Genomic DNA, 115343 nt, shown 5'->3' on the forward strand with positions numbered 1-115343 from the left:
ACCTTCCTCACCAGCCGTAAGAATAGTATAAAACGCCGCATCAAAATTTTCATTATTCTGTGGTGCCCCGTGAGGGGCATGGATGGCTAACGGGGAACGTTAGTTCAGAACCTATTCAGAGCAGCTCGCCACCACGGCAGCCTGCTCTTTTTGTCATTAAGCTGTTGCAGGATGGCTCAATGATGTGACGAATTAATTGAATAACAAGACTAGGGGGGCTAGAAATGGATAAGGAGACAGTCTGGCAAAGTATCTGGCAGAAAGTCGAAAATGATGGACAATCCAGTTTAAACAAATATGAAAGAATATGGTTAAACGTTGATGGATTAATCGGTGATGTGAGCGGAGGCGGCTTGATTAGTTTTTTTTATAATCATGGTGCTGACAATTATAAGGAAACTATCGAGGACCTAGAGACAATCGGGGCAGAATTAGTAAACAATATTGGTTCTATGTTCCCTGATGGGTCACCTCCTATAAATATTGAAGAACGGAATGAGATAATCGATTCATGGGATCATGATGAACTGAATGAGTTCCTCGAAAACCTGGATGAACAGTTTTATGCAATTATCGATGACTTAGAAAATAAGCTAGAGCCAGTCATTGAAGAAGCGATAAAGCTAGCTAACAAGTAACTTATTATATGTTGGCTTTCAACTAACGGGGAACGTTAGTTCAGCCATCCAGGAGCAGTTTGCCACAACGGTAGCTGCTCCTTTTTATTAAAGGGCAGTTTACGCTAATGAAGGAATAGAATATGTTTTTCACGAATAATGAGATAATGTCGTTAAATAAGGAGTGCGCTAGTGAAGTTATATAAACGAGTCATATATCGGTTAGCTAAAAGGGATACGCCTCTAGGGGTAACCGAAAGGATCAGACAAGCGTTCATTACTTCGGATATTGTCCCCCATGACATTAAATTTTTCGTCAGTGACTCGCAACGAGGTGTTTCTGGCATCGATCGGCTACTAAAACAAAATCCTAAACTTTCCTCATATCGATATTCGGTCGGGACATCAGAGGGCTTCGAGCAAAGACTTACCAACCTACCCGCCCGATGGGACGGAGCAAATTCAGATGGTGTCACCAATTCGCTGGGAATGGAAGATGCAATTGAAATTGTAGGCGGAATTCCACGCCGCTACCCTTTGAATAGATTGACGTTTATATTCGATAACCTTCCGATACTTCGTCGGAACCCTAAAGCTTCCATTGAAGATCCAATACCTTTCGTTGCAAAAGGAGATGTTCGTTATCAAAGGCTCTTTTCACCTAGTGTAACGGGCTGGAGCGACTACCCTTCTCCGTGTATTCGTTTACAAAGCGATTGGTGGATTTCAGGAAGAAATAACTTTCTAGATGCCATCGTCGAGCTTGGTGATCTCGCGGACGGTCTACCGCCGTTGGAACTGAACGAACTGGAACGCCAATTTCTGAGCTCTATCGGTGACATTTATCACGAGCGCGTATTTGCCGTTCCTTCAAATAAGGAAGAAGCAGCAGCTGTTTACGAAAATATTATTGCTGGTGAGCGGATCGTGCAGTCATGCTATGATGATGATGCAAATTTAATCGGCGTTGACTATCCGTATCCACTAGAGCCGCTTAAGATAGGTGATCATGCTTCCGAACCGTTGTCGGTCAAAAAGGCAATCACCACGCATTTTAAAAAGCGCGGCTTCATCTACAATACCAAGTATAGCAACGGTGGGGTCTATACGATTACAAAGATAACGAAGAATCACCATCTTGTGAGACTTACCTTTGAACTTGGCAAATTTAGTGCAGATGTATCGTGCGTGGGCGGTATTGAAGGCCCGCTGTGGAAGCATGATTTTAAACTGCCAGCCGCACATACTAATATGGAACCGTACCGGGTAACTCGGCAAATTGACATGGATCATCAGATTGGGAACATTGCCGCGGCTTACAATATCATTGAAAAGCCGATTATTGAAACAATTGACGACTTGTATGGTATAGGACCGTCTTGGCTAACTTTTTTATAGTTAAAGCGTAGGCATGTTACGCTAACGAGGAACAATAGCGTAACAATGAGACAGCAGCCGGAGTACAACGATCGGTTGCTTTGAAGATGATATCCTTGAACTTAGAGAGATTGATTTCCAGACATTTAATCAGGAGTATAATCAAATTTACGGTTGTTTTACCATCATCGTAAATGGGATTGAATATCTGCCTTATCCTTCATCTGAAATGAAACTAGAAACGAAACGTATATATTCTGAGCTAATACTGACTCACTTTGATTTTCTTATCGATGTGTATTATCAACTTCCAAAGAACAACTACGTCGCTTTAAAATATATTGAAAACCACTGGACTTGGCTTGAGTTCATTTAAGAAGGAACTGAACTTATTGTTAGTGAGTTGAATTATGAAACTCATGAGGGATCGTGGCTACAAACTGACAGAAGACTATTTATAAATGCAATAAAAGAAGACATTATTAATGAGAGAATACAATGGGAAGACTTTGAAAAAGAACTTATTTCAAAAACCAAAGAATTTTTAAATACAATACAAGAGCTAAATGAAAGTATTCTTGCCTCAAATTGTTTTAAACAGATTAGATCATTTGCTTTAGATCATTAACGAGAAACGATAGCTTGATACAACACGATGGCAGCTGGCTTGATGTTCAGCTGCCGTTTTCATTGAGTAACAGTTTATTTCCAATATGTGTTAAAATTAGTGGTGTGGATTCAACCGTTCTGAAACGTTAACATTTATGAAAAACTTACTGTGATTACGTATACAGGCGTTGAGAAAAGATTGAGCTCTTAAGAAATAATCTTAAGTTAATTATAGAAAGAGGTCGAATAAAATTGAAAGTTTGGAGCCTTGTACCTAACATTAACAGCATGGTTATTGGTTTAAAAAATTTTGATGACGATACTGATAAAGTAGAGTTTAATGGAGAACCAATCTTGAATTGGGAAGTAATCGAAATGAAAACGTATAAAAAAAACAAACTTGTTGATTTTCCACATTTTTTAAGCAATATACTAGTAATGTCTGAAAAGGCTCGAAACTTACTTAACGATTATTTCAGTGATTACGCACAATTCCTGCCAATCAAACATGGCAAACAAACGTTATTTTTTATCAATGTCACTAATGTTATTGATTGTTTAGATTACACTCGTACAGAGTACGTGACTATGCCATCAGGGAAAATTAGTCATTTTAAAAGACTATATTTTAATAAAGATCAGGTTGAAAATAGTTTGATATTCAAGACGCCTGAATTTGCAAACAAAAAAGTTTTTGTAACAGATAAAATGAAAGAAATAATAGAGAAAAGTAATTTGGAGGGTATTGAATTTAATCAAGAATGGGACTCGGACATAACTAAGGAGATTGAGAGAAAAAATAGTGAAGCGTATGAAAAGAAAATATTTGAAATTGACCAAAGAGAAGGTCAGAAATATGCTTGGTCGGAGGCTGTAGAATTATTAGAATATAATAAAGCATTAACCAGTGGTAAGTGGAAAATTCAAAAGAATAAACAGGGAACAATGGTATTAGGACAATTGACATTTGATTTTAGTTATATGTGGATGAACCCTATATATCTTCCACCAAGCTTATTAGATCTTCAATGGAAATTAGATGAAAAGGCTGACATTTAGGTTACAAACCGTCAGTATGCGTATCCATTTCGATAATGACAACTAGAACTATGCGTTAATTTATTAGGCTAACGGCGAACTTTAGTTGAATAATGACGACACAGCGGCAGCCTGCAGCTGATCTTGTTCAAAAAGATGGGGGAAAGTAATTGGTGGGGTCATTATGGGAAGGCTGGGATGCCTTTTACATTATACTGTTATATTTTGTAGCTCCTATTCTTGTTCCGATAATTATAATTATTATTATTGTACTCTGCCTTAAATATTTTAGAAAATGAGGCAAATCCAATATCAGTATATCCGTTGGTAATTAAACAAACGAAGAACTTTAATTCAAATCACAAGAGCTGCAGCGGATCGGAGGATCCACTGCAGCTCTTGTTGAAGTAAAGGGTAGGATAGTTCCAATATGTGGTATCCTTATATCTATAATGCTCAAACTTTTTGAAGGAGGATTCTAATAAATGATGAAGCAAACTAAATTCTCCGTGCTATCTATAGCAATAGCCGCAGCTTTAACCATTCCAGCAGTAATTAACGCTGATTCTGCAGAGGTAACGCCAACAGAATCCAATCCTTCAATCGTAACTCCAGTCACATCGCCAGATGGAAACAAATGGTCTGGAAACGTCAACAGTACGTCTACTAGCGCTAGCTCTGCTTTCGTAGTGCCAAGTGGTTTCGGCAATGTAAAACTTCACTTTCACAACGTAGGTAAAGGCGCGGTAACTGTTACAGTAAATTCTACAGGCTTAGAGTATGTATCAGTAACTATAGATCCAGGAGCAGAGTATACGTGGAAAAGCACTACCAATTATCCGCAAGGTATGCGCGCTGGTAGTTATAGCGTCTCATATCACTCTTCCACTGCTGCTGTAAGCGTAGATTATTCCGGGTGCGCTTCGGACAGTGTAACGAAGGAACTGCACTGAATGGACTATGTGATTGATAAAGGAAAATCAGATGAATGCTATCTTCACTTTTTATCCTTAAGCTATCGGGGAACATAAGTTGAACTATCCAGGGAGCAGACTGCCGGCGCAGCTGCTTCCTTTTTTATTAAGCGAAAGGGCAGATTTGCACAACAATTGATTGTATTTTTCGTCCTAATTTTTGGGAGATTTACGAAGGGGGGATATGCGTGAGAATTGTAATGTTTGTTGTTTTGTTAATTTGCTTCATTATGACAGGATGCAAGAAAGAAGATTTAAAAATTACGTCAGAGCAGATTAAAGCTTCTTTCGAGTCGAAAGATATTCAGTTATCAGAACCACAAGAAATAAGTCCTGAGAATGTATTTATTAGGACTTTGAATAATGTTAAACCTGAATTTTTTGCGATAAATGCAAATCAGCTAATTAGCTTTTATGTCTATTCCTCCCGCCAAGAAGCTGAAAAAGCGCTAAAGGATTTCGAAGAGAGTACAGCAGCAACTGATTTGGTAAGGCACAGCGAATACCAAGTAGCGAATGTTATATTATTTTACGAATACGCAGGTTCTGCAAAGGATGAACGGGTTGAAGGAATAATGATGGGATTGCAGGTTACGAAGTAATCTACATTCACTCCTTGTCATTATCTATCGGGGAACGTTTGTTTAGAACACAGCGAAGGGAGGCTGCTGGAATATCGACAGCCTTTCGCTCATTTTTTGAGCGATATGAGGGATCATGATCGGTTTCGATCATGATGGGTTTCCTGAATTTTATTTATGAAATAACCGAATAAGCGTCGAGATTTCTTCAATGGATTCTTTTCGACCATTTTTAATCCACATCACCCAAATTTCAAAAACGCCTGCACTCATAAAGTCGATCCAGTAGTTTCGTTTCGCTCCCGTCCAGTCCGGAAAGGGAATAATCTCATCGTAAAGCTGAGCAACGTGAGATTTGAAAATTTGATAAAACAGCCCGATATAATCGTCTTCGATCGCCATGTGAAAATCCTTGGATAGGTCAAGAAAAAAGCTCGTTAGATCGGCTATTTTCTGTTCATGGTTTTTTTTATTGGCGATTTTATTAAATATATCCGCGAATTTAGGTTCGTAGTATTCCTTCAATACTTGTTCAAGGTTTTCATAATTTCTATAGAACCCCATTCGACTGACACCGGCTTTTTTGACGACTTCTGAAACGGTTATTTTTGAAAGTCGATCGGTCTTTAAAAGCTCCAGCAACGCAAGAGCAATCCATTCTTTAGTGTCTTTTTTTATGTTTTGGGCGTGTTCCGTCGCTGCCATTACACTTCCTCCATTTTGTCACAGATGTTTGTCTTCCACTTGTATTACAGAATATTCAGCTTTAAAATAGTGTACAACTGTTACAAGTGTAACGTCAATGAGAGGAGCATTCACGATGGCGGAGAGTAACAAGCCCTTAGTTCTTGTGACCGGCGGTTCAGGATTTATCGCGGTTCATATTATGTTGAAATTACTCGAGCAAGGTTTCAGTGTTCGGGCATCGCTTCGTACCATGAGTAGACAAGATGAAGTAAGAGATATGCTAAGATCAGGCGGAGTTACTTGCTTTGAAGGCCTGTCGTTTATTCAAGCGGATTTATCTAATGATCATAATTGGGACGATGCTGTTAAAGGAGCGGAATATGTCATTCATGTAGCTTCCCCGACGCCTAATAAAGTGTATAAAGACGAGAATGAAATGATTCAACCCGCACGCGATGGCGTTTTGCGTGTGCTAAGAGCCGCGCGTGACGCGGGAGTCAAACGAGTTGTTTTAACCTCCGCTTTCGGAGCGATCGGCGTGGGCCACAAGAATCATAAAGGACCTTTCACCGAAAAAGATTGGTCGAATACGGACGCGAACATTCATCCCTATCAAAAATCCAAAACCATTGCCGAAAAGGCGGCCTGGGAATTTATTCGCCAAGAAGGAAACGGTTTAGAACTGGCAACGGTAAATCCCGTTGGAGTGATGGGGCCGATCTTAGGCAATGATTATTCTCATTCAAACAATAGCATTCGACAGATGCTGGAAAGCAATCAAAAGTATGTCCCTAAAATTTATTCCGATTATGTAGATGTCCGTGATGTTGCGAGTTTACATATATTGGCCATGTTGCGTCCCGAGGCAAATGGAGAGCGTTTTATCGCCTCTAGCGCAGAGACGTTGTCGATGTTGGATATTGCGAATATTTTAAGAAAACATTTGGGCGAAGACGCTAAAAACGCACCAAAAGGTGAACTTCCAAGTATTTTAGTTCGTGCGATCGCGATCTTTAAACCACAATTAAGAATGATAGCAACGCTCCTGGGACAAGATATGTCAACTAGCAATCAAAAGGCCAAACGTTTACTTGGATGGACACCTCGTTCGGCGGAAGAAGCCATATCTGCAACGGGTAAGAGCATGATAAAAATCATTAAAGAGCAGAAGAAGTCGTAAAAATATAATGAATAGAGCTTCTCGAAACTTATGAAGTAGTGATCATTTAAGAGGCGTTTATGAGTTACCAAAAGGCTCCCGATCGGGCGCCTTTTTACTATTCGCCGATATGACGGTTAAGCCGAACCTTATCACAAGTGACGTGAAAAATGAGATGAAAGAGTTGCTAAGGAAGATGTTGGGCAGTGTGGTATTCAGGAATGAAAGGGGAAGGTGATATCGCTTCTTCCCCTAGTTTTCCTTTCGGATGGCTTCCTCTATGGCCAGCCGTTTCAAATCTTATAGATTTTGTCTAATGCCTGTAGCAGCCGCGAGCTTGATGGTCTCCAGCAGCCTATGCAAGCGGGCCGCGTCGTGGAAGTTGGGCAAAAGAAAAGTACCGCCAAGAATATCCGCGGCAAAACGCTCTTGTGCCTTAGAAACAAGAAACTTCATTGATTCTTCCTCTGCAGGAAGTGCCGTGAAGTACTTGTCGTCATGCGCTGCCGGGATGCCAGAAGCATACAATGTTTGGTACACCTGCAGGTTGCCAAACTGTACATGGCCGACAGAATGCTGCTGCTTCAATTGAAGCATACCTTTTTCTCCGTAAATATCCAATTGAAATCCGGGATAAGTTCCGCCCTGAATATGGACTGACGCGGAGGCACCGCTTCTTAGCATCCCCACAACCATGATCTGGTCGGCTGCGTCTTTGACAACCTTTTCACCTGTTTCCAACACCGCAGCCTCATTATAGTTGCAGATCATGGTAGCCGACAGTTCCTTGAAGTCTCCAAGCAGGCGGCAAAGCACATCCAGCGAGTGTCCGCCGTTGATGGCTAAAAGCGTTGCGCCGTTTTCCTCCTTTAACAGATAGGCACTGTCACGGCTCGTAACATTCCCCCTGGTGGTCGATAAGCGCATATTGCAGGACAAAACCCGGCCAAGCTCACCGGATTCGATCCGCTGCTTGATGTCTTGGATGACAGCGGATTGTCTGGCCTGAAGACCGATGGCATGATGAATGCCGGCTTGATCGGCAAGCACCGCCAATTCTTCGGCTTGAGCCGCAGTTACTGTCAGCGGCCATTCGCAGTAAATGTGTTTGCCTGCTCTAATAGCTGCTTTGACAGCCTCATAATGAAAAGGCACCTTGATGCTGACGACAACCAGGTCCACCTCCGGGCTTTCGCATAATTCGTATAGGTTTGTAAAAGCTTGAACCCCACCCAAAGCAGCGGCACTTTCCAGAGCACTTTCCATTTTGGATGTGGCAACCGCCGTTATGCGGTGCTTGTTGCTCATCTGAAGTGCAGGAACGTGCGTCTGGCTTGCCCAGTGATTATTAAGCGACGCTCCGATAATTCCAGTCTTAATAATGGAACCGTTCATCTTGTATGCCTCCTGTTCGGATCTACTTAAAAGCGGCGAAGCAAACCGTCCGCATATCCATAATATAGTGTAGAAACTCCATCATGAATAATGTATATTTGAGATAGACATATCATTTTTTTTGATAGAGGGATGAGTATGGATATTGAAAATATGATAGCATTCGTTACCGTTGCCGAGCTGAAAAGTGTTTCTGCAGCAGCTTCGAACATGAATCATTTGCAGTCCAACATGACGGCAAAAATAAAAAAGATCGAAAACCATTACCGGCAGCAACTGTTTTTCCGAAGCACTCGCGGAATGGAATTGACACCTGAGGGAGAAAAGCTGTATCGGCAGTATAAAAAACTGCTGCTGCTGTGGGAAGAAACCGAGCAGGAAATGAATCGCCGGGAGTTAAAGCTGCGTTTAGGTATCATGCAATCCGTGATCAGCGAAAATATCACAAAAGCATTCTCCGATTTATACGAAAAGTACCCCAACATGTCGGTTACGCTCATAACCGGTTCCACTGAAAAGATGGAGGAGGAGCTGATCGAAGGCAATATTGACCTGGCCTATACCTTTGGCAAATCGGACTTGCAGCAGCTCCATTACAGTCCAATCGGCAGTGAAGAACTGGTTCTGGTCGGCAAAAGAGTCAAGACTGCAGCAAGTCTAGCCCAATGTTTGCAAAGCGAAACCATGCTTATCCTGTCCAAAAATTGCTTGTACGCCTCTATTCTGCAGCGTATTTACTCGGCTCACGGCATTCATCTGGCTTCTAAAACAGAGGTCGGTGTATTGGAAACGCTGCTTCGTCTTGCAAGCCTAGGCATGGGCGTCGCTCTTATTTCCAAGACCACTGTCAGAGAGTTTGGAGTTACCGATTTCATGGAGCTTCCGCAGGAATATCGGTATATTGATAAATTTTTAGTTACTCGAACAAATTACGAGTCGTCGCCTTTAGAACGGCAGTTTTTCAAAATTAGCCAGAGCTTATAGTTCATATCCGCAGATAGCTGAGGAACTAAAGAGACGTAACTCAGCACGCGCTTCACCGATCACTTGAAATGATTGTCTGGCACACTGAATGGGTTAATACTTATGAGTCACCAAAGTCAATTTTTGAAGGACTAGTGATATTCCCTGTTTTATTTTGTCTCGATTTATTTTTTTGAAAAAGTAAGAAAAGGCTGCACCGTTAAGCTATCGAGGAACATTAGCGTAAACCTTATACTTACAAAAGAACAATAATTTAGGGATCGAAAGCTTAATGTCTATTAAGATAGAAACTTATATAAACTTAGCTTTAGATGCACAGGAGAATTTCTTATCTTATAAAAAACGGAGGGCCAAGACGAAACTTTTTATGGGAAGGACGAAAACGGTCTTATTTGGGTTTCTCATCAAGATTCTTTAATTAATGTGGTGGCTTATTATGAACACCTAGAATCTCGATTGATTATTAGATCATATAGTTTTTGGTCGATCTGCTAAATCCAATGATTCAAGGTTGGCGTAACTATTATGCTCATCTGGATGTGGACCGGAAGATGGCAAATCGATTTCTGGCAAAAGTGGATTGGTACATCCTCAGGAGGCTAAGACTTTACTGGAATAAGAAACACAAAAGACGCAGATTGGCTTGGAATGAAATGAGACAACTGCTTCTTCGTACAGGATTGAAATCGGTATGTACCTGGAAAATCCGTACTGCCCTAGATGAAGGACGTCGGAAAGCCGTATGCGGGAAAACCGCACGTACGGTTTGATGAGGAGGGGCTGGATTTCCCAGCCTTTTACTCTACTTACCTGTAATGGCAGCCTGCTCAACTATCGCGAGGATAGATCAAAAGCGACAGGTCCTATCCCAGCAGTTCTTTGGCTCCGTTCATCACTAGAGGCATAGTCTGTTTAACGAATGATTCCGCACTTAGTAGACGCCCCTCATTGTTCCAAACGTAAGCCGCCCCATACATCCCCCAACTTAACATGATAGAAGCTGTATTTATTAAGAATTGCGCGTCTGGACTCGATAGTATCTTGTCTTTGTCTATAAAGGAAAGAAGTATCGATTGAATTTTTTCCTTTATTTGAATTTCAAATACAGGTCCAAGCGATGTATACCTTCTTTTGCACATAGTGCTTAGACCCTTGTGAAAATCGCATACACCCAGAAAAATACTCTGAATTGCTTCTTCATTTAATACTTCGTGACCGCTTATTCTACGATTTATGATTGTCATAAATGAATCCATTAGTTTGGCCTCAAGAATTTCGAATTTATCTACAAAGTGCGCATAAAAAGTCGCTCTGTTAACAGTAGCCCGCTCTGCAATATCCCTAACGGTTATCGATTCAAAGTCTTTTTCTTGAATTAATGAAGCAAAAGCGTCTTGAAGGAGTCGCCGTGTACGTATCACACGAGGATCAGCTTCATTCTTTTTAATTGTCATGGTTAAGATCTCCCCAATAAAACGACATTATAGAAATGGTGTTGTCTATACAACTATTTATGGTTATTGATGATTGCGTACCATTCGGTTGTATATATATCATATAAATACAACAAGTGTTGGTCAAACAACTAATGTTGTATTGGATCAAAATAAATACTGAATGCCGCTTTTTAAAAAGGAGGAGAGAACCATGTCGGTTTCACAACGGTCTCAAAGGTTAGAGCAACAACATTTTTTCGATGTGATTAAAGGACGTCGATCTGTCCGCAGCTATGATCCCGAAGTCAAGATCTCGCGTGAGGAATTAAGCGAAATATTGCAGAAAGCTACTCTGGCTCCTTCAGGAGCCAACCTTCAGCCATGGCGGTTTCTCGTCATTGACTCGCAGGAACTGAAGCAAAAGCTGCTTCCGATAGCGTTCAACCAACAGCAAGTGGTTGAGGCTTCAGCTGTCATTGCCGTTCTCGGGGACTTGGAGGGCTATAAGCTGGCTGAGAAAATTTACGGTCAAACGGTTGAGGCAGGCTACATGCCTGCGGAAACGGCTAAATCGTTCGTTGAACGATATACGGGTATGTTCGCGAGCATGCCGACTGATGCCGTCCGCCAAATCGTTGCAACCGATGGCGGATTGTTGTCGATGCAGCTAATGCTCGTCGCCCGCGCCAAAGGTTATGATACAGTCCCGATGGGTGGCTACGACAAAGAAAAGTTCATGGAAGCATTCGGTATTTCAGACCGGTATGTTTCGATTATGCTAATCGCCCTGGGTAAGGCGGTGAAGCCCGGACATCCGACGACAAGGCTGCCAATTGAAGACGTGACGTTCTTTAACGAAATGCCCAAGGCATAAGAAAATGAAAAAAAAACCCGATTGCCCGACCGAATCTAGTTGTCAGGAGGCTCCTCGAAGGTCTTTTTTCGTTACTTTTATCAGTAAAGCTCTAAAGACAATTTCGTTTTGAGCTTTTTGGTTGAGGGACGGGGAACGTTAGTTGAACATAACAAAATGGCAGCTGATCTAGATGATCAGTTGCCATTTTTGTTGAAGTAAAGGGCAGGATAGTTACAATAATTACATTACTCTTCAATACAACTTTTCTTTGTAAATTGCGTCTTAATCGAAGCAACTATTGGCTAGCTTATACAGTGATTAGAGAGGAATGGTCAGCATGAAGAAATACCTTGCTGGATTTTTAATTATTTTTGTCCTATGTTTGGGCTTACCAGGACAGGCTTACATGGAGTCATCTAACCAACAGCCTTTGGCTTTTGAGGATCTCAATCTAGAACAAGCGATTAAGTCATTATTGAATAAAAACGACGATGAATCACTAAGAAAAGAGGATTTAGAGTCACTGACCGACGTTAATTTATCGGGTAAAGGAATTAAGAGTTTGCAGGGTTTGGAATATGCAGTCAATGTGACGAAGCTCTCTTTAAGTGGAAATCAAATTTCTGATATTTCACCTCTATCCGATGCTGTGCATTTGACGACTTTGGATTTGAGTGGCAATCAAATTGAGGATATTAAGCCCCTCAGGAAGTTAACGAAGATCACAGATTTATCCCTAGCTAGCAACCAAATCAATGATCTTTCACCGCTAGCGGGACTAGTCAATCTGAGTACGTTGTCCATAAGTTCCAACAAGATCACAGATCTAAAGCCTCTAGGAGGATTGGTTAAGCTTAGGAGACTCGAAGCTGCGAATAATAACATCAAAGATCTTGCTCCTTTGTCTAAATCAACTGACTTGGTTACTCTGAATTTATCATCTAACCAAATCTATGATTTGGAGCCGTTGAGAAATCTTCAAAGTTTGGGTTACCTCTATTTGAACAACAATAGAGTGTGGGATTTAGAGCCGATCCAACAACGTAATTTTTTTCCGTATTATGATACGGGTGCATTCATTGAACCACTTGCGCTGCAAAATAACTATTTAGATTTGAACAAGGGATCGAAAACATATAAATTATTCGTGACACTGGCAGGAAATAATTTGCCTAGCGGTCAGCGTAAGACACAGCGCTTGGTGATCGGCAGCACGACAGCTTATGTGGGAGAAAGTGCTTATCGTATTACTGCAGCGCCATTTATTCAGACGGGACGTACCTATGTGCCGATCCGTTTCATCTCCGAGAAGCTTGGGGCAACCGTGAATTGGAACCAGAGCACCAAAGAGGTAACGATTCACAAGGATGGTAAAACGATTCGTTGGACTGTAGGAAACAGGCAGGTAAAAGTAAACCAGAAAACGGTAATGCAAGATGCTCCGTTACTTTTGAAGAACGGCAGTGCGTTCGTTCCAGTTCGTTTTGTGGCGGAGCAGTTAAATACTTCCGTTGAATATATGGGAAGCAAGCATATGGTCGTGATTTTCAAAAATTAAGCAGCATAACAGAATTACAGAATAATATTTGAAGAGAAGGACTTAGTGACCAATTCAAAATAAGAGTAAAATATGTAGACCGTCATTAAACTCCTCGGTACGATTTAGTTTTCTCACGGATACTCGCTTATTCGCAGGATTTCACCTTTGACAGAAATACGGAAAGATAGATTCAGGACTACTGTCGAAGACCAGGGCAACATGAAGGCGTGAGGAAATAGAAGGGGAGGTCTAACGGTACGGGTCAGTGCCCTTTGGTTTAATGTAGAAGAGTGTAACATTCGGTTGATAATGACCGACTGCTACACTCTCTTTTTGTTCTAGTTATTAAAATACAGTAATCAGGTAAAGACATTACATGGAGTAGCAGATTTATAGAGGTTCTTGTTTGTCGTCTTTCTCAGTTCGGATCCCCGGGTTGCACGATTTATTAAGCAAATTGGCAGAATGCTCGAAAAAATTCTGTTAAATCTGGAGGAAAGACTCTTCTGATTACGAATAGTGTTCTTAAGAAGATTTTGAACCCTAAATGCAAACGGAGATATTAATGTCTTGGAATATCTGTGACTCTTCTTTCAAATTGCACTAGATTATTATTTTTACTAAAAAGGAGTTAACTATGATTAAAGGTAAGGTTATCCTATTGAACGGTGCTTCAAGTTCAGGCAAATCTACAATAGCAAATCTATTGTCGGAAAAATTACCAAATTATTTAGTGTTGGGATTCGACGATCTAGTTTGTTTACTTTCAAAAATGCGTAACCATAAAAAAGAACCTTCGACATGGGATATTATAAATAAACAAAACTATGACCTGCACTTTTTAACATTTATACTGCACAGACTGACTAAAGTTATCTCGGAATATTCTTTTAACATCATTATTGATACTGTTTTAGACGCGGAAAGCGATGCCGCGGATTTTTTAGAGCAGTTCAAGGACGAAGATGTATTATATGTCGGCGTGCATTGTCCGCTCGAAGAATTGGAAAGACGTGAACGCCTTCGTGGTGATAGAACCATCGGTATAGCAAAGGAACAATTAAAAATTGTGCATCAAAATATGAAATACGACGTTGAGATCAATACATACGAGAATTCACCGGAAGAATGCGTATCAAAGATATTGAATACCTTGACAGTTAACTAAAATCATATAGTATGGACATACCGCTAGAAGAGATATAGTTGGTTGTTCAACTAACGCAAGGATGTTACACGATAAATATGAGGGGGATAAAAAGCTATGTACGAACATCTCGTCGTTTTCAAGTTCAATACGAATATCACACCTGACAAGCAACAGGAGCTGCTTGGTCAACTGCTCGGGTTTCAGGATCGTATCCCTGGAATTCTCGATATAAGCGCAGGCCTCAATGTAACTGAAGAAAAGGAAAATGTACACGGCTACACGCTCGGATTAAGGGTTACATTCGATAGTCTTGCATCACTTCGTTCCTATGGACCTCATCCTGCCCATCAGGAGTTCGTAAAATCACTAGACGGTCTGCTGGAAAATGTTATAGTAGTTGATTACCCAAAGGTCTAATTCACGTTCACAAACGTAATACGGAGTCAAAAGAAGAAGAGGTTCGCTAATAGTGGCAATTTCTTGTTAAGCTCCATGAAAGTTCCCAGGTCCATTACATTAGTTTGCGTGGGTCTGAGTGCTCAATAGGGGAATGCATTGCTTGCCTCATAGCCAAAAAAGAAAGGAGAGGAAAAAAATCCTCTCCTTCTTATATGTTTTACCCTTATTCTATTTTGTCACGGTAATCATACCCCAAATTTGAGAACACCTACTCTTCCACTCGGCAAAGCCATCCTTGCAACACATGGATTTGGTTTGAATGGCAGACTCATTCTTTAAAGTAGGGCGTAATCCCTCTTGAATATAGGTTCTCCACTAACTTGAGAAATTCTTCTGACGATAAATCCTTTTGACGTTGAAGCCAAAGACGAAATAAAGACAGGGCAGTTGCCAGGTAAAACTCAATGAAGTATGGCGTTAAGGAATGGTTCTGCGGAACGTTTAATTCTAATTGGTCTAAAGTGATTTCTTTTTTTAAGCGTTTTACAAAACGGGCGCTTCCATAATCACCCAAAAGGGCATTGAGAACCAGGAGATGTTCTCTTTTGTCCAGACAACAGAGCGTATCTTGAACCGTATGCATCGATAGCTCATTATTAGCCAATTCCTTTTTTATGTCATTCAATAAGTCATTTTCAACAGAGTCTAACAATTCGTAAATGTCAGTAAAGTATTGATAAAAGGTGCTGCGGTTACATCCTGACTTAATCGCAATTTCCTGAACCGAAATTTTCTCAATCGGCTTTTGGCTCCACAAACTTTTGTCTTGTATTCTCAATTAAATTTCCAAACTTAATTTTGGATCTTTTCTTTATGACATGGCTGCGAACTAGAATGGTTAGCACTAAAGGCAGCATTCGGAACGCTCCGATAACAATTCTTGAGTTTTTGAAGCATGTGCTATGAATTCGTATCGTTAGCGATTATTTCTCGTTAGATGCAAATCGGCTTGCGCCTTCTGACAGAACGGCTAAGACACGGCGTGTCATTTCGTCCACACTTATATCCTCATAAGCTTTGCTCCATTGTACCGCGGCGCCGAATATCGACCAGCTTGTCATGAGAGCCATCGTGTCGACACGGATGGTCCAATCAGTCTGGTCCGCCCGAAGCCGTTGTAGCCAGTGTTGCAGCAGTTCGGCAAGCTCGTCACGGACCGAGCTCTCGAATAGCGGGTTGACCGTATCGATTGGGCTGCATCGACCGTATAGCGAGCGAACGTGTTCCAGTACTATTCGGACCAGCAAGCGCAAATGCTCGGGATTCCAACCTGCATCCGGTGGAAGTTCACTGCCTAGTAAATGACGAAATTTATCACGGATGGACTGCTCCAGTAACGCGAATTTGTCCGGAAAATGAGCGTAGAACGTTCCCCTGTGCACATCTGCCCGGTCGGTGATATCCTGGATTGTCATTGCGGTAAATCCCTTTTCCCGCATCAGTTCCGCGAACGATTGCTTCAGCAGTAATTGCGAGCGCCTCCGCCGTCGATCGGCTTCATTCCTCTCATTTCCCATCGCTTGTAACGCTCCTCCCCTGAGGTCAACGGAGCTCAAGAGCCGACAACCCCGACAATATCGTCGATTTGTCAGGTAAACGACGTGCGGGCTGCATTGTCCGTTGTTACCAGTCTCCAATTATTATTACTATTGTAATGAACGCGGCCCGTTTATTCAATGAAGCGAAAGAGGGAGAAATGATGATGGCGACGGAAATACCTCAGAAAATGAAAGCGATCCGTTATTTTACTCACGGAGGACCGGACGTATTGCGTTGCGAGGAAGTGCCCGTTCCGACGGCAGGTGAAGACGAGGTTCTCATCCGCGTTCATGCAGTCGGCGTCAATCCAGGCGATTGGCAGATCCGTTCGGGCTTGGCTGGTGATCGGTTCAGACTTCCTTATATCCCCGGGTGGGATGTATCGGGAGTCATCGCCAATGTAGGGGCTGGAGTTACGAGCTTTCATCCGGGCGACGCCGTTTACGGGATGACCGTCAACAGTGGGGGTTGCGCGGAATATGTCGTTGTACCGGCGGGGCATTTGGCACTCAAACCTGAATCTGCTGATTTCGTCGAGGCGGCGGCTTTGCCTCAGTCTGGCTTTACCGCTTGGCATGCGCTGTTCGTTCAAGGGAAACTAGAGAAGGGAGAAACCGTTCTGATCAACGGTGCTGCCGGAGGCGTCGGGCACCTTGCGGTCCAGCTCGCCCGATGGAAGGGGGCGCGCGTCATCGGAGCCGCTTCTGCCCGTAACGAGCCATACTTGCTTGATCTTGGCGTCGATGCGTTTGTCGACTATACAAGCAGTCTGCCGTCAGAGATCAAACATAGCGTGGACATCGTCCTCGATACAGCGGGAGGAGAGAAGGCAGACTGGCTTCTGAATACCCTCAAGCCGGGAGGTCGTCTCGTACCGATAACGTGGGGAAGCCATTCGTCGGATAACGCGGCAAAGGCGTCTGTAACCGTCCAAGAGGTGCAGTACCCGCCGATTGCTACTGCTTATCTAGACGAATTAACCCGGCTAGTTAACGGAGGACAACTGAACATAACGATCGACTCGGTGTTCCCCTTAGAGGAAACTGCCAAGGCACATGAAAAAAGTGAGAGCCGCCGAGCGCGTGGTAAAATTGTCATCCTGCTGTAGTGGTGAAGCCAAGAGTTTCTACATTTCAAAATAGGTTTTAAGCTAACGTAAGTACTTCAGCCGTCGCTTCTATTTCCAAGTTTAGTCATGGGTCCATTACACCAGGCAATTAAAGACCTTCAATGCGTTACTTTCAAATACTTAGATAACAACGGTGCGGAGATCGAGCGCAAACTGGAACCGATGGGTCTTTTTCTCAAAGGATACATTTGGTATGTATATGGCTATTGCCTGACACGAATGGACATTCGAGTATTCCGCTTGTCCCGTATAGGAGAGCTTAAGATCCTGCCGGAACATTTTGTGAGACGAGACTATACGCTTCAAGATGTCGAGAAACAATTCTTGAACAGAGCCGATTTTAAAAAAGTGCAAGCGGTATTACTCTTTCAACCGGAAATGAAAACCCGGGTGCTTGATGAATTCGGCTTCGACCAAGTCCTCGTGAATTCGGATGAAACCATGTCACTAACCACATATTTTTCATTAATGGAAAGAGAGGTCCAGAAATCTTGAGCTACGGCAGCATGGTTAAAGTGATGGGACCCCCGGACTTAATCAGGAATATCCAGCGTCAAGTCCAGAAGATGGTTGAGCTTTACGAGTTATGAATGAAAAAGTCGGAGGGGCGAGTCATGTAACCTCTTAAATCTCGGGAGTAGTTGATTTATTTCATCTATCATTTCTATAGAAAAATTGAGATTGATCAATAACGCTAAATTTCATAGAATGAAGTTGGCTGATCGGAGAAAAGAGCCCAACCCAACTATACGTCTGAAAGATGGCAGCACAATTACCTATTGATAAAGGGTTTTTAGCTGAACGACGCTGGTAATAAGAGGAGGATGTATAATGGAGATTATGTCCTTAAAAGTAGAAAATTTTAGAGCACAAATAGATCATGGGATTACGCTTGTTGGCTTTTTTGAGCCTGAGTGCCATTCCTGTCAAGAACAGCTTCCTATTATCGAGGAGTTAGCTCAAGAACTGAGACACGAAGCTAGCTTTTTTAAAGTGAATATCCAACAAGAAAAAGAAATCACAAATGAATATGGCATAACAAGCGCACCGACATTCATGCTTTTTAAAGATGGATATCAAGTGGAAACCTTAGCTGGTGTTCAAAGTAAAGAAAAGTTGCGCCAGACCATTCTTCGATATGCAGCTATGGGTGATACATGCTGACTTTCATCCATGGAGGTTTAGTATGAATTTCAGACGTGCTAGTACCAAGAAATATTAATGAGAATAAGCATGTATGATTTTACTTTTATGTTCAGGAGTTGCCCGTAGCAACTCCTTTTTCATTTCTATTTTTTGATCCCGGTTTCCATGATTATAACGTCTACGTCTACCTCAATGTTCATCTTCGGATATTGACGCATCCATTCTTCTTCATTCCAAGTTTGCTTTCTGCTTCTTACGAAGTCCCCTAAACCCAAAGGATCGATTTCATTTTTTTGAAATATTTTTATGAGCTCCGATTCTGCTTGTAAGATCTTCTGCTCGATTTGTTTTTTTAGGATAGGGAGTACCTCATCGGAAATAGGATTCCCTTCGGCTTCTCTTATTTTGCAGTTCATGGATAAGTTAATCAGGATAGAATCGTTCTTCATATGATACTTCACAGAAGACCCCACATTATCAACTGTCAGGAATGTTCCGTTGTCAAGCTTTACTTCGATAATTCCTTGATTCATGTCTTTCAGGAGCATCTTCATAAACTTCGATTGGTTATAGTTTAGTGAGGCAACATACGCGTCATCTCTAAATAATGCTGTGCCAACCACGGAGACACGACCATGCTGGATTTGAAGAAGAGGCAAATAGGGGTCTAGCCCTTTTCCTACACGCGCATATTCAAATTCATGCAAATTTTGACTAGGAAGAGTGCCTTTCCTTGTGTTTGCATCAAGTAAATGATATAGATACATACCTTTCTCGTCCTTCCTGCTAAACTTCTCTTCTAAAAGATGTTTGGCCTTTCCGTCCACCACGGCTAAGTACATCCTTCGTGAATGAATTGCGTTGCGCAAAAGGACATCCAACTCTTTTTTTACCCCGCTAGTTGCTTTGTCTCTGCCAAATAATACGACGGAGAGCTTCCCGGGATGTAAAGGTTTATCAATTTGCGTACCCATGACTTCACGAATTTCAGAACCTGTGCGACCTGTTTTCGAGTACATTTGATCTGTGACGGCCTCTGGCTTTCCCAATTCAAAATCAGGAACCGCTATAGTGAGTTCGATTTGATCTTTTGATATTTCGTCGAATGAGGCGACAATAAAGAGGTGGACCCTGTCCAGAATTTGTTGTTTCACGCATGACGTTAATAACAGGCTGATCATCAATGCCATACAAACGGTCCTTATCACTTCATTTTCACCTTTGCCCTGAGAATATCGAATAGGTAGAGGAAAGGGATGTATCCAAAAATAATAGTGATCCCCGACAGTCTGATCCAGGATTGAACGACGTCAACACCTATACGATTCGTAATCAAACAGATTGCAATAAACACGAATCCTAACAAAAACGGAAGAGCGGTTACTTGTCTAATTGAGAATGTAAACTTCATGATTCGGCTGGTTACCCATATACATAAACAAATCACGGGGAACAGTCGTAGGACCGTAGCAGATGCTCCGATAAACTCAAAACGTTCAACAAAAGGAAATTGGATAAATTTATATTTCGTTAATGCCGGCCAGACTTCATGTGCCAGCTGTTCAGGTTTGAAGGTAATTATCGCAAAAACGACCTCAATAATATAAAGCGAAGTCATGGATATTAATCCCCAATGTGCCCACTTTTGCGACTTTTTCGCTGTTTTAATAAACGGATAACAAAATAGGAGTATTTCTATTCCCATATAAGAAGTAGTCAATTCCTTTGATGCTTTGAAAATATCATGTGGTGAATGACTCATAGCGGGTAGTAAGTTATTGAAATGAAAGTATGGAATCATAAAAAATATCGTTGCAAAAAGCACGGTATTGAGAAGACTAAACGTGCAGATGCCAACGATTACCCTAAAACCGGATGAAATAATATAGTAGGCGATGACGAGTAACACCAATGCCATGGACCAGGTTTTCATTTCCGGAAATACCCATACTTGGATCACTTCAATAAACAGCCGTACTTGATAGACGGTGACGAGCAGAAAATAAAATGCAAACAGAAGGTTAAGCATTAGGCCAATCCATTTCCCAAACAAAAGGATATGCAGGCTTATAAGATCCATTTGATGCCGGTTTAGAAGGCTGTACATCATAAATACGACAAGATGGATAGCAGCGGAGCAAAGCAGGACGGCAACCCAAGTATCTTGTCCTGCGAACTGAATCGGCTTCACTGTCATTAGAACAAAGTTTATTCCGAATAACATGGCGTGAATAATAATGAAAGTGAAAGAAGGAGAGATGGTATAGCGTTCTTTTATGTTTACAGTCAAACTTAATCTCCTCCGAATTTGTTATTCGTCAATGTCTTTTTTTAATTTCGCCTTTTGTTTATCAAACCGAATAGTATTTTTAGTCCTATAGTACTCTGGTCGATGATGAAATTTGGAATACGGTGGTCGGATGAACTTATCCGTTAGACCTTTTAACCGTATTGGGTAAAACGGAACCAGATATGGCATCCCGAGAGAAGTTAAGCGCAGCAGATGAGTAACCACAATGACGGAACATAGGAAAATCCCTAACAATCCCCACATTTGAGCAAAGAGTATGAATGGGAGCCGAAGAATCCGTATTGTATTGCTCATGCGAAATACAGGTGTTGTAAACGAAGCCATTGCCGACAAGGCGATAATGATCAACAGTAAGTTGCTTGTTAACGCTGCTTGCACCGCTGCTGTTCCAAGCACGATTCCTCCCACAATCCCAATGGTTTGCCCAATTTTGGAAGGCAATCTCGCGCCAGCTTCCCTTAGCAGTTCAATAGCCATTTCCATGATTAGGACCTCAACAACGGGAGGGAAGGGTACATTGATGCGGGATGCTATAATCGTCGGTAAAAAATTATTTGATATACCGTGACCATGATAGGTCAGCACGGCAACGTACACTGCTGAGGCTAATATTGAGAAGATCACGGATGTAATTCGAATCATGCGGATAATGGATCCTAAGATCCAAGGCAAGAAATAATCTTCGTATGAGGTGAAGAAATGCTCGAATGTAACAGGTCCTAAAATCGCATTCGGTGAGCCGTCAACTAAAATACAAACTTGCCCCAAGGTTAAACTCCACACAATCCGATCTGTTCGTTCCGTCCCAAGCATCTGCGGGAAGATCGAATTTGAATTGTCTTCAATGAGCTGCTGAATGAAAGAGATATCCGTCACGGTATCGAACTGTATGTCCTTTACACGCTGTAAACAGGTATTCACGTATTGTTCGTTTGTAATCCCATCGATATAACAAATGGCCACTCTTGATTTGGAAATATCTCCTACATGAAGTTCTTTTACGCGAAACGAAGCAGTAGGCAACCGCTTGCGAATTAGATTCAGATTGGTATCCAGGGATTCGACGAGAGCTTCTTTAGATCCCTCGACACTGAATTCGATTTCCGGTTTGGATACGACGCGTCCTTTGGATAAAGATGCGTTAAGCAGGATGGTTTTATTGCTGGTAGCCTGTTGAATCGTAACGTATCCGAGAAGTAGTTTGTCGCGAATCTCATTCCAGTCGCTGGAGAGTTCTTTATCTGCGATTGGCATCGATTCAAATAACGCATCGAATTGATCCCCTGTGTAATTTCCTAAAAAATCAAGAATTTGCTCATTGACTACATTTAAATCTGTTATGGATTTGAGAAAGCAGATCAAATAAGGCCCTACATGATTGGTTTGTTGGAGATAAACAAAATCTGAGGATTCCGTAAACTCCTCCCACTGTTTTGGGATCTTAAACATGTAGAATCTTGCCTCTTTCTGTCGCTTTTTGTACCATTATTTCCTGACTGCCACTTATTATACTTTTGTTTGGATGGAAGCCGCATACGACGAGGAGCTTCCGTTGCTCTGACATGAGGATAACGTAACAGCAAAATAGCACGGGTTTATTACGAACGTGGGTTCTGATATAATGTAACAAAATTGAAGTCGAAAGGAAGCAGCTATGAACGCTATAGAAGCAGTAGTTCAGAATTTAAGCGAGGTTAGACGCAGAAGTATGATGATTTGGGAAAGTGTTCCCGATGAGTTTCTGGATTGGAGACCGGATTCAGAAGCGATGAGCATAAAAGAGATGATCCGCCATGTCCTCGATAGTGAACATTATTACCATCTTGCCTTGCTGAATAAAGGAAGTCTGTCCGCGTATGAATCCCCTTATGAGGCTCGTGCTTTTACAACGCTCAAAGATGAGCTCCGCTTTTCAGAAACCTATCGGAACGAATTTATGAATACAGTGAATTCCTATACAGAAGAGGATTTGACAAGGATCCAAATTGATAGAAAAGACGTTGGCTACGTTCGATCATTGGGAGACATGCTTATGAGAATTGCATACCATGAAGCAGTCCATTCGGGTCAACTTTTAGATTATTTAAGAACAGCCGGATTAAAGCGGCCAAAGGTTTGGGATTAATCCGAAAGTGCCTGACTTTGCTTTATAGCAAGGTTAGGCACTTATTTGAATCGTATGCTGGTCATTTAAGCTTCCTCCATTTTGGTTCGTTTTCTCTCCCCCTTTAAACGAGCTGCAAACCAAGTGATAATAAACAGCAACGGAATATAAGCAAAATAGAAGTAAATGGCGCATTCATTAACGAATGTACCGAATGCGTCCATTTGCGCTCGTTCTTTTAAGGTTAGCGCAGCAAGCATAAGTGCCGCCAACACAAAAGGCAAAGATAGACCGGGCTTAATTGAACATACTCTTTTCATAATTCTTGTGCAGCACCAGATGGGAATGCAAACCGTCGGGATAATGGTCAACTGCCACATAAATATAAAGACGTATTCGAACCTCGCAATAAAAGAGAACTCAATGATTTGCGTCATGGCCATCGTTGGCCATAAAGTATGTTTGAGCAGACCTTGACTGAAAAACATCAAGGTGACGATCATAATCGCAGCATATTTGAAAGTGGAAAACAGGAGAGCGAAATGAGCCCATTTCGCATGCTTTTGGCCGGATTTTAAGAAAGGCAAATAGATCAGCAACGGTTCAAGCCCGAAGAAAATGATGCAAGATGACTTTGAGCTTTTTATTACATCCGTTAAAGAATGATTCAGAATAGGCAGCAATAATCCGGGATCTCCTTGTCGGGTTGGGAAATAGAACCAGAAGAGCATGGGGATCAGCGCTAAATAAAAAAAGCTGAACCCGGCAACAACCCTAAACCCGCCAGAAACGACATAGTAGATGATGCAAATAAACAATCCCGCAATAACCCATGTGCGAAGCGAAGGAAACACCCACACTTGAATGACTTCCATGTACGAACGGAGAAAGAATAGAGCCATTAAGAAATAGTATCCGACCACGATTAAAGAAAGAGCATTCCCCATAAATTTACCAAAAACCGTTCGATGGACGTCAATAACATCCTTGGCTGGATTGCCGAGCATTTTGTAAATCATCCAGATGATGAGATGAAGGCTTACGCCCATCAGAATAATCGATATCCAAGCATCTTGGCCGGCATGAACAAGCGCAAGGCTCTGAAAATTAAATAAGGTCGCGGCAGCTTGGGTAACAGCAATCAAGAAAAATACAAAGTATCCCGAAATCGCGTAATTTTCCTTTATCCGTTGCTGCATTATTGCCCAACCCCTGCGTGTAAGATAATAACGTTCGTTTTAACCTCAAAAAGTAGCTGAGGGTAGATTTTTTCGTAATACGCTTCTTCTTTGAAGGCTTGATGCTGTCTCCTGTATTTCTCGCCAAAGCCGATTGGATCGACCCTGTTTTGCTGTAGACGAATCAACATCGCCGTAATCTCCGAGGATAACCTCTCTTCAATTTGCTTCTTGATTTTTTGTAAATCTCCTTGGTTCCGTACGTTCATTTGTTCCGGGATTTCTCTTAGTTGGATGGCTAGCTTTAGGGATATCGTTGTTTTGCCATCTTCTTTAACGTCAATCTTGGACTTGCCATGCAAAATAATAAAGGAGTACATGGAATTTGCGCCGGCAAGGAAATCGTATTCGCCTGTCCGTTGTTTATCTTTGAGCAGTTTCAGATACAAACCTTCATTGGCATTTAACCTAACTTTTAAGTCGTCGCCTTTAAAGACGGCTACGCCATCCATTTGAAACACGCCTTTATTTAGGTTGATAACCGGCAAATAAATGTCTTGGCCCTCTCCATAATACTGATTTACGAAAGTATGATAATTCGTATTCGGCGTATTTCCGTGATCCATGTTTTGTTCGATCAGCTCGGACAAGAAGAAAGGAGGTTTTCGGGAAGCCTCGGCAATCATCGCGTTTGTGCTTTGGTCCGTTAACACAATAGAAGCTTTGGTGCTTTTCGTGAATTGTCGATTGATAATATCGGCAAGCTCAGTTATGTATTTTTTTGCGAAGTTTTCGCTCAAGACCAGCGTACGCATTTGTCCCATTTCCACGGGTTGAGAGGATTTGCCGGTCAGGGCCGTGAAAACCCCATATACCACTTTAGACTCCGTCGTTACCAGGGATTGCCCTCCCGAAGCTTTGATATACTTCGGATACGAAACGCTTAGTTTAATCTTATCTTCTTCCAGGTCCGCGCCCATGTACTGGATAATATTGATTTGGTCGACGACCCGTTCTTGAGCGCAGCCGGATAACAAGATGCAACAGCAGATTAGTACCCCCGCATGCTTTCTCATGATTTCAATTCTCCCATCTTCTCTGCTCATTCGCTATTGTAGTCGTCACCGATATCCTTATTTTTTTTCACGTTAAATCTTTTCGTTGAAAGCGGACGAGTCGTGAAAAACCGATTACTCAATTGGGTAAAAGAGGAGCGGATAAAGCTATCGCTGAAGCTGTTGTTGCGGAAAGGGAATATCGGCACCATATACGGTGCGCCAAGTGATTTCAAGCGCAATAAATGACCTAAAATAAACATTAACCCGATCATGATGCCAAATCCGCCCCATAAGGAAGCTAAAACAATCAGCGGAAAGCGCAAAAATCGAATGGTGTTCGAGATTTTGAAGATTGGCGTGGTAAAGGAAGCCAATGCCGAAAGCGAAACAATGATGAGCAAAATATTACTGGTTAATCCAGCCGCCACCGCAGCCTGCCCGAGAATAATACCTCCTACTATACCCAAGGTTTGGCTGACCTTTGAGGGAAGTCTGGACCCGGCTTCGCGGAGCAGCTCGATCGTTATTTCCAGAAAAAGCACCTCCAACACCGGCGGGAAAGGCACGTTGGATCTCGATTCGATAATCGGTCCTAAAAGCTCCCGGGGAATGACGATGTAGTGAAAGGTGAGAATAGCAACGTAAAAGGAAGAAGCGAGAATCGAAAAGGCAACTCCGAAATAACGAATAAGACGAAAACACGATCCCAGAATCCAAGGTAAGTAGTAGTCTTCCGGTGAAACGAAAAAGCTAAACAAACTTGTGGGCCCTGTGAGTACAAACGGGGAACCGTCGCACAAAATAGCCACTTCCCCGTTCAATATCGAGTACATGATTCTATCCAGACGCTCGCTGGACAAGAATAACGGAAACGGAGAATTTGAGTTGTCCGTGATGAGTTGTTCCAGTAGAGAGCTTTCGAACACGATGTCGAAGTCCAGATCCGAGAGCCTTTGCCTGGCTGTGTTGATGTACTCGGGATTCGTTATGCCGTCTAAATAAGCAATGACGATCTTCGTTTTTGACATCTTGCCGATTGATAGCTCTTCAAAGGTGAGTTTCTCGGTACCAAGCCCTCTGCGAAGCAAGGCCAAGTTGATGTCCAAGCTTTCCACAAAACCGACCTTTGGACCAATGACGCTAAACTCGTTTTCCGTATCATTGTGATCGCGAAGCCCCGATTGTTGATCTGAAATATCAATGATTAAGCCTTCGTGCAAATGGGGATCCAATTGAAGGAAGATTGAACCGCGTACCAGACTTTTCAAAACCTCGTCCAATTCTTGAGAAATCTTCATTCCCTCAAGAGGAATCATGGCTTGAAGATCTTGCAAACGCAATTGGCCCAAATCGCCTTTGGAAAATGGAATAAACGAAAGGACATCATGGTGAAATTTTTCTTGATTGATAAGCGTGCTGAAATAAGTAAAATGAATGCGATTATGGTTAATGGTTATACTTGATTGCAGTAAATCAGCAGATTTCGTGCTTTCTTTTAAATCGTGAAGCAAATTGGGAAGCATAAATGTCACCGCCTGTCTGAAACAAGAAATATTCTCCTAGTATGATTGATGCCGGCTTTGTTTATACCCTTCATTTCCCATGCATAACAAAGGCTAAATGAAGGAAAATTCGATGCATGAATAAATGGGATGTCACAGATGGCGACCGTTAATTGTCTTTATTATCGTAAGGTCATTACAGACACAAGCTGGAAAACAACAGGAGGATGAATATGAAGATTGTAGTGATTGGCGGCAGTGGCTTGATTGGGAAGAAACTTGTGAATAACCTTCGTCATCGCGGACATGAGGTTGTTGCGGCATCACCTTCCTTAGGTGTCAATACAATTACGGGTGAAGGACTCGCGGAAGCGCTTAGCGGCGCGCAAGTTGTGGTTGATGTATCGAATGCGCCGTCGTGGGAGGACCAGGCGGTGATGGAGTTTTTTGAGAAATCTACTCGGAATCTTCTCGCTGCTGAAGCGAATGCTGGCGTCGGCCATCATGTTGCTTTGTCGGTCGTTGGAACCGAACGCCTTCTCCAGAGTGGATATTTCCGTGCTAAAAAGGCTCAAGAAGAGCTAATCGAGAACTCCAAGATTCCTTATACGATCGTCCGCGCTACCCAGTTCTTCGAATTTGTTGGCGGCATTGCCGACGTGGCTACCAAAGAGGATACCGTACGGTTGCCTTCCGCCCTTATGCAGCCTATTTTCTCGGATGACGTTGCAAACGCGGTAGCTGATTTTACGCTGGAGGCACCGGCTAACGGCATTGTTGATGTGGCCGGTCCGGATCAGATTCCGATGGACGAATTCATTCGAAAATACTTTAGCGTAACGCAAGATAACCGTCAGGTGATCACGGATGCTACTGCACCGTATTATGGTTCGGTTGAGGTGAATGATCAGTCTCTCGTTCCGAACGGAGACAGACCCGTGACCATTACAAAGACGCATTTCCAGGATTATCTCGGCAGCTTGAAAAATTAACTTTAAATCCTCAAGAGTCATCCAAAGCGCTTAACCTTGCTGTTGTTAGCTGTCAGGGTTAGGCGCCTTTTTTATTCCAAAAATTGACGAATCGTAATGGCTGTAACCTTTAAATTCATCCTTGCGTCTAGTAAGTACATCTGAGCAGAAAGGAAGAGTATCAATCATGCGTATAAAAAATCTCATGCTGTCCAGCCTACTTGTTGCGACCGCGATTTCGGCAGGCAGCGCTTCAATAGCAAGCGGAGCAGAAAGCCAATCTGCAGCTGCCGCTCGTGCGGTAACCTTCAAACTTAACGATGTTCATTATAGCAATAACACAGGCAAGCATAGCTTGCTGTCAGCCCCTTATGTCAGTAACGGAAACACGATGGTTCCCGTTAGAGCCGCTGCCGAATCCCTCGGCGCATCGATAAGCTGGAGCGATAAAAAAGGAACGATCACGTTATCCGGAAAAAGCTTCGGAACGATTGCATTCACCTTGAATTCCTCTTATGCGGTGAATGCCAAGGGAGAAAAAATCAAGCTGCCCGTGCAGGTTCGCCAAGCAAAGGGCACGGTATTTGTTCCGGCCAGGTCGTTGGCAGCTCTTATGGGGGCACGGCTGCAATGGGAGCCTGTGGCTCATACGGTTACTCTAACCAATCAGACGAGTACTCCGGTAAATCTAGACTTCAGTTACTCGTTCACGAAGGATACGGAAGGCTGGAAGGGCGGCTTCGCCGACCTGCCTGCGAATTATAATAAGGACATTTACGAGCTGGACTTTGCCCGTCAATTCATTCCGGTTCAGAACAATACCTCCAATTACGGTTTGAAGCTCGCGGGACACAACCGAAGCGATGACTTGTTTATGTACCTTTCCAAGGGGATTGCAGGGTTCAAACCCAACACTTCCTACAATGTGAATTTGAAGTTTGCGATGTACACCGAAGCGGGAGGGGGATCGATAGGTATTGGCGGCTCGCCAGCCGAATCGATATTCCTGAAGGCCGGTATTTTGTCGAGCGAGCCGTTGTCCGTTCGAGCCTCCTCTTCGGGAGAAGAGTATTACAGAATGAACGTGGACATCGGCAGCCAAGGAGCCGGCGGCAAGGATGTTAAAGTGATCGGCAATGCAGCTAAACCGGATGCGGACAAGGAAGGGTATCAGCGAGTTGACTTTGAATACAGCGCTAAGGTGACGGCCAACGCCAAGGGCGAGATCTTTGTTCTTATTGGCGCGGACTCAGGCTTCGAAGGGCTGACTACGCTTTACTTTGACGATATCAAGGTAAGCGCTAAGGCTGTTGATTCGGTGAAATAAGAGTGATTAAAAAGGCCGCAGCCATGCGGCTTTTTTGCTGCGCATTTGTTCGCGGCTGCAGGACCGAGGCAAACAAAAAGCCTGCGGCAATCAGCCGCAGGCAACAATAGAGAATATATAAAGGGGGGTCATGTCCTTTATTATAGAAGCCGATGATGAAAGGAACCTGAGCCCAATATTACAGGAAGGTTACAAATGATGCTTTATCGTGCTTTAAAAACAGCAAAAGAAATTCCGAATACGTTCATGTCGTGAAAGAGCAAAAGAGTAGTCGTCAAATGCATAGACCATACTAAAAGTAATCAAGTAAGATGAAGAGTGACGGCAGGATCGGATAAAGGCCGCTTAGATGAGAAGCTTCGATCGGAGGGCCCGAATGTTCAAACGTATAAAAGCTATCCCATGGAATTCGATTCCGGTCAAGCTGGTGCTTGGCCTTTTAGGTATTACTTTACCCTTGATAGCGCTTCTGCTCTATAACAATTCCTATAGCATGAACGTCATACACAGTCAGGTAGCGGCGTCTAACAAGAACTTGATTGATATTTACATGAACCAAACGGATGGGCAGTTGACGGAAGTAGAAAGACATATGGCAGGCTTAACCTCTACGGACCTGAATGTTCAAGAGATGGGCGATGCAAGGACAGAAGACGAATTTGTTCTGGCCAAAACCGCGGTATACCGCAAGCTAACCTCGGATCTGTCCATTTACCCCGCTATTGACGGCTTTTATGTTTACTCCTTAAACCATCATGACGGCGTTGAAGCTTACAGGGGATCTTTGTCGTATCCGCAGCTAATGGCGATTCGGCAGACGTTAGCAGATAAGGTATCCGAGCTGACGCAGAAATCGCAATACCGCAACGTTGAATGGAAGATGGTACAGATTAGCGGAGAAGCCTATTTGGTCCGCCTAATGCGCGACGGTGATTTGTTTGTGGGCGCCTGGGTAAAAGCGTCTACCGTGGTAAAGCCTCTGCTCGGCATGAGGACAGGGAAGACGGGAGCTGTGCTCCTTGTTGATGACAAGGGCTATGTTTTGTATACAACAAGAAATCTTACAAGCGAAAAACTTGATTTAACAAGAGGATTTCGAAGCTATTATTTGTCCGGCGGAGAGGACAAGTTCCTGGTCGTTGGAGAATCCTCGGCAAAAGGAAGCTTTAGTCTTGCGGCCGCTATCCCGGATGAATCCATCCTGGAGAATCTGCCTTATTTGACCAAAGCGTCCGCTTTTGTTATTTTATTGGCCTTGCTCATGCTGCCGCTCAGCTTCCTCATTCTTCGCAAGGTTATTTTGCAGCCGCTCAGCAAGATGGTCAGCGCGATGAGACTGATCGGGAAAGGCAACTTCAATATCCGGATTAATCCGGGGAAGGAACCTGATGAGATAAGGCTGGTCAACCGAACCTTTAATGCGATGATTTCCAAGATTGAAGAGCTCAAGATAAACGTATATGAAGAGCAGCTCAGCAAACAACGGGCAGAGCTCAAGCATCTGCAGCTGCAGATTAACCCGCATTTCTTCATGAACTCGTTAAATATCCTGTACAATCTCGCGCAGGTGAAGCAATTCGAGCCCATTCAGGAGATGACGATGCATCTTGTCCAATATTTCCGGTATATGTTTCAAAGCCATCAATCTCTCGTGCCGCTGAAGAATGAGCTTCGCCATATCCGACATTATTTGCGTATTCAGCAGATGCGATTCCCAGATACGTTCACTTGCGAGGTAGCTATGCCTGCATATTTGGAGACGACCGCTATTCCGCCGCTTATCCTTCAGACGGTGGTGGAGAACTCGATCAAGCATGCAGTTAAGCCCGGCGAGCCGACCAAGCTCATTATTGAAGCGGAGCTGGATGATTTGGCGGAGGAGCCGATGGTAGCTATCACGATCAGGGACACCGGCGAAGGTTACTCCGATGCGGCGCTCTTCCGGTTACGCGAAGGGCAGATCTATACGGATGAGGCCGGCGAGCATATTGGATTATGGAATATAAGAGAACGATTAAAGCTTCAATACGGCGATAAGGCATGGATGGACTGCTATAATGACGACCCGCACGGAGCGGTCACCGAAATTGTGATCCCGTTAAATGCAAGCCATGAGCTAAAGGAGTGAACGGGCATGCGTCAGCTGCTTATTGTGGACGATGAACCAATAGCGGTCGAAGGCTTGAAATCCGGCGTTGACTGGCCTTCCATCGGGATCTCGCGGGTGATGACGGCTTACAATGCCGATCAGGCCATGGAGATCTTCAACCGGGAACGGGTAGATATATTGTTATGCGATATTGAAATGCCGAAGGCTTCGGGACTGCAGCTCCTGGAGTGGGTTAGAGGAAATTGTCCGGGAACCGAGACGATATTTCTAACCTGCCATGCCGATTTCCAGTATGCCAAACAAGCGATACAGCTGGGCAGTCTTGATTATCTGCTGAAGCCGATCCCTTATGACGAGCTTAAGGTTGTCGTGGAAAAAGCGATCCGCAAAATGGAGAAGGAACAACGTATGAGCGAATTCAGCCAGTTCGGCAAGTTCTGGCTGCAACACCAGCCTATGCTGATCGAACGGTTCTGGCTGGACGTGCTCAGCCAGGCGATTCCCGCCTTGCCGCAGGCAATCAGTACGGCCGCGCAGGAACGGAATATTCCTTATTCCGACAAGCTGGTTTTTCTGCCGATACTCTTGCGCGTCCGTCGCTGGTATAAGGAATATTCGCTTCGGGACAAGAAAACGATGGAATATGCGCTGCGCAAAGCTGCCGAGGAGGTTCTCATGCAGCGGCAGGACAGCGGCCTGTTGATTGCGACTGGCGACGATACGATGCTGATTGTGCTTAATGGAGGCAAAGAAGGCTCGGACCCTGCCGGGCTGAAAGCTTTATGCGAGTCTTATATTGCAGCTTGCCGCGTTTATTTCAAGTGCGATGTATCCTGTTATATCGGAGAGAGCGTCCGGGGGCATGAGATGGCCGCCGCTTATCAGCGTCTACAGCGGATGGATGCCGATAACGTGGCTTCGGACAACTGCGTTTCTTTTCTTGGCGAGCGTCAAGGCTCAGCTTCTTCGCATACGCTTCCCGATATGGGCATGTGGGGGATCATGATGAAGGAAGGCGCCAAGGATAAAGTAATCGCGGAAGCGGAGCGTTTTATCGGACAGCAGGTAGAAGCCGGCCGGCTTACGCCACAGCTTCTGGCCCTGTTTGTGCAGGATTTTCAGCAGATGGTTCATTACGTACTGCAGATAAAAGGAATTCAGGCTCATCAGCTGCTAAGCGACGGCATGTCGGCGGAACGCTTCGCCCGCGCGGGACGCTCGGCGAAGGATGCGCTTATCTGGGTTCGCCATCTTGTAGGCAAATCGATCGATTATATGCATTCGCTGGAGCAAACGCCAAGCGTCGTTGAACAGGCGAAGGCTTATATCCAGCAGCATTTGGCAGATGAGATATCCAGGGAAGACATAGCAAGCCATGTGTATTTGAACCCGGATTATTTGACCCGAATTTTCAAACGAGAGACCGGAATGTCGATTTCGGATTATTTGCTGCAGCAGCGTCTTCATATTGCCGCCGAGCTGCTTACGAATACGGATTTGGCGGTGAGCGCGGTGGCAAGTCGGATTGGTTATGCTAACTTTTCCCATTTTTCCCGCATTTTCAAGAAGTATATGGGCATCAACCCGCAGGAATACCGGCAGTCGCGCTCACAGCCCCAAGCACAGGAAAGTCGTCAAAGTGACAGCGTGAAGTCGTAAGAACAGCAGAGGAGAAAGCGTGGTCATTCTACAATAAAGACAGCTTCACAGAATGAATCATGAGGGGGAAATGAAAATGAAAAAAGCATTAGCCGTATCTTCGGCACTGCTTCTTGGCATCTCGCTGACCTTGACGGCTTGCGGAAGCGGCGGGAATAACAGCAGCAACGGCGAAACAGGATCGAAAAACACGGGAAGCAACGCGTCTTCCGCGCCTAGCGGCAAGATTGACGAACTGACGATTGCTTTTCCAAGCGCGTCTCCAAAAGATTTGCAGCTGGTGGAGGATGCAATCAACAAAATCACGGAGCAAAAAATTCAAGCCAGAGTCCACTTTATGCCCATAAGCGGAGGCGAATGGGTGCAGCAGACGAATCTGATGCTGACCAGCAATGAAAAGCTGGATTTAATGTTTGTATCCGGCGCCCTGTATAACAGCATGGTAACGAAGGAACAGCTTGTTCCGCTTGACGAGCTGCTGGATAAAGATGGCGAAGGCATCAAATCGGCGGTTGGCGATTATTTGAACGCGGCCAAGGTGAACAACAAGATTTACGCAATTCCGACCGTAAGGGATATGGCCTCCGATTACGGCATCACAATGCGCAAGGATCTGGTGGACAAGTACAATATTGATACAGGCGCCGTCAAAACGCTCGACGACCTCGGCAATGTGCTGAAGACGATCAAAGACGGAGAAGGCTTTGCGCCGCTTATTCCATCTTCTCCTGGCCAGACTTATCTGGACAATTACTTGTTCTATGACCGTCTGGGCGACGGGATTGGCGTGCTGCCGGGCTATGATAACGGCCTCAAGGTTGTAAACCTTTATGAAACGCAGGAATACAAGGAACTCTTGACCAGACTTCGCGACTGGTACCAACAGGGCTATATTATGAAGGATTCGGCGACGACCAAGACAACGCCTTGGGAGCTGATCAAATCCAATAAAGGCTTTGCTTATTTCGCGGGCATGAAGCCTGGCTTCGCCGAGCAGGAGTCGCAGGCTGCCGGAACGCCTTTAGTTGGCGTTGAACTGCTGCCGGCCGTAGCGATGACCAGTACGGTTACCGGTGCCATGTGGGGAGTGCCGGTGAATACGAAGCTGGAAGACAAAGCGGTACAATTCCTCAATCTGATGTATTCGGATAAAGATATCGTCAATTTGCTTGATTGGGGGATTGAAGGCACTCATTATGTCAAATCCCAAGGCGAGGAGAACGTGATTGAATATCCTTCAGGCGTAGATGCAACAACAACGGGCTACAACATGCCGCTTGGCTGGATGTTCGGCAACCAGTTCTTATCGTATGTGATGAAGGGCAATGACCCGACGGTCTGGGCCAAGACGGAGGAGTTTAATAAAGCCGCCAAACGTTCCAAGGCGCTTGGCTTTGGCTTTGACCCGACACCGGTGAAGACGGAGTATGCCGCCGTTTCCAACGTCATTACGCAATACGAGATGCCGCTCGAAACAGGCAGCGTAGATCCGGAGAAGGTGCTGCCGGAATTTATCTCGAAGCTGAAGGCCGCGGGGATCGACAAGATTATTGCCGAGAAGCAGAAGCAGCTGGATGCATGGGCGCAGACCAACTCTGCCCAATAAAGATAACAAGCTATAAGCTTAGAACCGACTAGTCTCGCATTGGTCGGTTTTTTGCTATTTCGAGACGGTTCAATGAAGGTCGGTAAAGCGCAAGACGGAAGTCGTTCGCGCGGTAGAGGGGGGAGGCCGAAATTCATTACCATAAGGATACCACCCGGCAATATGCCGAGCGAGAAAGGGGAGAGAAGCGGTGACTACCATCACGCATCGCAGAAAAAGAAGAAGCCTTCGCCGGTTCATACCGCTGTACATCATGCTTCTGCCGGGACTTGCTTACCTGGCTATCAACAATTACATGCCGTTGTTCGGCTTGTCGATTGCTTTCAAGGACATTAACTTCCGCAAGGGGCTGTGGCACAGCGACTGGATTGGATTCCAGAACTTCGAATACCTGTTCAAAACGAGCGACGCCTGGCTTATTACGCGCAATACGCTGCTCTACAATGCCGTATTTATCGTGCTTGGACTAGCCGTTGCGGTCGCGATCGCCATCCTGCTGAACGAGATCCGCAGCCGAATCGCATCGCGCTTGTACCAGAGCGTCATTATCCTGCCATACCTAATTTCGATTATCCTGGTCAGCTATCTGGTCTATGCCGTGTTAAGCATCGATACGGGCTTTATTAATAAGACCATTCTTCCAGCGTTAGGCATGGAACCGATCAACTGGTATAACGAACCGAAATATTGGCCTTATATCCTGACGTTCGTCCATCTGTGGAAGGGAGCGGGTTACTCCTGCATCGTCTTTCTGGCGGCCATCATCGGCATTGATCCGGAATACTACGAAGCGGCGAAGCTGGACGGTGCCTCCAAGTGGCTGCAAATCCGCAAGATTACGATTCCGATGATTACGCCGGTTATCATCATGCTGACGCTGCTGGGCATCGGCCGGATTTTCTACTCGGACTTCGGCTTGTTCTATCAGGTGCCGATGAACTCGGGAGCGTTGTTCTCCACGACAAACGTTATCGATACGTATGTATTCCGGGGGCTAATGCAGCTTGGCGATATCGGCATGTCCGCCGCAGCGGGATTTTATCAGTCGCTGGTCGGCTTCGCGCTTGTCCTCGTCTCCAATCTGGTCGTCCGCAAAATCAACAAAGAGAACGCGTTGTTCTAGAAAGGAGCCCTTGTTATGGATAAAGAAAACCGAATCTGGCAGTGGTCGGCGCATGTCATTATGATCGTTCTTTCAGTCGCATGTATTTTGCCGTTTATTCTGCTGTTTATGGCTTCCATTACCGACGAGTCGGCGATTGTAAAAGACGGCTATACGCTTTTCCCGTCGGCCTTCAGCTTTGAGGCTTACGAATACATCTGGAAGCAATCGAGCCAGATTTTCCACGCTTACGGCATTACCATCCTGGTGACGGCGATCGGAACGCTGGCGAGTCTGATCATGACCTCTTTGCTGGCATACCCGCTGTCGCGCAAGGATTTGCCGGGAGGTCAGACGATTGCGTTTATCGTCTTCTTCACGCTGTTGTTTAACGGGGGACTTGTCCCGACTTATCTGATCTATACGCAAGTCTTTCATTTAAAAAATACGTTGTTTGCCTTGCTAATCCCATGGCTGCTTATGAACGGCTTTAACGTGCTGCTCATGCGCACCTTCTTCTCCACAACGATCCCAACGGCCGTATTGGAGTCGGCGGCGATCGACGGAGCGGGCGAATTCAAGACGTATTTCCGAATTATTTTGCCGCTGTCGATGCCAATCCTCGCTACGGTCGGCATGTTCCAGGCGCTTGGTTATTGGAATGACTGGAACAACGGGCTTGTGTTCGTGACGGATCCGGATTTGTTCAGTCTGCAAAACGTGCTTAACCGCATTATGAGCGATATTCAGTTCCTGACCCAGAACAGTAAAATGGGAACAACCCAGGCGTTGGCCCAGCTGCCAAGCGAAACGTTCCGGATGGCGATTGCGGTCATCGGCGTTATTCCGATTCTGCTCGTTTATCCGTTTTTCCAGAAATATTTCGTAAAAGGGATGACGATTGGCGCCGTGAAGGGCTGATCGGATCCGGCCCCATAGCACATGAAGGGAGAAGAGAGAACGATGATCGGATTATGGCATGCTTTTGTAGAAACGCCGCGGCTTAAGCTGAAGCTGCAATTTAAAATACAGAAAAAAGCGGACTATACGCTGGATATCGCGATGGAGCCTATTCCGCTGCCTATCCGAATGGAAACGGTGGAGGCGGAGAGCGGGAGTCTTCGCGGCACCGGATATGCATTCTGGAAGCCGGACGAACAGGTCAAGGTTGACCTAGCGTTCGAAGAGTCGACTTTTACAGGGACCTTGTATATCCCGTTGTTTGGTTCGTTTGCGCTGCAAGGCGGGAAGGGCCGTGGTCCTTTCTTGTCGGAGGCGTTAACCGAGACGGTGAGGCCTTACCGCAGCGGCAAGGTAGTCGATCGCACGGACGAAGAAATAGCTGCCGCAGTAGAGCGATTGCTCGGCAAGCTCTCGCTGGAGGACAAGATTGGCCAGATGTGTCAGTGCATGGCTTCCAACTTCTCGTTTGGCGGTACGGTCAAGACGGATCCCCCGGAGAAGCTGATTGCCGAAGGCCGTGCAGGCTCGGTATTGGGCGCGTTTGACGTGAGCCGGGTGTTCGAACTGCAAAAAATTGCGGTGGAGCAGTCGCCGCATAAGATTCCGCTATTCTTCAACGGCGATATTATTCATGGAGCGCAAACGATCTTTCCGGTTCCGCTTGCATGGTCCTGCAGCTGGGATATGGAAGCGATCCGGGAAGCCTGCGCGATTGCGGCCAAGGAAGCAAGCGCATCGGGCATTATGTACAATCATGGTCCAATGATCGATATTTCCCGGGATCCCCGGTGGGGGCGCGTCGTGGAAGGCGCAGGCGAAGACCCGTACCTGGGATCGTTGATCGCCAAAGCGCAGGTGGATGGCTATCAGGGTGGTTCTCTTCTGGAAGAGGAGACGATTATCGCCTGCCTGAAGCATTTTATCGGCTATGGCGCCGCTGAAGGCGGACGGGATTACAATACCGTTGATATCTCGGAAGGGACGCTGCGGAATCTTTATTTGCCGCCGTTCCAGGCGGGGATTAAAGCCGGCGCAGGCTCGGTGATGAACGCTTTTAACATTTATCAAGGTATCCCGGTGGCCGCAAGCTCCTACTTGCTGAAGGAGCTGCTCCGGGATGAGCTCGGCTTTGAAGGCATCTTGATCTCGGATTACGGCGCGGTTGACGAAATTGTGGAACACGGCTATGCGAAGGACGCCAAGGAAGCGGCCAAGCACGCGGTGAACGCGACGATGGACATCGAGATGGTAACCCGTTCCTACGATTATATTCCGGAGCTTATCCGCGAAGGCAAGCTGTCGGAATCGCAGCTGGACGAAGCGGTACGCCGGATTTTGACCCTCAAGTACAAGACCGGGCTGATGGATGATCCGTTCCGTTATATCCGTCCGGAGCAAGAGATCGAATCTCATTTCAGCGATGCTCATCTCCAGGCAAGCCGAGAGCTGGCGAGGAAATCGATTGTGCTGCTGAAGAACGACGGAGTGCTTCCGCTTGCGGCGGACGCCGGCAAAATCGCGCTGATCGGTCCGTTCGCCGACAGCAAGGATCTGCTTGGACCATGGCAATTTTCCCGGTACGGCCATGAGACGGTGACCTTGTACGAAGGGCTGCGGGAAAAGGGCATTCCGGAAGAAAGCTTGCTGTTTGCTGCTGGTTCCAGAGTGAGTGCTCCTCTTGAAGGGGGAATTGAGGCCGCGGTAGAACAAGCCGGGCAAGCGGATTTGGTCATTCTGGCGCTTGGAGAGAGCAGTGATATGTCCGGCGAAGCGGCATCAAGAATGAGTCTGGAGCTGCCGGAGGCGCAGCTTCGGCTGGCTGACGCCGTCATTCGTGTCGGCAAGCCGGTCGTGCTCGTGCTGACAAACGGACGTCCGCTTGTACTGACAGGGTTGGAGAATAGAGTAAATGCGATTCTTGAGACGTGGTTCCTAGGCTCGCAGGCGGGACATGCCATTGCGGATGTGCTTGCGGGGGATTACAACCCTGCCGGCAGACTGACGATGAGCTTCCCGGTACACACCGGACAGGTTCCGGTTTATTACAATCATTTCCGTACCGGACGTCCGCTTACGGAAGCGAACGCAGCCGAGAAATATATCAGCAAATATTTGGATGGTCCCAATGAGCCGCTTTATCCGTTTGGCTACGGACTAAGCTATACCCTGTTCGAATACGGGGAAGTCACCTTGGACCGGCATCAAATGAAGCAAGGCGAAACTCTCCGTGCAAGCGTAACGGTCACGAATGCCGGGATCCGCGCAGGAGAGGAGACGGTGCAGCTGTATATCCAGGATGTTCATGGCAGCGTAGTGCGCCCTGTGAAGGAATTGAAGCGTTTTGCGAAAGTGGCGCTTAAAGCGGGGGAAAGCCGGGAGATCGTGTTTGAAATTACTCGTACGGACCTCGAGTTTTGGTCGCCGAACAACGGCTATAGGGCCGAGCCCGGAGACTTCCGCATCATGATTGGGCCTAATAGCCGCGATGTGCGGACAGCCCGAATGGAATTAATCGAATAGCGAAGGAGATGCTTCAATTGACTGCTCAGGTACGAGATATAAAAGCGCTGATCGCGCAAATGACATTGGAAGAGAAGGCGAGTATGTGCTCCGGTTCGGATACGTGGCATACGCGCGGCATTGAACGCCTTGGCATTCCGTCCGTGATGGTAACGGACGGCCCGCACGGTCTGCGCAAGCAGCGCGCGTCGGCGGATCATTTAGGCTTGTTCGACAGCGTTCCGGCTACTTGCTTCCCGTCCGCGGCGGGTGTTGCAAGCTCGTGGAACCGCGAGCTGATCGGGCGGATGGGCGAAGCGCTCGGCAGGGAATGCCAAGCCGAGGAAGTAGCGGTGCTGCTCGGTCCGGGAGCGAATATTAAGCGCTCGCCGCTTTGCGGACGCAACTTCGAATATTTCTCGGAGGACCCGTATTTGTCCAGCGAGATGGCTGCCCATCATATCCTTGGCGTACAGAGCCAGGGGGTAGGGACTTCGCTGAAGCATTTCGCCGCCAACAATCAGGAGCACCGCCGCATGACCTCCGATTCGATTGTAGACGAGCGGACGCTGCGCGAAATTTATTTGGCAAGCTTTGAAGGGGCTGTGAAGAAAGCTCAGCCTTGGACGGTGATGTGCGCGTACAACAAAGTGAACGGTGAATTCGCGTCGGAGAATAAAGAGCTGCTCACGGATATTTTGAAGGAAGAATGGGGTCACGAAGGTTTTGCGGTGTCGGATTGGGGAGCGGTGAATGAACGGGCTAAAGGTCTTGCAGCGGGACTTGAACTCGAAATGCCGGCAAGCCATGGGGAGGGCCAGCAGCAAATTATAGAGGCAGTACGAAACGGTGAGCTTGCGGAAGCCAAGCTGGACGAGGCCGTTGAGCGCTTGCTGAACATCGTGTTTCGCGCGGTGGACGAGCGGCGTCCGGATACGGTGGTTGATTCGGAAGAGCATCATCGGCTGGCCCGCGAAATCGCGCGCGAAAGCATGGTGCTGCTCAAAAATGAAGACGGTATTCTGCCGCTTGCCAAAGGCGGAAAAATCGCCGTCATTGGAGCCATGGCCAAAGAGCCCCGTTATCAGGGAAGCGGAAGCTCCCAGATCCGGCCGACCCGGCTTGAAGATATAAGCGAGGAGCTTGCGAAGTCAGCCGGAGACACGGCAACGCTTCGTTATGCGAAGGGCTATGAGCTGAATGCGGAGGAGCCGGAGGAAGAGCTTATGGCGGAAGCCATTCAGCTGGCCAAGGCTTCGGACGTTGCGGTTCTGTTTGCGGGGCTGCCGAGCCGTTACGAATCCGAAGGGTTTGACCGCAAGCACTTGCGGATGCCGGCCAATCAAGCTGCGCTGATCGAAGCCATCGGCAAGGAGCAGCCGAATTTGGTCGTCGTTCTTAGCAATGGGGCCCCCATCGAGATGCCATGGCTGGATAGCGCCAAAGGCGTGCTTGAAGCGTACTTGGGCGGGCAGGCCCTAGGCGGGGCAATCGCCGATCTGCTGTTTGGCGACGCTAATCCTTCCGGCCGGCTGGCGGAGACGTTCCCCGTACAGCTGAGCGACAACCCGTCCTATCTGTTCTTCCCGGGCGAAGGAGATAAAGTGGAGTACCGGGAAGGGATTTTTGTCGGCTACCGCTATTACGACAAGAAAAACATCAAGCCGCTTTTCCCGTTTGGTCATGGTCTAAGCTATACGGATTTTGCATATTCGGAGCTTACCGTGGATAAAGAAACGATGATGGATAACGAGACTCTGCATGTTTCCGTCAAAGTGACCAACATTGGCCTTCGGGCAGGAATGGAAGTCGTCCAGCTCTATGTGCGGGACAAGGAAAGTACGGTCATCCGTCCGGACAAGGAGCTGAAGGGATTCGATAAAATCCGGCTGGAGCCGGGCGAATCCAAAATCGTATCGTTTGAGCTGGATAAACGAAGCTTTGCGTATTATGACAGCGAACTTCATGATTGGATCGTAGAAACCGGCGAATTTGAGCTGCTGATTGGGCGCTCCTCCCAGGATATCATATTGTCTGAGACCGTAACCGTGCAGTCGACGACAGTCCGCAGAATGGTGTACCATCGCAATTCGACCTTGTCGGAGATCAGCCAAAGCTCATCCGGACAAAAATTCGTTAACCAGCTTATCGCTAACCTTCCGTTCTCTGCCGGACTCGCGGACGAACATGCCGCGATGCTGCGGGCCTTTATGGAGCATATGCCCCTTCGCGGTTTGCTCTCGTTTAGCGGAGGCAAGTTTACGGAAGCGGGACTTCAGGCTATATTGACGCAGCTGAATGCGCAAGATCAGGAGGGACAAGAACGATGACAACGCCGAACTATCTCTATCCTCAGCCTCGGAGCTATAAGTCGTCAGGAAAAAAATCGCCTGCCGCCGTCCGGTTCGAGATTTATCCGGTTGGCGAAGAAGCGGTACGGATGGCGGAAAAGCTTGAAGTCGCGGATCGCCTTGCCGCTTACGCTTCGGCTGCGGACTCAACGGAGCATGCGGCAACGCTGGCCGTTATCGAGCATCAGCCCGGACTTCATCCGCAAGGTTATATTCTGGAGTGGAACTCCGCGGGACTCCGGCTCGCGGCAAGCACGGCACAAGGCCTTCATTACGCGCTGCTCACCGCCGGACAGATGATGGAGTCGCAGCAAGGGGAGTGGGCGCATTGCCTGATCGAGGATGAACCGGATTTTCCGGTCCGCGGCGTTATGCTCGACATCGGCCGGAACAAAATTCCGAAGATGGAAACCTTGTTCGCGTTCGTCGATCAAATAGCCGCGTTGAAGTTCAATCATCTCCAGCTTTATATGGAGGGGTATAGCTTCGATTATGAGAAATATCGCGCTTTATTCCCGGAAGCAACGCCTTTAACGGCTGCGGAATACCGGCAGCTGGACGCTTACGCTTCAGAACGGTTTATCGATCTCGTGCCAAGCCAGAATTGTCTGGGCCATATGTATCCGTGGCTTACGAAGCCGGAGCTCCGGGATATAGCGGAGCATCCGGAAGGAATGCCAACGCCGATGTCCTTCAAGCTGCCGCCTACGACCATGAATCCGGCTGACGTGCGTTCTGCTGCGCTTGCCAAGGATCTGTTCGACGAGCTGCTCCCGAACTTCTCTTCCGAATATGTCAATCTGAATATGGACGAGCCGTTTGGGCTTGGCACCGGCGCGAGCAAAGAGCGGGCGGACGAGATTGGCGTCGGCAAGCTTTACATGGAATATGCGAAGCAGATGTTTGCTATAGTCCGTTCCCATGGCAAAAAGCCGATGATGTGGGGAGACGTGCTTACGCATCATCCGGAGCTTGTCAGCGATCTGCCGGACGATGTTACGGTGCTGCATTGGAATTACGATGCTCCGATTCCGTACGAACCGCATTGCAGAAGGCTGCAGGAGCATCATATCCGCTATTACGTCTGCCCGGGAACAAGCGGCTGGTCCTCCATCGCAGGCCGCACGGACAACATGCTTGGAAATATTGCCGATGCGGCGAGGAATGGCCTGGCGTATGGCGCGGCAGGACTGCTCGTCACCGATTGGGGCGATGGCGGACATTGGCAGGTACCGTCCGTCAGTTATCCGGGTCTTGCGTTTGCAGCCGGTGCCAGCTGGCAGTTGAACGCCAATCTCGATCATTTGGATGCGCTCAAGCATCATGTCTCGCTCAGGATGCTGCAGGATCGAAGCGGAATCGGCGGAGAGCTGCTCATGACTTTAGGCCGTTACTGCAACATGGAGAGATGTACGATTGAAAACGCTACTTATACGAGTTATTTGCTGAACCACGGGCTGTCCTCCCAAGAGACGCTTGAGCGGGACACCCAATTGCTGCCACGCATTGCGAAGCTTCTGGGAGGCGTCGGCACGCCATTCGAGCTCGACTATCGTTATTCCGAAATAAGCGAATGGCTGGATGCGCGGCGCGGGGAGGTTGAAGCACTGGAGCTCTTTGGTCCCGACGCGGAGCTTGTGAAGGACGAGCTGTTAAATACGCTGCGGTTAATCAAGCAAGGAGCCGGCCTGCACCGGTATATTTATCGCCAGGAGCTCGCGGATGATGCGGCCCTGTTGGATTGGCTGAAGCATCTGCATACCGAGCTCTTGACGGTAATGGATGAATTCAAGCGTCTCTGGCTGGCCCGCAACCGCGAAGGCGGTCTGGCTGACAGTATGGCGGCTTTTCGTAAGCTGATCGGGCAGTATGAGGAACAGCTGCAGCAGTGATGGGGGGCTTGCGCGGATGGTATTTTTAGATGCCTGCAGTATAAAGGCGTGGTCTACCATGCAATGAGTTTGGAAAAGTGTCCTATGAAAAACGATCAGAATGTAAAGGGGAGGATACCGGCACGATGAACACTATTTTATGCTTTGGAGATTCCAACACGTACGGCTTAAACCCGCGAGGAGGACGATTCCACCGGAACGTTCGCTGGCCGGGTATTGTTCGGGAGCTGCTTGGACAAGAATACGAGATCATAGAGGAAGGGCTGCCGGGGCGGACAACCGTATGGGAGGACCCGGTAGAAAATGTGATGAGCGGCAAAGCTTATTTGCCTCCTTGTCTGCGATCGCACGCACCGCTGGAGCTGGTTGTGCTTATGCTTGGAACCAATGATCTAAAGGCGCGATATGCCGTTTCCGCTGCGGATATTGCGCTAAGCGTACTGTCGCTGGTTCAACTCGTTCGCTCGACGCTCCCCGGAGACGGCGAACGAACGAGTCCCCAAGTATTAGTGCTCGTCCCTCCGCCGATTCGGGAGGCAGGGTTGTCCGCCAGTATATTTGCCGGCGGAGAAGCCAAGTCGAGAAGGCTAGGCGAGGCTTTCAACAAGCTGAAGCCTTATACAGATGCAAGCATCCTCGATTTAGCTGCTGTTATTACGACAAGCGAAATTGATGGTTTGCATTTTGACGCTGAGGAGCATAGGAAGTTGGGAGAAACGGTTGCCAGAGAAATAAAAGCCATGCTGGAATAATCATTAGTAAAAGAAGAGATCGTTCTCAGGGCAGAGGATGCTGGTGTGTCCCCTATTAAACAACATTAATTTAATAACATCGATTTTGACTCGCCGAAAACCCTTGATTTTATTGGATCTCCGATAAAGAACTTTATGTTCTCTCATCTCGGCGGATAATCGAAATAATTTCCTGAAGCTCAGGCAAATGCTTGTGCTTGCTCTTATAGCCAATTAACAGATCATTGGTGACGGTCAGATTGTCGAAGCAGGTATGAATGTCAGCTTTCGAATTATCGAGCAGATAGGTAGGGATGACGCTGATTCCGGCTCCCATCTCGACGGCTCTAATAACCGCATGCAGATTAGGAATCACATGCTTGGGCTTGATTAGAGGACGTCTCTTGAAATGCTCTCTCCACAGACGCCTGATAATCGGGAGCTCCAGCCCGTAAGAAATCCATCGCTGCCCGGACAGCCATTCCTCGATTTCTTTGGGATGACGAAGTTCGGGGATCTCAAGCGATGCCGGTGTTATAATCGTAAACGTCTCTTCCATAAGCAGCTCATACTCAATGCCGGGCACGATAAATTTCTTCGGAGTAATAATAAGCTCCACCTGATCCTCCTTCAACAGCTCCAGCAATTGATCCGCCGTTCCGAAGTAAGAGACGCTGCACATGCCGGAATTCGCAACCTTGGGAAGAAGCAGCTCCTGGAAATATTCCAGAGACAAGCCGATGCGGAACACTTTATTGTTCGGCAGGGACGTGGATTTCAGCGCGGCCGTGGTTTCCTCCAGCGATTCAACTAACGGCGCAACCCGGGAATACAGCTCTTTGCCCCGCTCGGTTACGACAAGTCTCCTGGATACGCGCGTAAATAAGGCTTCGCCTACTTCAGCCTCCAAGGCGGCGAGGTGCTGGCTCATGGCGGGCTGCGTCATCATTCTGGTCTTGGCGGCTTCGGAGACCGAATGATGCTTGTATATGGCGATAAAGCTTCGATACCATTCAAAATCGACCATTTTGATGTTCCACCCTCTACAGTTCAATAAAACGGATTATAAATTTTTTTATGGTTTAATGCAATTTATATAATTAGTTTTATTGTAGAGGCGAGGGTATAATGGGCTCTGTAACCTTTTTTACAAAAGCCTGTTCATGAGTTGTCCAAACCTGGGTACATTATGATGTAGCCGGATCGGAGCCGTGGAACTATAGAAATAGAGGAGAGATTGTATTTTGAAGCACTTATTTACTCCGTACGAGATTAAGAGCTTGTCCTTGAAAAATCGCGTCGTTATGCCGCCGATGTGCCAATACTCGGTAACGGCCAAAGACGGCATCGCAAACGATTGGCATTACACGCATTACGTCAGCCGCGCGGTTGGCGGCGCGGGATTGATTATTATCGAAATGACCGACGTCGAGCCGGACGGCCGGATTACGGACTATGATCTGGGATTGTGGTCGGATGATCATATTCCGGCCTTAGCTCGCATTGTCGATGCCGTCCATCAGCATGGGGCGAAAATAGGCATTCAGATTGCCCATGCCGGCCGTAAGGCCGAGGATGCGGAGCTGCCGGTAGCCCCGTCGGCTATCCCGTTTGACGAAAATTCCAAAACGCCTCGAGCTTTGACTACCGAAGAAGTAGAGCAAATGGTGGAGAAATTTAGACTTGCCGTGCGCCGTGCCGTACAGGCTGGCGTAGATACGATTGAGATCCATGGTGCCCATGGCTACCTGATCCATCAGTTCGTGTCCCCGCTGACGAATAAAAGAAGCGATAAATACGGCCAAGACCGGGCGCTGTTCGGAACAGAAGTCATTAAAGCCGCGAAAAGCGAAATGCCGGCCCATATGCCCTTAATTATGCGGATTTCCGCTAGGGAATACGTAGAAGGCGGCTATGGCATTAACGAAAGCATCGCCTTTGCGAAAGAATTTCAAGAGGCCGGCGTTGATCTTTTCCATATCAGCGCGGGTGGAGAAGGTCAAATTGCGGCTGCGGGCAGACCGGGCACGCATGCGGGTTACCAGGTGCCTCTCGCTAGAGCCATTAAAGAAGCATTGAAAGTCCCGGTTATTGCGGTCGGCAGACTAGACGATCCAGCGCTTGCCAACTCCGTGATCGGCAACGAAGACGCGGACCTCGTAGCCGTTGGCCGTGGGATGCTTCGCAATCCATACTGGGCTCTCGAAGCAGCAACCGTTCTCCACAAAGAAATCGATGCTCCAAGACAATACGAGCGCGGCTTCCCGCGCGATTAATATAACGAAGGCGGGACAGCCTGATAGGCGTGCCCCAAATATCGCAAAGAGGCTGACTCAATCCTAGGTTGAGTCAGCCTCTTTTTGTTGCATAGCCTGCTTTTCATTGCCAGTTGCGGATTTTCCCCGGCGCAATCCCGTAGGCGTCTTTAAAGAGATGGTAGAAATGGCTGAGATTATCGAACCCGGCTTCGTAAGCGATATCGACGATGGGAAGCTGCGTGGTGAGCAGCAGGTTTTTGGCATGGCCTAGCTTCAGGTGGTTTAAATAAGCCGTTGGCGTCATGCGGAGATATTGCTTGAATACGCGGTTAAGATGGCCGTCGCTGCGGTCCGTCAATTCTCTCAGGCGGGGCAGTCCGGCGCTGAAATTTTCTTTCCGCTGCAGCTGCGCGAGCAGATGGTCGAACCATTGCGGCAGCGCTTGCGTGCTGTCGTTCCGGAACTCGAGGAAGAAATGGGTTAAGGCATCGCTTAAGAAGCTGCGGGCCATCGTTCTTGCCTTCTGTTTGTCGGTCGAGTTAAACAGCTGGATTTGCTCGCTTTTTCTCATGAGAGCCTCCATGTCCGTTCCGGGCAGCATAATGACGGGCGGAAGCTGCGGACTTCGGAGCGCCTGGGCAAACGCCGCGTGGCCGATATAATCGAAAGCGCCCTCTACGACTTCCTTGTAGAAGTTGACGTTCAGGAACTGGCAGTCCTCTCCTTCCAGCAAATCATAGCCATGCGTGTCGTCGGGGCGGATGAATACCATGGCTCCCTCTCTCAACAATTGCGTATTCCCATTGACCAGGTGCGTGCACCGGCCGGAAATGACGATAAAGATTTCGTAGAAGTCGTGTCCGTGCAGAGGGTACGCATGCCTGACCGAATCCACGATGTGAAAATTGGATTGCACAAGCGGATCAATCAAAGCTGCCGCGTACAGCATGGGAGCGGTCATGGCGGCTGCCTCCTTAAGTCGTTGTTAGTTATTTGATGTTAATATAGCACAAAAAAAGCATCTGCGTTACAAGACGAATTCTCTCGCCGAGTGCTACGATAAGCCCGAATCATGCTTCCCTTTCGTCATAGCGGTTAGTCGGACGCATCATTCCAGTACAATCCATATATTTGAAAGCAGGTTGATAAGCATGCGCTCAGTAACGCTAAACGGCAATTGGACGATGAAAAGAACGGATGAGGCGGAGTGGAACAATGCCATTGTTCCGGGCTCGGTATTTCATGATCTGCTGTCTGCGGGCAAGATGGAGGATCCCTACTTCCGCGATAACGAATACGATATTTTGGAGCTGACGAAGTTCGATTACGAATACCGCCGCAGCTTCCTCGTCGACGAGGATCTGCTGCTCATGGACCGCGTGCTGCTCCGCTGCGAAGGACTGGATACGCTTTGCGAGGTTTACGTCAACGGACAAGCCGTTTTAAATACGGACAATATGCACCGGACCTACGAAGCGGATGTGAAGGGGCTGCTCACCGCAGGCAGCAATGAGATTCACGTCATTATCCGCTCAGCCACGAACTTCGTGCTTGCGAAGGATAAGGAGCTTTTTCTAACGAGCTGCGCCGACGCCGTACCGGGCATCTCGCATCTGCGCAAAGCGCATAGCATGTTTGGCTGGGATTGGGGTCCGCAGCTGCCGGATATGGGGATTTGGCGGGACATGTCGCTTTGCGGCTTCCATATCGGCCGGATCGAAGATATCTACCTTACGCAGCAGCATGGCGACCATAACGTCAACGTGAATATCGCCGCGGAATTGCAGCGCTGGTCCTCCGATGAGCCGCTTGCCCTATACGCTACTATCGAGACACCGGACGGAAGGACGCTTGGGGCGTCGGCCGCTCAAATCGGAGACAGCGCAAGTCTTGCGATTGAGGTTCGGGATCCCGAGTTATGGTGGCCGAACAATCTCGGAAGCCAGCCTTTATATGCGGTTCGGGTTGAATTGCGGAGCGGAGACCGGATTCTGGATGAACGCTCGCTGAGCATTGGACTCCGGACGCTGCGGGTCGTCCGCCAGCCGGATAAGTGGGGTGAGTCGTTTGCGTTTGAAATAAACGGTCATCAGATCTTCGCGATGGGCGCCAATTTTATTCCGGAGGACAATATCTTCGGGCGGCGCAGCAACGAGCGGACGGAACAGCTGATCCAAAGCTGCGTGGAAGCTAACTACAATTGCATCCGCGTCTGGGGCGGCGGTTATTACGCCGACGATTATTTCTACGACCTGTGCGACCGGCATGGCCTGATCGTATGGCAGGATCACTTATACGCTTGCGGCGCTTACGATTTCAATGACGAGTTCAAGGAAAATATCCGCCTCGAGACGATCGACAATATGAAGCGGATCCGCCACCACGCCTCGCTGGGCCTATGGAGCGGAAATAACGAGCTGGAATACGCCTGGGCGTATTGGGGCTGGACGGAGCGTTACGGCGAGAAGCAACGCGACGATTACCTGAAGCAGTTCGAAGAGTTCCTGCCGGCGCTGTCGCAGTCGCTTGATCCAAATACGTCCTATTTGCTATCATCGCCCTCATCCAAGGGGGGGATCGACGATCCGAATAATGAAAATATCGGCGACATGCATTATTGGGACGTCTGGCACGGACGCAAGCCGATAACGGAATACCGGACGCTGCATCCCCGTTTTATGTCCGAGTTCGGATTGCAATCGTTCCCGTCCATCAAGACGGTCGAGACGTTTACGCTCCCCGAAGACCGCAATATTTTCTCGCGGGTGATGGAGGCTCATCAGAAGAACGGCACCGGCAACGAAAAGATCATGTATTACATCAGCGAGTATTTCAAATACCCGAGAAACTTCGAGAAGCTGCTGTACGTCTCCCAGCTCATCCAGGCCGAAGGCATGCGGGTTGGCGTGGAGCATTGGAGACGCAACCGGGGCAGATGCATGGGGGCGGTCTACTGGCAGCTTAACGACATCTGGCCGGGCGCATCCTGGTCGAGCCTGGATTACTTCGGCAGATGGAAGGCGACGCATCATGCCGCCAAGCGGTTTTTTGCGCCGGTGCTTGCATCCGCTCTGGAAGAAGGGACAACGGTATCGCTTCATGTGACCAACGAATCGCTGCAGGCCGTAAGCGGGCAGCTCCGCTGGCGGCTGCTGGACCGCAAGTCGGAGGCGATCCAATTCGGAGAAGCCGACGTAACGCTGGATGCGCTCGCTTCGGAAGAGATCGTCTCGCTGGACTTCTCGGAGACGCTGTCGACCAAGCAGCTGCTCAGCCAAAGCTATCTCGCCTTCGAATTTGTCATTGGCGGTGAGACGATCAGCGAGGGTACGGCCCTGTTCGTGAAGCCGAAGCATTTCGAGCTGCTGAATCCGGAAATCCGCGCCGAGGTGACGGAGGAAGACGACCGTTTTGTCGTCAAGCTGGAGAGCCAGGCGTTTGCGCCGTTTGTCCTGCTGGAGCTGAGTCATGCCGACGCCCGCTGGAGCAACAACGTATTTGCTCTTTCTGCGGGCCGTCCGGCCGTTGTGACGGTACCGAAGGACGGCTTGTCCGAGCCGCTTAGCCTGGCTGCGTTCCGCGAACAGTTAGCGGTTACTAGCTTATACGATACGTTTGAATAACGTTCTTTAAAGGGAGGACACATGCCAGGCAATAGCCGTTTGCGTGTGTCCTTTCTCTTCGGGGGTGCCAATCAAATTGACAAACATAGCGATAGAAAACCAATCGTTGTTGCGTAGTTCGAAAGGCAGGCGCTGCGTACAATTAAGCTAGAAAGAGGTGATACGATGTCTGCCATACTTAAATACAAATGGCAATATCTCATGATCATGCCGGCCGTCGTGCTGCTTCTGCTGTTCAGCTACGTGCCGATGGCCGGCATACAGGTCGCGTTCAAGGACTTCCATATCGGCTATACGATTTGGAACAGCCCATGGACCGGCTTCGAAAATTTCGCATTCCTTCAGGACAGCCAATTCTGGCTGGTGGTGAAGAACACCGTGTACATCGCGCTGCTTAAATTCGTATTCGGTTTTCCCGCCCCCATTATCTTAGCTTTGATGATCAACGAGGTAAGCCGCGGGGGCTTCAAGCGATTCGTGCAATCGGTCAGCTATTTGCCCCATTTTTTCTCCTGGATTGTAGTCGCTTACATTCTGCAGTCGCTGCTCACGCTGGACAACGGTCTCGTTAATCAGCTGATCGTGTCTCTCGGCGGCGATCCGGTATTTTTCCTGGGCTCGACCGAGTGGTTCCGCCCGATGATCGTGGCGAGCGGATTGTGGAAGGAAGTAGGCTGGAACACGATTCTGTATCTGGCCGCGATTACGTCCATCGACCCGCAGCTTTACGAAGCTGCCAAGGTTGAGGGAGCGGGCCGTCTGGCGCAAATCCGGCACATTACGTTCCCGGGTATTCTGCCGACGATTTCCATCGTCCTGATCCTCAGCATGCCAAGTCTCATAGCGGTCGGCATGGATCAGATTTATCCGCTGATGAACCCTGCCAACCAGCCGGTTGCGGATGTTCTGGATACGTATATTCTCCGAAGCGGTTTGCAGCAAGGCTATTTCGGCAGCGCGACGGCAGTAGGCTTGTTGTCTTCGGTAATCAGTCTGCTGCTGGTTCTCAGCACGAACCAGATATCCAGAAGAATCAACGGAGAGGGGCTCTGGTAACCGATGAAGCGTTCAACCGGCGAAAAGTTCGGACAGGCGGTTATTACCCTGCTCCTTCTGCTGCTCTGCCTGACGGTCCTGTATCCGTTCGTTTACATGCTGGCGATTTCCCTGAACACGGGCAGCGACGCCGCCAAGGGAGGCGTATATTTGTGGCCGAGGCAATTCACGTTGTCCAACTTCCATATCGTGCTTGGCAACAAGGTCATTCAGCACTCTTACCTGATTACGATTCTTCGAACGATTATCGGCACGGTGAGCGGGCTTCTGGTGACGCTGCTGGCCGCGTTCGCCTTGTCCTACAGGCAGATGCCGGCGAGAAAGACGCTGCTCGCGATCGTTCTGATCACGATGCTGTTTAGCGGCGGTCTCATACCGTTCTATATTCAGCTGTATGATTTGTCTCTGATCAACACGTTCTGGGTATACGTTCTGCCAAGCGCCTTTTCAGCCTGGAATATGTTCGTCATGCTGAAGTTTATCCAAGGCATTCCGGAAGCGTTGATCGAATCGGCGGAGATGGACGGCGCGAAGCCGCCAAGAGTCCTGTTCTCGATTATCATTCCGTTATCCAAGCCGATGCTCGCCGCGCTTGGTCTCTTCACGGGCGTTATGCACTGGAACGACTGGTTCGCCGGCGCCTTCTTCGTCTCGGACCAGAATCTCATTCCGGTCCAAACGTTCTTGCAGCAGCTGCTCTCCGCACAGGATATCTCGGTGGTGATGGGCTCCAATAATAGCGTGGAGGCACTCGCGCGGGGCAGCCAAAACCTGGCTCAGGTGACGCTGATGTCCGTGAAGATGGCAACCGTCATGGTAAGCGCCATTCCCATTCTGTGCGTGTATCCGTTCCTTCAGCGGTTTTTCGTCAAAGGCGTACTTATCGGTTCGGTCAAAGGATAAGACATTTCGTTCTTGTTGCATGTTATCGCAGGGTATTAGGATTGACCACATATACCAAAATAGCCAGACAGAGAGGGGAAAAAACATGAAAAGTCGCGCATTTTACGCGAAATCGACCACAGCCGGCGCGCTCGCCGCGCTTATGCTGGCCTTAACCGCCTGCTCGGGCGGAGGCGGCAGCTCGACGAACTCGCCATCCCAGGATCCGGAACAGACCGGGCAGACGGCCGAGGGAGGCAAGCAGCAAGGAGGAAAGTTTAATCTGTGGCTCGGATGGACGACCACCGTCAATAACGACAGCATGGTGCAAAAATATTGGAGAGAGAATGAACCGTTCATCGATGTGCAGATCGAATCCACGCAAGGCGACGCTTCCACCGCGCTTAACCTGAAGCTGAATACGGGCGGCTTCGATGATGCGGCCATCTTCGGGCGGAGCGACGTTATCAATACGTCGATGGTTCGCTCCGGTACGATCCAGCCGCTTGAGAAATACTTCGACATGCCGGACAAATATCCGGGACTCGCTTCGATTCCGAAGCAATATCTGGATGCGATGAAGGACAAGGACGGACATATCTGGTCCATTCCGACGTGGTATGACCAGAACCCGGAAGATCCATGGCCGGGCTGGGCATCTCTTGGTTGGTTCGTACGCGAGGACGTCCTGGAGAAAGCGGGCATGAAGAAAGAAGATTTGGCTACGATTGAAGGCGTGGAGCAATATTTGAAGGCGGCAAGCCAGCAGACCGACGCCTCCGGCAACAAGCTCATCCCGCTGGGCTTCCTGTCGGATGCCAACGACGAGAACGTCATTCTGAACACGTTCGGCGTATCGACCAGCGGCGGCGGCGTCGTACCGGTGGAGAAGAAGGGCGACGACTACGAGTTCATCTATGATAATCCGCAATACAAAGAAGCTTACAAGTGGATGAACAAAATGTACAACGAAGGACTAATCGACAAAGAAGCGATCACGGACAAAAAAGAGCGCTACAAGGAAAAAAATCAGTCCGGACGCATTGCGATGAACGTTGGCGGATTCTTCAACATGGATGCACATCTGTGGGAAGTGCTGAACGGACCTACCGCACCGGCCTGGTATTATCAGACTGTTCCGTATCCTAAGGTGGCCGGCGTAGACAAAGTCGGCATTAACACCATCATTAATCCGAATCCGGGCGATGACGTGTATATCAGCAAAAATACGAAAAATCTCGACGCCATACTCAAATTCTTCGATTATACGCTTACGCCTAAGCCGGAAATGCAGCAAGTCGTCAATGAAGGACCTGCGGGAACCTTCTGGGATTGGGTGGATAAGCCGCTGGGCAAATGGCATTATATCGACGAGAACTACACGGCGCTTCACGATTCCGGCGATGCAGCGAAGAAAGCAAGCACAACGCCTGAGCTTTACGCAACGTCCTCGTACAGCAACGAGTGGTATCCATGGTGGAATTACGAGGCTACCGACACCGTAGCGGGACGACAGAAGACAATCGATTTCACCAACGCAATCAGCAAAATGGGAGCTATTCGGGTTGCGGAGCCGTATGACTTGGTCAAATCGGAACCGGGCAGCCTGTGGGAGAAATATTCGCCCGAGCTGGAAAACGTAAGGAAGGAATACAAGGCCAAGCTGATGATGGCCAAGGACGACAAGGCCTTCGAAGCGGCATGGACCGAGTTCCAGTCGGCGCTTGAGAAGCGCGCGCATTGGAGCGAGCTGAAGGATGAATGGCATCAGCTGCTATCCAAGCAATTCCCAGGAGCATAAACACATAGATACGGCGCAGCTCAGCCGTAAGAGAAGGGAAGCCGGGATGCCGGCTTCCCTTCCGTCGGCTGCGGCCGGGCATTTTTCAGGAAAGGAGCGGGGCCTTTTGCGCTTCCCTCTCTCTCGATGGATCATCCGATTTACCCGCGGCATGAGTCTCCGCGGCAAGATTTTGTCCTTATACGTGCTTATTCTGCTGCTGCCTACGCTGCTATTGGGAAGCGGTTCCGCGTATTTGGTTGCCCGCGGCTTCCACAACAGCTATTTGTCCGCCGTGGATGAGACGGTCCTGCAGACGGCGCAGATTACCGATTTCAGCAAACGAAACTACGATCTGTTGGCCGTCCGAACGGCGACCGACGGCGAGCTGATAGCCCGTCTCTCCAGGCAGTACGTCGATATGACGGAAGTGGTGGATACCGTCAATTACGTGGACCGCACCTTCCTGCTTACGGGCAAGTATTTGCCCGGCATTTTGGATTTCCGCATTTATCATACGAACGATACGCTCGTGCAGGACGGTCAGCTGTTATGGCGCCCGGAATCGAGAATCATTGCGGGCCAGAAGGAAAGCGCGTGGTATCGGGATACCATGGCTGCCGCGGAGCCTCTCAAATGGAGCAGCGTGCCGGGAAGCCAGGATCGTTTCGTCATCACGCACAAGATTGTAGACAGGACGGGGACTCCGCTGGGTCTCGTTTATATATTGCTGGACTATGACGCTGTATTCGGGGAGCGGGTCGACCGTCCGTTTAACGATAAGGGAAGCTTGTTCATCGTGGATAACAACCGGAGCATCCTGGCGGCAACCGACCGGGAGCAGATCGGGAAAAGGCTTGCGCTAAGCGAGTGGCAAGAGGAACTCCAGGAGGACGACATCAACGATAAAGCTCATTGGCTGGATCTCACGCACAGCAAAGAGCTGCTCATCGTTAAGCCGCTATCTTCCGGTTGGAGCGTTGTTTCGTCCACCGCGATGAGGCAACTCAGCACCCAGGACCGCATGATCCTGCTTCTTATTGCCGGGATTACGATCTTCTTTTTGCTGCTGTCCGTATCTTTGATGATGACCGTCGTGCAGAACATCGTTCGGCGGATCCGCAAGCTTGGCAACCGAATGGGCGATCTGTCCCGGGGTGAATTCGAAGCGGCCATCCGCTACAGCGAGCGGGACGAATTAGGCGACCTGGAAAATAGGTTTAACCTGATGTCCGAACGTCTAGGAAAACTCGTCGAAGACATCACGCAAGCCGGCTTGCAGGAGAAGGAGCAGGCATTCAGGGCATTGCAGGCCCAAATCAATCCGCATTTTATCTATAATTCGCTGGGGCTGCTCCGCTGCGCGCCATGGATGCGAGGGATCAGGAGCAAATTCAGATTATCGACGCGCTGACGACCTTCTACCGGCTGACACTGAACAATCAGATTAGCGTTATCCGAATCAGGGAAGAGGTAGAGCATGTGAAGGCATACCTGGAAATCTGCGAATTCCGCTATCCGGGCAAAGTCCGGCTTGAGTGGGAAATCGACGAATCGGCGCTTGACTTGTATACGATCAAGACGGTGCTGCAGCCGATTGTGGAGAACTGCTACCAGCATGGCGCTATTGTCCGCAAGCAGGACGCTTTCATCCGTATTTCCATTCATAGTAGGGATGGCCGGGTCATTATGTCGGTGTTCGACAACGGGCAGGGCATTTCCGGGGATACGATCAGGCAGCTGGCTGAGGGAGTGTACGAAGGGAAAGGGAACGGTTTTGGCTCCACGAATATTAAGGAGCGGCTGGCGCTGTATTTTGGCGACGATGCCCGTTATACGATAGAAAGCGCTTTGGGAGCATGGACGCTGGTTACGATTGATTTTCCGGCCTGCCGGGTCCAGCCAGTCATTAAGAAGGGGCGATAGGGATGCTGAACGTACTTATTGTGGATGACGAAATATCGCATGTGCAGGGACTCGTCCGGTTTATCGAATGGGAGAAGCTTGGCTATGCGGCACCGTCGACGGCAGAATCTGGAGAGGAAGCCGTAGAGATTCTTCAAGGCACGGAATTTGATGTGCTGATCACCGATGTTTCCATGCCCGGCATGACGGGGATCGAGCTTGCGGCGGAGGCGAAGCGGCTTCATCCCCATATTCAGATTCTGATGATCAGCGGCTACAACGAATTCGAATTCGTCCAGGATGCCATCCATGTCGGCGCTCAGGCCTATGTACTGAAGCCGCTCAAGATTGAAGAGGTGGCTTCGCGTCTGCAGAGCTTTCGGAGCGCCATTGAGATGCGGAAGGAAGTCGTGGAGCAGACCCGGGAGCTTGAGAAAAAAGTGTCGGGCAGCGTAAAGCTCGTCAAAGAAAGGTTCGTAGACGACCTGATCGCCGAGGACCTTCCCGTAGATGAGTTAATGGCTTCTTGGGACGGCCTGCTGACGCTTCCCGTTCTGGATCCCGGATACCAGATTATCGTGCTTGGCCTGGACCGCAATCCCTCCTCCGGGCAGGAGGCGAAGCAGCGGATGCTTCTTGGCAGCAGCTTTAAGAAAACGGTGGAAATCGCCTTCTCCCATGACGATTCCGTCTGGCTTGCGCAGACTTCGTTCGACGAATTCGTTGCGCTCCACGTTAATCCGTCGCCGGCAGCGCGCGCCAAGGCGGAGAAGCAATATCAGTTTATTCAAGCCATCATGAGCGAGCAGTACGGGGCAAGCGTGACGATCGGCTGCAGCCGCGAAGGCTCCGCTTGGGAAGAAGCGCCGCTGCTGTACAGGGAAATACGGTTCAGCATGACCAAGGCGAGGCTGATCGCCGACGGTCAGATCGTGCGTGGAAGCGAAGCGGAGCCGGGCGACTTTGCGGCCTATCGGATGCATGACGAATTTATTCCGGGCTTGCTTAAGCGGCTTGACTCCGGCGATGCCGGGCAGGTTGCCGAATACATGGACCGTATCAAGGACGCGCTGCTTGCGACGGGGAATGCTTCTTTCTCCTATGCGCAGGCCTTCGCCATGAGCTTCCTGGGCGAGCTGATCCGTCATTTGAAGTGGAAGAACGAGCCGGACAGCGAAGCGAACATTCTGCTGTGGCGGCAAATGCTCGATTGCGGAAGCGCCTTGCAGCTGGCTGAACTGCTGACCGGCTACGTGCAGCGTTATATGGATACCGAGCAGAAAGCGCAATTGAACCAGCAGCATAACCTGATCCGGAGAGTATCCCTGTTTATTGAGGAGCGGCTTCACGAGCATTGGACGGTGAAGCAATTGGCGGAGCAATTTAATTTGAATGCCAGCTATCTCAGCGTGCTGTTTAAGAAGGAGATGGGAAGGACGATTTCCGAGTTCGTTCAGGATACCCGCATTACGCGCGCCAGAAAGCTGCTTCAGGATCCCAACGTTAAGGTCTACGAGGTCGCCGACCAGGTGGGCATTCAGACAACCGCGTATTTTACTTATTTGTTCAAAAAGCTGGTGGGCGTCACCCCGCAGGAGTACCGGGATTACGGTTATTCACCAGAAGACGCCCGAGACCTTTAAACAGCCTTCTTCAGCTCAAGCCAAGACGTTCGTATTGCTCGGGCGGCGCATCGCTTGCCTTCATAAGCGAGATAAGCAGCCCCTGCATCCGGTTCTCGGCCTCTTTGTCCTCCAGCGGCCTCAATTGATCCGGATCGTTAACCGTGTCGTAGAGCAGGGTCCCCATCCGGTGGGCGGGGACAAAGCTGTCCGCTTTGATCCGGAGCGTGCGCACGCCTTTCGTAAACGGGAAGGGCTCGGCCAGCTCCATGCCGCGCAGCTCTTCAATGGAGAACAACGAGGCCATATGCGTAGGCATCAAGGTGTAATTGTATAAAGGCGAGTTGTCCGGATGCACGGGGGCGCGCATATAAACGTATTGCCCGTCGGTGCAGTTGACGTGGGCGCCATGTATGCCGAACAGCACGGCTTCGCGGCTGCGCCGTCCTTCGGCTTCCGCCTTAAGCGCCTCCGACAGCGGGATGCCGGTCATATCCGGCGGGGCCGGAACGCCAAACAGCTCGAGCAGGGTTGGGGCAAGATCGATCATTTGCGTTAATTGGCCGCATCTTCTGCGGTGGTCGCCAGAGCGCGGATCCCATAGAAAAAGCGGCGTGCGGGCGATTTCGTTATAGAAAGGCATCATGCTTTTGCCCCACCAGTCATGCTCGCCGAGGAGCAGGCCATGATCCGTCGTGACGATCAGCATCGTATCCTTCCACAGATCATACTCGTCCATTGCGTCCAATACCTTGCCTAGCGAAGCGTCGCACATGCTGAGCAGCGCCGTATATTCGAAGCGGCAATGCTCGATTTCCTGCCTGGTTTCCTGTACCTTGGCGTAATTGGGCCAGTCGAAGGGCTTGCCTTTATAGTCATGGGGATAGAGCTCCCGGTAGGCTTGCGGCGCAAAAAAAGGCTCATGCGGGTCAAAGGCTTCGATCTGCAGAAGCCATTTGTCTTCGCTCCGGTTGGTCCGAATAAACTCCAGCCCCTTCTCGAAGGTCTGCGACTGGGAATGGTCGGCCTCCGTGCTCATATATTGCCGGTTAATCCAATCCTGCCGGAACAGCCATCCGCGATACCCTTCGTATCGATGGACATGCTCCGGAATATCGGGATTCGCGACAACGCCTTTCCAAGGATCGCCTTCCTGCCCGCGCACGTTGTCCCAGGTCGTATATTGGTTATGGTAGGTTGCGCCGCCTGCCTCCCAGTAATGATAGTGGTCGCTGACCAAATGCGAATAGACCCCTTGCTGCCGAAGCAATGCGGGCAGGGAATCGTCAAAAGGCTCCAGCGGTCCCCAGCTTCGATGCAGGAAGTTATGACGGCCGGTGAGCAGATCCCGTCTTGCGGGCATGCAGGGCATGCTGCCTACCCAGTTGTTGTCAAAGGTTACGCTTCTTTCCGCAAGCCTGCTGAAGTTGGGCGCATGGACATCCTTTCCTCCGTAGGGAGGCAGCATATGGCGGTTCAGCGAATCGAACATGACGATTATGGCTTTCATTCGGATTCTCCTTTTGCGGGAATTTATTTGAAATTAAAGAAATCGGATCATCGTGCATCTTCCGCGACTTCATTATACCCCCTTGCGGGGGAGAGGCCATTGGCACAGCGGTTGGATTTTTATCGATTTGATTGCCTGCTTGTCTGAATCATCATATCGTCCATCATTATCCGTATATCGTTAATGGATTCGCGCTTCTTTTTTCCGTACGATTAGCCCATCAAATACATGAGGTGATTCTCTTGAGCATACAATTCGATTCCGATTTGCGGTTATTTTCGATCATGACGGCAAACAGCTCCTACGTGTTTGGATTAAACGATAGGGGGATCCTGCAGCACTTGTATTGGGGGGCTCCCGTTGACGCTGCCGACTGCGCGCTCCTGATGGGTTCCCGTTCGCATAGCTCGTTTGACGCCGCGCTTGACCGGGAAGCGGAAGAATACGCCTACTGGGGCGGACTGTCGTATATGGAGCCAACGCTGAAGGTTCGCTTGCACGATGGCGTGCGCGATTTGCGTCTTGTCTACGACGGCTATCAAACGGAAGCAGAAGGCGGCAAAGAGACGCTCACCATTACGCTGAAGGATGAGACGTATCCAATTGAAGCCCGTCTGATCTATACGGTGGTGCCGGGGCTTGATTTGATTGAGCGGTCCGCGGCTATCGTGAATACGGGCAGCGAGGATATCGTGCTGGAGAATGCCCAATCGGCAGCGTGGACGATGCCAACGCTTGAGCATTACCGGCTGACGCACGTAACGGGCAAATGGGCCGGCGAGTTTCAACGGAGGGAGACGGTGCTGTCGGAAGGGAAGAAGGTGCTGGAGTCCCGCCGCGGCTTTACCGATGCCCACGCGAATCCTTGGTTTGCGATCGACAACGGCAGAGCAACGGAGGAAGCCGGCGAGGTATGGTTCGGGGCGCTGGCCTGGAGCGGCAACTGGAAGATCGTCGCGGAGAAAACGGCGTTTGACCTTGTGCGGGTAACGGGCGGCATCAACGACTTCGACAGCGAATGGACGCTGGCTTCCGGAGAAAGCTTCGAGACGCCCGTATTTATCGGGGGATACGCTTGCGGCGGCTTTGGTTCGATGAGCCGCATGCTGCATCGGTATCAGTATGAAGTCGTGGCTCCCGGACGGGACTTGCGCAAGGTGCTGTACAATTCGTGGGAAGCGACGTACTTTGACGTTAACGTGCAGGACCAGACGGCCCTTGCCGAACGTGCGGCGAAGCTTGGCGTAGAGCTGTTCGTCATTGACGACGGCTGGTTCGGGCAGCGCAACCACGACCGGGCGGGTCTTGGGGATTGGACCGTTAATCCGGAGAAATTCCCGAACGGGCTCGGCGAGCTGATTGACAAGGTTCGCGGACTTGGCATGGAGTTCGGCATCTGGGTCGAGCCGGAAGCCGTAAACCCGGACAGCGAGCTGTACCGGAAGCATCCGGACTGGGTCTACCATTTCCCGACCCGCTCGCGGACGGAGCTGCGCAATCAGCTTGTCCTCAATATTTCCATGCCGGAAGTTAAAAGCTACATCATCGGCTTTATGTCCGATCTGCTGGAGCGTCATCGCATTTCCTTCGTGAAATGGGACATGAACCGGACCATTACCGAGCCGGGCATGATGAATCATCCGCTGAACCGGCAGAAGGAACTGTGGATCCGCCATGTGCGCAGCCTGTACGAGATCTGGTCGGAGCTGCGCGAGAAATTCCCGCATGTCGCGTTCGAGACCTGCGCGGGCGGCGGCTCCCGCATCGACTTCGGCATGCTGCGTTACGCGGACCAAGCTTGGCCAAGCGACAACACGGACGCTTTCGACCGGCTGAGCATTCAAGAAGGCTTCTCGTATGCGTACGCGCCTAAGCTGATGACCTGCTGGGTGACGGAAGAGGTAAGCGGAATGAACAAACGCGCGACTTCCATCCCGTATCGCTTCCACAGCGCCATGACGGGCACGCTTGGCATCGGCGCCAATCTGAATCATTGGAGCGAGGAGCAGCTTGCGGAAGCGGGCGCTTTGGTCGCGCAGTACAAAACGGTGCGTCCGCTCGTTCAGGAAGGCCGGCAGTATCGCTTGAGCATGCTGAGGCATAAAGGCGTCGAAGCGGTGCAATACGTCGGCATCGGCGAAAGCGGGGAAGAGGAAAGCGTGCTGTTTGCCTTCCTGCATTCGCAGAAGCTGGGAGACCGATTCCCGCGCTTGCTCCTGCAGGGCCTTAACCCGGACAAGCAATACCGCGTTGAAGGCATCGATGGCGTGTTTAGCGGACGCGCGCTTATGCGGATCGGAGTGGAGCTTCCGCTGAGAGGCGACTTCGACAGCCTGATGTACCATATCCGGGAACAACGATAATCCTATCCGAATGGGGAAGTTATCCTTTGTGCGTGCTCCGGTACGCGGAAGGCGACTTCCCCATTATTTTTTTGAACAGCCGGGAGAAGTAGTAGGGATCCTGGAAGCCGACGCGTACGCCAACGGCCTTGACGCTTTGATCCGTCAGGTCGAGGTATTGGCTGGCCAGCTGAATCTTCAGCCGCAGGTAATAATCGATCGGCGAATAGCCGGTCTTTTTTTTGAACAATTGGGTAAAGTGGGGCACGGAAAGCGCCGCTTCCGCCGCAAGCTCCGCCAGCGACACATTATCCTCCAGATGCTCCGTCATATATTGGATCGCTTTCTCGATGTCGAGCTGCCTGCGCGGACTTGGGGCAGCCTGGCGAAACGCATGAACTAACCGGATTATGCCTGCCAGATGGCAGGCGAGCTGCGAGACGTAGACGACATGATCCAGCGTATAGCCTTTCAGCAGCATCTCGTAGCATTCGTCGAACAGCCCGATAATCGTCGAGGACCGTTCCACAGGGATGGGTACGGGGGCTGCTTTCCCATGCTCGCCGAAGAAGGAGGACGCAAGCTCGCCTTTCAGATGGATCCAATAGATGGTCCAGGGTTCCTCTTCCGACGATCCGTATTCATGGGGCGTGCCGGCGGGAATGACGGCAAGCTCGCCCTTGCGCACCTCATGGCGCCGCTCGTCGTCCAGCTTGACCCATCCGCAGCCGTCCGTACAGTACATGACAATATAGGCCTCGCTTCCTTCCGGACGGCGGCGGTAGTGGTGCCGCGCGTAAGGGAAGCAGCCGATATCCGTAATATGAAGGGGCCGGATAAGAGGATGGGCGGCATATTCGGCCAATATGTGGTCGGGAAGCACGATCAGCTTCTGCGAGGGGAAGCCTTCTTCCTTTAATAGTCTATCCATGCCTTTGGATATCCTCCAATCATGCCTGTTGACCGGGGTTTACAGGCTCTAATAATCATCATATTGTCCATTATTATCATTTGATTGTCAATGGCGGTCCTTGCCGCGATTGCGTACGATTAACCCATAACTATCGTACCTTGGGGAGGATGAATCGTGAATGGCAACTGAAGTGAAAGTATGGGAGCAGACGGTAGAGCTGCCCACCTATGAAGTCGGAAAACCGGACCTCAACCCGATGTTCCTGGAGAAACGCGTGTATCAAGGCAGCTCGGGCCGGGTCTATCCGCATCCCGTTATCGACAAGATTTACGACGAGAAGGTGATGAAGCCTTACCGGATCGTCTTTTTGGAAAACGAATTCGTGCAAATTCAATTGATGCCGGAGCTTGGAGGACGAATCTACCGGGCGGTAGACAAAACCAACGACTATGATTTCGTCTACCATAACCAGGTTATCAAGCCGGCTCTGGTTGGACTTGCAGGTCCATGGATCTCCGGCGGCATCGAATTCAACTGGCCGCAGCATCACCGTCCGAACACCTACGGGCCGGTGGAATGCGATATTCGGGAGAATGCGGACGGCAGCAAGACCGTATGGGTCGGAGAGATCGACCGGATGTACGGGTCCAAGGTAACGACGGGCTTCACCCTGTTTCCCGGGAAGGCTTATCTGGAAATAAGCGCGCAGCTGTTCAACCGCACCTCCGAGCCGCAAACGTTCCTGTGGTGGGCCAATCCGGCGGTTGCGGTCAACGACCATACGCAGTCCGTATTTCCGCCCGACGTTCACGCCGTGTTCGACCATGGCAAGCGGGACGTATCCAAGTTCCCGATTGCGACAGGCACGTATTACAAAATGGATTACTCCGAAGGAGTCGACATCTCCCGTTACCGCAATATACCGGTGCCAACCTCGTATATGGCGTACCGGTCGGATTACGACTTTGTTGGCGGCTATGACCACAACGTGAAGGCGGGTATTCTTCATATCGCGAACAAGCATGTGTCCCCCGGCAAAAAACAATGGACCTGGGGACATGGCGAATTCGGCCAGGCCTGGGACCGGAACCTGACGGACGAAGACGGGCCTTACATCGAGCTGATGACGGGCGTCTATACGGACAACCAGCCGGACTTCACCTGGCTGCAGCCGTACGAGGAGAAAAGCTTCAAGCAATACTTTATGCCTTACAAGGAAGTCGGCATGGTGAAAAACGCCACCATTGACGCCGCGGTCAATTTGGAAATCGAAGGCCCGCAGGCTAGAGTAAATGCTTACGCGACTTCGGTCTTCGAGAAAGCCCGTATCGTATTAAAGGGGGCAGCCCGCACTTATATCGATCAGACGGCAGCATTATCGCCATCCCAGGTTTTTGCCGCAACGGTTGTTCTTGAGGAAGGGGAGCTGGAGGAAAACCTGAAGCTTGCGGTATTCGCGGAAAACGGCAAAGAGCTTGTCAGCTATCGTCCGCAGCGGAAGCAGCTGGAGAAGACGCCGGAACCGGCGAAAGCGATCGGCGAGCCGGAGGAGCTTCGCAGTACGGAGGCGCTATTCCTGGCAGCGCAGCATCTGGAGCAGTACCGGCATGCTACCTACGAGCCGGATCCTTACTACTTGGAAGGACTTAAGCGCGACCCGGGGGATATCCGCCTGAACAATGCATACGGCTTGCTGCTGCTGCGCCGGGGCCGGTTCGCGGAGAGCGAGACGCACTTCCGCCGCGCGATCGAGACGCTGACGCGGCATAACGCGCGGCCGTACGACGCGGAGCCGTTCTTCCATTTGGGCAAGGTGCTGAAATGGCAGGGGCGTCACGAGGAGGCGTTCGCCGCATTCTACAAGTCGGTCTGGTCCGGAGCTTGGCAGGCTGCGGGATACTTTCACCTTGCGCAGCTGGCCGCAGGCAGCGGCAAATACGAGGAAGCGCTGGAGTTAATCGATCGTTCCATCGATGCGCAGTATCGCAACCGCAAGGCCCGGCTGTTGAAAATAGCTCTGCTGCGCAGACTGGGACGCCTGGAAGAAGCGGGGCTGCTGGCGACGGAAACATCCGATTATGATCCCATTGACTTTGGCTCGCGCAACGAATGGATTCGCATTCATCAGCTTGAAGGAAGAGAAGAGCAAGCCTCGGCAGCTTTGGAAGCTCTTGCCGGCCTTATGCGGGACGATGCCCACAATTACATCTCGCTGGCGCAGGATTACGCGGATGCCGGATTGTACGCCGAAGCGCTTGACGTACTGGCTCGAATCGAGGAGCGGACGGCGGGCAGCGTTTATCCGATGGTGCATTATTACCAGGGATACTACCATCATATGGCCGGAGACCAAACAGCCGGCAACTATTACTACTCGCTTGGTCAAGAGGCGAATCCGGCCTACTGCTTCCCGAATACGATTGCGGATTACGTTACCCTGACCCATGCGTCCCGGATGCGCGCGGATGACGCTAGAGCGTTCTATTATCTCGGCAACCTGCTGTATGACAAGAAGCGCCATGCCGAAGCCGCGGCAAGCTGGGAGGCTTCGGCCGCCATCGACGGCAATTACGCGACCGTGCACCGTAACCTCGCGCTTGCTTATTACAATAAACAGAACAAGCCGGAAGCCGCCTTGGCTTCGCTTGAGAAAGCGCATGCCTTGGCGCCGGATGACGCCCGCATCTTCTACGAGCTGGATCAGCTGTACAAGAAGCTGGCTTATACGGCGGAGCAGCGCCTGACCGTCTTGGAGCGGAATAAGGAGCTGGTGGAGCTTCGCGATGATTTGTATCTCGAATACGTAACGCTTCACAACTCGCTTGGCCGTCATGAAGAAGCGCTGGAGCTTATCTTCGCCCGCCATTTCCATCCTTGGGAGGGCGGTGAAGGAAAGGTGCCGGCTCAATACGTATTGGCCCGCGTAGAGCTGGCCAAGCAGCTTCTGGAGCAAGGGCAAGCCGGCGAAGCCATCAAGCAGCTGGAAGCGGCCAAGCAATATCCGTTGTCCATGAACGAGGGCAAGCTTGAAGGCGCGCAGGAGAACGATATCAACTATTATCTCGGCATTGCATACCGGCTCCTCGGCCAGGTCGAGCAGGCGCAAGCCTTCTGGCTGCTGGCTTCCGAAGGGCTGGACGAACCAACCAGCGCCATGTTCTACAACGATCAGCCGCCGCACATGATTTATTACCAAGGCGTGGCTTTGCGCGAGCTCGGACGCGAACGGGAAGCCCGCAGCCGGTTCAACAAGCTGGTCGACTACGGCGAGCAGCATTTGTTCCAGCCGCAGAAGATCGATTACTTTGCGGTATCGCTTCCGGATTTCCTGGTCTTCGACGAGGATCTGGACAAGAAGAACCGCATTCATTGCCATTATATGATTGCGCTTGGACAGCTGGGCTTAGGAAGGGCTGCAGAGGCCGAAGCGCATTTCCGCGACGTGCTGGAGCTTGAGCCGACCCATCAAGGTGCCGCTATTCATCGTTGCTTGCCGGCATCGGCCTGCATTTCATAATTTTGCGGGAGCGTCATACCGTCCGGTCCGGACTGCACAACGCTCCCTTATTTGCCGAAGCTGCTTCATTAAGTACGGGAGGTGCTTGAAGACAATGACAAGCTTGTATTGGGAGAAAGCGATGTTCGAGGGTCACGAGGCATGGAGAGGCTGTTCTTCCATGCTGGAGCTGACGCTTATTCCGTCGCTGGGCAGCAAGGTTGTATCGCTCAGGGACGCTGCCACCGGCCGGGAATGGTTGTCCCGCACAACGCTTCCGCTTGGCAATGCGGGATACGCCAGTTCATTCGCGGAAGGCGACGGCAGCGGCTGGGACGAGATGTTCCCTACGGTGGATGCCTGCCGTCTGCGGCAATCCCCGTGGGCGGGCATCGATCTTCCCGATCATGGCGAGGTATGGTCGCTTGCTTGGCAGTGCGGCCTGCGGGACGATCGCTTGTTATGCGAGGTGGAAGGCCGCAGCTTGCCCTATCGGCTGGAGAAGACCTACTCTTTTACGGAAGAAGGCCGTTTGAGAATCGATTATATCGCTCATAATCTAGGCGCCGAACCTCTCCCGTTTCTATGGGCGGCCCATCCCTTGTTTCAAGTCGAAGCGGGAATGGAAATAATCGTACCCGCAAAGCTTGAACGAATTGCGGTGTCCTACTCCCATAATCGCAGACTTGGCGATAAGGGAACGCTTCTGCCGTGGCCGCGTCCGCTGCCGAACGTTAGCTTGAATATCGCGGAGGCGGCAACAGCGAAGACTGCGGAGAAGTTTTATTTTGACGGTACGCTGCCGGAAGGCCGGGCTTCCTTGTATGATCCAGCCAGCGAAGAGATGCTGACGATGACATTCCCGAAGGAGCAGGTTCCTTATCTGGCGGTATGGGCGAATTACGGCGGTTATTCGAATCAGTACCATGTCGCGCTGGAGCCCGCAACCGGCTTTCTCGACGATGCTTCCGCAGCTTGGGAAGAGGGAGAAACCTCGGTTATTCCCGGATACGGCCGGTACGAATGGCATCTCGAGCTCGAGCTTGAAAATAAATTCAACCGATAAGCATCCTGCTTCTCCCGTTTTTTTGTTGCCTTCGCTGTTTTATTATCGAGCTCCGATTAATACAATTGGCATAAAGAAGGCAGTCAAAGAGGGAGGAGGATCCGCAGCTGTGGAGACGTTTGGCAGAGGTTGCCTCTGGCTTATTCTCGGCGCTTTAGGCCTGCTGGTGCTCGCCGTGATTACCCAAAGCACGATTCATATTCCTTGGTTTATCTTTATTCCCGTCGTTATTCTCGTTTTCTGGATGGCATCAAAGAAAAATAAGAAATGAATCTTTAACATCCGGGCAGCCAATCTATCGATTGGCTGTTTTTTTATGGCTTGAAAAGACGGTATTGAAAAGTCCGCCCTTTCCTATGAGGTCCTTGCATGCTTGATCGCATTTTCGATGTAGGCTCTTACGCTTTTGATGAATGTGCGCATAGCATATCCGATATACTTGTCTCTGCGGTAAATGAGACATATGTCCTGGGAAGGCGAAGGATTCTTTAAATGCACGACTTTAATGTCAGGATGATGCAGATTTTCAAGCAGCAATCTCGGCAGAACACAAGCCCCAACCCCGTTTTGCACCATCTGGAGGAGGGATGATAATGTAGTCGTCACCAGATGAGGCTGCAAAGCAAACCCGTTGTCCATGGCATAACGGTCGATCAGCATGCGGCATTGATGGTCGGACGGGAACATGACCAGCTTCAATGTTTGCAGCTTGTTGAAGGGGATAATGCTCTCGGTTGCAAGTGGATCATTCCTGCTTACCGCCAATGAGAATTCTTCGTGAAACAAGGGGATTGAAGTGAGGCGTTCGTCTATAACAGGCCCGATAGTTACTCCGATATCAATGCTCCTGTCCAGTACTTGTTCGGTTACCTTCATAGTTTCCAAAAGAGATAACGAGACGGTTGGATAGGCTTGGTGGAAGTTTAGCAGCAAAGCGTTAAACAGGAGATCCGCATCACCGGGCAAAACGCCAATCGATAACGATCCTCCTCGCATCTGTTTCAGGTCAGCGATAGCGTCGCTCGCTTGTTGAAGGTGTCCGAGCACGGCAGCGCCATGTTCATGGAGAATCGCTCCCGCTTCCGTCAGGACGATCGTTTTTCCGATTCGATCGAATAACAGGACGCCTAATTCCTCTTCCAATCTCCTTATCTGCTGACTGACGTTGGGGGCGCTGACTCCCATCTTTTCAGCCGCTCTCGTAAAGTGAAGCTCTTCGCATATTGCCATAAAATACTGCAGCTGTTTGAATTCCATAACTCATACCTGCCTTTCATCGCTATGCGGGTATTTGATTAATGAATAGTGTCACGCCATCTTCCGCTTCTGTCAATCTATAATCGTTAACTTATGCTTAACGTTACGATAACGCCTGCTGCATTGATGGAAAGTTCCGTTCGGAGGTAATCTTGGGATAAGAAAGCGAACCACATGAAATCAACTTTATTAGGAGGCGGTTAACGATGACACAGTCCATTATCAATACCGGTAAAATGCTGCATCAGATCGTGATTGGAAAGCTTCAAGGCGTGACGGAAGGCTATTATGACAAGCAGCCTGAAGGCTTCAACAATACCATTCGTTGGAATGTCGGTCATATCATCTTTTGGATGGATAAGTATTGTTCTCTAAGCTTTGGTACCCCCTCGTCCATTCCTAGCTCGTATGGAGAGTTGTTTAACTCGGGAACAAGTCCTTTGGATTGGACGATGGCTCCTCCATCTACGGAAGAGCTTGCAGAGCTATTAACGGCACAGTTTTCCCGCCTGTCTGAGCTGACGCCGGAAATGCTGGAAAAGAAGCTTTCAGCTCCTTATGTATTTGGACCGTTTCAATTCGACACGGCCGGAGAATTATTCAACTTCGCCCTTATTCACGAAGCCATCCACCTAGGAACGATATCCGGGCAGTTGCAGGTTTTGTCGCGCTAAATTGCTGTGAAGCAAGAATGACATGAAGGAGGGTTCTTCCATGCATAAGTCCGCCGGTACGGGTATATCCCGGACGCATGATGCATTTGATGCTTTCAAGCATGCTTTCGAAACAGGGAAGACCGAGGATTTTCTTCAGAAGGTAACGGAGGATTTTCGTTTCCGCGTTCCGCTTCCTCTGGAGGGATGGGATAACGAGCAGTATGGCAAAGAGAGGTTCGAGGATCTGATTAGGTTCGAGCGCTCCGTATTGCAGGTATATTTAACCTCAACTATCGTACTGGAAAACGAAGACAACGGAATGGTTGTTTTCCGCGCTGAAGGCATGTTAACTGGAAAGCCTTATCACAATGAACTTATTGTCGTCTTTGAGTATGAAGAAGACAGGATCCGTTCTTTTCGAGAATATGTAGGGACACCGTTAAAAAATTACGAGGCCCCATAATGATGAGTTGAACAAAGCAGCAGCCTGGGAATTACATTTCATCCCAGGCTGCTGCTTTTATATTATTTCAGCACGACCGACAATCCCGTGAAAATAACGCCAAGCGCGTAAGCGCCTGCATCGGGATAACCGATGCTGCGTTCGCCGACGGTGCCGGCGCGGCCCATGCGGGCAACGATCGTTTCGGTTTGTTTGGCGCCTTCGACCGCTGCTTCCGCAGCCGCAATGCCGGCAGCCTTCAGCTCGGTTCCCGCTTCCGCTGCGGCTTTCCAGCTTTCCGCGTAAGGAATCAACGCATCGATCAGCGTTTTGTCGCCTACGACGGCGCCGCGGCCAAAGGAACGTTCGCCGGTTGCCTGAATCCCTTTCACGACCGCATCAAGCAGTTCCGCTACCTCGGCAACGGAAAGCTCGGTTTTGCCCTCGGCATATTTGCCGCCCGCGCGGAAGGCCGAGCCCCAGATCGGGCCGGACGCGCCGCCGCAATGCTCCATAATGATCAGGGAGCAGGCATGCAGGAAGCTGCCGATATCCTCGGACTCGCTCACGATATCCTTCCATTCCGCTTTCAGCTGCTTGAAGCCTTTTGCCACGCTCATGCCAAAGTCTCCGTCGCCGGCATGGGAATCCAGCTCGCAGAACGGCACTTCGTTCTCGATAATAATCTCGCTCATCTTATCAATGAGGTAAATCATATTGCGGAGGGACAGCCTTCCGTCCTCGACGTTGGCATACTCTTCGCTTGATTCAACGCGGTAAGATACGTCCTTCGCGTTTGTCGCCTGCTCCTCCAAGGCCACATAGGACACGGGCCCCGAGGTGCCGCCGCGCACGAGGAACGCAGGCGTATCGCATTCTTCGTTCAGCAGCTGCTTCAGCTGCTCGTCCAGCTTCATGATGGATAGGGATGCTCCCGCCATATCGATGCTGGTCATGTAGTTGCCGACAAACACCTTGTTAACGGCAATGCCTTTTTCGTGCAGCTCGCGCATGACGGCGTTGTTCAAGAGGTACAGCTCCTGAAGCGGAGTGCCGCCAAAGCCGTTGACCAGAACCGCAATTTGCTCGGTGGAACCGGCACTCATGCCTAAGCTGGCAAGCAGCTCCGATACCATGCGCTGCGCCAGCTCGTCGGCGGAAATCCGCTTCTCTCTGCGGATGCCCGGCTCGCCGTGGATGCCAACGCCGTATTCCATTTCGTCTTCGCCAATCGCGAACGTTGGCGTGCCTTTAGCCGGAACCGTGCAGGAGGTAAAAGCAAACCCGATGCTGCGGACATGGGCAATCGCGTTCTCGGCCGCGGCTTTAACTTCGGCGAGACTCCGTCCTGCTTCCGCCGCCGCGCCGGCAATCTTGTGAACAAGCACCGTGCCGGCAACGCCGCGGCGTCCCACCGTATACAGGCTGTCTTCAACGGCAATATCGTCGTCCACTTTGACGTAATCGACCTGAATGCCGTCTTCCGCCGCAAGATGGGCGGCATTCTTGAAGTTCATCATGTCGCCGCTGTAGTTCTTGATAATAAGCAGCGTGCCTTGCTCGCTTGCCGTAGACTTAATCGCCTGATAGACCTGGATTTGGGAAGGAGAGGCGAAGACGTCGCCGCAGACCGCCGCATCCAGCATGCCTTTGCCGATAAAGCCGGCATGAGCCGGCTCGTGGCCGCTGCCGCCGCCGCTGATCAGCGTTACTTTCGCGGCGTTGATGTCTCTTTTCTTCATGACTTTGTATTTGGAGTTGAATTCAAGACCCGGATGCGCCATCGCAAGTCCATTGCACATCTCGCGGACAAGCGTCTCCGGCTGATTGATGATCTTTTTCATCTCACGACTTCCTTCCTTGTTTGAAAGCCTGGCCGAGCTGATCGGCAACGATGATCGCAGCGGCTACCGCTTCCTCCGTAATCGGGAATGGCATAGCATGAATCGATTCTTCCGGGATGCAGGCAAGCGCCGCAACCTGTGCAAGCTCCTCGTCCGTCATGCTGTCCACGCCGATGTCGGAAAGACATACCGGCAGTCCAACTGCGGCGCAGAATGCAAGCACTTCGTTTACTTCTTCCTTCGGCGCATTCTCCAGAACGAGCTGGGCAATCGTGCTGAAGGCAACCTTTTCCCCGTGGAAATAGTGATGCGTGCCTTCAAGCACGGTCAGTCCGTTATGGATCGCGTGGGCTGCCGCAAGGCCTCCGCTTTCGAAGCCAAGACCGGAGAGCAGGATGTTGGTCTCGATGATATTCTCGAGCGCCGTCGTTACCTTGTTGCTGTCGCTTGCCAATTTCGCTTGCACGCCGTCCTCGAGGAGTGTCTCATAGCAGAGCTTCGCAAGCGCAAGCGCCGCTTTGGTTCCGCGGGCGATTGGCGCGGCGCCGGCATGCACGCCGTTAGGCAGGCCGGCGTTTACTTTGGAGAAGGAGCGGGAGGTTGCTCTGGCTTCAAAGTAAGTCGACAGCGCGTCGCCCATGCCGGATACGAGGAAGCGGGTAGGAGCATTCGCGATAACCGTCGTGTCGATCATAACGACGCTAGGGCTGGATTTGAAGTAAGCATAGTCCTCGAAAGCACCGTCATTCGTGTAAATAACGGCGGAATGGCTGGTTGGGGCATCGGTCGCCGCAATCGTCGGAACGATAATAAGCGCTTCGCCTTCGGCCACGCATTTGGCGGTATCGATCGCTTTGCCGCCGCCGAGGCCAATCGTGCAGGAGCAGTTTTTCTCGCGGGCAAGCTCCTTCAGCCGGGCGATTTCCTCGCGGGAGCATTCGCCGCGGAATCCGCTTTCAACCAGCGTAATATGGAATTTATTAGAAGTAAAGTCCAGCTTGTCCTTTACGCGCTTTACATCTTCGGGATGAGCGATAAGAAGGGCGGAATCGCCGTACGATTGAACAAAAAAGCCGAGGTTAAGCAGTTCGTTTTCACCTTGAACGTATTTGCTTGGGCTGATAAATGCTTTTCTCATTTGGAATAACCTCCTAAAGTGAATGGTCGTATTCATTTACAGACTACTGCCATTATAAATTTAGAAGTGGGTGGAAGCATTGTATCTTAAGCGCAAAATAAAGCAGATTACGATGGTGTTTTTATGCTCAATCCTTCCTGAAATTGTACTATTTTGTCCTGACAACGGGTTCTAGTATAATAAAGACATCCCTTCGGGTTTGGAGCGATCCCAATGAACGCAAGATACGATCTGAAACAAATTATGGATATCGACAAATGGCATAAGCTTCAGGATTCCATGTCCCTTGTCACGAAGATGGCGATTATTACGGTCGATTACAAGGGGGTTCCCGTCTCCAAGCATAGCGAATGCCAGGCATTCTGCCGCGAGGTGCGGAAGGACCCGGCTTTGTCTTCGTATTGCCAGAAATGCGACGCGCGCGGGGGACTCGAGGCGGTCCGGTCGAACAAGCCTTATATTTATCAATGCCATTTTCAAATTCTCGATATCGCGATTCCGATTGTGGTGGACAACCAATATATTGGCGCGGTTATGGCGGGACAGGTGAAGCTGAGCGATCCCGATGTGCCGATTGAGCAGATCGTGACAAGGCCGCCCAATGCGGAAACGGATAAAAAGTTTAACGCTCTGCAGGAGCAGTACCGGTCGCTGCCGGTGTTGTCTTACGGGGAAGTCGAGAAAATCGCCGATATGCTGTTCCATCTGTGCAACTATATCGTGGAGGAAGCAATCCGCAAGAGCGATATGCTTCAGATGTACCGGGACTCCTTGTCTCGGGAAAATCCGGCCGCGGCTCCCGTGCATGCGATTGATTCCTCTTACGAGCATATTCAAGCGCTGCAAAGCGAGCTGTCCCATACGCTGATTGAGAAAAAGCTGAAGAAATCCTCCGGCGTCTACCAGGCAGGCAACTCGATTCTGCAGCCGGCCTTTGATTATATTTACCGTCATAAGCATGAAAATGCGGATCTTAAGGAGATGGCTGCCTTATGCCATGTCAGCCCGAGTTATTTCAGCCGGATCTTCACGAAGGAGACGGGCGAGAATTTCTCGGTGTTTGTCCCGCATCTGAAGATCGGCTGGGCGAAGGAGCTGCTAGAGACAACCGGGCTGTCCGTCAATCAGATCAGCGACGAGCTTGGTTTCGCGGACGCGGGTTATTTTATCAAGACGTTCAAAAAGTTCGAGAGCCTGACGCCAGCCGCATACCGTAAAATCTACCGCGACAAGGCCTGATCGCCCCTGCCATGGGACGGAGAAGCCGTCTCACCTTGTCCCTTTGTAGTAAGCGGGGGAAAGCCCGACGTATTTCTTGAACACCTTGCTGAAATAATAAATATCGCCGAAGCCAACCAGCTCGGCGACTTCGCCGATGGTCATATGCGTTCTCTCCAGCAGCTCCCGGGCCCGGTTCACCCTCACTTTATTGACGTAATGCGTAATGGAGCAGCCGGTTATCTTGTTAAAGATCCGGTTCAAATAATCGAAATTGCAAGCAAAGCGGGCTTCGATATCGGAGCCCGTTATTTTGTCCGGGTAATGCTGATGAATGTAATCCAGCAGCTCGTAGGCTTTCGCCTCCCCTTTGGTGGTCCGCTTCCTCGCGCTTTGCAGATGCTCCGCGAGATAAGCGCGGGACAGCTGGACGAACAGCTCCGACAGCTTGAGAGCCGTCATGCTGCGGTTATAATTTTTCCGCTGGTATAACTGCCCCATCTCATTCAGGTGATTATATACTTGACTCCGCGCGTTTAGGCTCGCCAGGTTGAAATGCTTCGGGAAGCCCTGACGGCTGGCTGCCTCCGGTTCCTGATCCTCCAGAAAGAAGCTCCTTGCGTAGCTCTCCATATCCCCGATATCAACCGTTTGAATATCCGGATGCTTGAAGTGAATGTAGTAATAGTCGCATACATGCTTCTCGAACCCTTCATGATCCAGATTCGGCTCCAGCATAAATACGTCCCCTTTGCGCAATACGTAACGCTCGCCGTTCTCCTCGATATGAAGTTCTCCGCTTTTGATAATGTACAGAATATATTCGTCAACGTTCCGCTTGAAGTGAATCCACGGACTCGTATATGCCACGAATCCGAGAAAGGTCACGGTAGGGACAAGCTCCATATTTACGGCCAGCATAACAATTCTCCTTTACCAAAAGTCGCTATTGTACAAAAAGTGTCTCGATCCGCCATTTTCAATCATTCTATCACAGGCTAATCTGATGGTGTGGTTTTTAATCCGGGAATCGTTGGGATGGTGGTTATGATTAAATTAAAAATCGGTATTATCGGACTTGGCGGCATTGCCGACTTTCATAGCGAAGGCATACTCGCAAGCGGGGATGCCGAGATTTGGGCAATCTGCGACGAGGATGCCGAACGTCTTGCCGCTAGGCGCGTGCAGTGGAATATTCCCGAGGATCGTGCCTACCTCAGCTACTCCGAGCTGCTTCGCAATCCGGAGGTGGATGCCGTCACCATCGGTACGCCAACCGTCAGCCATTTCTCCATTGCCATGGCAGCCATCGGGCACGGCAAGCCGTTTGCGCTCGAGAAGCCGGTCGGGATGAACGCGGAGGAAGCGGCTGCCTTGGGGGCTGCCTTGCAGAACAAGCCGCTGCCTCATATGATTTGCTTCTCCTACCGCTATAAAGCAGCCGCCCGATATGCCAAGCAGTTGATTGAAGAGGGGAGGCTGGGCGCAATCCGGCATGTCTATAGCCAATACTTGCAGGATTGGGGCATTCATGAGGATATTCCGCTAGTATGGCGGTTCGTCAAATCGGTTACCGGATCGGGAGCCTTTGGCGACCTCGGCTGCCACATGCTTGATCTGACCCGCTTCCTGGTTGGCCGTACGGAGCGCGTGATTGCCGACGCGGACACGATTATCAAGCAGCGGAATCTGCCGGACGGTTCCGGACAAGGCGAGGTAGATGTGGATGATTACTGCCATGTGCTCTCCCGGATGGAGGGAGGCATATCCGCTTCCATGATGATTTCCCGCTTCGCTTACGGACGGGGCAATTATCAGCAGATTGAAATTTACGGCACCAAAGGCGCTCTTGTCTATAACCTCGATGCGGAAGACTCGCTTGAGGTGAAGTTCAAGGAGGAAGGCGACAACGAATTCCGCCCTGTCGACATTCCGGACCACTGCCGTACGGGTCAAATGCAGGCGTTTTTTAACCTTTTGAACGGGCGCGGCGACGGCCTGGACGCAACGATGGAAGACGGTTACGTCAATCAGCTTGCCGTAGACGCGATTATTCAATCTTTTACCGAAGAACGTTGGATCGACATTCAAAAATAGGAGGCCCTATCGAACATGAAGCAAATTAAAGTAACCGTATGGAACGAGTATCGCCACGAGAAGCATAACGAGCATGTAAAAGGCATCTATCCGGAAGGCATTCATAATGCCATTGGCGGGTACTTGAAAACCATTGAAGGCCTTGAGGTCGGAACCGCTACGCTTGACGAGCCGGAGCATGGCCTCACGGACGACGTACTCAACAACACCGACGTGCTGATCTGGTGGGGGCATCTGGCCCATCATGAAGTACGGGACGATATTGCCGAGAAGGTAAGGGACCGGGTGCTGCAGGGCATGGGGCTGATCGTTCTTCATTCGGGCCATGCGTCCAAAGTGTTCGAGAAGCTGCTTGGCACGAAGACCGGCGCGCTCAAATGGCGGGATGACGGCGAGAAGGAACGGATCTGGGTTATCGAGCACGGTCACCCGATTGCCGACGGCCTTGGCGAATACATTGAAATTCCGAAGGAAGAGATGTACGGTGAGCGCTTCGAGATTCCGGCACCGGATGAGCTGGTGTTTATCTCCTGGTTCGAAGGCGGAGAAGTATTCCGCAGCGGCTGCTGCTACCGAAGAGGCAAAGGCAAGCTGTTCTATTTCCGTCCGGGACATGAGACCTTCCCGATTTACCACCAGCCGGAGATTCTTCACGTTATCAAAAATGCCGTGCATTGGGCGGCTCCGACGCAAGGAGCGGCAGCCTCTTACGGACGCGTGGAGCCGATAGAGAATAGAAGTAAATAATTTACTGATTCAAGGCGATTGACAGAGCGTTTTTCAGGACCATATACTTTGAGGTAACCGGTTACGTAAAAGGAACGGGGCAATACTTCATGGAATGAGATGGATGGTCTATGATACCGACAATCAGAGATGTTGCTAGAGAAGCTAATGTATCAATCGCCACGGTTTCCAGAGTTCTAAACGGATTAACAGGCTACTCGGATAAAACCAAACAAAAGGTGATCAAGACAATAGAGGATATGGGCTATCATCCAAACGCCATAGCGCGTTACTTGAATAACAGGCGCACCCAGACGATTGGGGTGATGTTCCCTGCCGTTACGAACGAGTTCGCATCGGCCGTGCTGCAGGGGATCGAAGAATTTGCGCTGGAGCGGGGCTACAGCGTGCTGGTCTGCAATACGGAGGTAGACGGAAACCGGACGATGAAATACCTGCAGGTGCTTCGGGAGCGGCAGATCGACGGCATTATTTTCGCCAGCGAGGTGCTTAAGAACGAATACAAGCAAATGCTGGATACGATGCAGGTGCCGCTTGTCCTCGTCTCCTCCGAGAATGAGGATGCGAAGGTTCCGTTCGTGAAGGTTGATGACCGGCAGGCTTCCTACGACGCGGTCCGTTATCTGATCGGCAAGGGACACAAGGATATCGCGATGATCGCCGGCACGGCGGAGGATCCGATAGCGGGCGTGCCAAGATTGCAGGGCTATAAGGATGCCTTGTACGACAAAGGAATTCCGTTCCGCAGCTCGCGGGTGGCTTACGGGGATTTCCATTATGACAGCGGCCATGCGGCGATGGAAACGCTCCTAGCGCAGGACCGCGGGATAACGGCCGTCTTTGCCGCAAGCGACGAGATGGCCGTCGGAGCCATGAATGCGGCTTTGCGGCAAGGCATTCGGGTGCCGGAGGATTTGTCCGTGATGGGCTACGATAATATCCGGCTGTCCAGGATGATCTACCCGGCACTGACGACAGTCGGGCAGCCCCTGCTGCAGCTGGGCCGCGATGCGGCCGGCAAGGTGATTGCGATGATTGAGACGGGAAAGACCGTCCCGAGTCTAATTGTTCCGCATGAGATTGTGGAACGGCAGACGGTCAAGGATTTGCGTACATAAAACAGGAAATGCGTGGCGGGCCAATGCAAGAGGTCTGTCACGCATTTTCTGCTCTTAGATTGGGTGCGGGAGGTTCCACCATGTTTGGCAAATCCATGAAAAAAACAAAGAAGCTAAGCTCGCGGTTCATCCTGTTGTTCTCGGCCGTCACCTTGCCGCTTCTGCTTATTTTGTTCGCGGCAGGTCATTACGCGCAGGATGTCGTGCTCACGCAGGTGGCGAGTTCCTATCAGAATATGGTCAATTCCAATCTGAACATGATCGACCGGAGTCTGGACGACATTACGACGAATATGGTCTACAACGTGGACCATGACGAGAACTTTCAGAAGTTCGGACAGACGGGGCTGTCCGATTCGGAATACTATTTTGCCCAGATGGAGCTGATTCAGAGAAACTCGGCCTACCGTTCCTATTACCATACGGTAGACACGTTTTACGTATATTCGAAGCCCAATAACGTGCTCGCGACAACGAATGTGATCAGCGATACCGATCATGATCAGGTCAGCAGCTGGATTACGCAGACGCTTAACAACGCGGAAAGGCTGCAGCCGCTTCTGTATCAATGGAAGGTCGTCAAGATCGGAGAGGACTATTATCTGCACAGGGTCGTCAGCGATGATACGACCAATAACGCGTATATCGGCGCCTTGATCAGCATGAATACGTTAAAGCTGCCTCTTCAAGAGGTGCGGACGGGCGGCGACGTGCTATTTGCGGGGGAAGACGGCAGGATTCTGTCCAAGCTGTCGGATAGCTTAAGCAAGGATTTCCGGCTTCCGGCCGACAAGCTGGCAAGGAATACGTCCTTCTCTTATTCGGACGGGGGCAGGAAGCTGTTTATCATTACGAGCAAGTCGCCGCTCAGCGGGATTAGCATGGCCGTCGTTCTGCCTTATTCGGACCTGTTGAAGGGGCTGAAGCAATTCCAGACGGTTATTAATTTGCTCCCGCTGTTTGTCCTGATTATCCTGCTGATCTATCTCTTTGTATTCCGGCGCATCATTCTGGCCCCCATTCTTCAGCTGCTCGGCACCATCCGGCGCGTGAAGGACGGCGATATGGAGATGAAGCTGCCGGATTCGCCGATTACCGAGTTTTCCATAATCAACCATACCTTTAACAACATGATGGACGAGATCAAGGACCTTAAGATCGACGTGTACGAGGAACGGCTGAGCGCGCAGAAGGCGGAGCTGAAGCATCTGCAGACGCAGATCAATCCGCATTTCTTCCTCAATACGATGAACATTATTTTTCAGCTGGCGGATTTGAAGAGATACGAGCTGGTGAAGAAGACGGTGCGCCATATGGTCGGCTACTTCCGGTTTATGCTCGGAACAAGCCGGGATACGATCACCCTGTCGCAGGAGCTCGAACATATCCGCAACTATTTGGAGATTCAGAAGATGCGGTACCAGGATACCTTCGACTTCGAGATCGGGTGCGCGGAGGAGCTGTTGGAGGCCCGCATCCCTTCGCTGCTCGTGCAGCCGTTTGCCGAAAATGCGATGATTCACGGCATGAGCGTAAAAGGGGAGCCCTTCCTGCTGCAAATCACGGCTTCGCAAGAGCCCGGGGACGCCGGCCTGATGCGGATCGAAGTGAAGGATAACGGCAAAGGCTTAAGCGAGGAGCGGATGGAGGAGCTGGCGGCGGATGATTACAAGCCTTCCTCGGACGATAATCATATCGGAATCTGGAATGTGAAGAAGCGGGCGGCTATGCGTTACGGCAGCCGGGCCCGGATCAGCTTCCGGCCAAACGAACCCAAAGGATTAGCCATACGGCTGACATTACCTATCGATCACATAAAGGAGCGGGATGAACATGGCGCGGATGCTGGTCGTGGATGACGAGAAATTTGCGGTGGACGGCATTTGCGAATGCAATGATTGGTCAACGCTGGGCATTGAAGCCGTGTTTACCGCCAACCATGCCGATGCCGCAAGAACAATCTTAAAGGAGCACCGCATCGATATTCTCGTCTGCGACATCGAGATGCCCGATGAGGACGGTCTGTCGCTGGTGCGCTGGGTGAAGGAGCATTCGCCGCATACCGAGTCGCTGTTCCTTACCTGCCATTCCGAGTTTGCTTACGCGAAGCAGGCGGTTAACCTCGGCAGCTTTGATTATTTGCTGAAGCCGGTCGACGGCGAGGAGCTTGTGCAGGCGGTCTCCTTAATGCTGCAGGCGGTAAGAGAAAAGGAAGAGAGCATCCAGCATCATGCCGGGTACCGCAAATACGCGGAGCTGTGGCGCAAGCAGCAGCCGCTGCTCGCGGAACGCTTCTGGCAGGATCTGTTGTCGCGGCGTCAGCTGTCGTTCGGCGATTTTCTCGAGCGGGGGCTGCGGGATGCCCAAATCGAGCTGGAAGCAGAGGGCAGAGTCATGCCTATTCTGATCAGTATCGAGGAATGGCATAAGCCTCTTGATGCGCGGGATCAGGAGATTATGGAATACGCGGTGAAAAAAGCAGCCGGAGAGCTGTTCCTCTCGGGCTGCGCCGGGGATGTCATTACGGACCGGGGCGGCGTGATGTTCGCGATGGTCTATACGGCAGGCGCCGCCAGGTCCGCGGGCAGCTGGGTGGAGACCGGAAGACGATTTATCGAGGTATGCCGGACTTATTTCTACTGCCAGATCACCTGTTATATCGGGAAGTTTGTCAGCCTGCAGGAGGTGTCCGGGCTATGCGAAGGGCTGAAGGACAGGGAGCGTCACAATGTCAAAGAGTCGCAGTCGGTTATCGTGTACGTTCCGCAAGGCGGGGCGGCAGCGCCGCTGCTTGTGCCGGACAGCATCAACGTAACGGAATGGACGTCCTACATGCTGAACAGGGAGCGGGACAAGGTTATCTCCTTGATTAACCGGAGCGTGGATAAGCTGGAAGCCCGCCAGATTCATCAGAACCAGCTGGAGACTTACCATCTGGATACGCTGCAGGTGGTTTACGGCTTTATGCACGTAAAGGGAATCGGCCCAAGCCAAGTGCCGAACTTCCCGCTGTGGGCATCGGCTCAAATCCGCAGCTTGACCCAGTACAGGCATTGGGCGGCAAATATCGTCTCTGCCGTCATGGATGCGGCCTTTACTGCATTAGAGAGCGACAGCGTCGTTCAGAAGTCGATTCAATATATGAAAGAGAATGTGGAGGAGGACATCTCCCGCGAGGATGTGGCCGCGCATGTCGGTCTGAACCCGGCTTATTTGTCCCGCCTGTTCAAGAAGGAGACCGGGCAGAACCTGATCGACTACCTTATTGAGACAAAGATGGTAAGAGCCAAATATTTGCTCGATGCGACGGGAATGACGGTCAGCGCGATTGCGCAGCAAGTCGGTTACTCGAACTTTTCCCATTTTACAAAGATGTTCAAGAAGCAATACGGCGTGAATCCGCAAGAATACCGCAATGTCACAAAACGACTAGACTGAGGTTACAAAAACGGTAGGGGGGTCAACCGGGCGGCCGTATACTTAGGACATACAAACAACAAGAAGGTGAAACACATGCCCGTGCTGCGACGGCTGCTGAAGCATCGCGCTTTGATTATTCTCGCGTTACCCGGGATTGTCATGCTTTTTATCAACAACTATCTTCCGATGTTCGGCATATTCCTGGCGTTTAAGGATCTGAATTACACGAAAGGCGTATGGGGCAGCGATTGGGTAGGCTTGCGAAACTTCAAGTTTCTGTTCGCCTCGAGCGACGCGTGGATGATTATCAAGCATACGATTTTGTACAATGCGGCGTTTCTGGTCATCAACACGGCATTCGCCGTGCTGCTCGCGATTCTGCTCAACGAAGTGAGGAGAAAGGTCCTTTCGAAGTTTTTCCAAAGCGCGGCCATTCTTCCGAACTTCGTCTCGATGGTTATCGTTGGTTACCTCGTCTACGGCTTCCTCAATCCGGAGCTTGGATTCATTAACAAATCGATACTCGAGCCGATGGGCAAAGAGACGATTGCCTGGTACGCGGAGCCGAAATATTGGCCGTATATCCTTACGATCGTCAATACGTGGAAAACGGTCGGTTACTCCGCCATCGTCTATTTGGCGGCGATCGTTGGCATCGACCAGGAGTATTACGAAGCGGCCCGAATAGACGGAGCGAGCAAATGGAAGCAGATGACCGCCATTACCGTTCCGCTTATCACGCCGGTCATTATTATTCTGACGCTGCTTGCGGTAGGCCGGATCTTTAATGCGGACTTTGGCTTGTTCTATCAAGCAACGATGGCTTCGGGGATGCTGAAGGAAACAACCGAGGTTATCGATACCTACGTCTACAACGCTTTGCTGGTAACCGGCGATACGGGGCTCGCATCGTCCGCAGGTCTTCTTCAATCGGTCGTTGGCTTTGTGCTGGTCCTTACGGTCAACTATACCGTGAAGAAATTCAGCAAAGAAAACGCGTTGTTCTAGGGGGCTAAGCATGAAGACGAAGAATCGCACCAACCCGTTTATCCTTTTGTTCCTGACCTTGTTCAGCTTGTCTTGCCTAATCCCGTTCTGGCTTGTTTTTATGGTATCGGTGACCAATGAAAACGATCTGACGCGAAACGGCTACACGTTTTGGCCCAAGCATTTCGACTGGGCGGCCTATCGTTACCTGATCCATGATTCCGCGAATATCGCGAGGGCTTACGGGGTAACGATCACGGTTACGCTTATCGGCGTTGCGATAAGTCTGCTGATAACTTCGGCCATGGCTTACGCCTTGTCCCGAACGGAGTTTCCGTATCGGAATGCTCTAGGTTTCTATGTATTCTTCACGATGCTGTTCTCCGGCGGACTGCTGCCTTGGTATCTGGTTTATACCCGGTTCCTGCATGTGCAGGACACGCTGCTTGCGCTTATCATTCCGGGGTTAATAGGCGGCTTCAACGTCTTTATTATCCGCACGTTCTTTACGAACAGCATTCCGCCGTCCCTCGTCGAGTCGGCCAAGATTGACGGCGCCAGCGAGTACCGGACGTACTTCAGCATTATTTTGCCGCTGTCCCTGCCGGTTATGGCCACGATCGGGCTGTTCACGATCGTATCCTACTGGAACGACTGGTTTACCAGCCTGGTGTTTATCAATAACGAGAAGCTGTATTCCTTGCAGTATCTGCTTAACAAAACGCTGATGAACGCTTCGTTCCTGCAAAGCATCGCGAATAAGGCTTACAGCAGCACGGCCAACGTCACGCAGCCGCTGGAATCGATCCGGATGGCGATGGCGATGGTGGCGATCGGCCCGCTTGTGTTCGTATTCCCGTTCCTGCAGAAGTATTTCGTCAAAGGGCTGACGGTAGGCGCAGTCAAAGGCTAAGTCCGAACTTGCTTCGGTTTAGTATAAAGAACTTAAGCTTGATCATTTTGGGGAGGTCACACGAATGAAAAGGTTTAGACAAAGCTCGCTTGTTCTTCTGACGCTTATTCTCGCGATTGTGCTTGCCGCAACGGGATGCTCGTCGACGAACAAAACCTCGAACGGCAATCAAGAAGAGAGCGCCGCTTCCGGCTCGGCGAATACTTCGGCAGAGCCGGCAAAGAGTGGCGCGAAGGCGCTTGATCCTTACGAAGTCGTCATGGTGTACCCGGATGCGCCGCAAGCCGATCTGGCCAGCGTGCAGACCGCAATGAACGATTATTTGAAGCAAACGTACCCTGATTTGAATATGACGGTGAAGCTGAACCCGATTGACTGGGGCGCTTGGAGCGACAAGACCAATCTGATGATGGCGTCCAACGAGAAGTTCGATCTGCTGTTCACGGCCGACTGGCTGGGCTATAACCAGCAGGTATTGAAGGGCGGACTGCTTCCGCTGGATGATTTGCTTGCCCAATACGGCCCGGATATCGAGGCGGTAGAGAAGGATTACCACGAGCCCGCCAAACGCGGCGGCAAGCTGTACGGCATTCATACCCATCAGGAGCTTGGCGGCTCGCAGGGCGTTTATCTCGACAAGGCGCTGGTCGACAAATACAATATGGACTTATCCGCGCTGAAATCCGGCAAAGTGGAAGATTTGGAGCCGCTGCTTCAAATCGTTAAAGACAAGGAGCCGGGCGTAACGCCGCTGGCGGCGCCAAGCTTCCCGCTTGAAGCTTACTATTCTTCCGGTACGCTGGACACGATCTCCAGCGTAGCGGTGGTAAACGTATTAAATACGGATCCGAATAATTATGAGGTCATTAATTCGTTTGAGACTCCTCGTTACAAGGAGCTTGCCGACTTGACCCACAAATGGTTCAAAGCGGGCTTTATCAATAAGGACGCATTAACTCCGGGGCTTGATGCGTGGAAGAAAATTCAGGCCGGCAAAGCGTTTGCCCTTGTAGGCGACATGGAGATTCTGGCCAACATGGAGATCGGCGCGGTATCGAAAGCGCCTAACGCCTCCATTAAAGCCGGCCGTGAAATGATCCAAATCCCGTTAAACGTCGACAGACTGCAAACCGGCAAGATGACGGCAACGATGCAGGCCATCTCCAAAACGTCGAAGGACCCTGCCCGCGCGATGATGCTGCTGAACCTGTTCTTTAAGGACCAAAAGCTCCTCACGCTGTTCAACTTCGGCGTAGAAGGCAAGCATTACATTATGAAGAATGGACAAATCGCGCTGCCTGAAGGCAAAACGACGAACGACACCGGCTTCTATCACGATATTATGTGGCAGATCGGCAACCAGATGCTGAACTATACCCGCGAAGGCGAAGACCCGAACAAATATCGGAACTACGAGAAGTTCAACGAGATGGTATCGAGCCGTCCGGCCCGCACGTTTGGCTTTATCTTTGATCCGGAGCCGGTGAAGAACGAGATTATCGCCATCGACAATGCCAACAAGGCTTTTGTTGACGGACTGAAATCCGGCCAGCTGGATCCGGAGGAGAACATTCCGAAGCTGCTCGGGAAGCAAAAAGCGGCAGGCGCGGACAAAGTCATCGCCGAAGCGCAAAAACAGCTTGACGCTTGGCGCGCGGCAAACGGCAAATAAGCGGCAACACGAAGGCAAGGGTATAATCCACAGCGGTTATACCCTTCTTTTTTTAGGATTATCAAAGGATCTGCTAAGGTATGTTTATATCCCTTTATGCTATAGTTTAGAGGAATGGAAGATGAAGGAGGAGATTGCGGGATGAATATTCTGATCACGGGAGCCAATAGGGGTCTGGGTTACGAGATGGCGGCCGAAGCGCTGGAGCGCGGCCATCATGTTCTTGCGGGCGTGCGCGATACCGCCGGGCAAGGCAGGCTTGCCGAGCTTGCCAAGCAATACGGCGAGCGGCTGGAGCTTGTACGGCTGGATGTTACGGATGAAGCGGAAGTGGCCGCGTTAGCGGGGACATTGCGGGAGCAAGGAAAAGCAATCGGAGCAATCGTTAATAATGCCGCCATTCTCGTCGAACGCAATACCGCGATAGAAGAGCTGAATATCGAGGAAGTCGCTAAAACCTTCGATATCAATCTGTTCGGGCCCATGCGGGTCGTGAAGCATTTCCTTCCTCTGGTAACGGAAAAGCAAGGTGCCATCATCAATATTTCCTCCGAAGCTGGCAGCATCTCGAATGCCTATGCGGGAGATTACCCGTACGGCATCTCGAAGACGGCGCTGAATATGTTCACGCAGCAGCTGCTGTCTGCCGTGAAGGAGCGGGGCATTCAGGTGTTTAGCGTGCATCCGGGCTGGATGAAGACGGACATGGGCGGGGAAAATGCGCCTACCGATCCGCGCCAAAGCGCGAAGGGGATCCTTGCGATGATCGAGGGGCGGCTCGTGCCGAAAGGCAGGTTTAATTTCGTGGATTATACAGGCAGGGAAATGCCAATCTAGCAACGTATACTAGCAACGTCTATACTTAATCGAGCAAGCCTGTCTCCTGATTGGGAGGACAGGCTTTTTTGTGTTGTCGTTATTTTGCAGTTGACATGTCAATTCATCTTGGCAAATAACATATATCATGATATATTGTTATATAATAAACACTTGTCAGAGGGAAGACGGGGGAACGAACAGGATGAACGAATCATCGAAACCGATGTATGAACGGATTTTCGAAGCGCTCCGCGAAGACATCATAGAGAAGAAATACGTACCGGGCGACCGGGTTCCTTCGGAGAAGGAGCTTGGCGACGAATACCATGTCAGCCGGATTACGAGCAAGAAGGCGCTGGAGCTGCTGGCCAATGAAGGCTTCATTATCCGGCAGCCGGGGCGCGGCTCCTTCGTCTCCGATCAGCCGGCGCCGCAGCCGAAGCAGCCGGCAGCAACGGTGGCGCAGACCCAGAAGACGCGCAAGGAAGACGGCAAGCTGCTGATTGGCCTCGTGATTACCGACTTTGCGGACAGCTACGGCAACGGACTGATTTACGGCATGGAGGAAGCGTCCCGCGAGCATAACTGCTACCTGGTTCTCCGGCGCACGTTCGGCATGCCTGCCCTCGAGGAGGAAGCGATCAAGGGACTGCTGGAGCTTGGCGTGGACGGACTCATTATTTTTCCGGCGCAGGGCGAATACTTTAATGCCGAAATCTTGAAGCTGGTTATTAACCAGTTCCCGTTTGTGCTCGTCGACCGCCATTTGAAGGGCATATCGGCCAGCTCCATTGCAACGGACAACGTAGGCGCGGCCAAAGACGGAACGAACCACTTGTTTGAGCTTGGACATAAATCGATTGCCTTTCTGACGCCTCCGCCGGTGGATACTACCGCTATCGAGGAGCGGATCGAAGGGTTTATTCAAGCCCATGCGGAGAAGGGGATTGTTGTTGACCGGGAGATCTGGATGGAGAATATTACGTCCACGCTTCCGAAGCATAATACGGAGGAGAACAAGCAGGAGGATATTCAGAAGCTGATCACCCATCTGAACAAGCACCCGCAGATTACGGCGCTGTTTGCGACGGAATTCAATATCGGACAGATTGCCTTTCAAGCGGTGCAGCAGATGGGCAAGTCCGTGCCTGAGGACTATTCGATCGTCTGCTTCGACTGCCCGGAGACCAATGGACGTTACCCGTTCACCCATCTGAGCCAGAATCAGCATGAGATGGGGCGCGTTGCTTTCGAGAACGTGCTTAAGCTTTGGGCCGGGCAATCCGTACCGAATAAAATTTTGCTGGATGCTTCGCTTGTTGTCAGCGACTCGACAGGTCCGGCCCACTCCTAGTTTCGGCGTATGCGAAAGCCTCCTTTGCGGAGGCTTTTTTATTTGCGCTTTTTTCATGGCGGACAAGGAAAAAGGCGAATAACAAAATAAGGTTGGCGCACAATATTTTTGCAGGGAGTTGAGGAACGTGGAGAAAGAGAAGGTCAAGGACCTGATCGATGAAAATAATTATCAAGTCGAAAGGCTGCTTGACCAAAAAGTCCAAATCTGGTCAGAGTACGTGGTTTTCTCGGGAATATGGTGGTTTGGGGTTGCCTTAAGCACCCTGCCCTGGGTACTGTGGTTCGTGCTGCGGAACAGGCAAAGCTCGGACCGTATTCAATATGCCGGATTCATGTCCTCGATCGTGTCCCTGACGCTGGATGTGCTTGGGGATCAATATGGATTATGGCATTACCGGTTTAACGTGATTCCGCTGATTCCGACCTACTTCCCTTGGGACGTGACTTTGATGCCTGTGGGCATCATGTTCTTGCTGCAGTTCAAGCCCACCGGAAGCCCGTTCTTGAAAGCCATCCTATTCGCATTCCTAACCTCTTACGTTGCGGAGCCTATTTTTCATTGGATTGGTATATATGAGCCGCTCAAGTGGAGATATACTTACTCCTTTCCGATCCAGATGGGCATTTATTTATTGGCTCACTACTTCAGCCGCCGTAAAAACTTTCAAGAGCTGACATAAGCTCGACTACAAAGAGGGGCAATCGATGTGCATTTGATTCTGGGGGTTATAACCGTACTCGCAGCGTGGAGATACGGGGATTGGCGGCATTGGCAAAGGTACCATCCTACGATGATGTTTATTGTCATCGGCAATCTGCTCTATAATTTTCTGACAGCCGGCCACTTCCTATGGCAGCTGAAGCCGGACTTTTTTCCTAACCATAGCTTGACCGAAATGGTATACACCTTTGTCGTATTCCCCGCAACGGCGTTGATGTTCATCTCGAATTATCCTGATCGGTCTAACAAAATCGTTGGTCATTATGCAAGGTACATCGGGGTTTACATAGGGGTGGAGTGGTTATTTATGCTGACGGACCGAATCGTCTACCAGTACGGCTGGAGTCTTTATTGGTCTATCTTTTTTGACTTCACCATGTTTCCTTTGCTGTGGATCTTTCACAGGAGGCCGCTCGTTGCCTACGGAATCACGTTTCTGTTATGCCTGTTCTATATCTGGTATTTCAAGATCCCGGTTAATGTTCCCGTCGAACAAAGAAATTAAATCGAACGGAAATCGCATGAAGAGTCTCCAGCCTGGGGGCTTTTTTTCTTTTGCGTCCGATAGTCCCTGTTGAATAGTATAAAGGTTGGTATAACCTTTCGAAAAAATATATATTGACATAACATATGCATGCCAATATAATAGCAATATCAAATGAAAGCGTTTTATAAACAGCGTTCAAAGGAATCAAGGAGGCACGAAAACTGATGACGCAATCGACAGAAATTCCCGCATCCTTAACGCGACTGGTGGAGCGTATTAAGGAAAAGACGGCGGAGCATCCGAATTGGGCGGCCATATTCGAGAAGGCCATCCACAATACGCTGCAAACGACCATCCAGCGCATGCCGGACGGCACGACGTTTGTTATAACAGGTGATATACCAGCTATGTGGCTTCGCGATTCCGCTGCGCAGCTACGTCCGTTTCTGGTGCTTGCGTCCGAGGACGCCGAGCTGGCCGATCTCATTGAAGGTCTTGTCCGGAGGCAAATGGATTCAATCCTGCTTGATCCTTACGCGAATGCCTTCAACAACGGGCCAACCGGCAAAGGACATCAGGATGATCTGACGGACATGGGACCGTCCATCTGGGAGCGCAAATACGAGATCGATTCGTTGTGCTACCCGCTGCAGCTCAGCTATCTGTTCTGGAAGAATACCGGCAGAACCTCGCAATTCGGCGATACCTTCCGTCTGGCTGCGGACGCGATTCTGAAGCTTTGGACAACGGAGCAGCACCATGAGAACGCGTCGCCTTACACGTTCCAGCGCTTCAACTGCGCGCCGACGGATACGCTCCTGCGGGAGGGGAAAGGCACGGAAACGGCCTATACCGGCATGACATGGAGCGGCTTCCGCCCAAGCGACGACGCTTGCGCATACGGCTACCTTGTACCGGCTAACATGTTTGCGGTTGTCGTACTTGGGTATCTGAGGGAAATTGCGGAGGAAGTGCTTGGCGACCGGGAGCTTGCGGCAAGAGCGGCTAAGCTTGGCGAGGAGCTTCATCAAGGCATCCAAACGCACGGCATCGCCGATCATCCGCGATTTGGAAAAATTTATGCGTATGAAACCGACGGCCTAGGCAATTACAATTTTATGGATGATGCCAACGTGCCGAGTCTTCTGTCGATTCCTTATCTCGGCTATACCTCGAAGGACGATCCTGTCTACCGCAATACGCGAGACTTTGTGCTCAGCAGCGGCAACCCGTATTACTTCGAAGGCGAAGCGGCAGCCGGGATCGGCAGTCCGCATACCCCGGACCGTTACATCTGGCATATCGCCCTGGCCATGCAAGGCCTGACAACGGATGACCGCTCCGAGAAGGAAAGGCTGCTCAGCCTGATGGAAGCCACAACGGCCGGAACCGGCTTTATGCATGAAGGTTTCCATGCGGATGACCCGTATCAGTTCAGCCGTCCATGGTTCTCATGGGCCAACATGATGTTCAGCGAGCTTCTGCTTGATTATTGCGGGATTCGAGTGCAAACGAAATGACAGCGATTTCATAGAGGGCAACGCCTATCGGCGGCTTTCTTCGAAATAGATAGTTTGTTACTAAAAAAGGGAGGCATGAAAAGTGAAAAAATGGATCACGATGATCGCCTTGGTCACGGTAGTAGCAACAGCAGCCGGCTGCGCAAAAACAACGACAAGCAGCAACGGCAACGGGAATGCGAATGCAAGCAGCAATACGAACGCAAACAGCGAGCAACCGGATAACGCTTCGGGCAATTCCGGCGGCGGCAAAGCCGTAGAGCTGACGTTCTGGGGCGACTGGGCGGGTGACGGCCAGAAGCAATTCCAGACGATGGTTGATGCATTCAACAAATCGCAGGATAAAATTCACGTGAAATACGTGCTGCAGCAGGACCTGATTACGAAGTTTCTGACGGCGGCCACATCCGGCGGCGCACCTGACGTGCTCCTCTGGGACAGATGGCGTACGCCGCTCTACGCGCCGAAAAACGTGCTTCACCCAATCGATGATTTCATGACGAAAGACGGCTTGAACAAGGATGATTTCTTCGGCGAAGCGTTGAAGGAATTGTCCAATAGCGACAAGCTGTACGGCCTTCCTTTGACCGTTGACGCCCGCGCGCTTTTCTATAACAAAAAGCTTCTGACTGACGCAGGCGTAACGGCGCCTCCTACGACATGGGATGAGCTCGAACAGGCCGGCATCAAGACGACCAAATGGAACGGAAGCAAGCTTGAAGTAGCAGGCTTCTCGCTTGCCGATAACGGACTCTTTAATATGTATCTTCAACAAGCGGGCGGCTCGATGCTGACCGACGACGGCAAGAAAACGAACTTCAACAACGAAAAAGGCCTGGCCGTGCTTGAATTCTGGGACCGCATGCTGAACCAGGACAAAGTGTATAAGGTTGGCTTTGAGCAAGGTCTCGGCGAAGGAACCGATGCCTTCGCGACCGGCAAGGTTGCGATGACTTACAACGGTCCGTGGATGCTGAGCACGTACAAGAAATACGGCAAGGATCTGGACTTCGGGGTTGTGCCTCCTCCGGCTGGACCTAACGGAGACAAAGGCGGCGTGATGGGCGGCTTCGGCCTTGTTATTCCGGAAGCTTCGAAGAACCAGGAAGCAGCGTGGGAGTTCATCAAATGGTGGACGGCTAACAAGGACAACGCGCTTCTGTGGGCAAAAACAAGCTTGAACATCCCTGGCTACAAGCCGGCGCTTGAAGATCCGTTCTTCAAGGAAGATCCGCTCTGGCAGCCGTTCCTCGATACGCTCGAATTCGCGAAGACTCGTCCGGCTCACCCTGGCTACTCCGTCATGGAGACCGAAGCGCTTATTCCGAACCTGGAGCTGTACCAGCAGAAGAAGCAAAACGCGGAGGATACGCTTAAGAAAGCGCAGCAGCGGGGCGACCAGCAGCTTGCGGATAACGAAGACGTGAAATAATTGAAGGTCTCCCGGTGGAGCTGACCGGACGGTAAAGGGAGGGAGACCTCCCTTTATCTGTTCCGGCAGGCTGGGATTCACTACGAAGGAGGGAGGAGTGCTGATGTCTTCAATGGGCAAGCTTAATCAGCATCAGGCCCGCATGGCCTACCTGTTTATTACGCCAACGATGCTGCTGTTTTTCGCTTTTACCATTATTCCTGTCGTCATGGCGCTCTACTTAAGCTTTACGAACTACGATGTGGTCAGCCGGATGGAATTCGTTAAGCTCGACAATTACAAGAAGCTGCTTGAGGACGATCTGTTCTGGACGACGTTCAAGAACGTATTCTTCTATTCCGTTATTTTCGTGCCGCTCAATATCATTATTTCCTTATTGCTAGCCATGCTGCTGAACTTCAAGCGGTTTGGCGTCAAGCTGTTCCGAACGATGAATTATCTTCCGACCTTAACCTCCGCGGTTGCGGCGTCTACCGTCTGGATCTGGCTGCTCCATCCGGAGTTCGGCCTGGTGAACAACCTGCTCAGCTATGCGGGCATTACCGGTCCGGCTTGGCTCGCCCAGACCGAGACGGCGATGTTCTCCATTATTATGGTGACGTTATGGCAGTCGGTCGGCTCCAATATGATCATTTATATCGCAGGCCTGCAAGGCGTGCCGGATTACTTGTACGAATCCGCCAAGCTGGACGGAGCAACGGCTTTTGCGCGGTTCCGCTATATTACGTGGCCGCAGCTTCGCCCAACAACCTTCCTTGTCAGCACGATGGCGATTATCGGGGCGCTGCAGCTGTTCGACCAGGCGTTTGTCCTGACGCAGGGCGGTCCGGGCAACGTAACGAAGACGCCGGTATATCTCATTTATAACCAGGGCTTCAACCAGCTCAAGATGGGTTATGCTTCCGCCCAGGCGTTTGTGCTGGCCGTGGCGATTCTGATCTTTTCTTTCATTAACATGCGCATTAATAAATCCGAGGAACCGATTGTGTAAGGAGGGGTATGGTCATGGCACAGCCTATTGTCAAATCAATCGCAGTACGCGCACCCAAGCCGCCTTCTTATGCTCTCAAAAGGGTCTTGTTAGGCGTTCTGTTCTACGCGGTTGCGATAGCTATAGCGGCAGCAATGTTCTTGCCGTTTTTCTGGAGTTTGATTACTTCGTTTAAACCAAGCAACGAGATCTTCTCGGTGCCGATCAAGTGGATTCCGTCCAAGCTTACGTTAGAGCATTACCGGTCGGCGTTTACGACCGTACCGTTCGCGGGATATTTCGCCAACTCCTTTATCCTGGCCGCAGCTGGCGTATTATGCAACCTGTTCTTTGGGTCCATCAGCGGCTACGCCTTTGCCAAGCTGAACTTTAAACTGAATAAACCGCTGTTCCGCATCCTGCTGGCGGCGATGATGATTCCCGGCATCGTAACGATGATTCCAAGCTTCTACGTATTGAAGCATTTCCCGCTGATTGGCGGCAATGACATCCTTGGAGCCGGAGGCAACGGCTTCCTGAACTCCTTCTGGGGAATTATTTTGCCGGGTGCGTCCGGATCGTTTGCGGTCTTCTTCATGCGGCAGTTCTTCCTGACGCTGCCCTCCGACATGATGGAGATGGCGCGGATTGAGGGTGCGGGGGAGTTCCGGATTTTCTGGAACATTTATTTGCCGCTGACGAAGCCGGCGCTTGCAACCCTTTCGATCTTTACTTTCCAGGCGGGCTGGAACAGCTTCCTGTGGCCGATGATCGTTCTGAATGACCCGGCAAAAGCAACGATACAGATGGGGCTGCAGGCGTTCTCATTCAACCATCAGACCGATTTCGGGCCAATGATGGCCGGCGCGCTAATCGCGATCCTGCCGATTCTCGTCTTGTTCCTCCTGCTTCAGAAGTATTTCGTACAGGGCATTGCCTTTACGGGGACGAAAGGCTGATCGGATTGAAACGAAACAAGCGGTATTTGTGGCTGGCCGGCGCTGCGGCAGTTATCCTCATCGCGTTGGTCTGGTCATTGGGAGGGAAGGATAATCCGGCCTCCTCCGTCATTTGGCAGGAGCGGGCGGAAGAGGCGCAGCTTGAGCTGACAAAGTCCTTTTGGGACGACAAGCGAGGGCTTTACAACAATGCCGCCCCATGCATAGCGCAGCTGTGCACCGATCCCTTCAACTATTGGTGGCTGGCGCATGCGGTGGATGCGCTGGTCGACGGCTACGAACGCATCGGCGATGAACGGTATGCGGAGCAAATCGCCAAGCTCTATCAAGGTCTGCTTGACCGCAACGCCGGCGTCATGATCAACGATTATTACGATGATATGGAATGGATGGCGCTGGCTTGGCTGAGAGCCTATGACGCCACCAAGGACGAGAGGTATAAGCTGGCCTCGCTTGAACTGTGGGAAGAGATTAAAGGCGGCTGGAACGGGGAAATGGGCGGCGGCATCGCTTGGCGCAAGGAGCAGACCGATTACAAGAATACGCCGGCGAACGCTCCTGCCGCTATCTTGGCGGCTCGGCTGTACGGACATTTTCGTAACGGGGAAGATCTGGCCTGGGCGAAAAAGATTTACGATTGGCAAAAAGAGACGCTTGTGGATCCGGATACCGGTCTCGTATGGGACGGAATCAACCGGACGGGCGACGGCAATATCGACAAGGAATGGCGATTCACCTATGGCCAAGGCGTCTTTATCGGGGCCGGCGTTGAATTGTTCCGGGTAACGGAGGATCAGGCTTATCTGGAGGATGCCCGCCGGACGGCGGCTCATCTGAAGGAGGCGTTCCTGTCTCCGGCAACCGGCATGCTTCCATCGGAAGGCGACGGTGACGGGGGCTTGTTCAAGGGCGTATTGATCCGTTATTTGGGAGAGCTGATCGCCGCTGATCCGGATGAGCCGGAACGCAATGATCTGATTGGAATGCTGAAGACCAATGCCGAAAGCTTATGGCAATTCGGCAAAGCGGAAGACAAAGCGGTATTCAGCCATTCATGGGCCGAAGCGCCGGATACGATCGTGCAGTTAAGCGCGGAACTAAGCGGATTGATGCTGCTCGAGCAGATGGCCGTATTGGAGAAAAACGGACAATTACAGTAGACAGAGGAGTGCGGGGAGAGTGAGAGCAATGGTGTGGGCGGCAAGAGCGGAAGAAGCGCAGCAGGCATTGGAGCAGTTGTATTGGAATCCTTCCATTAACATGTACGATATCGAAATTCCGTGCCCGGACGGCGCTTGCAATACGATTTTTCATTACTGGTGGATGGCGCATGCCGTGGATGCTTTGGCGGACGGGCTGAACCGGGCGGGAAGCGACTTCTACCGGGAGCGGCTGGCCGCGTTCCATGAAGGAATCTTGAACCGCAACGGCGGCGCGTGGCCCAATGAACTGTACGACGACATGGAGTGGATGGCGATCGCCTGGCTGCGGGCTTACCAGGCAACCGGCGTAGAGAAATATAAAGGTGCGGCCCTTCTCTTGTGGGAGGACATCCAGACCGGCTGGAACGAGCATGCGGGCGGCGGAATCGCTTGGCAGAAGCCGCAGCTGGACTACAAGAATACCCCGGCCAACGCGCCTGCCGTTATTCTGGCGGCAAGACTGTATCAGGCGTTTGGACGGGAAGAGGATCTGGCATGGGCTCATAAAATCTACAATTGGCTGAAAGCAAGCCTTGTGGATCCGGAGACCGGCTTTGTGTGGGACGGCATGAACCGAACCGGCGACGGCTCCATCGACAAGGACTGGAAATTTACTTATTGCCAAGGCGTCTATATTGGCGCGGCGGTAGAGCTGTATCGGATTACGGGCGATTCGGCTTACCTGCGGGATGCGGAGCGTACGGCTAAAGTTGCGGCCGACGAACTGCTGCAGAGCGGGCTTTGGCCGGATGAGGGCGATGGAGACGGCGGCTTGTTCAAAGGCATTCTGATCCGTTATCTGGGCGAGCTGGCTTCCGTATCGGAGGAGCGCGCCGAGCTGTCGGCGCTGCTGGAGCAGCAGGGGCAGGCGCTGTGGACGCGCGGCGCCGATCCGGCGCGCAGGGTGTTCAGCACCTTCTGGAGCGTTCAGCCGGAAGAGCGCGTAACGCTTAGCACGCAGCTTAGCGGCATCATGCTGCTGGAGCAGCTGGCGGTGCTGGAGAAGCGCGGCATGACAAGCACGGCGTTAACCGAGGGGGTACAGTCCTAATGATAGCGGCACAAACGAATTGGGCAGAACGCGCGGCAACCGCGCAGGAGGATTTTCGCCGTCTGTTCTGGAATGAAGAGCGCGGCGTGATGGACCAGGTGGTGCCTTGCAATGGCACTTGCAAAGATCATTGGATTTATTGGTGGCATGCGCATGTGGTAGACGTATTGGTAGATTCCCTGGCGCGTACCAAGTCGGAAGAGGATGAGGCGCTGCTGGAGCGGGCATTCCGCGGGGCAAAGAAGTGGAACGGCGATACGCTTCTTCATAACTACTATGACGATATGGAATGGATGGCGCTTGCGCTGCTCAGAGCTTATAGAGCGACAGGGAAGTCGTTCTACAAGGAAGGCGCTCTTGAACTGTGGGAGGATATCAAGACGGCGTGGAACGATCATATGGGCGGCGGCATGGCCTGGAAGAAGGATCAGCTGGACTACAAAAACACGCCCGCGAATGCTCCGGCCTCCATTCTTGCTGCGCGGATCTATCAAGCGGACCGCCGGGAAGAAGACCTGGAATGGGCGAAGCGGATCTACCGATTCAACAAGGAACGGCTTGTGGATCCGGAGACCGGCTTTGTGTGGGACGGCATGAACCGGCTTGGCAACGGACGGATCGATTACGATTGGAAGTATACGTATTGCCAAGGCGTCTTTATCGGAGCCGGCATTGAGCTGTACAACTGCACGGGGGATGAGAGCTATCTGGTTGATGCGCAGAGAACCGCAGGAGCAGCCGTTCAGGAACTGGTCGATCCGGTGACGGGCATGCTGCCTCGCGAAGGGAACGACGATTGCGGCCTATTCAAAGGCATTCTGATCCGCTATCTGGTTAACCTCATTCGCATTCAGCCCGATTTGTCGCTGCCATGGGTCAATCTGATCCGGCATAACGCCGGCTCCTTGTGGGAGAAAGGGCGCTCGGAGTCCGGCTTGTTCAGCTTATCCTGGGCCGGAGAGCCGGAGCCGGAAGTTCAACTGAGCGGCCAGCTCAGCGGCGTGATGCTGCTGGAGGCAATGGCTGAGCTGGAGAGAGACGGCTTCCTGGCGCCTAGGTAGGCGGCTTGCTCTGACGGTACAGCATCCGGAACTGCTTTGGCGTCTTGCCGGTACGCTTGTGGAAGCAGCGGACGAAATACGGGAAGGAGCCAAAGCCGGTATCCTCCGCAATGGCGCCGACGGGATTGTTGGTATGAATAAGCAGCCGTTTGGCCTGTTCGATCCGGTATTGGGTGACATAGTCAAGCGGCGTGCAGCCAAACGTTCTTTTCATGCACAAAGCGATGTAGTTGGGGTGAAAATGCAGCTCCTCCGCCATCCGCTTGTAGCTTAGCGGGTCGCGGTAATGCTTGCGCAAATAGAGGGCGGCATCCTCGGCCAGCTGCAGATGGGAGCTTTGCGTTGTCTCTTCCTTGCTATCCTCCTGCAGCTTGAGAAGAATCGCGTGGAACAGCTGCTGCTCCTGCCAGCGGGAATTGCCGGCCGGGTTTTTATACAGGTGAAGAAGCTCCCGGAACTTCTCTTCCCCTGTCCCTAGGCTTTGAACCGGGCCGGAGCGCGGCAAATAGAAGGAGAAGTATTCGATAGGCGGATAAAGAGGCTCTTGCTCAGGCGGCAAGGGCTCTTTGTCGTAAGCCTCGGGATGCCACTGCCCGGTCGTCTGGAAATGCAGCCAGTAGAAATGGGTCTCTTCCCGGCAAGGAGTGACGGTATGATGCTCCAGGTCCGGACGCAAAATGCCGAAATGACCGGCTGGCAGGGTGAGCTCGCTTTCCCCCTCAGCCAGATACAGACATCCTCTGGTTACAAACAGAAGATCGAATACGCCAATGCTGCTGCGGTCGGGATGTTTTCTGCCCGGCTGGTACGTATCTTCTCCGATTTGAACAAAGTGGGGCATAGGCGGACATTCAAAATGAAACATTATAAGGCTCCTCCAATTAAACAGGAATGAATCCAGTATAGATAAATGCGGGAGATTCGTAAATGACTCGTTGATCTATTAGGTTGTGATCGGACAATTAATTGTTGCGATTGTCTATCCGGCAAGGGGCCGGTTTAATGGTATATTCGAATCAGACGAATGGAAGGGAGCTTAACCATGAAGAGTAACTTTGAGGCTCTGCCGCTAGGCAGCATTCAAGCGGAGGGGTGGCTGTACAACCAGCTTCGGATTCAGGCAGACGGGTTAACGGGACATTTGGAGGAGCATTGGCCTGACGTTGGCCCGGATAACGGATGGATTGGCGGCAGCGGTGAAAGCTGGGAGCGCGGTCCTTATTATTTGGACGGATTGCTGCCGCTGGCCTATATTTTAAACGACGAGAAATTGATTGCGAAGGCAAACCGCTGGGTGGAATGGGCGCTGAACAGCCAGCAGGAGAACGGCATGTTTGGCCCGGCGCGGATCGAAACGGTGAATAATGACGTAAACAAGGAGCAGGACTGGTGGCATTACATGATCATGCTCAAGGTGTTTACGCAATACGAGGAAGCAACCGGCGATGCGCGCGTAGTCCCTTTCCTGACGAAATTCGCCGATTACGTAGCCGGGCAGATTGAGGACCAGCCGCTGCAGGGATGGGCCAAAGCGCGCGGCGCGGAGCTGCTGCTTTGCTTGATCTGGCTGTATAAGCGCACCGGAAAGGAAGAGCTGCTGAAGCTGGCCTCTATCGTGAAGGAGCAGACGACGGACTGGACCGATATTTTTTACGAATTTCCGTTCTGGCGGAAGGTCGAGCAGTGGGATTGGAGAACGCATGTCGTCAATGTGGCGATGGGACTGAAGACGCCGGGCGTGCTCTACGAGCTGACCGAGGACAACCATGAGCTGGAAGCGGTGTACCGCGGAATCGAAAGCCTGATGACCTATCACGGGCAGGCGCATGGCATGTTCTCCGGCGACGAATGGCTGTCGGGCACGCATCCTAGCCAAGGCGTGGAGCTATGCGCGGTTGTGGAGTATATGTTCACGCTGGAGCAGCTGACGCGGATTTTCGGAGACGGCAAGTTTGCCGACGTATTGGAAAAGGTAGCCTTTAACGCTTTGCCTGCCGCTATTTCCGCGGATTGGACTTCCCATCAATACGACCAGCAAGTGAACCAGATTATTTGCAACGTAGCCCCGCGCGCCTGGAGCAACGGCCCTTATGCCAACGTCTTTGGCCTGGAGCCGAATTTCGGCTGCTGCACGGCTAATATGCACCAAGGCTGGCCAAAGCTGGTTTCCCATTTATGGATGAAGGACAACGAAGGCGGGTTGGCCGCCGTGTCTTATGCGCCTTGTGTCGTTCGCACGGAAGTTGCGGGCGGCGTGAAGGCCGAGCTTCGGGTATCGGGAGAGTATCCGTTCCGGGAGCGGGTCAAAGTAGAGCTTCAATTGGAGCGTCCAGCCAGCTTTGCGGTACGGCTGCGTATTCCGGGCTGGTGCGATTCGCCGGTCATTACGGTTAACGGTACCGCTGCAGGGCTTGAAATCAACCAGGGTTACGCGGCCATTTACCGCGAATGGCAGACGGGGGACCGCATTGAGCTGTCGCTGCCGATGGAGCCGAAGACCGTCTCCCGCAATCTGTACGCCGTAAGCGTGGAGCGCGGACCGCTTGTATATGTCCTTCCCGTGGAGGAAAGCTGGCAGCTGCTGCGGAAGCGCGAACGGTTCCATGACTATGAGCTGTATCCGGCTTCCCCTTGGAAATACGGCTTGCTTGCCGATACCCCATTTAAGGCGGTTGCAGGCAGCGAAGAAATTCCGTACCAGCCGTTCCTGGCCGCAGAGTCCCCTGTTAAGCTCGCCGTATTGGGCCAGCTGGTGCCGGATTGGCGAATGGAAGGCAATAATGCAGGAACTCCGCCAATCGCACCGAATACAGATGATCAGCCGGTCACCGAGCTTATGCTTGTTCCGTATGGCGGAGCAAAGCTTCGGATCGGGGAATTCCCGTTAATCGGCGAACGAAAGACATCAAGAACACGACAATACGGAAACTAACAGACGAGGTGTAAGAAGAATGACGGTAAATCAAGCAAACGAAGGATTATTTCACGGCGAACGCGCGATTTGGCTGCGTTTTGGACCGTACGAGGCTGCACTTCTTCCCGAGATTGGCGGCAATCTAATTGCTTTTCGGGATACGGAGGCGGAAATGGCGTTCCTGCATGAACCAACGCCCGAGGAGATGGATAGCTTCAAGGCAAGACCGATGATCCATGGCATTCCCGTGCTGTTCCCTCCGAACCGCTATGAGGATGGCAAATTCCCTTGGGAGGGGAAAGTTCATCAATTTGATGTCAATGAACCGGCAACGGGCAACCATCTGCATGGTTTTCTCTATCAGACGCCGTGGCAGGTCGAAGACTTCGGGGCAACAAAGACGGAAAGCTATGTGGTTGTATCGGTTCAGGTGGATGAGAACCATCCTTCTTATGCCAGCTTCCCGTTTAACTATACGATCCGTCTCCGTTACTCGTTAAGCGAGAACGGCCTGCTGCAGCAAGTGACGGTCCGCAATGACGGCGAAGAGGTAATGCCTTGCCTTCTTGCTTTCCATACTTCGGTGAACGCGCCGTTTGTGCCTGGCGGAGAGGCTAAAGATTACCGCATCCATATGACGCTTGGCGAGCGTTGGGAGCTGAATGAGCGGATGCTGCCAACGAAACAGTATCAGCCACTTAAGGAAGAGGAGCAGCTTATGCGCGACAGCGGGGTATTTCCGTTCTTCGAAGCGATGGATAACCATTATACGGCTCGCCCGCAGAACGGACGCAACCGGATGGAGCTGACCGATACGAAAGCGGGCATTAAGCTTGTCTATGATGTAGGCACCTCCTACAAGCAGTGGATGATCTGGAATAACAACGCGACTGAGGGCTTCTTCTGCCCTGAGCCGCAGATCAACCTGGTGAACGCGCCAAATGTGGATCTGCCAGCCGATGAAATCGGCCTTCTGAGCCTGGCTGCGGGAGAGATTTTCGAGGAATCCAGCCGGCTTTATGTTATAAAAGGCTGATAGCTTGAGCGCGAGGGCTGCCTCTCGTCATCCTTGGGATGAGGAGAGGCAGCTTTTTCGCGTGCGTGTGTCTGGCTGCTGCTCAAGGGATCGCTTGATGGCTGGATCGTGCGACACCGGGCTGCATGCTCACCAGATCCGTGCCCACCAGACTGCTGCTCACCTGCTCTTCCACTCTGCAACGAAACTACATATCGTTATTATCTGTTTCAAGCTATCATTTGATCGCCTAAATGCCATGCCATATAGCGATATATAGTTTCGTTAAAACTGGTAAGAGGTTGTTTTTCGCGTTCTAAGGCTCTGTAGTTTCGTTAGCGGGGCAAAGCGCAACTTCAGCGATTCTCATGCGTTAAACTTTAATTGAAACAGGCTGATAATTACAACAATTCGCGATCGGCAGCGATCGGCAGTGGAGGCGAAGATATGGGGATCTTTTTGTTTATTGGGTTTGTTATTATTCTGCTGGCCGTGCTCAACATTGACGGGAAGATGAAGAAGCAATTGGAGAATGAGAAGCTTATTATCGAGAAGCTTGATGCTCTGATCCATACCCAAACGAATAGAGATAAGATGGATGACGGAAACGGGATTTGAGCTTCGCGTTTTGTTTGAGTGTCCATTAGAGGAGTTTGCCGTTGCAGCGGAGCATGTTTCCCTGGAGATCATCTCATAGCGCATAGCTTCTTGCGATTTTCATTATGAGCATTGCTCCGAGGCTGCCCAGCGGTAGGATAGCTCAAACCTTTATTCCATAGCCTTATTCCATAGACTTTGTCATAAGGACATGAGGGATGCCATCCTCCATGAATTCAGCCGACGATACCCCGTAACCAAGCTTCTCATAAAATCCCTTTGCATGCGTTTGCCCGTGCAGTTTAACCTTGGGCAGTCCCTTTTCGAGCGCGATGTTTTCCAACGCGGCAATGATGTGTCTGCCAATCCCGAATTTGCGATACGGCTCTACTATGCAAATACGCTCTAGCTTGCCGATCCCTTCGACGGTACGAATTCTTCCCGTACCAACCGGTTGTCCCTCGTAATAGGCCAAAATATGCTCGCATTTTCCGTCCAACCGGTCAAACTCGTCAAATTCGTCAAATTCGTCAAATTCATCCGCAAGCGGTACTCCTTGTTCTTCGACAAATACGTTTTTTCTAATGGAAAAGGCCTTCTCCAGCTCCTCTGGCGTTGCAATAATAATGGAATTCATAAACTCCCGTCCTTTACGGATTTATTTTTTTGGCGGAAATCGTCATAATGAATAACAGCGATAAATGCAGTATATATAATTATATTATTGTTGTAAATGCAACAAAATTTAACGGTGGCAGGTGCGCGCATGAGGGAAATACTTCGTGAGGTTGGCATGATTGCGAGAGCATTGGATTCCATAAGCAATATCGAGTTCAAGGAGCTTGAGCTTACCAAGGGACAATACCTGTATTTGGTTCGCATCTACGAGCACCCGGGTATCATTCAGGAGAAGCTGGCGGAAATGATCAAGGTGGACCGGACAACGGCTGCGCGCGCGATCCAAAAGCTGGAGATCCAAGGCTTTATCGAGAAAAAAGAAGATGAATCCAACAAGAAGATCAAAAGGCTGTTTACAACGGAGAAGGGCAACCTAGCTTATCCCTTCTTGAAGAGGGAAGGGGATTATTCGAACTCGGTTGCGCTGGCGGGATTGACGGAGGGAGAAGCGGAAATCCTTTTCCGGCTGCTGCAAAGGGTCAGGAAAAATATCGAGGTCGAATGGGATTACGTAAAGAAGGGGAATAAAAGGGACTACTGAAAGAGAAGGCAGCCGTCAGGAAAGATCGGCTGCCGCATAGGAATAGGCCCGTTCAACTTTACAGATCTTCACGTTGTAGCTCTGATACCAGACTTGCTTGCCTTTCTCCTGGGCAGCCCGGTGCAGCTCATTCTGCTTCCAATTATGAATCGCCTCCAGGCTTTCCCAATAGGAAATCGTAATGCCTGCTCCCGATGCATTCCTCACGCTCTCCGCGGATAGGAATCCGGGCTGCTTTGCGGCAAGCTCATCCATTTTGTCATCCATGGCGCCGTATCCATGATCCCCATCCGTTCGTTGACTCGAAAAAATAACCGCGTAATAAGACCCTGCTGCTTCATTTGACATCTTCCATCGGCTCCTTTGGGATAAAGCTGCTGTATGGATTAGACTATACTACGGATTAGCGAATAATAGAAATGAAGAATGATCATGCCGCGCATTAAAGAATTTCATAACTTCATAATCTTTCAAAAAAACTGTAATAAAAACAATTTTATATTTTGTTACAAATAAACTAGACAAAATGCCCGAATGACGCTAATCTGATTGTAAGAAACATAATCGATACAGAGGAAGAAGGGACTTTGCGTTGTTAGAATTAACGATAGACGAGCCCGATCGTCTCGTAAAGGTTGCGCATGCTCTTAGTACACATACCAGAATCGGCATCATAAAGCTGCTGCTTGCCAAGCCAAACCTGAACATTATCGAAATTGCGGAAGCGCTTGATATACCGGTCTCCACGGCGGCTACCAACGTGAAGGTGCTCGAGGAGGCCGAGCTTATTCTGACCGAGCTTCAGCCGGCGTCGCGTGGGGCCATGAAGGTATGCAGCCGGAATTTCGACGATGTCCGCATGATCCTTAATCCGATAGCTTACTACCAGAATACGAGCAAGGCTGTTGAGGTCGAAATGCCGATCGGCCATTTCATTAACTTCGACATCCAGCCAACCTGCGGGATGGCGAATACGACCGGCATGCTGTTTATTGAGGACGAGCCCGAAAACTTCTATCACCCGGACAGCCGGACGGCCGAGATTATCTGGTTCCGCAAGGGCTGGATCGAATACCGGTTCCCGAAAAAGCTGCCGGCCGGCGCAAAGGTGAAATCGCTCGAATTCTCTCTAGAGCTATGCTCGGAAGCGCCGAATTACAATAACGACTGGCCTTCCGAAATTACGGTATGGGTAAATGACATGGAGATAGGCTCCTGGATTTCGCCCGGCGATTTCGGAGACCACCGGGGCAAGCTGAATCCGCCTTGGTGGAATGATTCCAGCACCCAGCACGGACTGCTCAAAACCTGGGCGATCGAAGAAAGCCGCAGCACCATCGATAACGAGAAGAGCTCCTCGACGACGCTGCGGGATCTGCAGATGGACCAGAAGCCCTTTATTACATTCCGGATCGGATTGAAGCCGGATGCCAAGCATCAGGGCGGGATGAACTTGTTCGGCAAATCGTTTGGCGATTACGCGCAGGGAATTATTATGCGGATGCAATACGAATAACGTCCGATTGTTCCAGATGTTTTGTTAGCACAAAGGCATCTGGAACTTTTTTATTGAATGATACAGTTTTATTGAAAGAAAGCGTTGACATTGAGATTTTACGCATGTATATTTTGTTTATAAACAAATAAGTTGAAATAAACTAAAAAATATGTCGGTATATACGAGCCTATTGAAGGAACGCTAGCGGAGGCCGTTTGAACTGTACATAAGGGTCATGGCTTATTTGTTTAGGCGCAGGAAATCATATCGTTCATTCATTATGAAGGGGGAAGCAACAAATGGCGAAATGGAGAAGCGGTAAAGTTTGGATGGCTGCAATGCTTTGTCTCATGATCGTACTGGCAGGCTGCAGCTCCAATAACGGCGGCAGCAAGGAAAGCTCGAATAACGGCAAGAACAACAGCAATGCGGCAGCGCAGGAATCCTCGAATACGGGAGCTGCGGCGGAAGGCACGGATACCGGAGCCGACGCGAAATCGAGCATCGAATTCATGGGCTGGGGCGGAGACACGGAGAAAGCCGTCTTCCAAAAGCTGATCGATGCTTATATGAAGAAGTATCCGAACAAAAAGGTAAAATACACGGTTGTACCTCCGGGCGAGTACTACCAGAAGCTTGATACCTTGATCGCGGCGAAGAAAACACCGGATGTGTTCTACGCAGGCGGCGCGAACTTCAACAAGCTCGTAAGCAGCGGCGTGCTGATGAACCTGCAGAAGATGCTGGACACAAGCAGTCTGGTTGACCAGAGCAACGTATGGCCAGCCGCTCTGGACCGCTACCGTTATGACGGTACGGCTTCCGGCAAAGGCGATATCTACGGTCTGCCGAAAGACGTTGGTCCTTGGGCGCTTGCGTACAACAAAGATCTGTTCGACAAAGCCGGTCTTCCTTATCCTAGCGCGAAAGCCGGCGAATACACTTGGGACGATATGCTTGCCGACGCGAAAAAGCTGACTGTGGCTAACGAACGCGGCAAAATCGATACCTTTGGCGTAGCGGCTTACTCCACCGAGTCTGCCGTATGGGCAAACGGAGGAGATTGGACGGACGGCAACGGCAAGATCACCATCGATACTCCGGAGTTCGCGCAAGCGATGCAATTCGTGGCGGATCTTAGCCTTGTTAACAAAGTAAGTCCTTCCCCGGACGATGAAAAAGCGCAAAACGGTTACGCGCGTTTCGTGGCGGGCAAAGTGGCGATGTTCCCGATGGGCCCTTGGGATCAACCGGGCTTCTGGGATCTGCCGTTCAACTGGGATATCGCGGCATGGCCGGCTAGCCCGAACACCGGTAAAACAGCAACATGGCTTGGATCGCTTGGCTTTGTCGTATCGGCAAAAACCGAGTTCCCTGATGACGCCTTCCGCCTTGCCGCTTACCTCAGCCTGGACCAAGATTCGCAAAGACAAAACTATGAGCTTGGCCAAGCGGTTCCAAACCTGATGGATATGGCTAAAGGCGAATTTATGCAAATGGACAAAAAACCGGAGAGCCGCCAAGTATTCCTGGATATCATTTCCGACTACGGTCGTCCTCCAATCGAGAACAGCTCGAAAAACACCAAATGGCTGGATACGTTCTGGCAGGACGCCAGCGCGGTATGGACCGGCAAGCAAAGCGCAGCCGACTTCGTGAAGGCGGAGCAGCCGAAGCTTCAAAAACTGTACGACGAAGGCAACAAGTAAGAAGGTTGAACTTGCTGGAGTACGCGGGGGGAAGACAGTCGTCTGAGGCGATGTCTTTGCCCCTCTTACCTTCGGCCAGGGAGGATTATTCATGAAGAAAAAGATACCCGGATACCGGCGCAAGGAAATGATCTGGTCGCTTATATTTGTCATGCCGCCCGTGCTTGGCTTTCTGATCTTTGGGCTGGCGCCGCTTTTAACCTCGTTTGGTCTCAGCTTTATGACCTGGGATATGCTGACCCCTTCGGAAATTGTCGGCTTCGATAATTTTCATTACATGTTTAACGACGAGAAATTTTATAAATCTCTCTACAACACCTTTTTCCTGCTTCTGGGCATTCCGCTTGGCATGATTATCTCGATGATTCTTGCCATCATGATGAACCGCAAGCTGGCGGGCATCTCGATTTTCCGGACGATTTATTACATCCCCGTCATCTCGCCGATTATTGCGGTTTCTCTCTTGTGGCAGTGGATGCTGAACTATGATTACGGCTTGGTTAACGAGTTTATTTGGAAAATCTTCGGAACGCAGGGACCGAACTGGCTGGGCGATCCGAATTGGGTGAAACCATCCTTCATTATTATGGGATTATGGGGCGGCGTTGGCGGCACGATGGTGCTGTATCTGGCCGGACTCCAGGGCATTTCTTCTACCTATTACGAGGCAGCAGAAGTTGACGGGGCTACCCGTTGGCACCAATTCAGGCATATTACGCTTCCGCTTTTGTCGCCGATTCACTTCTATGTTGTCGTTATGGGCATTATCGGAACGTTCCAGTCCTTCAGCCAAATGTACATCCTGGCAGCGGACGGCGGGCCGGAATACAGCGGCGCGACAATCGTGTACTACATTTTCCAAGAAGCGTTCAAATATTTCAACATGGGTTACGCCAGCTCGGTAGCCTGGGTGCTTGGCATACTTATATTCATCATTACATTGGTACAATTCCGCTTGTCCAAGCGGTGGGTGTATCAGGATTAGGAGGGACTTGGCAAATGGCTAATCAACGCCGACTTATCAATACCGTCATTTTTGTGCTGCTGCTTGCGGGCTCCGTCATAATGCTTGGCCCGCTGGCATGGACCGTATCCACTTCCCTTAAGACGCAGCAGCATGTGTTCGATGTGCCGCCGCAATGGATTCCCGAACCGCTCACCTGGCTCAACTATAAGGATGTCTGGTCGAAAGCGCCGTTGTTATACGGCTTTATGAACAGCGCCATCGTGGTCGTATGCGTGCTGACGGTTGGCTTGTTCGTTGCCGCAATGGCGGCTTACGCGTTCTCGAAATTCGATTTCCCGTTTAAGGAATGGATCTTTATGGCGCTGCTTGGCACGATGATGATTCCTTATTCGGTTGTAATGATTCCGCAGTATATCGGTTTCTCCGAGCTGGGCTGGGTAGATACGCTAGCGCCGCTCATCGTGCCCGGGTTATTCGGCAATATCGTCACGATCTTCTTCTTCCGGCAGTTTATGCAGGGCTCGATTCCGAACGATCTGATCGATGCGGCCAAAATCGACGGCTGCGGCTACTTCCGCACCTTTACGACCGTTGCGCTTCCGATTGCGAAGCCCGCCATTGCCGCTCAGGCCGCGCTTGGCTTTATGGGCATCTGGAATGATTTTATGGGTCCGCTGATTTACTTGCATACGCCTGAACGCCAGACGATTCAAGTGCTTATCGCAAGCATGCAGTCCAACTACATCTCCACCTCGAACTATCCGTCCCTGATGGCGGCTTCGATGATCGCGCTTGTTCCGGTAGTGATCGTGTTCTTTATGGCGCAGCGTTACTTCATCGAATCGATGGCGATCAGCGGCATTAAGGGGTAACGGCATGAGCGGATGGCAAATGAAACGATCCTTGATCGGCATTGGCATCGCGGTCGTACTCGCAGCAGGAGGAGGGATATGGTTGCTTACGCAAAAGCAGGATGAGCAAGGACAAGCAAGAGAAGCCATTACGATGGACCGGACCTATCAGAATCCGATGACGCTCGAACAGGAATGGGAGGATTACGGCATCGGCGATCCTTACGTGCTGCGCTACAACGGCAAATATTATTTATACTGCAGCACGAAGGACTGGCGGGTCGGCATAAAAGCATGGAGCTCGGACGATCTGGTGAATTGGAGCTACGAGGGTCTGGTAACGGAGGACCCGGTAAGCGAAGGAGCCTATGCGCCGGAAGTGGTGTATTGGAACGGCTCCTTCTATATGTATACGTCTCCCGCGGGCAAGGGGCATTACGTGCTGCAAAGCGACAGTCCCACAGGACCGTTCAAGGTGAAAACGGATAACTTGGGCCTGACGATTGACGGCTCCGTCTTTATCGACGACGATGCCAAATGGTATTTCACCCATGCGGAATCCGGCGGCATTATGGCCAGCGGCATGAGCGATCCTTATACGATCGAAGCGGGCGATAAGCTGAACACGTCGTTGGGGCATTGGACGGAAGGCTCGATGATTATAAAGCGGGGCGGCAGATATTTCATCACGTATACCGGCAATCACGTATTCTCCAAGGGCTATCGCGTAAATTACGCGGTAGGGCATGAGTCGCCCACGGGCCTGTATACGATACCCGACAATAATCCGATTCTCATCTCGACGGATAAGGATTTTAACGGACTTGGGCATAGCGCAACGGTGCTTGGCCCGGATATGGACTCTTATTATATCGTTTATCACAATCTGGTCGGCAGTTCAGCCGAAGGACCTCCGGTAAGGAAGCTAAACATGGACCGCCTGACGTTTAACGGGGACAAAATGGCGGTGCTTGGACCAACGCATGATCAGCCTGTTTCGGCTCCCGCGCTTCCGGCGTTCCGCGATCCGCTTGGCGGCAGCAGCCCTGGCGCGGATAAATGGCAATCGGCCGAAATCTCCGGTGCCGATGAGGCCTGGGTAACCTCGGTGCCGACGGGGGAACGTTTTACGGCGGAATACAACGTTGCCCTAGGCAGCGAGAGCGGTGAATTGGAGACCGTCTTCTCCTATGCAAGCGCGGAGGATTATCGCAGCATCCGGATTAATCCGGATGACAACGCCATTACTTTGAGGGATGCTGCGGCGGATAGAGAAGTGCAGAAGGCTTCTTTGCCAGAAGGCATGGATTTCTCCAAGCTGCATACCGTTCGGGTGGAAGCGGATCAGAGCGGGACTAGGGTTTACTGGGACGGACTTCTGCTTATCGATAATGCGGAGCTCGCGGCTAAAGCCGGACAAATCGGCTACGCCTGGACGGGAGGCTTGAAGCCGGAGCTGCGGTACACGGCATTCTCGAATGAAGCCGGCGGCAGCAGCGACAGCGAAATGATCAAGCAGGTGCCGGGCACGATGGAAGCGGTACACGCCGCAGCGTCCGGCAATAATGAAGTCACTATTCATCATGAAGGAACGCCGGACGGCAGCTACTCGGCCGAACTGACCGGCAACGCTGCGGAGCTTGCTTTCCCGGTATACGTGCGCGCGGATGGCGAATATTTGCTGGCCGCGATGGTATCGGATGCTTCGGCGGGCTCCACTCTAGAGATTGAAGCGGGCGGTATGAGGCGGTCCGTGAAGCTTAAGGCGGAAGACTTCGTTACCGAAGACGATTCCTCGGAGTGGATGAAGGTTCCTCTAGGAACTTTTCCGTTAAAGCAGGGACTGCAGTGGCTGGCGATTTCGAAAGGAAAAGGGAACCCGGACATCCGGTTCATCGAAACGAGCGAAGCGGCAGCGCCGGAAGGAGAGCGGCAGGTCACTTTTGACCCGGATTCGACCTTTGGCTATTGGCAGGAGGACAACGGTACCTATGGACTGCAGCTCGACGGCGACAATTCCATGATCTTTGGCGGCGATACCCGCTGGTCGGATATGGAGCTTGGCGTGAACGTAACGCAGACCGAGGCGACAGAAGAAGAAGCATCGATTCTGCTAAGGACAACAATGGAGTCTTCCTTCCGAGACCAGGTTGCCGATTCCTTTATCGGGTATGAGCTGACTTTCCGAAACGGCAGGATCATCTTGAAGAAAATCAGCTACGAAGTGAATCAGGAACTGACTTCCGGCTTGCTTGAGCTGGAGAAAGGCAAAGCCCGCCCGATACGGATCAAGCTGAAGGGGGCCGGCATTCAGGTATATGACGGGGACAACGACGAACCTGTTCTGGCCTGGACGGACCGGAACGCCTTCCTGCACGGACGGGTAGGACTTCGGACTGGCTCTTCGGACTGGCAGTTCAGCCAGATGACCGTATCAACGAAATAGTCTCATCACATAAATACAAACGCAGCAATATGAAGCGTAACAGGGAGCAGGGAAACCGTATGTCAACCAAAATGTATATCAAAAACTACCCCCGTCCGCAATTCGTCCGCGAGCAGTGGGTCGATTTGAACGGCGAATGGAGCTTTGCGTTTGACGACGCGAACACGGGCGAGTCGCATTTGCCGGCCGCATTCAGCAGCGATTTGAAGATTAACGTTCCTTTTACTTACGAAACGCAGGCAAGCGGCATTGGCGACGAAAGCCATCATCCTTATGTCTGGTACAACCGTACGCTGGATATTCCGGCCGAAGCGGAGGGCTCGAAAGTGCTGCTGCATTTCCAGGCTGTCGACTATATCGCGAAGGTATGGATTAACGGTACTTACGTCGGCTCCCATCAAGGCGGCTATGCGGCTTTTTCCTTCGACATTACGCCTTATATCGCCATTGGCAAGGAGAACCGGCTGACCGTTAAGGCAGAGGACAGCATGGACGCAACGCAACCGCGCGGCAAGCAGCGCTGGGTGAAGGATAATTTCGAATGCTTCTACGTGCAGACGACGGGGATCTGGCAGTCGGTATGGATGGAGTTTGTCGCTCCCGTCCGCGTAGATTCCGTCAAGATCACACCGGATATCGACAACCGCACCGTCCGTTTCGAATACCAGGTAGAAGGCGATTACTCGGCTTCGGATATCCGCCTTGAGACTATCATCAGCCTGAAGGGCCAACAAATGAAGCAGATGAGCCTGACGGTGGACCGTCCTTGGCTTCAGCTGGATGCCGATCTCGTTCACGAGGCGAACGGCCCGTGGAAGCACAGCATGTGGTCGCCGCAGCATCCGAATCTGTACGATGTGGAATTTATTTTGTACAAGGGCGATACCAAGCTGGACCATGTCTATTCGTACTTCGGCATGAGAAAGATTTCGATTGAGAAGGGACGCATCCTGCTAAACAACGCGCCGCTCTATCAAAAGCTTATACTGGACCAGGGCTACTGGCCGGATAGCCATCTGACGCCGCCGTCGGAAGAAGCGCTGATTGAGGATATCGATCTTATTATGGCGATGGGCTATAACGGCGTCCGCAAGCATATGAAGGTGGAGGATGCGCGCTTCCTGTACTGGTGCGACGTGAAAGGCCTGCTCGTCTGGTCGGAGATGGCCGCAACCTTTGAGTTTAACGACAACGCCGTCCATAAATTCACGAATGAATGGATGGAGGTCGTGCGCCAGCAGTACAATCATCCGTCCATCATTACCTGGGTTCCGTTCAACGAGTCCTGGGGTGTCATGAACATCAAGAAGGACAAGAAGCAGCAGAAGTTTACCGAGGCGATCTATCATTTGACCAAAAGCTTTGATCCTTACCGTCCGGTTATTACGAATGACGGTTGGGAGCATACGGTATCCGATATTCTGACTCTTCACGACTACGTGGAGACGAAGGAAGAATTCGAGAAGCGTTACAGCAACAAGGACGAAATCCTGAACAACGAGATTTCGTTTAACCATTGGAAGTACGCTTTTGCGGATGGGTACGAATATCAAGGGCAGCCGGTCATTGTCAGCGAATTTGGCGGCATCGCCTTCCAGACGGAAGCGGGCTGGGGCTACGGCAACCAGGTTGCGTCGGACGAGGCGTTCATGAACCGGTTCCGCAATATCCATCAGGCGATCAAGGACAGGGATTATATCGTAGGTTACTGCTATACGCAAATTACGGATGTGCAGCAGGAAGTAAACGGACTTCTTACGGCAGACCGCAAGCCAAAGATACCGATCGAGAAGATCCGCGAAGTTAATCGGATGTAATAAAAAATAGCGAGGCAGGATTAATTCCTGCTTCGCTATTTTTAGGTTTATTTTGCCGATGCAACTTGCTTCGTATCGTCCGCCGGCGTAACCTTCTTGTTCCATTCCGGCAGCGAAGCGACATATTCGTCCGACATGCTGATCAGTCGGTGTGCTCTCGTAAAGGTGTCCTCCGTATCCTGCGGCGTTGTGACCGGACCGCCCGAGATCGGATAGGTGATGCCGTCCGCGTAACCCGAGCCCGGCACAAACGCGCCTTTGTCGGTGATAAAGGAACCGGTAGGGAGATAGTAACGTTCAGGCAAAATATTGCTTGTATGATTGAGCAGATCCTGACCGAAGTGGACCTGATCCTTAAGCGAGACGCCAATCAGGTTCGAGATGGTCGGGAAAATATCCGACTGTCCGCCGACCTGAGGGAAGACCTGAGGAGTTTGATTCGGCACGGACATAATCAGCGGGATATTCATCATATCCGGCAGCGTGTAGTCACGGCCGTAGATTTCCTTCATCAGCTTCTTCTCGTTGTTGTTCAGGGAGTAAATCGGCAGTCCTTGATGGTCGCCGTACAAGACGATTACGCTGTTATCCCAGACGCCGTTTTTCTTCAGCTCGTCGATCAATTGGCCAAGCGCGTAATCCGCGTAGTTCTGGGCTTCAATGTAATCGCCGACAAGCGTATTTTTGTAACGGTCCGGCAGTTCCATCTTGTATTTGCTTTCCGGAATGCGGAACGGATGATGGCCGGACATGGAAATCAGCTGCACATAGAACGGCTGGCCGGTCTGCTGCATGCGCGCAAGCTCGTCGGCCGTCTTCGCGTACAGCACTTCATCGGAAGGACCAAACGCAACGGGATCCTCTTTGCCAAAGAACCGGTCATCATAATATTTGCCCCAGCCAAGCGCTTTATACAGCTGGTCACGGTTCCAGAACATAACATTGTTGGTATGGAAGGTTGCCGTCTGGTAGCCGTTTGCGGCAAAGGCCTTCGGCATGCTTGGCAGCTCCTTGCCCGCATACACCTCGGAAGCCGCGCCATTAGGCGGCACGTAAAGCGATGTGTTCACGACAAACTCGGCATCCGCCGTATTGCCTTGACCCACTTGCTGGAAGAAATGCGGGAAGTAGAAATGATCCGCAGCCAGCTTATTCATATTCGGCGTAATTTCTTTGCCGTCGATTTTCAAGTTGATGAGGAAATTCTGGAAAGCTTCAAGCTGAATCACGATAACGTTTTTCCCTTTGGCCGCTTCCCAATAGGCAGGCTGCGCCGGCTGGGCGCTTCCTTTTTCCTGCACGACCATTGCGGGGGTTACTTCCTCCGCGTTAATCGGCAAGTCCTTGGAAGGAGCGAATGTCGCATAGATCTCGTAATTCAGAATTCCCATGTTTTTCGCCTGCTGGAATTCGTTCATATCCTGACGGTAAGGAACAATGGCAGTCGCGCATGCGGCAACCGCAAGCACTTGTCCAGCCACGAACCAGCTCCTTCTGCCTTTGACCGATAGCGTGCGGGTCCAGGCGCGGAATCGTTTGCTGCTGGCGAACATGACAAACAGGAATACGATATCCGTAAAGATAAACAGGAAGTAAGGATCCATCAGCGAGAAGACGCTGCTGTTCACTTCGCCTACCTGGTTCACTTGGCGCAGTTCATGATAAGTAACGATAACGCCGAAATATTTGTAGTACATAATAACCGCGAAATAAATGCCGGTTAGAATGAGGTCGAGGATCAGGTAGGTCATAAACTTCTTCCTGTATGCGAAAGCCTCGATAAGACAGAAAATAAATCCGATTGATGAAATGCCGGTCAACAGCATTTTAATGATATCACCCGTACCGCCATCGAACACGATGATCCAGACGAGGAGCATTTTTAGAATCATAATGATGGAAAAAACAACAAATGGCTTATTCAGCAGCGCTTTCCACCGATATCCGTTAGTCAAAACGAATCGTCTCCCTTTCATTCAGTTAATTACCAGGGGTAAACTGTATAATATGAACGGCTGCTCCCGTTTGTACGGATTTCAGCTCGCGACTTGCGGGATTAGTAATAGGGTTGTTCAAAATCGTACGATCATGCATGCCAGCAGACGAAAAAGTGCTGCGGGGTCGCTTGACGGGAAATCATCAAAGCATCAACCTCCGAGCACGGGTGTACGAAGACTCTATTAATTACTTATTACTATAATTCATGAAGAGAAAGAAAAGCAAGACAACCTGACGTTAAGCCAGCATTTGCATGGGTTAACAACGAAATCTTATCTTGCCATAGCTGAAAATAGCGTTATGATGGAGATAGATTCATATCCTTTATATTTTAGGTACTGTAGTGTTTATCACGATTGGGAATCGCATAAAATAAGAAAGAAACTAATATTCCCTAAGCGGGAGGTACCTATGCGAACAACAGGTTGGAAAATAGCGACAGTAGCAGCGTTGGTTGCCGTTGCCATTGGTTTAAACATGAAGTCCGATCTGTTCTCCGTTTTCGCGTCCGCGTCGAGCGGCGGAGGCGGCACGATCGATCAGCTCGAGGATGAACTGGCATCGCAATTTCAAAGCAGATCCGAGCATTTTACGCTTCAATATAAAGGAGACAAGCACAAGCTTTCCGACGGCTTGCAAAATACGATTAATCTGGCGCTTGCGCAGGACGATTACACCGCGTATATCCTTGATTCCTATCTTTATACCATCCGCAGCTGGGGCAATCTGTCCACCATCAAGCTGGAGGCCAGATACCGCGAGACGACGGACCAGACCGCTGCCGTTGACGCAATGGTGAGCAAAGCGATCAAGCAGATTATTACTCCGCAGATGAACGAGCACGAAAAGGTGAAGGCAATCCATGACTGGATTGTAGGCAGATTGCAGTACGACGAAACCTTGAAGCATTATACCGCTTACGATGCTCTCACAACGGGAACGGCCGTATGTCAAGGTTATTCGCTTCTAGCCTATAAAATGCTAAAGGCTGTCGGAATTCCGGTTCTCATTGCCGAGGGCAAGGTAAAAACCGGCGATCATGCCTGGAATATGGTGCAGCTCGGCGGCAATTGGTATCATCTCGATATGACCTGGGATGACCCCGTCGTGAAGCAGGCCGGCACGCAGCAGACGGAGTCCCGCCTGAGCTATAACTATTATTTGAAGACGGATGACGAGATGCGCGTCGATCATCAATGGGTTAAAACGTATCCAGCGGCAAACCATTCGTACGGCAGCGAGCTAGCCAGGCTGAAGAGCACGGACAGCGGGAAAGCGGATGTCTATGCGAAGCTTATTACCGATCTAGGCCTGCACTGGACGGAGCCGGACAACACGGTAGCCAGCCTGGTGGAGCTGGAGCAGGAGATCCGCGAGGCCGTGATGGAGCAGCAGACGGGCATGAAGTTCCGTTATTTGAATGGCTCGCAGCTTGCGACCGATCTGTCGACGGCCTTCAAGGTAGCGCATGTGGCCGTTCGTTATTCGGCCCGTTACGAGCCGTACGGCAACGACGGTTCGATGCTGGTGCAGGTCCAGCTGGATTATCAATAATAAGCCTAAAGAACAGGAAAGAGCATTCGCTTGTAATGTAGCGAATGCTCTTTTTGTGCGCTGCGATTGCAATGCCTGCAAAGGTGGCCGGGTTATACGCTGTATATTGCCCGTATAGAGGTTAAGTTCAAGGCTTGAGTGTGCTTTCTCAAGTATACAGCCAACACAGGCTTAAAAAGTAAAGATTTGAGGTATTATCTTGTATTTCGTGCAGCGTAAATCCGCTTTTCCCGCGAAATTGCTCCAGTTATAGCATTAGATGCAACGCAGCGTGCAACTTCGCATCCGGACTTAAGCTCAAATACGGCATGCAATTACTCTCATTGCTGCTGCTCGCGGCTTCGGGCAGCGGTCATCTGCTGCCATACCGAGCCGGCCGCTTCCTCGCCGCGCTCGATTCGTTCAAGCGCCATTTGCGCTTGCAGCTGGATCTCGAACTCGGCGTCCTTCGCTGCCACGCGCAGCGCTTCAACGGCGCTCTCGTCGCCGGCTTCGTACAGGAAGCGCGCCGCGCGCCAGCGGACGAGCTTGTTCGGATCGCGCAGCGCATCAATCATCGGGCCGGTTGCGGCCGGATCGCCCCAATCGGACAACGTATCGCCGGCCGTACGGCGCACGGACACGGATTTGTCGCGCAGCGCCTCGAACAGGTAAGGCATAGCCTCCGGCGTGCGCAGATCGCCAAGATAAACGACGGCAAGACGGCGAATCGACATGTTCTCGTCATGCAGGGCTTTGGCAATCAGCGGCAGCAGCTCAGGCTCCGGAGCCATCCGCTCCAGCGCGGCGTAACGGACCTGCCATTCCGGCGATTCGAGGCGTTCGGCGATTTCTTCGCCGGACAGCGGAGCCGGTCTGGCGGGGGCAGTTGGCTCTTCGCCCGGACCTAATGCCTGAGCGGCGGAGATAAGCTCTTTCAGCCGGTCGGGCGTATAAGCAGCCTCCAGCTCCTTCACGATCTCGGCAGCAATTTCTTCAAGCTCGCCGTAACGGACGCCGAATTCCTCCAGCCTCCGCTCGCGGATCATCGATGCGCCGGCCGCTTCGGTTACGGCATCGGTGAACTTCTGCGGCAGCGCGGAGCGGGCTTCGCGCTCGCCATTCTTCACGCGTACCTGTATCGGAATGCCCCGGTACATTTGGACAAGCACATGCGCCTCGCCATAGCTCTCGGCCGC

97 protein-coding genes (1 of these 97 running past the window's edge) are annotated in these 115343 nt (G+C 50.6%); 73 read left to right on the forward strand and 24 right to left on the reverse strand.

Annotation, left to right across the window (positions count from 1 at the left end; translation table 11 throughout):
• Positions 1–224 precede the first annotated feature (224 nt).
• The 5 genes from EV294_RS24980 (at position 225) to EV294_RS25000 (ending at position 5217) form a co-directional block, all read left to right on the forward strand.
• Complete coding sequence (locus EV294_RS24980) at positions 225–638, forward strand: DMP19 family protein (RefSeq protein WP_132311857.1); 414 nt, start codon at positions 225–227, stop codon at positions 636–638.
• A gap of 171 nt (positions 639–809) precedes the next feature.
• Positions 810–2015 carry a hypothetical protein gene (locus EV294_RS24985; RefSeq protein ID WP_132311859.1) on the forward strand — a complete coding sequence of 402 codons (1206 nt, stop codon included), beginning with the start codon at positions 810–812 and terminating at the stop codon, positions 2013–2015.
• An 840-nt stretch (positions 2016–2855) separates the two neighbouring features.
• Positions 2856–3662: an imm11 family protein gene (locus EV294_RS24990; RefSeq protein WP_132311861.1), complete on the forward strand. Its 807-nt coding sequence runs from the start codon at positions 2856–2858 to the stop codon at positions 3660–3662.
• Between the two features lie 464 nt (positions 3663–4126).
• Positions 4127–4594: a hypothetical protein gene (locus EV294_RS24995; RefSeq protein WP_132311863.1), complete on the forward strand. Its 468-nt coding sequence runs from the start codon at positions 4127–4129 to the stop codon at positions 4592–4594.
• A gap of 209 nt (positions 4595–4803) precedes the next feature.
• Complete coding sequence (locus EV294_RS25000) at positions 4804–5217, forward strand: hypothetical protein (protein ID WP_243711791.1); 414 nt, start codon at positions 4804–4806, stop codon at positions 5215–5217.
• A gap of 150 nt (positions 5218–5367) precedes the next feature.
• Here EV294_RS25000 and EV294_RS25005 read toward each other — a convergent pair whose 3' ends face one another.
• Positions 5368–5901, reverse strand: a complete 534-nt coding sequence (locus EV294_RS25005) for a TetR/AcrR family transcriptional regulator (protein ID WP_132311865.1) — start codon at positions 5899–5901, stop codon at positions 5368–5370.
• A gap of 115 nt (positions 5902–6016) precedes the next feature.
• Between EV294_RS25005 and EV294_RS25010 the strand changes: the two genes are divergently transcribed.
• The gene (locus EV294_RS25010) at positions 6017–7063 is read left to right on the forward strand and encodes an SDR family oxidoreductase (RefSeq protein WP_132311867.1); all 1047 of its coding nucleotides are present in this window, start codon (positions 6017–6019) and stop codon (positions 7061–7063) included.
• Between the two features lie 279 nt (positions 7064–7342).
• Here EV294_RS25010 and EV294_RS25015 read toward each other — a convergent pair whose 3' ends face one another.
• Positions 7343–8437: a Gfo/Idh/MocA family protein gene (locus EV294_RS25015; RefSeq protein ID WP_132311869.1), complete on the reverse strand. Its 1095-nt coding sequence runs from the start codon at positions 8435–8437 to the stop codon at positions 7343–7345.
• A 138-nt stretch (positions 8438–8575) separates the two neighbouring features.
• Here EV294_RS25015 and EV294_RS25020 point away from each other — a divergent pair, with 138 nt between their 5' ends.
• Both EV294_RS25020 and EV294_RS25025 read left to right on the forward strand, forming a co-directional pair.
• The gene (locus EV294_RS25020; protein WP_132311870.1) at positions 8576–9421 is read left to right on the forward strand and encodes a LysR family transcriptional regulator; all 846 of its coding nucleotides are present in this window, start codon (positions 8576–8578) and stop codon (positions 9419–9421) included.
• A 479-nt stretch (positions 9422–9900) separates the two neighbouring features.
• On the forward strand, positions 9901–10191 hold the full coding sequence (locus EV294_RS25025; RefSeq protein WP_279513607.1) for a group II intron maturase-specific domain-containing protein: 291 nt from the start codon (positions 9901–9903) through the stop codon (positions 10189–10191).
• A gap of 93 nt (positions 10192–10284) precedes the next feature.
• On the opposite strand, the gene EV294_RS25030 is transcribed toward EV294_RS25025, so the two are convergent.
• On the reverse strand, positions 10285–10875 hold the full coding sequence (locus EV294_RS25030; protein ID WP_132311871.1) for a TetR/AcrR family transcriptional regulator: 591 nt from the start codon (positions 10873–10875) through the stop codon (positions 10285–10287).
• A gap of 193 nt (positions 10876–11068) precedes the next feature.
• Here EV294_RS25030 and EV294_RS25035 point away from each other — a divergent pair, with 193 nt between their 5' ends.
• From EV294_RS25035 to EV294_RS25050, 4 genes are all read left to right on the forward strand, one after another.
• Positions 11069–11731: a nitroreductase family protein gene (locus tag EV294_RS25035; protein ID WP_132311873.1), complete on the forward strand. Its 663-nt coding sequence runs from the start codon at positions 11069–11071 to the stop codon at positions 11729–11731.
• Between the two features lie 319 nt (positions 11732–12050).
• Entirely contained in the window at positions 12051–13271 is a 1221-nt protein-coding gene (locus tag EV294_RS25040; protein ID WP_132311874.1) for a stalk domain-containing protein, read from the forward strand.
• Between the two features lie 619 nt (positions 13272–13890).
• Positions 13891–14421 carry a phosphotransferase-like protein gene (locus tag EV294_RS25045; RefSeq protein WP_132311876.1) on the forward strand — a complete coding sequence of 177 codons (531 nt, stop codon included), beginning with the start codon at positions 13891–13893 and terminating at the stop codon, positions 14419–14421.
• A 96-nt stretch (positions 14422–14517) separates the two neighbouring features.
• Positions 14518–14820: a Dabb family protein gene (locus EV294_RS25050; protein WP_132311877.1), complete on the forward strand. Its 303-nt coding sequence runs from the start codon at positions 14518–14520 to the stop codon at positions 14818–14820.
• 310 nt (positions 14821–15130) lie between these two features.
• Here the strand turns inward: EV294_RS25050 and EV294_RS25055 are convergent, their stop codons facing one another.
• Together EV294_RS25055 and EV294_RS25060 are read right to left on the reverse strand one after the other, a co-directional pair.
• On the reverse strand, positions 15131–15640 hold the full coding sequence (locus EV294_RS25055; protein ID WP_132311879.1) for a TetR/AcrR family transcriptional regulator: 510 nt from the start codon (positions 15638–15640) through the stop codon (positions 15131–15133).
• Between the two features lie 145 nt (positions 15641–15785).
• The gene (locus EV294_RS25060) at positions 15786–16379 is read right to left on the reverse strand and encodes a TetR/AcrR family transcriptional regulator (protein ID WP_132311880.1); all 594 of its coding nucleotides are present in this window, start codon (positions 16377–16379) and stop codon (positions 15786–15788) included.
• A 185-nt stretch (positions 16380–16564) separates the two neighbouring features.
• On the opposite strand from EV294_RS25060, the gene EV294_RS25065 reads away from it, so the two are divergent.
• From EV294_RS25065 to EV294_RS25075, 3 genes are all read left to right on the forward strand, one after another.
• Complete coding sequence (locus EV294_RS25065; protein WP_132311881.1) at positions 16565–17509, forward strand: NADP-dependent oxidoreductase; 945 nt, start codon at positions 16565–16567, stop codon at positions 17507–17509.
• 87 nt (positions 17510–17596) lie between these two features.
• Positions 17597–18025: a WYL domain-containing protein gene (locus EV294_RS25070; protein WP_243711792.1), complete on the forward strand. Its 429-nt coding sequence runs from the start codon at positions 17597–17599 to the stop codon at positions 18023–18025.
• 336 nt (positions 18026–18361) lie between these two features.
• On the forward strand, positions 18362–18694 hold the full coding sequence (locus EV294_RS25075; RefSeq protein WP_132311883.1) for a thioredoxin family protein: 333 nt from the start codon (positions 18362–18364) through the stop codon (positions 18692–18694).
• A gap of 125 nt (positions 18695–18819) precedes the next feature.
• On the opposite strand, the gene EV294_RS25080 is transcribed toward EV294_RS25075, so the two are convergent.
• The 3 genes from EV294_RS25080 to EV294_RS25090 are packed head-to-tail and all read right to left on the reverse strand — an operon-like array spanning position 18820 to position 22436.
• Complete coding sequence (locus EV294_RS25080; protein WP_279513608.1) at positions 18820–19884, reverse strand: Ger(x)C family spore germination protein; 1065 nt, start codon at positions 19882–19884, stop codon at positions 18820–18822.
• Positions 19881–20966 (reverse strand): GerAB/ArcD/ProY family transporter, encoded by a 1086-nt coding sequence (locus EV294_RS25085; protein WP_132311886.1) that lies wholly within the window; start codon positions 20964–20966, stop codon positions 19881–19883. The genes EV294_RS25080 and EV294_RS25085 overlap by 4 nt, the downstream gene beginning before the upstream one ends.
• 21 nt (positions 20967–20987) lie before the next feature.
• The gene (locus EV294_RS25090; RefSeq protein ID WP_132311887.1) at positions 20988–22436 is read right to left on the reverse strand and encodes a spore germination protein; all 1449 of its coding nucleotides are present in this window, start codon (positions 22434–22436) and stop codon (positions 20988–20990) included.
• A gap of 205 nt (positions 22437–22641) precedes the next feature.
• On the opposite strand from EV294_RS25090, the gene EV294_RS25095 reads away from it, so the two are divergent.
• Positions 22642–23112: a DinB family protein gene (locus tag EV294_RS25095; RefSeq protein WP_132311888.1), complete on the forward strand. Its 471-nt coding sequence runs from the start codon at positions 22642–22644 to the stop codon at positions 23110–23112.
• Positions 23113–23177: 65 nt separating this feature from the next.
• Here EV294_RS25095 and EV294_RS25100 read toward each other — a convergent pair whose 3' ends face one another.
• The 3 genes from EV294_RS25100 to EV294_RS25110 are packed head-to-tail and all read right to left on the reverse strand — an operon-like array spanning position 23178 to position 26850.
• A complete protein-coding gene (locus EV294_RS25100; protein ID WP_132311890.1) occupies positions 23178–24290 on the reverse strand; it encodes a GerAB/ArcD/ProY family transporter in 1113 nt (370 codons plus the stop codon).
• On the reverse strand, positions 24290–25345 hold the full coding sequence (locus tag EV294_RS25105; protein WP_165930802.1) for a Ger(x)C family spore germination protein: 1056 nt from the start codon (positions 25343–25345) through the stop codon (positions 24290–24292). The genes EV294_RS25100 and EV294_RS25105 overlap by 1 nt, the downstream gene beginning before the upstream one ends.
• A gap of 26 nt (positions 25346–25371) precedes the next feature.
• Positions 25372–26850, reverse strand: a complete 1479-nt coding sequence (locus EV294_RS25110; protein ID WP_132311893.1) for a spore germination protein — start codon at positions 26848–26850, stop codon at positions 25372–25374.
• A 212-nt stretch (positions 26851–27062) separates the two neighbouring features.
• Between EV294_RS25110 and EV294_RS25115 the strand changes: the two genes are divergently transcribed.
• From EV294_RS25115 to EV294_RS25165, 11 genes are all read left to right on the forward strand, one after another.
• Positions 27063–27821 carry an SDR family oxidoreductase gene (locus EV294_RS25115; protein ID WP_132311895.1) on the forward strand — a complete coding sequence of 253 codons (759 nt, stop codon included), beginning with the start codon at positions 27063–27065 and terminating at the stop codon, positions 27819–27821.
• Positions 27822–27987: 166 nt separating this feature from the next.
• The gene (locus tag EV294_RS25120) at positions 27988–29127 is read left to right on the forward strand and encodes a copper amine oxidase N-terminal domain-containing protein (protein ID WP_132311896.1); all 1140 of its coding nucleotides are present in this window, start codon (positions 27988–27990) and stop codon (positions 29125–29127) included.
• A gap of 376 nt (positions 29128–29503) precedes the next feature.
• On the forward strand, positions 29504–31255 hold the full coding sequence (locus EV294_RS25125; RefSeq protein ID WP_165930803.1) for a cache domain-containing sensor histidine kinase: 1752 nt from the start codon (positions 29504–29506) through the stop codon (positions 31253–31255).
• Between the two features lie 6 nt (positions 31256–31261).
• Positions 31262–32896 (forward strand): response regulator, encoded by a 1635-nt coding sequence (locus tag EV294_RS25130; protein WP_132311899.1) that lies wholly within the window; start codon positions 31262–31264, stop codon positions 32894–32896.
• A gap of 76 nt (positions 32897–32972) precedes the next feature.
• Positions 32973–34502, forward strand: coding sequence for an ABC transporter substrate-binding protein (locus EV294_RS25135; protein ID WP_132311901.1), 1530 nt, complete (start codon positions 32973–32975; stop codon positions 34500–34502).
• Between the two features lie 253 nt (positions 34503–34755).
• Positions 34756–35625: an ABC transporter permease gene (locus EV294_RS25140; protein ID WP_207918196.1), complete on the forward strand. Its 870-nt coding sequence runs from the start codon at positions 34756–34758 to the stop codon at positions 35623–35625.
• Positions 35626–35640: 15 nt separating this feature from the next.
• Positions 35641–36525, forward strand: a complete 885-nt coding sequence (locus EV294_RS25145; protein ID WP_132311904.1) for a carbohydrate ABC transporter permease — start codon at positions 35641–35643, stop codon at positions 36523–36525.
• A gap of 42 nt (positions 36526–36567) precedes the next feature.
• Positions 36568–39087 (forward strand): glycoside hydrolase family 3 N-terminal domain-containing protein, encoded by a 2520-nt coding sequence (locus EV294_RS25150; RefSeq protein ID WP_132311906.1) that lies wholly within the window; start codon positions 36568–36570, stop codon positions 39085–39087.
• Positions 39088–39146: 59 nt separating this feature from the next.
• Positions 39147–41396, forward strand: a complete 2250-nt coding sequence (locus EV294_RS25155; RefSeq protein WP_481856092.1) for a beta-glucosidase — start codon at positions 39147–39149, stop codon at positions 41394–41396.
• Entirely contained in the window at positions 41393–43309 is a 1917-nt protein-coding gene (locus EV294_RS25160) for a beta-N-acetylhexosaminidase (protein WP_132311910.1), read from the forward strand. Before EV294_RS25155 ends, EV294_RS25160 begins: the two co-directional genes overlap by 4 nt.
• A gap of 125 nt (positions 43310–43434) precedes the next feature.
• The gene (locus EV294_RS25165; protein ID WP_132311912.1) at positions 43435–44061 is read left to right on the forward strand and encodes an SGNH/GDSL hydrolase family protein; all 627 of its coding nucleotides are present in this window, start codon (positions 43435–43437) and stop codon (positions 44059–44061) included.
• 133 nt (positions 44062–44194) lie between these two features.
• On the opposite strand, the gene EV294_RS25170 is transcribed toward EV294_RS25165, so the two are convergent.
• Positions 44195–45067 carry a LysR family transcriptional regulator gene (locus tag EV294_RS25170; protein WP_132311914.1) on the reverse strand — a complete coding sequence of 291 codons (873 nt, stop codon included), beginning with the start codon at positions 45065–45067 and terminating at the stop codon, positions 44195–44197.
• Between the two features lie 217 nt (positions 45068–45284).
• Between EV294_RS25170 and EV294_RS25175 the strand changes: the two genes are divergently transcribed.
• Entirely contained in the window at positions 45285–46316 is a 1032-nt protein-coding gene (locus EV294_RS25175; protein ID WP_132311916.1) for an NADH:flavin oxidoreductase/NADH oxidase, read from the forward strand.
• Positions 46317–46419: 103 nt separating this feature from the next.
• On the opposite strand, the gene EV294_RS25180 is transcribed toward EV294_RS25175, so the two are convergent.
• Positions 46420–47259, reverse strand: coding sequence for an AraC family transcriptional regulator (locus EV294_RS25180; RefSeq protein ID WP_132311918.1), 840 nt, complete (start codon positions 47257–47259; stop codon positions 46420–46422).
• A gap of 190 nt (positions 47260–47449) precedes the next feature.
• Between EV294_RS25180 and EV294_RS25185 the strand changes: the two genes are divergently transcribed.
• The 7 genes from EV294_RS25185 (at position 47450) to EV294_RS25210 (ending at position 57187) form a co-directional block, all read left to right on the forward strand.
• Entirely contained in the window at positions 47450–49921 is a 2472-nt protein-coding gene (locus EV294_RS25185) for a beta-mannosidase (RefSeq protein ID WP_132311920.1), read from the forward strand.
• A 165-nt stretch (positions 49922–50086) separates the two neighbouring features.
• A complete protein-coding gene (locus tag EV294_RS25190; RefSeq protein WP_132311922.1) occupies positions 50087–50977 on the forward strand; it encodes an ABC transporter permease in 891 nt (296 codons plus the stop codon).
• A gap of 3 nt (positions 50978–50980) precedes the next feature.
• On the forward strand, positions 50981–51880 hold the full coding sequence (locus tag EV294_RS25195; protein ID WP_132311924.1) for a carbohydrate ABC transporter permease: 900 nt from the start codon (positions 50981–50983) through the stop codon (positions 51878–51880).
• Positions 51881–51965: 85 nt separating this feature from the next.
• Entirely contained in the window at positions 51966–53660 is a 1695-nt protein-coding gene (locus EV294_RS25200) for a type 2 periplasmic-binding domain-containing protein (RefSeq protein WP_132311926.1), read from the forward strand.
• Positions 53617–55053, forward strand: a complete 1437-nt coding sequence (locus tag EV294_RS25205) for a cache domain-containing sensor histidine kinase (RefSeq protein ID WP_243711793.1) — start codon at positions 53617–53619, stop codon at positions 55051–55053. The genes EV294_RS25200 and EV294_RS25205 overlap by 44 nt, the downstream gene beginning before the upstream one ends.
• On the forward strand, positions 55008–55565 hold the full coding sequence (locus EV294_RS30810) for a sensor histidine kinase (protein WP_243711794.1): 558 nt from the start codon (positions 55008–55010) through the stop codon (positions 55563–55565). The genes EV294_RS25205 and EV294_RS30810 overlap by 46 nt, the downstream gene beginning before the upstream one ends.
• 2 nt (positions 55566–55567) lie before the next feature.
• Positions 55568–57187, forward strand: coding sequence for a response regulator (locus tag EV294_RS25210; protein WP_132311928.1), 1620 nt, complete (start codon positions 55568–55570; stop codon positions 57185–57187).
• Positions 57188–57197: 10 nt separating this feature from the next.
• On the opposite strand, the gene EV294_RS25215 is transcribed toward EV294_RS25210, so the two are convergent.
• Positions 57198–58676, reverse strand: a complete 1479-nt coding sequence (locus tag EV294_RS25215) for a sulfatase (RefSeq protein ID WP_132311930.1) — start codon at positions 58674–58676, stop codon at positions 57198–57200.
• A gap of 284 nt (positions 58677–58960) precedes the next feature.
• Between EV294_RS25215 and EV294_RS25220 the strand changes: the two genes are divergently transcribed.
• Complete coding sequence (locus EV294_RS25220) at positions 58961–61039, forward strand: alpha-galactosidase (RefSeq protein ID WP_481856093.1); 2079 nt, start codon at positions 58961–58963, stop codon at positions 61037–61039.
• Between the two features lie 19 nt (positions 61040–61058).
• Here EV294_RS25220 and EV294_RS25225 read toward each other — a convergent pair whose 3' ends face one another.
• Positions 61059–61949 carry an AraC family transcriptional regulator gene (locus EV294_RS25225; RefSeq protein ID WP_132311934.1) on the reverse strand — a complete coding sequence of 297 codons (891 nt, stop codon included), beginning with the start codon at positions 61947–61949 and terminating at the stop codon, positions 61059–61061.
• 160 nt (positions 61950–62109) lie between these two features.
• Between EV294_RS25225 and EV294_RS25230 the strand changes: the two genes are divergently transcribed.
• From EV294_RS25230 to EV294_RS30435, 3 genes are all read left to right on the forward strand, one after another.
• Positions 62110–65448: a DUF5107 domain-containing protein gene (locus EV294_RS25230; protein ID WP_132311936.1), complete on the forward strand. Its 3339-nt coding sequence runs from the start codon at positions 62110–62112 to the stop codon at positions 65446–65448.
• Between the two features lie 94 nt (positions 65449–65542).
• Entirely contained in the window at positions 65543–66493 is a 951-nt protein-coding gene (locus EV294_RS25235; RefSeq protein ID WP_132311938.1) for an aldose epimerase family protein, read from the forward strand.
• 109 nt (positions 66494–66602) lie between these two features.
• Positions 66603–66764 carry a hypothetical protein gene (locus tag EV294_RS30435; RefSeq protein WP_165930804.1) on the forward strand — a complete coding sequence of 54 codons (162 nt, stop codon included), beginning with the start codon at positions 66603–66605 and terminating at the stop codon, positions 66762–66764.
• Between the two features lie 83 nt (positions 66765–66847).
• Here the strand turns inward: EV294_RS30435 and EV294_RS25240 are convergent, their stop codons facing one another.
• Positions 66848–67750 (reverse strand): LysR family transcriptional regulator, encoded by a 903-nt coding sequence (locus tag EV294_RS25240; protein ID WP_132311940.1) that lies wholly within the window; start codon positions 67748–67750, stop codon positions 66848–66850.
• A 206-nt stretch (positions 67751–67956) separates the two neighbouring features.
• Here EV294_RS25240 and EV294_RS25245 point away from each other — a divergent pair, with 206 nt between their 5' ends.
• Both EV294_RS25245 and EV294_RS25250 read left to right on the forward strand, forming a co-directional pair.
• Complete coding sequence (locus EV294_RS25245) at positions 67957–68424, forward strand: DinB family protein (protein ID WP_132311942.1); 468 nt, start codon at positions 67957–67959, stop codon at positions 68422–68424.
• Positions 68425–68464: 40 nt separating this feature from the next.
• The gene (locus tag EV294_RS25250; RefSeq protein WP_132311944.1) at positions 68465–68869 is read left to right on the forward strand and encodes a nuclear transport factor 2 family protein; all 405 of its coding nucleotides are present in this window, start codon (positions 68465–68467) and stop codon (positions 68867–68869) included.
• 62 nt (positions 68870–68931) lie between these two features.
• Here EV294_RS25250 and dhaK read toward each other — a convergent pair whose 3' ends face one another.
• A complete protein-coding gene (gene dhaK / locus EV294_RS25255; RefSeq protein ID WP_132311946.1) occupies positions 68932–70692 on the reverse strand; it encodes a dihydroxyacetone kinase subunit DhaK in 1761 nt (586 codons plus the stop codon).
• A gap of 1 nt (position 70693) precedes the next feature.
• A complete protein-coding gene (locus EV294_RS25260) occupies positions 70694–71830 on the reverse strand; it encodes a glycerol dehydrogenase (protein WP_132311948.1) in 1137 nt (378 codons plus the stop codon).
• Positions 71831–72043: 213 nt separating this feature from the next.
• On the opposite strand from EV294_RS25260, the gene EV294_RS25265 reads away from it, so the two are divergent.
• Positions 72044–73069 (forward strand): PocR ligand-binding domain-containing protein, encoded by a 1026-nt coding sequence (locus EV294_RS25265; RefSeq protein WP_132311950.1) that lies wholly within the window; start codon positions 72044–72046, stop codon positions 73067–73069.
• 30 nt (positions 73070–73099) lie between these two features.
• Here the strand turns inward: EV294_RS25265 and EV294_RS25270 are convergent, their stop codons facing one another.
• The gene (locus EV294_RS25270) at positions 73100–73969 is read right to left on the reverse strand and encodes an AraC family transcriptional regulator (RefSeq protein ID WP_132311952.1); all 870 of its coding nucleotides are present in this window, start codon (positions 73967–73969) and stop codon (positions 73100–73102) included.
• Positions 73970–74095: 126 nt separating this feature from the next.
• Between EV294_RS25270 and EV294_RS25275 the strand changes: the two genes are divergently transcribed.
• The 19 genes from EV294_RS25275 (at position 74096) to EV294_RS25365 (ending at position 95580) form a co-directional block, all read left to right on the forward strand.
• Positions 74096–75145, forward strand: a complete 1050-nt coding sequence (locus EV294_RS25275; RefSeq protein ID WP_243711795.1) for a Gfo/Idh/MocA family protein — start codon at positions 74096–74098, stop codon at positions 75143–75145.
• A 15-nt stretch (positions 75146–75160) separates the two neighbouring features.
• On the forward strand, positions 75161–75892 hold the full coding sequence (locus EV294_RS25280) for a ThuA domain-containing protein (protein WP_132311956.1): 732 nt from the start codon (positions 75161–75163) through the stop codon (positions 75890–75892).
• Between the two features lie 110 nt (positions 75893–76002).
• Entirely contained in the window at positions 76003–77010 is a 1008-nt protein-coding gene (locus EV294_RS25285) for a LacI family DNA-binding transcriptional regulator (RefSeq protein WP_132311958.1), read from the forward strand.
• A gap of 80 nt (positions 77011–77090) precedes the next feature.
• Positions 77091–78869: a sensor histidine kinase gene (locus tag EV294_RS25290; RefSeq protein WP_132311960.1), complete on the forward strand. Its 1779-nt coding sequence runs from the start codon at positions 77091–77093 to the stop codon at positions 78867–78869.
• Complete coding sequence (locus tag EV294_RS25295) at positions 78844–80448, forward strand: response regulator transcription factor (protein WP_132311962.1); 1605 nt, start codon at positions 78844–78846, stop codon at positions 80446–80448. The genes EV294_RS25290 and EV294_RS25295 overlap by 26 nt, the downstream gene beginning before the upstream one ends.
• Before the next feature lie 75 nt (positions 80449–80523).
• Positions 80524–81438: an ABC transporter permease gene (locus EV294_RS25300; RefSeq protein WP_132311964.1), complete on the forward strand. Its 915-nt coding sequence runs from the start codon at positions 80524–80526 to the stop codon at positions 81436–81438.
• A gap of 10 nt (positions 81439–81448) precedes the next feature.
• A complete protein-coding gene (locus EV294_RS25305; RefSeq protein ID WP_132311966.1) occupies positions 81449–82330 on the forward strand; it encodes a carbohydrate ABC transporter permease in 882 nt (293 codons plus the stop codon).
• 64 nt (positions 82331–82394) lie between these two features.
• Complete coding sequence (locus EV294_RS25310; RefSeq protein WP_132311968.1) at positions 82395–84002, forward strand: ABC transporter substrate-binding protein; 1608 nt, start codon at positions 82395–82397, stop codon at positions 84000–84002.
• Between the two features lie 141 nt (positions 84003–84143).
• On the forward strand, positions 84144–84839 hold the full coding sequence (locus tag EV294_RS25315; RefSeq protein ID WP_132311970.1) for an SDR family oxidoreductase: 696 nt from the start codon (positions 84144–84146) through the stop codon (positions 84837–84839).
• A 184-nt stretch (positions 84840–85023) separates the two neighbouring features.
• Positions 85024–86175 carry a GntR family transcriptional regulator gene (locus EV294_RS25320; RefSeq protein ID WP_132311972.1) on the forward strand — a complete coding sequence of 384 codons (1152 nt, stop codon included), beginning with the start codon at positions 85024–85026 and terminating at the stop codon, positions 86173–86175.
• Between the two features lie 127 nt (positions 86176–86302).
• On the forward strand, positions 86303–86857 hold the full coding sequence (locus EV294_RS25325; protein WP_132311974.1) for a CBO0543 family protein: 555 nt from the start codon (positions 86303–86305) through the stop codon (positions 86855–86857).
• A gap of 27 nt (positions 86858–86884) precedes the next feature.
• Positions 86885–87403, forward strand: a complete 519-nt coding sequence (locus EV294_RS25330; protein ID WP_132311976.1) for a CBO0543 family protein — start codon at positions 86885–86887, stop codon at positions 87401–87403.
• Positions 87404–87609: 206 nt separating this feature from the next.
• Positions 87610–88905 (forward strand): glycoside hydrolase family 125 protein, encoded by a 1296-nt coding sequence (locus tag EV294_RS25335; protein ID WP_132311978.1) that lies wholly within the window; start codon positions 87610–87612, stop codon positions 88903–88905.
• Positions 88906–88987: 82 nt separating this feature from the next.
• Positions 88988–90337: an ABC transporter substrate-binding protein gene (locus EV294_RS25340; RefSeq protein ID WP_132311980.1), complete on the forward strand. Its 1350-nt coding sequence runs from the start codon at positions 88988–88990 to the stop codon at positions 90335–90337.
• A gap of 103 nt (positions 90338–90440) precedes the next feature.
• Positions 90441–91328 (forward strand): carbohydrate ABC transporter permease, encoded by an 888-nt coding sequence (locus tag EV294_RS25345; protein WP_132311982.1) that lies wholly within the window; start codon positions 90441–90443, stop codon positions 91326–91328.
• Positions 91329–91342: 14 nt separating this feature from the next.
• Positions 91343–92266 carry a carbohydrate ABC transporter permease gene (locus EV294_RS25350; RefSeq protein ID WP_207918193.1) on the forward strand — a complete coding sequence of 308 codons (924 nt, stop codon included), beginning with the start codon at positions 91343–91345 and terminating at the stop codon, positions 92264–92266.
• Positions 92267–92271: 5 nt separating this feature from the next.
• Entirely contained in the window at positions 92272–93426 is a 1155-nt protein-coding gene (locus tag EV294_RS25355; protein ID WP_132311984.1) for a glycoside hydrolase family 76 protein, read from the forward strand.
• A 28-nt stretch (positions 93427–93454) separates the two neighbouring features.
• A complete protein-coding gene (locus tag EV294_RS25360; RefSeq protein WP_132312151.1) occupies positions 93455–94519 on the forward strand; it encodes a glycoside hydrolase family 76 protein in 1065 nt (354 codons plus the stop codon).
• The gene (locus EV294_RS25365) at positions 94519–95580 is read left to right on the forward strand and encodes a glycoside hydrolase family 76 protein (protein ID WP_243711796.1); all 1062 of its coding nucleotides are present in this window, start codon (positions 94519–94521) and stop codon (positions 95578–95580) included. The genes EV294_RS25360 and EV294_RS25365 overlap by 1 nt, the downstream gene beginning before the upstream one ends.
• Here the strand turns inward: EV294_RS25365 and EV294_RS25370 are convergent.
• Positions 95573–96445: a helix-turn-helix transcriptional regulator gene (locus tag EV294_RS25370; protein WP_132311986.1), complete on the reverse strand. Its 873-nt coding sequence runs from the start codon at positions 96443–96445 to the stop codon at positions 95573–95575. The two genes, EV294_RS25365 and EV294_RS25370, sit on opposite strands and share 8 nt — an antisense overlap.
• Positions 96446–96622: 177 nt before the next feature.
• Between EV294_RS25370 and EV294_RS25375 the strand changes: the two genes are divergently transcribed.
• The 4 genes from EV294_RS25375 to EV294_RS31140 all read left to right on the forward strand — a co-directional run bounded on the left by EV294_RS25375 (position 96623) and on the right by EV294_RS31140 (position 100206).
• Positions 96623–98512, forward strand: a complete 1890-nt coding sequence (locus EV294_RS25375) for a beta-L-arabinofuranosidase domain-containing protein (protein WP_207918194.1) — start codon at positions 96623–96625, stop codon at positions 98510–98512.
• Between the two features lie 19 nt (positions 98513–98531).
• Entirely contained in the window at positions 98532–99530 is a 999-nt protein-coding gene (locus tag EV294_RS25380; RefSeq protein WP_132311990.1) for an aldose 1-epimerase, read from the forward strand.
• A gap of 426 nt (positions 99531–99956) precedes the next feature.
• The gene (locus tag EV294_RS30440; RefSeq protein WP_165930805.1) at positions 99957–100127 is read left to right on the forward strand and encodes a hypothetical protein; all 171 of its coding nucleotides are present in this window, start codon (positions 99957–99959) and stop codon (positions 100125–100127) included.
• Complete coding sequence (locus EV294_RS31140; protein WP_481856090.1) at positions 100108–100206, forward strand: DUF4085 family protein; 99 nt, start codon at positions 100108–100110, stop codon at positions 100204–100206. The genes EV294_RS30440 and EV294_RS31140 overlap by 20 nt, the downstream gene beginning before the upstream one ends.
• A gap of 84 nt (positions 100207–100290) precedes the next feature.
• Here the strand turns inward: EV294_RS31140 and EV294_RS25385 are convergent, their stop codons facing one another.
• Complete coding sequence (locus EV294_RS25385) at positions 100291–100743, reverse strand: GNAT family N-acetyltransferase (protein ID WP_132311992.1); 453 nt, start codon at positions 100741–100743, stop codon at positions 100291–100293.
• Between the two features lie 129 nt (positions 100744–100872).
• Here EV294_RS25385 and EV294_RS25390 point away from each other — a divergent pair, with 129 nt between their 5' ends.
• The gene (locus EV294_RS25390) at positions 100873–101325 is read left to right on the forward strand and encodes a MarR family winged helix-turn-helix transcriptional regulator (protein ID WP_132311994.1); all 453 of its coding nucleotides are present in this window, start codon (positions 100873–100875) and stop codon (positions 101323–101325) included.
• 15 nt (positions 101326–101340) lie between these two features.
• Here EV294_RS25390 and EV294_RS25395 read toward each other — a convergent pair whose 3' ends face one another.
• A complete protein-coding gene (locus tag EV294_RS25395; RefSeq protein WP_132311996.1) occupies positions 101341–101673 on the reverse strand; it encodes an antibiotic biosynthesis monooxygenase family protein in 333 nt (110 codons plus the stop codon).
• 244 nt (positions 101674–101917) lie between these two features.
• On the opposite strand from EV294_RS25395, the gene EV294_RS25400 reads away from it, so the two are divergent.
• The 6 genes from EV294_RS25400 to EV294_RS25425 all read left to right on the forward strand — a co-directional run bounded on the left by EV294_RS25400 (position 101918) and on the right by EV294_RS25425 (position 110613).
• The gene (locus EV294_RS25400; RefSeq protein ID WP_132311998.1) at positions 101918–102841 is read left to right on the forward strand and encodes an ArsR/SmtB family transcription factor; all 924 of its coding nucleotides are present in this window, start codon (positions 101918–101920) and stop codon (positions 102839–102841) included.
• Positions 102842–103122: 281 nt separating this feature from the next.
• Complete coding sequence (locus EV294_RS25405) at positions 103123–104532, forward strand: ABC transporter substrate-binding protein (RefSeq protein WP_132312000.1); 1410 nt, start codon at positions 103123–103125, stop codon at positions 104530–104532.
• A 91-nt stretch (positions 104533–104623) separates the two neighbouring features.
• Positions 104624–105517, forward strand: a complete 894-nt coding sequence (locus EV294_RS25410; protein ID WP_132312002.1) for a carbohydrate ABC transporter permease — start codon at positions 104624–104626, stop codon at positions 105515–105517.
• Between the two features lie 14 nt (positions 105518–105531).
• Positions 105532–106371, forward strand: coding sequence for a carbohydrate ABC transporter permease (locus EV294_RS25415; protein WP_132312004.1), 840 nt, complete (start codon positions 105532–105534; stop codon positions 106369–106371).
• A 4-nt stretch (positions 106372–106375) separates the two neighbouring features.
• On the forward strand, positions 106376–108796 hold the full coding sequence (locus EV294_RS25420) for a glycoside hydrolase family 43 protein (protein WP_132312006.1): 2421 nt from the start codon (positions 106376–106378) through the stop codon (positions 108794–108796).
• 59 nt (positions 108797–108855) lie between these two features.
• Positions 108856–110613, forward strand: coding sequence for a glycoside hydrolase family 2 protein (locus EV294_RS25425; protein ID WP_132312008.1), 1758 nt, complete (start codon positions 108856–108858; stop codon positions 110611–110613).
• A 47-nt stretch (positions 110614–110660) separates the two neighbouring features.
• Here EV294_RS25425 and EV294_RS25430 read toward each other — a convergent pair whose 3' ends face one another.
• Complete coding sequence (locus EV294_RS25430; RefSeq protein WP_132312010.1) at positions 110661–112568, reverse strand: LTA synthase family protein; 1908 nt, start codon at positions 112566–112568, stop codon at positions 110661–110663.
• Between the two features lie 454 nt (positions 112569–113022).
• On the opposite strand from EV294_RS25430, the gene EV294_RS25435 reads away from it, so the two are divergent.
• Positions 113023–114165, forward strand: coding sequence for a transglutaminase domain-containing protein (locus EV294_RS25435; protein ID WP_132312012.1), 1143 nt, complete (start codon positions 113023–113025; stop codon positions 114163–114165).
• A gap of 320 nt (positions 114166–114485) precedes the next feature.
• Here EV294_RS25435 and EV294_RS25440 read toward each other — a convergent pair whose 3' ends face one another.
• Positions 114486–115343, reverse strand: partial view of a virulence factor gene (locus tag EV294_RS25440; RefSeq protein WP_132312014.1) — the 3' portion only. Its footprint extends 291 nt past the window's final position; 858 of the gene's 1149 nt are visible here — the last part of the coding sequence; the start codon falls outside the window, past its right edge — the gene reads right to left on this strand; the stop codon is at positions 114486–114488.

The organism is Paenibacillus sp. BK033, assembly GCF_004345425.1.
In the GTDB taxonomy this organism is placed as follows: domain Bacteria; phylum Bacillota; class Bacilli; order Paenibacillales; family Paenibacillaceae; genus Pristimantibacillus.

What these genes read in the sequence shown, in the direction of transcription:
- EV294_RS24980 (WP_132311857.1), top strand. Translation starts at nt 225, where the DNA reads ATGGATAAGGAGACAGTCTGGCAAAGTATCTGGCAGAAAGTCGAAAAT.
- EV294_RS24995 (WP_132311863.1), top strand. Translation starts at nt 4,127, where the DNA reads ATGATGAAGCAAACTAAATTCTCCGTGCTATCTATAGCAATAGCCGCA.
- EV294_RS25005 (WP_132311865.1), bottom strand. Translation starts at nt 5,901, where the DNA reads ATGGCAGCGACGGAACACGCCCAAAACATAAAAAAAGACACTAAAGAA.
- EV294_RS25010 (WP_132311867.1), top strand. Translation starts at nt 6,017, where the DNA reads ATGGCGGAGAGTAACAAGCCCTTAGTTCTTGTGACCGGCGGTTCAGGA.
- EV294_RS25015 (WP_132311869.1), bottom strand. Translation starts at nt 8,437, where the DNA reads ATGAACGGTTCCATTATTAAGACTGGAATTATCGGAGCGTCGCTTAAT.
- EV294_RS25020 (WP_132311870.1), top strand. Translation starts at nt 8,576, where the DNA reads ATGGATATTGAAAATATGATAGCATTCGTTACCGTTGCCGAGCTGAAA.
- EV294_RS25030 (WP_132311871.1), bottom strand. Translation starts at nt 10,875, where the DNA reads ATGACAATTAAAAAGAATGAAGCTGATCCTCGTGTGATACGTACACGG.
- EV294_RS25035 (WP_132311873.1), top strand. Translation starts at nt 11,069, where the DNA reads ATGTCGGTTTCACAACGGTCTCAAAGGTTAGAGCAACAACATTTTTTC.
- EV294_RS25040 (WP_132311874.1), top strand. Translation starts at nt 12,051, where the DNA reads ATGAAGAAATACCTTGCTGGATTTTTAATTATTTTTGTCCTATGTTTG.
- EV294_RS25045 (WP_132311876.1), top strand. Translation starts at nt 13,891, where the DNA reads ATGATTAAAGGTAAGGTTATCCTATTGAACGGTGCTTCAAGTTCAGGC.
- EV294_RS25050 (WP_132311877.1), top strand. Translation starts at nt 14,518, where the DNA reads ATGTACGAACATCTCGTCGTTTTCAAGTTCAATACGAATATCACACCT.
- EV294_RS25060 (WP_132311880.1), bottom strand. Translation starts at nt 16,379, where the DNA reads ATGGGAAATGAGAGGAATGAAGCCGATCGACGGCGGAGGCGCTCGCAA.
- EV294_RS25065 (WP_132311881.1), top strand. Translation starts at nt 16,565, where the DNA reads ATGGCGACGGAAATACCTCAGAAAATGAAAGCGATCCGTTATTTTACT.
- EV294_RS25070 (WP_243711792.1), top strand. Translation starts at nt 17,597, where the DNA reads ATGGGTCCATTACACCAGGCAATTAAAGACCTTCAATGCGTTACTTTC.
- EV294_RS25075 (WP_132311883.1), top strand. Translation starts at nt 18,362, where the DNA reads ATGGAGATTATGTCCTTAAAAGTAGAAAATTTTAGAGCACAAATAGAT.
- EV294_RS25090 (WP_132311887.1), bottom strand. Translation starts at nt 22,436, where the DNA reads ATGTTTAAGATCCCAAAACAGTGGGAGGAGTTTACGGAATCCTCAGAT.
- EV294_RS25095 (WP_132311888.1), top strand. Translation starts at nt 22,642, where the DNA reads ATGAACGCTATAGAAGCAGTAGTTCAGAATTTAAGCGAGGTTAGACGC.
- EV294_RS25100 (WP_132311890.1), bottom strand. Translation starts at nt 24,290, where the DNA reads ATGCAGCAACGGATAAAGGAAAATTACGCGATTTCGGGATACTTTGTA.
- EV294_RS25105 (WP_165930802.1), bottom strand. Translation starts at nt 25,345, where the DNA reads ATGAGAAAGCATGCGGGGGTACTAATCTGCTGTTGCATCTTGTTATCC.
- EV294_RS25110 (WP_132311893.1), bottom strand. Translation starts at nt 26,850, where the DNA reads ATGCTTCCCAATTTGCTTCACGATTTAAAAGAAAGCACGAAATCTGCT.
- EV294_RS25115 (WP_132311895.1), top strand. Translation starts at nt 27,063, where the DNA reads ATGAAGATTGTAGTGATTGGCGGCAGTGGCTTGATTGGGAAGAAACTT.
- EV294_RS25120 (WP_132311896.1), top strand. Translation starts at nt 27,988, where the DNA reads ATGCGTATAAAAAATCTCATGCTGTCCAGCCTACTTGTTGCGACCGCG.
- EV294_RS25125 (WP_165930803.1), top strand. Translation starts at nt 29,504, where the DNA reads ATGTTCAAACGTATAAAAGCTATCCCATGGAATTCGATTCCGGTCAAG.
- EV294_RS25130 (WP_132311899.1), top strand. Translation starts at nt 31,262, where the DNA reads ATGCGTCAGCTGCTTATTGTGGACGATGAACCAATAGCGGTCGAAGGC.
- EV294_RS25135 (WP_132311901.1), top strand. Translation starts at nt 32,973, where the DNA reads ATGAAAAAAGCATTAGCCGTATCTTCGGCACTGCTTCTTGGCATCTCG.
- EV294_RS25140 (WP_207918196.1), top strand. Translation starts at nt 34,756, where the DNA reads ATGCTTCTGCCGGGACTTGCTTACCTGGCTATCAACAATTACATGCCG.
- EV294_RS25145 (WP_132311904.1), top strand. Translation starts at nt 35,641, where the DNA reads ATGGATAAAGAAAACCGAATCTGGCAGTGGTCGGCGCATGTCATTATG.
- EV294_RS25150 (WP_132311906.1), top strand. Translation starts at nt 36,568, where the DNA reads ATGATCGGATTATGGCATGCTTTTGTAGAAACGCCGCGGCTTAAGCTG.
- EV294_RS25155 (WP_481856092.1), top strand. Translation starts at nt 39,147, where the DNA reads ATGACATTGGAAGAGAAGGCGAGTATGTGCTCCGGTTCGGATACGTGG.
- EV294_RS25160 (WP_132311910.1), top strand. Translation starts at nt 41,393, where the DNA reads ATGACAACGCCGAACTATCTCTATCCTCAGCCTCGGAGCTATAAGTCG.
- EV294_RS25165 (WP_132311912.1), top strand. Translation starts at nt 43,435, where the DNA reads ATGAACACTATTTTATGCTTTGGAGATTCCAACACGTACGGCTTAAAC.
- EV294_RS25170 (WP_132311914.1), bottom strand. Translation starts at nt 45,067, where the DNA reads ATGGTCGATTTTGAATGGTATCGAAGCTTTATCGCCATATACAAGCAT.
- EV294_RS25180 (WP_132311918.1), bottom strand. Translation starts at nt 47,259, where the DNA reads ATGACCGCTCCCATGCTGTACGCGGCAGCTTTGATTGATCCGCTTGTG.
- EV294_RS25185 (WP_132311920.1), top strand. Translation starts at nt 47,450, where the DNA reads ATGCGCTCAGTAACGCTAAACGGCAATTGGACGATGAAAAGAACGGAT.
- EV294_RS25190 (WP_132311922.1), top strand. Translation starts at nt 50,087, where the DNA reads ATGTCTGCCATACTTAAATACAAATGGCAATATCTCATGATCATGCCG.
- EV294_RS25195 (WP_132311924.1), top strand. Translation starts at nt 50,981, where the DNA reads ATGAAGCGTTCAACCGGCGAAAAGTTCGGACAGGCGGTTATTACCCTG.
- EV294_RS25200 (WP_132311926.1), top strand. Translation starts at nt 51,966, where the DNA reads ATGAAAAGTCGCGCATTTTACGCGAAATCGACCACAGCCGGCGCGCTC.
- EV294_RS25205 (WP_243711793.1), top strand. Translation starts at nt 53,617, where the DNA reads ATGAATGGCATCAGCTGCTATCCAAGCAATTCCCAGGAGCATAAACAC.
- EV294_RS30810 (WP_243711794.1), top strand. Translation starts at nt 55,008, where the DNA reads ATGGATGCGAGGGATCAGGAGCAAATTCAGATTATCGACGCGCTGACG.
- EV294_RS25210 (WP_132311928.1), top strand. Translation starts at nt 55,568, where the DNA reads ATGCTGAACGTACTTATTGTGGATGACGAAATATCGCATGTGCAGGGA.
- EV294_RS25215 (WP_132311930.1), bottom strand. Translation starts at nt 58,676, where the DNA reads ATGAAAGCCATAATCGTCATGTTCGATTCGCTGAACCGCCATATGCTG.
- EV294_RS25220 (WP_481856093.1), top strand. Translation starts at nt 58,961, where the DNA reads ATGACGGCAAACAGCTCCTACGTGTTTGGATTAAACGATAGGGGGATC.
- EV294_RS25225 (WP_132311934.1), bottom strand. Translation starts at nt 61,949, where the DNA reads ATGGATAGACTATTAAAGGAAGAAGGCTTCCCCTCGCAGAAGCTGATC.
- EV294_RS25230 (WP_132311936.1), top strand. Translation starts at nt 62,110, where the DNA reads ATGGCAACTGAAGTGAAAGTATGGGAGCAGACGGTAGAGCTGCCCACC.
- EV294_RS25235 (WP_132311938.1), top strand. Translation starts at nt 65,543, where the DNA reads ATGACAAGCTTGTATTGGGAGAAAGCGATGTTCGAGGGTCACGAGGCA.
- EV294_RS25240 (WP_132311940.1), bottom strand. Translation starts at nt 67,750, where the DNA reads ATGGAATTCAAACAGCTGCAGTATTTTATGGCAATATGCGAAGAGCTT.
- EV294_RS25245 (WP_132311942.1), top strand. Translation starts at nt 67,957, where the DNA reads ATGACACAGTCCATTATCAATACCGGTAAAATGCTGCATCAGATCGTG.
- EV294_RS25250 (WP_132311944.1), top strand. Translation starts at nt 68,465, where the DNA reads ATGCATAAGTCCGCCGGTACGGGTATATCCCGGACGCATGATGCATTT.
- dhaK (WP_132311946.1), bottom strand. Translation starts at nt 70,692, where the DNA reads ATGAAAAAGATCATCAATCAGCCGGAGACGCTTGTCCGCGAGATGTGC.
- EV294_RS25260 (WP_132311948.1), bottom strand. Translation starts at nt 71,830, where the DNA reads ATGAGAAAAGCATTTATCAGCCCAAGCAAATACGTTCAAGGTGAAAAC.
- EV294_RS25265 (WP_132311950.1), top strand. Translation starts at nt 72,044, where the DNA reads ATGAACGCAAGATACGATCTGAAACAAATTATGGATATCGACAAATGG.
- EV294_RS25270 (WP_132311952.1), bottom strand. Translation starts at nt 73,969, where the DNA reads ATGCTGGCCGTAAATATGGAGCTTGTCCCTACCGTGACCTTTCTCGGA.
- EV294_RS25275 (WP_243711795.1), top strand. Translation starts at nt 74,096, where the DNA reads ATGATTAAATTAAAAATCGGTATTATCGGACTTGGCGGCATTGCCGAC.
- EV294_RS25280 (WP_132311956.1), top strand. Translation starts at nt 75,161, where the DNA reads ATGAAGCAAATTAAAGTAACCGTATGGAACGAGTATCGCCACGAGAAG.
- EV294_RS25285 (WP_132311958.1), top strand. Translation starts at nt 76,003, where the DNA reads ATGATACCGACAATCAGAGATGTTGCTAGAGAAGCTAATGTATCAATC.
- EV294_RS25290 (WP_132311960.1), top strand. Translation starts at nt 77,091, where the DNA reads ATGTTTGGCAAATCCATGAAAAAAACAAAGAAGCTAAGCTCGCGGTTC.
- EV294_RS25295 (WP_132311962.1), top strand. Translation starts at nt 78,844, where the DNA reads ATGGCGCGGATGCTGGTCGTGGATGACGAGAAATTTGCGGTGGACGGC.
- EV294_RS25300 (WP_132311964.1), top strand. Translation starts at nt 80,524, where the DNA reads ATGCCCGTGCTGCGACGGCTGCTGAAGCATCGCGCTTTGATTATTCTC.
- EV294_RS25305 (WP_132311966.1), top strand. Translation starts at nt 81,449, where the DNA reads ATGAAGACGAAGAATCGCACCAACCCGTTTATCCTTTTGTTCCTGACC.
- EV294_RS25310 (WP_132311968.1), top strand. Translation starts at nt 82,395, where the DNA reads ATGAAAAGGTTTAGACAAAGCTCGCTTGTTCTTCTGACGCTTATTCTC.
- EV294_RS25315 (WP_132311970.1), top strand. Translation starts at nt 84,144, where the DNA reads ATGAATATTCTGATCACGGGAGCCAATAGGGGTCTGGGTTACGAGATG.
- EV294_RS25320 (WP_132311972.1), top strand. Translation starts at nt 85,024, where the DNA reads ATGAACGAATCATCGAAACCGATGTATGAACGGATTTTCGAAGCGCTC.
- EV294_RS25335 (WP_132311978.1), top strand. Translation starts at nt 87,610, where the DNA reads ATGACGCAATCGACAGAAATTCCCGCATCCTTAACGCGACTGGTGGAG.
- EV294_RS25345 (WP_132311982.1), top strand. Translation starts at nt 90,441, where the DNA reads ATGTCTTCAATGGGCAAGCTTAATCAGCATCAGGCCCGCATGGCCTAC.
- EV294_RS25350 (WP_207918193.1), top strand. Translation starts at nt 91,343, where the DNA reads ATGGCACAGCCTATTGTCAAATCAATCGCAGTACGCGCACCCAAGCCG.
- EV294_RS25360 (WP_132312151.1), top strand. Translation starts at nt 93,455, where the DNA reads ATGGTGTGGGCGGCAAGAGCGGAAGAAGCGCAGCAGGCATTGGAGCAG.
- EV294_RS25365 (WP_243711796.1), top strand. Translation starts at nt 94,519, where the DNA reads ATGATAGCGGCACAAACGAATTGGGCAGAACGCGCGGCAACCGCGCAG.
- EV294_RS25370 (WP_132311986.1), bottom strand. Translation starts at nt 96,445, where the DNA reads ATGTTTCATTTTGAATGTCCGCCTATGCCCCACTTTGTTCAAATCGGA.
- EV294_RS25375 (WP_207918194.1), top strand. Translation starts at nt 96,623, where the DNA reads ATGAAGAGTAACTTTGAGGCTCTGCCGCTAGGCAGCATTCAAGCGGAG.
- EV294_RS25380 (WP_132311990.1), top strand. Translation starts at nt 98,532, where the DNA reads ATGACGGTAAATCAAGCAAACGAAGGATTATTTCACGGCGAACGCGCG.
- EV294_RS30440 (WP_165930805.1), top strand. Translation starts at nt 99,957, where the DNA reads ATGGGGATCTTTTTGTTTATTGGGTTTGTTATTATTCTGCTGGCCGTG.
- EV294_RS31140 (WP_481856090.1), top strand. Translation starts at nt 100,108, where the DNA reads ATGACGGAAACGGGATTTGAGCTTCGCGTTTTGTTTGAGTGTCCATTA.
- EV294_RS25385 (WP_132311992.1), bottom strand. Translation starts at nt 100,743, where the DNA reads ATGAATTCCATTATTATTGCAACGCCAGAGGAGCTGGAGAAGGCCTTT.
- EV294_RS25390 (WP_132311994.1), top strand. Translation starts at nt 100,873, where the DNA reads ATGAGGGAAATACTTCGTGAGGTTGGCATGATTGCGAGAGCATTGGAT.
- EV294_RS25395 (WP_132311996.1), bottom strand. Translation starts at nt 101,673, where the DNA reads ATGTCAAATGAAGCAGCAGGGTCTTATTACGCGGTTATTTTTTCGAGT.
- EV294_RS25405 (WP_132312000.1), top strand. Translation starts at nt 103,123, where the DNA reads ATGGCGAAATGGAGAAGCGGTAAAGTTTGGATGGCTGCAATGCTTTGT.
- EV294_RS25410 (WP_132312002.1), top strand. Translation starts at nt 104,624, where the DNA reads ATGAAGAAAAAGATACCCGGATACCGGCGCAAGGAAATGATCTGGTCG.
- EV294_RS25415 (WP_132312004.1), top strand. Translation starts at nt 105,532, where the DNA reads ATGGCTAATCAACGCCGACTTATCAATACCGTCATTTTTGTGCTGCTG.
- EV294_RS25420 (WP_132312006.1), top strand. Translation starts at nt 106,376, where the DNA reads ATGAGCGGATGGCAAATGAAACGATCCTTGATCGGCATTGGCATCGCG.
- EV294_RS25425 (WP_132312008.1), top strand. Translation starts at nt 108,856, where the DNA reads ATGTCAACCAAAATGTATATCAAAAACTACCCCCGTCCGCAATTCGTC.
- EV294_RS25435 (WP_132312012.1), top strand. Translation starts at nt 113,023, where the DNA reads ATGCGAACAACAGGTTGGAAAATAGCGACAGTAGCAGCGTTGGTTGCC.